The sequence below is a fragment of the Serratia sp. K-E0102 genome (genome assembly GCF_029962625.1).
GTDB classification, from domain to species: domain Bacteria; phylum Pseudomonadota; class Gammaproteobacteria; order Enterobacterales; family Enterobacteriaceae; genus Serratia; species Serratia sarumanii.
Map to the genome: position 1 here is coordinate 456,666 of NZ_CP124754.1, position 115,343 is coordinate 572,008.

The window sequence follows — 115,343 nt, forward strand, 5'->3', positions numbered from 1 at the left end:
CTCGGTGAAGAAGGTTTCGTACGCGGCGTTAACGGTGGCGAAGTCGTTCAGATCTTTCACGAACACGGTGGTTTTCACGATGTCGGCAACGATCAGGCCGGCGGCTTCGACGATCGCTTTGACGTTTTCCAGCGACTGGCGTGCCTGAGCGGCCACGTCGTCGGCGACGGCGCCGGTTTTCGGATCGACCGGGATCTGGCCGGAAGTGATGATCATGCTGCCCAGATCAACGCCCTGCACGTAAGGACCAATGGCTGCCGGGGCGAGTTCAGTGCTGATATTACGTGACATGTTTTCTCCTGATAGACCCGTTGTCTTTCACGCCGCCGCGCGGTCGGCCGCAGCTTGAAATTCGGTGGGTAGCAACGTGGGTAGAGTTATTTTCAGGCACCCATTATAGGGAGTGACGCGCAGATTAACAGCGCCGCTCCCGCTAAAAGGGCAGAATTCAGTCGGCCTGCAACACCACCTGATGCTCGAACTCTTTCTCGCAATAGCGGCACTTCAGGTGCACTTCGCCGTCGCGCGGCTTCACGCTGAAGCTCGACGCCACCGGCTCGCTGCGGCTGATGCAGTTGCTGTTCGGGCAGGTCAGCACCCCGTCGATGTGGTCAGGCAGGCTGAGGGTCAGCTTGCGCACCACTTCGTAGTTATCGATGCGGTTTACCGTGGCCTTCGGCGCGTACATCGCCAGCTGGTTGGCCTGCTGCTCGGTCAGGAAGGTGTTCTCGATCTTGATCAGATCCTTGCGGCCCAGCGCGTTGGAGGGCAAGTTCAGGCCAATGGTGATGCGCTGGTCGGTGGCGGTCAGCTTGAACAGCGTCAGCAGTTTGAAACCGATCTGCGCCGGAATGTGGTCGATCACCGTGCCGCATTTGATCGCTTCGACCTGCAGTTTGTTGTCGTGAGTCATGGCGGTTCCCCCTTAAAGAGCCAAATCTGCGTTGAGCACCAGCGCCAGCAGCGCCTGGCGGGCGAAGATGCCGTTGCCCGCCTGTTGGAAGTAGTAGGCATGCGGCGTTTTATCCACGTCGGTGGCGATCTCGTCGATGCGCGGCAGCGGGTGCAGCACCTTGAGGTTGGCGCGCGCGCCGGCCAGATCCGCGGCGCGCAGCACGAACTGCGCTTTCACGTTGGCGTACTCGGAAGGATCGAGGCGCTCTTTCTGGACCCGGGTCATGTAGAGAATATCCAGCTCCGGCACCACTTCTTCAATGCTGCTGTGCAGGCTGTACTCGATGCCTTTCTCTTCCAGCATTTTCAGGATATAGGCCGGCATCGCCAGCGCGTCCGGGGCGATGAAGTAGAAGCGGTTGCCTTCGAACTTGGCCAGCGCCTGGGTGAGCGAATGCACGGTGCGGCCGTACTTCAGGTCGCCGACCATGGCGATGCTGAGGTTGCTCAGGCGGCCCTGGGTTTCCTGGATGGTGAACAGATCCAGCAGGGTCTGGGTCGGGTGCTGGTTGGCGCCGTCGCCGGCGTTGAGCACCGGCACGTTGCCGGAGAATTCAGCGGCCATGCGCGCCGCGCCTTCCTGCGGGTGGCGCATCACGATGGCGTCCACGTAGGTGCTGATCACCGAGATAGTGTCGGCCAGGGTTTCGCCTTTCTTGCCGAGCGAAGTGTTGCTGCCGTCGGCGAAACCGACTACCGAGGCGCCGAGACGGTGCATCGAGGTTTCGAACGACAGGCGGGTACGGGTCGAGGCTTCGAAGAAGCAGCTGGCGATCACCTTGTGTTTCAACAGTTCCGGCTGCGGATTGGCTTTCAGACCGGCGGCGGTGCGCAGCACCAGCTCCAGATCCTCGCGGCTGAGATCGTTAATAGAGATGATGTGTTTGTGATACAGCGGATTGGCCATTTTTCACTCCTCCTCGACGCGTGCCCGTGGCGCGGGACTTTGGGATATTCTCAAGGCAAAAAAAAGCCCCTCAACGAGGGGCTTGAAACGATCGGTTTAGCAACAGGAGAAACAACGGCAGCTGGCCGCCGATAGGCAGTAGGTTTTGTCGATTGCGGCTAACAAAACAAACGTCGTTTTTCATGCTTTCTCCTGGCAAATTGTGGCGCATTATACTCGCGCTTTTCGCCACTGCAAGCGTTAAAACGCCGTTTTTTGCCGCCCCGCAATCGATTGGCCGGCGATGGCCACCCGCCGGCTATTTGCTGACGCGATCGTAGTAGACCATGTCGGCGTTCAGCCCCTGCTGGTAGCCTTTGACGTTGTCGCGCAGCACCACTTCGGTTTTGGCCTGATCGATAAACACGTACGGCGAACTGCGCTGCAGTTCCTGCTGCATGGCGGTGTACAGCGTGCGGCGCTTGGCCGGATCGGCTTCGGCCAGCGCCGCCAGCGTCTGCTGGTTCAACTGCGGGATCTGCCAGCCGTTCAGCCCGGCCACCGTGCTGCTTTTGCCGTCGTTGTAGGCGAAGGCGCTGGCGTTGGAGTGGGCGTCGAAATAATCCGGGATCCACAGGCGGATCGCCGCCTGATGCTGCCTGGCGCGCACGCGGGAGTAAACCTGGCTGCCCGCCGCAGGCAGCAGCTCGACCTTCACGCCGGCGGCGGCGAAGCTGCCCTGCAGCGCCTGCGCGATGGTGATGAACGGCGGCTTGTTCTCTACGTCCAGCGTAAAGGTGGCGTGGGTGATGCCCGCCTTGGCCAGGATGGCTTTCGCCTTGGCCGGATCGTAGCTGAACGGGTTGGTCTCCAGCGCGCCCGGCAGCCCGACCGGCAGGAAACTCTGGTGCACGAAGTATTGGCCCTTCAGCAGATCCTTCGTGATGCCCTGATAATCCACCAGATAGCGCGCCGCTTCCCAGAAGGCCGGGTTGTTCAGCAGCGGATTGGCGCCGTTGCCGGTGTTGAACACCAGGTAGTTTTGTTCGGCGGACGGGATCTCCAGCACCTTGACGCCCGGCTGGTTTTTCAGCGTGTCGGTCTGATCGGCGCCCAGTTCGCGGGCGATATCGGCGTCGCCCTGCTGGATCAGCAGGCGGCGGGTGGCCGGATCCGGCACGTTTTTAATGATGATGTTTTTCAGCTGCGGCTTGTCGCCCGGCGTGGTGGGGTTGGCGTCCAGCACGATCGCCTGATGCGGCTGATAGACGCGCATCTTGAACGGGCCGCTGCCGGCGGAGTGCATTTTCAGCCAGGCGTTGCCGAAGTCGCCGTCTTTGACGTTGGCGAGCGCCGCCTTGCTGTCGACGATCGAAGCGATCGGCGTCGAAAGAATATTCAGCGCCACCGCCGGGCTGACGTCCGCCGTCCAGCGCAGCTGCACGGTATGTTCGTCGATCTTCTTCAACTGCGCGTCGATGTTGTCCGGCTGCCAGCCGAGCACGTTGAGGATGAACGCCGGCGACTTGTTCATCTTGACCGCGCGGCTGTAGGAAAAGATCACGTCGTCGGCGGTCAGCGGGTTGCCGGAGGCGAACGCCGCCTGCGGCCGCAGTTTCACCGTCAGCGTTTTGGCCGCCGCATCGCTCTGCCAGCTTTCCGCCAGCACCGGCGCTACCTTGGCCGGATCGTCGCGATCCGCCTGCACCAGCCGCTGATACAGGCTGGGCACCGTCTGGATGCTGGAGAGTTCGTTGGCTTCCGCCGGATCGAGGCTGACGATGTCATCCAGCGATTGCACCACCACCAGCGTATTCGGCGGCGTGGCGGCTAACGCGGCGGCGGGCAGGGCGGCGAGCAGGAACAGCGGCAAGAGTTTGGCTTTCATCGGTGTGTATCCCCTGAAGGCGCCGCCAGGCGGCGCTGAGAACGGTTTGTTATCGTTGGTTTTTACGGCGCGGGCGCCGTCGGCCTGTCACGGTAGAGCCTTTGCCGGCGGTGAGCAAAGGTCAATCCGCTATTTGATATTCCTGGAATATATTAGCCGCCCTGGCCGGGGGCGCCAGGGCGGAGGGGAGGGCGGTCAGAGGGTTTCGCTCAGGGTGGCGACCAGCACCGCCTTGATGGTGTGCAGCCGGTTTTCCGCCTGATCGAACACCACGCTGTGCGCCGACTCGAACACTTCGTCGGTCACTTCCATGCCGCCGTGCAGATCGTACTGCTGCGCCATCTGCTTGCCGAGCGTGGTTTGATCGTCGTGGAACGCCGGCAGGCAGTGCAGGAACTTCACGTTCGGGTTGCCGGTCAGCTTCAGCATCGCCATGTTGACCTGATACGGCCGCAGCAGCGCGATACGCTCCCGCCAGGTTTCTTTCGGTTCGCCCATCGACACCCACACGTCGGTGTAGAGGAAGTCGGCGTCTTGCACCCCTTCGGCGATGTCTTCGGTCAGGGTGAGTTTCGCGCCGGTTTGCTGCGCCAGCGCCTGGCACTCGGCCACCAGCTCCGCCTGCGGCCAGCAGGCCTTAGGCGCCACCAGCCGCAGATCCATGCCCGCCAGCGCGGCGGCTTCCAGCAGCGTGTTGCCCATGTTGTTGCGCGCGTCGCCGACGTACGCCAGCTTCACCTCACTCAGCGCCTTGCCCGGAAGGTGTTCCTGCACGGTGAGCAGGTCCGCCAGCAATTGGGTGGGATGGAACTCGTCGGTCAGGCCGTTCCACACCGGCACGCCGGCGTGCTGCGCCAGGGTTTCCACCAGCGCCTGGCCGTAGCCGCGATACTGAATACCGTCGTACAGGCGGCCCAGCACCCGGGCGGTGTCTTTCATCGACTCCTTATGGCCGATCTGGCTGCCGCTCGGGCCGAGGTAAGTGACCTGCGCGCCCTGATCGAATGCGGCAACTTCGAAAGAGCATCGCGTGCGGGTCGAGTCTTTTTCGAAGATGAGCGCAATGTTTTTGCCCTGCAGCCGGCGCTGTTCCTGCCCCTGCTTCTTGGCCTGCTTCAGATCGGCCGCCAGTTTCAGCAGCGCCTGCAGCTCGGCGGGGGTGAAATCCATTAACCTCAGAAAGTGACGTTGGTAGAACGCATTGCCGGTGCTCATAGTCCGATTCCCTGATTGCTTAATTGAATTAAAATTCACTTTATATGTATGAATATTCAAATTCAACCCCAGCGAGGAAATCTTTCACGTTTATCGTGGAAGCAATGTCGGCGGTGTGTGAAAATAGAAGGAATGAAGGCCATTTGACTTGAGGATATAGGCATGGCAAACCGCGAATTGCTGGAAGAACAACGTGAAGAGACCCGCCTGATCATCGAAGAACTGCTGGAAGACGGCAGCGATCCGGACGCGCTCTACACCATCGAGCACCATCTGTCCGCCGAGAAATTTGAGGTTCTGGAGCAGGCCGCCGTTGAAGCCTTCAAGCTGGGCTACGAAGTGACCGACGCCGAAGAGCTGGAAGTGGAAGACGGTTCGATGGTGATGTGCTGCGACGTGATCAGCGAAGTCGGCCTGAACGCAGAGCTGATCGACGCTCAGGTAGAACAGCTGGTGGCGCTGGCGGAACGCTGCGGCGTCAATTACGACGGCTGGGGCACCTACTTCGAAGATCCGAACGGTGAAGACGGTGAGGATGACGAAGACGGCGACTACATCGACGAAGACGACGACGGCAAACGCCACTAATCCCTCTCCAATCAATACCTGTGGGCCGGTTCTCGCCGGCCCCTGATATCCCCGTCGTCTTTCAAGCTGCAGCGTTGTTGGCTGCACTCCCTCACCCCAGTCACTTACCTAAGTAAGCTCCTGGGGATGAGTGAGCTGGCCGCCTAGCTGCAACTTGAAATACATAGGGCAATTAAGCCGATGACATACCAATCCCTGTTAGCCCCGATTTTAAGCTTCCTGCACTGTGAAACGCCCGACGCCTGGATCGACGCCGCGCGCCGTCCGGAAAACCTGCAGCTGTTGCTGACTGACCACCTGGTATGCGAGCTGAAAGCCGCGCAGACCGGCATGTGGCTGATCCGCCGCTACGTGGCGGACAAAGAGAGCGGCGACGCGCTGTTGGCGCTGCTGCGCCCTTACGAGGCGTTTCTGCACGAAGCGCAGGGCGCGCCGGACACGCTGTTTCGCCAGGGCCAGTTCACCCGCAAGATCCTGCCGAAAAACGGCTCGGCCTACGGCCAGGATCTGGCGGATCGCATGGTGCTGTTGATCAAGGAAGAGTTGCATCACTTCTCGCAGGTGCTGGAGATCATGCAGGCGCGCGGGATCCCGTATCGCAAGATCACCGCCAGCCGCTACGCCAAAGGGATGATCCGCGAGATCCGCACCCACGATCCGGCGACGCTGATCGACAAACTGATCTGCGGCGCTTACATCGAAGCGCGATCCTGCGAACGCTTCGCCAAACTGGCGCCGCACCTGGACGACGAGCTGAACCGCTTTTACGTCTCGCTGCTGCGCTCCGAAGCGCGCCATTATCAGGACTACCTGACGCTGGCGGAACAGATCGCCGGCGGCGACATCAGCGAACGGGTGGCGCATTTCGGCCGCCTCGAAGCTGAACTGATCCTGTCGCCGGACAGCGAGCTGCGTTTCCACAGCGGCGTGCCCGCCGCCTCCTGACGTTGAGGCGCGCCCTTACTGCGGCGCGCCCAGCAACAGATCCACCGCCTTTTCCGCCAGCATGATGGTCGGCGCATTGGTGTTGCCGCTGGTGAGCTGCGGCATCACCGAGCAGTCGATCACCCGCAGCTGCTCAAATCCGTGCACCCGCAGCTGCGGATCGGTCACCGCGTCCTGCGGCGACGGCCCCATGCGGCAACTGCCCACCGGGTGATACACCGTCTTGCAGAAGTTGCGCACGAACTCTTCCAGCTGCGCTTCGTCGCGCGTCCACTCCGGCTGCGGCATCAGCAGATCTTTGATCAGCGGCTTCAGCGCCGCGGTTTGCAGGAAGCCCAGGCCGAACTTCACCGCGCGCACGCTGCCGGCCAGATCGTCCGGGTGGCCGAGGTAGTTGGCGTGCAGCTTGACCGGATCGTGCGGGTTGCTGCTGCGCAGCAGCACTTCGCCGCGTGCCTTCGGCTGCAGGTAGCCGACCTTGAGCGTGAAGCCGTGAATGTTCGGCAGCGGCTCGCCGGGCACGTCGTCCCAGCTGTCCAGCAGCGGCAGGAAGTGGATCTGCACGTCCGGCCGGCCGTCGCCCTGGCTGTCGGTGAAGGCGGCGCCTTCCAGCACGTTGGACGAGAGCACGCCGCTGCGAAACGCCAGCCACTGCGCGCCGTGGCTCAGCGCCTGCAGGCCGCGATCGGCGCCGAACAGGCTGATGGGCTCGCGGGTGCTGACGTTGATCGACATGTGCAGATGGTCGTGGAAGTTTTTGCCCACCGGCAGATCCGCCCGCACCTCGATGCCCAGCTGCTGCAGGTGGTCGCGCGGGCCGATGCCGGACAACATCAGCAGCTTCGGCGAACCGACCGCGCCGGCGCTGACAATCACCTCTTTGGTGGCGCGCGCGGTCACTTCCGCGCCGCCGTTCTGGCTGTAGACCACGCCGGTGGCGACGTTGCCCTCGAAGGTCAGCCGGTGCGCCAGGGCGTTCAGTTTCACCACCAGCCGCCGTTCGTCGCGCACCGCCTTCAGGTAGGTGCGGGCGGTGCTGGCGCGTTCGCCGTTGTGGGTGGTGGTTTGGTAGAAACCGACGCCGTGCTGGCTGTCGCCGTTGAAGTCGTTGCGGTAGGGCAGGTTCAGCTCCTGGCCGGCGCGGATAAACGCCATGCTGAGCGGGTGGCGGTAGCGGTTTTCGCTGACCGGCAGTAGCCCGTCGGCGCCGTGGTAGTCGTCCGACAGGCTTTCGTTGGCCTCGGCGCGTTTGAAGTAAGGCAGCACCTCCCGGTAGCTCCAGCCGGCGCAGCCGTAGCGCTCGGCCCAGTCGTCGTAGTCCTGCGGCTGGCCGCGCAGGTAGATCATGCCGTTGACCGAACTGCTGCCGCCCAGCACCTTGCCCTGCGCGATCTGCATGCGGCGGTTGTTGGCGTGCGGTTCCGGTTCCGTTTCGTAGGGCCAGCTCTTTTTGGCGATGATCTTGGCCACGCCGGCCGGCATCTTGATGAACAGGTTATTGTCGTCGCCGCCGGCTTCCAGCAGCAGCACCCGCGCCTGGGTGCGGCGGATCAGCTGCGCCGCCAGCACGCAGCCGGCGGAACCGGCGCCGACAATGATGTAATCAAAGGTATTTTCCGACATGACAGCTCTCCGTGCGCGATTGGGATACTGGCAGAGTAACGCGGGGGAAAAAGCGGTCAATTTGCGATCGTTAATTTATTAACGAACTTCACATTAAATTTACATCGTGGTTTTTAACGTCAGTTTATCTGCTTGAAATACGGCGTTATAGCGAGTTTTACTGATTGATTGCGATATTAATAAAAAAGGCGCAGCAAGCTGCGCCCTGATGGGAAGGCGGGGGCGATTACAGCGTTTTCAGCATGGTGACTTCGCAATCGACGTGGCCGGTAGCGCCCATCGCGTGGTCGATGTGTTCGAAGCCCAGATGTTCGTACAGCGCAACGGCCTGCGTCAGGCTGGCGGTGGTCTCGAGGTAACAACAGCGGAAGCCGTGCCGGCGGGCGAAATCCAGCGCCTGCAGCGCCAGGCGTTTCGCCAATCCCTTGCCGCGCAACACCGGCAGGAAATACATCTTCTGCAATTCGCATATATCGTCTGCGCCGCCCTGCAGCGGCGCGATGCCGCCGCCGCCGGCGACCTGGCCGTCTACCTCGATCACCCAGTAAGCGCTGCGCGGCAGGCTGTAGAGCTGATACAGGGCGTCCAGATTGGGATCGGAGACGGTATAGCCTTTATCCGCCGTCAGGCCGTGCTCGGCGGAGACTTCGCGAATGACGTGAGCAATGGCGGCATTGTCTTCCGCCGTGATGGGGCGCACCAGCAGGCGCGCCGGGGTTGCTGTTGTCATGTTTACACTCGCCATTGAAAGAGACCACGTTCGTTTTTCGTTTTTATCGCAGCACGAAACGCGCCGGGGATGATTTCCCGGCGGCGTCCCTGCAGCAGTAATATCTTGTAATAACACCTAACCCGGCCCGGATGCAACGGCGATAAAAAAACAGCGGGGAAGACCCCGCTGTTTTTCAGGCGTTGGCGTGAGCCGGTGGATTACAGCGCGGCGATGGTCGCCTGCTGTTCCTGCAGCTTCACTTTGCCTTCTTTGCAGGCCGCCAGACGATCGCGTTCTTTGGCGACCACCGCTTCCGGCGCGCGCGCCACGAAGCCTTCGTTCGCCAGCTTGCCTTCGATCGCGGCGATTTCCGCATCCAGTTTGCCCATCTCTTTCGCCAGACGCGCGATCTCGGCGTCCTTGTCGATGAAACCGGCCATCGGGATCAGCAGCTCGGCGCCGTCCACCAGCTTGGTGACGGAGACCGGGCCTTTCTCACCGGCCGGCAGCAGGGCGATGGATTCCAGGCGCGCCAGACGGGCGATAAAGCTTTGGTTCTCCTGCACGCGGCGCTGGGCGTCGGCGCTGCAGTTGCGCAGCAGCACGTCGAGCGTTTTGCTTGGCGCGATGTTCATCTCGGCGCGGATGTTGCGCACGGCGATGATGGTTTGCTTGATCCACTCCAGATCGTTCAGCGCCTGCTCGTCTTCCAGCGCGGCGTCGTAGGCCGGGAACGGCTGCAGCATGATGGTGTCTGCGGTCGTGCCGGTCAGCGGCTTCACGCGCTGCCAGATGGTTTCGGTGATGAACGGAATGATCGGGTGCGCCAGGCGCAGCAGCGCTTCCAGCACGGTGATCAGCGTGTGGCGGGTGCCGCGCTGTTCCGCTTCGCTGCCGTTGCTCACCACCGGCTTGGTCAGCTCCAGATACCAGTCGCAGAACTGGTTCCAGGTGAATTCGTACAGAATGTTGGCCGCCAGATCGAAGCGGTAGGTATCCAGCGCTTCGCGGTAGGCTTTCACCGTGCGGTTGAATTCGGCCAGGATCCAGCGATCCGCCAGCGACAGCACTTTCTCGCCGCCGTTGAAGCCGCAGTCGTGCGCTTCGGTGTTCATCAGCACGAAGCGGCTGGCGTTCCACAGCTTGTTACAGAAGTTGCGGTAGCCTTCCAGGCGCTTCATGTCCCAGTTGATGTCGCGGCCGGTCGAGGCCAGCGCCGCCAGGGTGAAACGCAGGGCGTCGGTGCCGTGCGGTTCGATGCCGTTCGGGAACTGCTTCTCGGTGCGCTTGCGGATTTTCTCCGCCAGCTGCGGCTGCATCATGTTGCCGGTGCGTTTTTCCAGCAGATCTTCCAGCGAGATGCCGTCGACCATGTCCAGCGGATCGATCACGTTGCCTTTGGACTTGGACATCTTCTGGCCTTCGTCGTCGCGGATAAGACCGGTCATGTAGACGGTCTTGAACGGCACCTGCGGCTTGCCGTTTTCATCCTTGATGAAGTGCATGGTCAGCATGATCATGCGCGCGATCCAGAAGAAGATGATGTCGAAGCCGCTGACCATCACGCTGGTCGGGTGGAAGGTTTTCAGCGCGTCGGTCTGCTCCGGCCAGCCCAGGGTAGAGAAGGTCCACAGGCCGGACGAGAACCAGGTGTCCAGCACGTCTTCGTCCTGGGTCAGCACCACGTCGGCGCCCAGGTTGTTCTCGCTGCGCACTTCTTCTTCGCTGCGGCCCACGTAGACTTTGCCGTTCACGTCATACCAGGCCGGGATACGGTGGCCCCACCACAGCTGACGCGAGATGCACCAGTCCTGAATGTCGCGCATCCAGCTGAAGTACATGTTTTCGTACTGCTTCGGCACGAACTGGATTTCGCCCTGTTCGACCGCTTCCACCGCCACCTTGGCCAGCGGCGCGGTGCGCACGTACCATTGGTCGGTCAGCATCGGCTCGATCACCACGCCGCCGCGGTCGCCGTAAGGCACCGTCAGGTCGTGCGGTTTGATTTCGTCCAGCAGGCCCAACTGATCGAAGGCGGCAACCACCGCTTTACGCGCCGCGAAGCGCTCCAGGCCGCGGAACTCGGCCGGGATCTCGTTGCAGTAGTCGGTGCAGACTTCGCCCAGGGTGTTGAACACTTCCGCTTCCTGGCGGATGTCGCCGTCGAAGGTCAGAATGTTGATCATCGGCAGGCCGTGGCGTTTGCCGACTTCGTAGTCGTTGAAATCGTGCGCCGGGGTGATCTTCACGCAGCCGGTGCCTTTTTCCATATCGGCGTGTTCGTCGCCGACGATGCGGATGCGGCGGCCGACCAGCGGCAGAATGATCTCTTTGCCGATCAGGTCTTTATAGCGTGGATCTTCCGGGTTGACCGCCACGCCGGTATCGCCCAGCACGGTTTCCGGACGGGTGGTGGCGACCACCAGGTAGTCTTTGCCCTCGGCGGTTTTCGCGCCGTCGGCCAGCGGGTAGCGCAGGTGCCACATCGAGCCTTTGGATTCGCGGTTTTCCACTTCCAGATCGGAGATGGCGGTGCGCAGCTTCGGATCCCAGTTCACCAGGCGCTTGCCGCGGTAGATCAGATCTTCTTTGTGCAGACGGACAAACACTTCGCGCACCGCGTTCGACAGGCCTTCGTCCATGGTGAAGCGCTCGCGCTCCCAGTCCACGGAGTTGCCCAGACGGCGCATCTGGCGGGTGATGGTGCCGCCGGACTCCGCCTTCCACTGCCAGATCTTGTCGATAAACGCGTCACGGCCGTAGTCGTGGCGGGTTTTGCCTTCTTCCGCGGCGATCTTGCGCTCCACCACCATCTGGGTGGCGATGCCGGCGTGGTCGGTGCCCGCCTGCCACAGGGTGTTTTTACCCTGCATGCGCTGATAGCGAATCATGGTGTCCATGATGGTCTGCTGGAACGCGTGGCCCATGTGCAGGCTGCCGGTGACGTTCGGCGGCGGGATCATGATGCAGAAGCTTTCCTGGCTGGTGTCGCCGTTCGGCTTGAAGTAACCCTGATTCTCCCAGTGATCGTACAGCTTCTGTTCGATCTGCTTTGGGTCGTATGCGGTGTCGAGCTGACTGTTTGTCTTTTCCATTCTTTATCGTATTCAGTGAGTTGGCGGCGTAGCCGTGGTCAAATGGAAGCCGACGCTGCGATAGGCCTTGTAACGGTCGCGCGCCAACTGTTTCAGAGTGTCTTCGTAAGGAACGAAGTCTACCACTTCATGGAAAGCGGTAGCAAAATCGGCAAACTGCGGCAGCAGGGCGATCAGCAGATCGCGCGGGGCGTTGCCGCGCTTGCCGGGCCAGCACAGTTCCACCGGCGCGCCGTAGTGCGGCCCTTCGCCGGCCAGGTTGTGCGGCACGAATTCATGCGGCTCGCGCTGCCACAGCGCTTCGTCCAGCCGCTGGGCCTGCTCCTGGCTCTCGCAGGCGATCAGCACCCGCTTGCCGGAACGGAAGCCGTTGGCGGCAACGGCGCAGGCCACGGCCTCATGGGCGCTGAGCGCACCAGACGGTTCCGCGTTGTCGAGCAAATAAAACGTCGCCTGTTTCATTAAGGATCCACCGCTGCCGATAAAAAAATGTAGGGGCACAGCATGCTGTGCCCCTTGGGATTATACCTGAATTACCGCTCAGATTTAATCGTCGCCGTTCAGGCCCGCGCGGTTCAATAGGAACTGCGACAGCAGCGCCACCGGGCGGCCGGTCGCGCCCTTGGCTTTACCGGAACGCCAGGCGGTGCCGGCGATATCCAGGTGCGCCCAGGTGTACTTGCGGGTGAAGCGCGACAGGAAGCAGGCGGCGGTGATGGCGCCGCCAGGGCGGCCACCGATGTTCGCCATGTCGGCGAAGTTGGAGTCCAACTGCTCGTAGTACTCGTCGGCCATCGGCAGGCGCCAGGCGCGGTCGCCGGCCTGCTCGGAAGCGCCCAGCAGCTCGTGCGCCAGCGGGTTGTGGTTCGACATCAGGCCGGTGATGTGGTGGCCCAAGGCGATCACGCAGGCGCCGGTCAGGGTGGCGATGTCGATCACCAGCTCCGGCTCGAAGCGCTCGACGTAGGTCAGGGTGTCGCACAGCACCAGGCGGCCTTCGGCGTCGGTGTTCAGCACCTCGACGGTCTGGCCGGACATGGTGGTCAGCACGTCGCCCGGACGGTACGCCCGGCCGCCCGGCATGTTTTCACAGCCGGCCAGCACGCCGATCACGTTCAGCGGCAGGTTCAGCTCCGCCACCACGCGCATCACGCCGTACACGGTCGCCGCGCCGCACATGTCGTATTTCATCTCGTCCATGCCGTCGGCCGGTTTGATCGAGATGCCGCCGGAGTCGAAGGTCAGCCCTTTGCCTACCAGCACGATCGGCTTAGCGTCCGGATTTGGGTTGCCCTTATATTCCATCACCGACATTAACGACTCGTTTTGCGAACCGGCGCCGACCGCCAGATAGGCGTTCATGCCCAGCTCTTTCATCTGCTGTTCGCCGATGACGCGGGTGGTGATGTGGGTGCTGAAGGCGTCCGCCAGCTGGCGGGCCTGCGAGGCCAGGTAGCCGGCGTTACAGATGTTCGGCGGCATGTTGCCGAGATCTTTGGCCGCCTTGATGCCGGAAGCCACCGCCAGGCCGTGCTGGATAGCGCGCTCGCCGCTGGTGAGCTCACGGCGGGTCGGCACGTTGAACACCATTTTGCGCAGCGGACGACGCGGCTCCACCTTGTTGCTTTTCAGCTGATCGAAGGTGTAGAGCGTCTCTTTGGCGGTTTCCACCGCCTGACGCACTTTCCAGTAGGTATTGCGGCCTTTTACATGCAGCTCGGTCAGGAAGCAGACCGCTTCCATCGAGCCGGTGTCGTTGAGGGTATTGATGGTTTTCTGGATCACCTGCTTGTATTGGCGCTCATCGAGCTCGCGCTCTTTGCCGCAGCCGATCAGCAGGATGCGCTCGGAGAGAATGTTGGGCACATGGTGCAGTAGCAGCGTCTGCCCGACCTTGCCTTCCAGTTCGCCACGGCGCAGCAATGCGCTGATATAACCATCACTGATTTTGTCGAGTTGTTCTGCGATAGGGGACAGGCGGCGCGGTTCGAAAACGCCGACTACAATACAGGCACTGCGCTGTTTTTCCGGGCTACCGCTTTTTACACTGAACTCCATGCACTCTCCTGAATCTTAAAGACAAAGGCGGACGCTACGGCTAGAATAACCGACTCCGTAACGATCTCCCGCCATTTGAGTTAACGGATTATGTTAACCTGAACGGCGTAAATTGCTCTGTTTTGGCGACTATAAGCAAGTTCCTATAGGACACCCAAACGGCTTGATGTTGTAATACTATTTTAGCTGTGAAGGTTGCCATATGATGAGAATAAATGGCGGATTAGCGATGAAATTATCGATTTTCCTGCAAAAAGACAAGTTTTCACAGGCGTAATAAGCGTGATCATCATAAGATATCTGGTACGGGAAACGCTCAAGAGCCAAATCGCCATCCTGTTCATCCTGCTTCTGATCTTCTTTTGTCAGAACCTGGTCAGGGTGTTGGGCGATGCGGTGGACGGCAATATCCCGACAAACTTAGTCCTCTCCCTGCTGGCGCTGGGCGTGCCGAAAATGGCGCAGCTCATCCTGCCTTTGAGCCTGTTTCTCGGCTTGCTGATGACGCTTGGGCGGTTGTATACCGAGAGCGAAATCACCGTTATGCACGCCTGCGGGCTGGGCAAACGCACCCTGATTATCGCCGCCATGATCCTGGCGCTGTTCACCTCTGCGATCGCGGCGGTGAACGTGTTTTGGGCCGGCCCCTGGGCTTCGCGCTATCAGGACGTGGTGGTGAACGAAGCCAAGGCCAACCCGAGCATCGCCGGGCTGGCGGAAGGGCAGTTCAAACCCTCGCAGGACGGCAACGCGGTGCTGTTTATCGGCAACGTGAAGGGCAGCACCTTCAACGACGTGTTCCTGGCGCAACTGCGGCCGAACGGCAACCAACGCCCGTCGGTGGTGGTGGCCGAGCACGGCAACATCGTGCAGCAGAAAGACGGCTCGCAGGTGGTGACGCTCGACAAGGGCACCCGCTTTGAAGGCACCGCGCTGCTGCGCGACTTCCGCATTACCGACTTCAACGACTACAAGGCGGTGATTGGCCACCGTACCGTGGCGGCGGACAACACCGAATCCGAACAGATGTCGATGCAGACGCTGTGGGAGTCCGACGATCCGGATGCGCGCGCCGAGTTCCACTGGCGCCTGACGCTGGTGGTGTCGGTGGCGCTGATGGCGCTGCTGGTGGTGCCGCTCAGCGTGGTGAACCCACGCCAGGGCCGCGTGCTGAGCATGCTGCCGGCCATCCTGCTGTATCTGATCTTCTTCCTGCTGCAGACCTCGCTGCGCTCCAACGCCGGCAAGGGCAAGCTGGATCCGATGCTGTGGCTGTGGCTGGTTAACGGCGTTTACTTCGCGATCGCGCTGGCGCTGAACCTGTGGGATACCGTGCCGATGCGCAAGCTGCGCGCACGCCTGAGAGGAGCGGCCTGATGTTTGGCGTATTAGACCGGTATATCGGTAAAACGATTTTCAACACCATCATTATGACGCTGTTCATGCTGGTGTCGCTGTCCGGCATCATCAAGTTCGTCGATCAGCTGCGCAAGGTCGGCCAGGGCGAATACACCGCGTTGAGCGCCGGCATGTACACCCTGCTGAGCGTGCCGAAAGACATCGAGATCTTCTTCCCGATGGCGGCGCTGCTCGGCGCGCTGCTCGGCCTGGGCCAACTGGCGACGCGCAGCGAACTGGTCGTCATGCAGGCTTCCGGCTTCACCCGGCTGCAGATCGCCGGCTCGGTGATGAAAACCGCCATTCCGCTGGTGCTGCTGACCATGGCGATCGGCGAGTGGGTGGCACCGCAGGGCGAGCAGATGGCGCGCAACTACCGCGCCCAGCAGATGTACGGCGGCTCGCTGCTCTCCACCAAGAGCGGGCTGTGGGCGAAGGATGGCAACGACTTCATCTACATCGAGCGCGTCTCCGGCGACAAAGAACTCTCCGGCGTGAACATCTACCACTTCAACGACCAACGTCGCCTGGAGACGGTGCGCTATGCCGCCACCGCCAGCTTCGAGAACGGAGTGTGGCAGCTTTCGCAGGTGGACACCTCGGATCTGACCGATCCGAAACAGGTGACCGGCACCCAGACGCTGACCGGCGAATGGAAAACCAACCTGACCCCGGACAAGCTGGGCGTGGTGGCGCTGGATCCGGATTCGCTCTCCATCAGCGGGCTGCACAACTACGTGAAGTACCTGAAGCAGAGCGGCCAGGAGGCCAGCCGTTACCAGCTCAACATGTGGAGCAAAATCTTCTCGCCGCTGTCGGTGGCGGTGATGATGCTGATGGCGCTGTCGTTCATCTTCGGCCCGCTGCGCAGCGTGCCGATGGGCATCCGCGTGGTGACCGGCATCAGCTTCGGCTTCCTGTTCTACGTGCTGGATCAGATCTTCGGCCCGCTGAGCCTGGTGTACAGCATGCCGCCGGTGCTGGGCGCGCTGCTGCCGAGCATGCTGTTCCTGCTGATCAGCGTTTATATGCTGCTCAAACGCAAGTAGCGGGGCGATCGGTAGTGAAGAAAGGCGTGGCCGCGGGGCCGCGCCTTTTTTGTTGGTGGGGCATGCCCCCGCCTGTGGTTTTTGTCGTGTTATAGTCACTTCAGCGGCAATGCAGGCAGAGGGAGCACGCAGCCAATGGAAGACGAATACAATCTCAGCAATATCATCGGCAAGCGACTGGAAGCGGCGTTGGGAGAGTTGGGCGATCTCCTGTGGGCGTATGTGGTGTTATCCAAAAAAGACATTGCCTGCATCTTTGGCGTCACCAACTACCCGAGTGAATGGGTAAAAAAGTATCAAGAGCAGGGGTTGCAGTATATTGATCCGGTGGTGCTTACCGCCCGTAACCGCCTGACCCCGTTCGCCTGGGACGAGCAAATCATGGCTGACGCAGGGCTGCACTTTCCCGAGTTGTTCGAACAGGCCCGCGAGTTTGGCGTAACGCACGGCTATACCTTCGTGCTGCACGATTACAACGACAATCTCGTCACGCTTTCCTTTGCCTTCAACGTTGAGCAGAGAGCGGAAGCCATCCAGGCGCTCACCGATCGTAAAGGTGAAATCTCGGTATTGCTGGCCTCAATCCATGAGTCGTATCTGGCACTATCCCCACTTTCAGAAAAAAACGCCGTAGCCCTGGAAAGAAATGCCCGCTTTACCGACAGGGAAAACGAGATCCTTTATTGGGCCAGCGTGGGTAAAACCTACCAGGAAACGGCGATGATCCTGGGCATAAAAACCGGCACCATCAAGTTTCATATGTCCAACGTCGTCAAAAAGTTGGGGGTAACGAATGCCCGACATGCCGTGCGCCTGGGGATGGAGCTTCGGTTGATTAAACCGGTGGAGTGACAGGCTAGCGTACCCGTGGAATACGGAGGCACGGCTGCGCATAAATCATCAGCCGGGATACGTCTGAAGGGAGAAAATATCGGCTGGCGAACAGCGTTTTTCGATTCAAGAGATGATGGGCGTCAATCGGTGTTGATTTGGTCGCGTGTCGGTTCACGTTGAGGACGTAATATAGAGTACCTGCCCCGATCTCTGCGATATGAAATAATAACCTGCATGAACTGATAAAGGTCTAGTAAGGGACTGTACTTTAGTCTAACTGGTTTCTCACCCCTCAAGGCGATACACTTCCCCGGTAATGTTTTGATAAAAAATACAAAAAAAAACCTGACCGCGTAGGGCCAGGTTGCCAATATTGGCCAACACCAGGGAAAATTTTCTTACATCATCTTAAAGCTATTAACTCTGCGGAGGCAAGTGTTCTCTGCTGGTTTTTACGCCTTGAGTGGCTATTTCGTTACGTATGTACGCTATTTTGTGGTGATTTTCGATAGAACCCCAACCAGCTAAAAATAACGTCTCTTTCTTAATGGCGTTATTCCACGTATTTATTTCCCGCCTGATTTTTACCAATGAAAAAATAGTGTTCTCGGAATGTTACGCAACCTCATTCTTTATTGGCTGACACATGGATATGCAATTATTTGCAGCATTGCCATTGCGGCTGGGGATTATTTTTTGCTGGCTGCATTGGTTGAGAAGAGCCGATTGGCGTGGCGAAAGAATACGGTTGGGGCGCGATCTGGCAGATCGCGCCCGGGGGGTTGACGTTGGGGGGAAGCGTTACAGCAGCCAGTCCAGCAACACCACGCCGCACAGGCTGATGGCCCAGGCGATAGTGGTGGGTACCGACCACACCATCATCTGTTGGCGCACGTCCTTGATGCCCATCATGCGGTTGACCACCCAGAACATGCTGTCGTTGAAGTAGCTGAAGAACAGCGCGCCCAGGGTGGCCGCCTGCGCCGCCGCCAGCATATTGACGCCGGGCAGCAGGCTGACGATCGGTGCCGAGATAGAGGCGGCGGTGATCATCGCCACCGTGCCGGAGCCCTGTATCACCCGCACCAGCGTGGCGATGACGAACGGGATCAGCACCGGCGAGATCGGCAGCCCGGCGACCTGTTCCGCCAACTGCGTGCCGGCGCCGCTCTCGCGCAGCACCGCCCCCAGCGCGCCGCCGGCGCCGGTAACCAGCAGGATGATGCCGGCGGTCTGCAGGCCTTCTTCCAGCCGCTCCAGCGTGTCGTGCTTGTTGGCGTGCGGCATCAGGGTGTACACCGCCAGCAGCACGCTGATCGCCAGCGCGATCATCGGCGAGCCGAGAAACGCGAAGCTTTGGCCCCACAGGCTCTCCGCCAGCCAGCCCATGCCCTCGCGCTTGGCCAGCATATTGTTGACCGCGTTGACGAAGATCAGCCCGATCGGCGTCAGGATCGGCAGCAGCGACAACATCAGGCTCGGCAGCGCCTTGCCCTCTTTCTCCGCCAGATACTGCTGATGCGCGGCGCGCAGATCCTGCGGCGCTTCCTCTTCCTGCGGCATAAAGTCCGGGTAGCGCGCGCCCAGCCAGCGCGCATACAGCACGATGCCGATCACGCAGGGAATGGCCAGCACCAGCCCGGCCAGCATCATGGCGCCGATATCCACGCCGAAGATGCCCGCCACGCCCAGCGGCCCCGGTGTCGGCGGCACCGCGTGGTGGGTGAGGATCAGCCCGCCGGCCAGCGCGACGCCGAGCGTCAGCAGGTTGCGCTTGCCCTTTTTCGCCAGCGCCTTGACCAGCGGATAAAGGATGACGAACGCCGAATCGACGAAGATCGGGATGCTGACGATATAGCCGGTGATGGCCAGCGCCCACTCCTCGCGCCTTTTGCCCAGCCACTTGATAAAGCTGTAGGCGATCTGCTCGGCGGCGCCGGAGACCTCCAGCACCCGGCCCATCATCACCCCCAGCCCGATGACGATGCCGATGCTGCCGAGCGTGGAGCCGAAGCCCTTGGTGATGGCGTCGACGGTTTGCGTGGCACCCATGCCGCCGGTAATGCCGGCGATGGAGGCGGCGATCAGCATGGCGATCAGCGCATGCACGCGGGTGCGCAGCACCAGGAAAATCAGCGCAAACACCGCCACCGCCAGCCCGATGATTGGGGTATACATCGCCATGATCAGCCCCCGCCTTGCTGCATGTCGTCGCGGATAAAGGCGCGGATAGCCTGCTCGAAGCTTTCATCGGCGGTGAAGCCCAACTGCTGCGCCCGCGGGGTGTCGAACTCGCCCGGCCAACCGGCGACGATGCGGTTGATGGCGGCGTCCGGCTCGAATCGCACCCGTGCGGCGACGGCGTCACCGGCCACCGCGCGCAGCGCTTCGAGCATCTCCCGCACGCGCACGCTGATGCCGGGCAGGTTGAGCGTGCGCAGCGCGCCGAACGCCGAAGCGGGCAGCGTGGCGGCGTGGATGAAGTTGCTCACCACCGCGGCCGGGCTGGAGAGCCACAGCGCCAGCTCGGCGTCTACCGGGCACACCGCCTGCTCGCCGTGCAGCGGCTCGCGGATGATGCCGCTGGCAAACGACGAGGCCGCCTTGTTCGGCTTGCCCGGCCGCACGCTGATGGTGGGCAGGCGCAGCACGCGGCCATCGACGAAGCCTTTGCGCGCATAGTCGTTGATCAGCAGCTCGCACATCGCCTTCTGCGCGCCGTAGGAGGATTGCGGGGTGACCGCGCAGCGATCGTCGATCACCGGAGGCAGCTCGCCGCCGAACACCGCCAGCGAACTGGTGAAGATGAACTTCATGCCCGGCGCCCGGTGGCGCGCCGCTTCCAGCAGTTGGCGGGTGGCATCGAAATTGACCTGCATGCCGAGATCGAAATCGCTCTCCGCATGGCTGCTGACGATGGCCGCCAGGTGGAACAGCACGCCGCAGTCGGCGTCGATCAGCCGCTCCGCCGCGCCGGGCTGCGACAGATCGAGCGCCAGACACTGCAGGCGCGCATCCGGCAGCGGGGCGGGCGGCGGGGTGATGTCCGCCAGGATCAGCGTGTCGAAGGCCAGCGGGCAACTGCCGTGCAGCAGCGCTTTCGCCAGCCGCTGGCCGAGAAAACCGGCGCCGCCGGTGATGACGATGTTCATATGGTGCTCCTTTCCCTAGCGTTGTTGTTATCAGAGTTGGACGTTGTGCAGTTGCAGACCGCGCTCGCGCAGCAGCTGCTGCGCCTCCGGCGGCAGCGCGGCGTCGCAGATGATGTCGCTCAGCGCCTCCAGCGGGCAGACGCGGAACATGCCGTATTTGCCGTACTTGCTGCTGTCGGAGACCAGCACCCGGCGGCGGGCGACCTCCAGCAGCGCCTGCTTGACCAGCACCTTCTCCTCGTGCGGCGTGGAGAGGCCGTGCTCCAGATCCCACGAGCTGGTGCTGATGAAGGCCACGTCGATATTCAGGCTGCGCAACAGCATGGCGGCGCTGTTACCGACGCAGGAGTAGTTGCGCTGATCCACCTGGCCGCCGGTGTGGAACAGGCTGAGCTGCGGGCGATTCATCAGGTGCTGGATGATGGAAAAATCGTTGGTGACGACCGTCAGATTGAAACGCTCCGCCAGGCTGCGGGCGATCTCGAAGGTGGTGGTGCCGGCGTCCAGATAGACCACCTGGCCGTCTTCCACCAAGCCGGCGGCGTATTTGCCGATCTCGCGCTTGTGGCGATGGTGCAGCTGCGCCTTCTCGCAATAGGCCAGCTCCTGGCGCAGCGCCTCGCTCAGGCGTACGCCGCCGCTGACGCTGACCACCTTGCCTTGCTCTTCCAGCACGCGGATATCGCGCCGCACCGTCATGTGGGAGACGCTCATCAGCTCCGACAGCGCGCTGATGCTCGCCAGCTGATATTCATGCACATAGCGATAGATGTAATCGCGGCGTTCAGACGGGATCATGTTCGCTCCTGTGGCCCCGGCGGCGGCAGGGGCGCCGCGAAGCTGTTATTTTTTGTTATGAAGGAACATCTTCAACCATCGCGATTAACAAGTAAGCGACAGTTATCACAAATGCCGGCGTGGGGGTTGGGGCGGTTTTGTTATTTAACTTTATGATTAATTGCTTATTATTGGGTTTTCTCGGCGTTTTGTTGTGCAACACCATGTTGTGATAATTAATGTGACGCGCCACAAGGTTTGTGAAGCGGTCGGGGCGGTAAAGCGGCGAGGAAGGGCAGGCAAACGTGCGCTGCGGCGCTTTTTTCGACACTTAACTCATTGAACAACGGATAAGTGTTGCGTGACGATCGCGGGAAGGTATAATGCACCCGTTTTCCGCATACTACTTCAGTGCCGAAGTGGCGAAATCGGTAGACGCAGTTGATTCAAAATCAACCGTAGAGATACGTGCCGGTTCGAGTCCGGCCTTCGGCACCATCGGAACATCAATAGACGTCAACGGACGTCTTTTTTTGTGCCTGAAATCCGCGCCATACAAGGCTTTCCGCGATTTTCCTTTCAACAGAAGTCAATCTGAGTCAACCCACATCAAGTCGCTTGTGAGTATAGAACCGAGTATATATGCTGGTTCGATAATGGTTGTATACTCACAGCGGCACATGGAAGGAGAACTTTTATGGCTCTGACAGATGCTAAAGTCCGTTCTGCGAAATCGCAGGAAAAGGACTACACCCTAGTTGATGGGGATGGCATGTTTTTGCTGATTCACCCCAACGGCTCAAAATACTGGCGGTTCCGCTTTCACTTTGGCGGTAAGTAGCACCTGATGGCGTTTGGTGTTTATCCCGAAACATCCCTAGCTGATGCTCGTCAAAAGAGAGAAGAGGCCAGAAGGCTTGTTGCTGCAGGAATCGATCCTCGCGAGCATAAACGTGCTGTAAAAGAGGAGCAGGCAAAAGAGGTCATTACCTTTGAGTCTGTTGCCAGAGATTGGCATGCAACTAACAAGAAATGGTCAGAGGAACACAGTCGGCGGGTGCTTAAAAGTCTGGAAGATAATCTGTTCCATGCAATCGGCAAACGTAGTATTGAGGAGCTGAGAACTCGCGATTTGCTTGCTCCTATCAAAGTTGTAGAAGCTACAGGCCGTTTTGAAGTAGCTTCTCGTCTTCAGCAACGGACAACAGCCATAATGAGGTATGCCGTTCAAAGTGGCTTGATTGATTACAATCCAGCCCAGGAAATGGCAGGTGCGGTTGCTTCCAGTAACCGTGTCCATCGTCCTGCGCTTGAGCTGAAACGCCTGTCTGAACTGCTCCACCGGATTGATGGTTACACGGGACGCTCTTTGACCCGTTTGGCTGTTGAGCTCACCTTGTTAATCTTCATTCGATCCAGTGAATTGCGCTTTGCCCGTTGGTCTGAGATCGATTTTGATACGGCAATGTGGACGATACCGGCAGAACGAGAAGCTATTGAAGGAGTTAAGCACTCTCAACGTGGTTCGAAAATGCGTACACCTCATCTGGTGCCGTTATCCCGACAGGCATTGGATATCCTTAAACAGGTTTATAAGCTCAGCGGCAATCGAAATTTTGTTTTCGTTGGAGATCACAATCCTCGTAAACCGATGAGTGAAAATACAGTGAACAAGGCACTGCGCGTGATGGGATATGACACAAAGGTTGAGGTTTGTGGGCATGGCTTCAGGACGATGGCTTGTAGCTCGTTGATTGAGTGAGGGTTATGGTCTAGAGATGCGGTAGAACGTCAGATGAGCCATATGGAACGAAACTCTGTGTGAGCGGCTTACATTCATAAGGCTGAGCACTTGGATGAGCGTAGGTTGATGCTTCAATGGTGGGCGGATTTTCTGGATGTAAATCGCGAGAAATGGATTAGCCCGTTTGAATTTGGGAAGGATATGTGGGATATGTCAACTGAACTATCTAGAAATATAAATAAATAAATAAATAAAATAATAAAATAATGTGTTTATTGTTGCTAGCCCATAAGTCCATTAATAGATGGCTACTTGGTTCCAATGATTAACCCTGATATGAATGCTGAAACTATTATCTTTGTGCATATTTTTTTAATTTATAAAGATAAATTATCAATGATTGTATTTATTCTAAGTAAATTAACCTTTAGCTATCTCCAGTGATTTATTATTTGTCGTTGAGATTAATGGGCGGTGATAAAAATTAATTTAGCATGATTATGATTCACCAAGATAAATAACCAGAAATAATTTGACATATCATCAAATTATTTCTGGTTAAAGTTTATAGAATGCTCGGCTATAAATATTATAATGGATGAGCATTCAATTGTCTAAAAAATAGCATAAATGATTTGCTAGGGCTTTTGCTAATATCGGAGGTACAGCATTGCCAATTTGCTGATATTGAGAGTCTTTAACTCCACAAAATACAAAACTATCAGGGAAAGTTTGCAAGCGAGCAGCCTCACGAATGCTCAACGCTCGATTATGAATGGGATGAATCCACATCGATTTTCTTACATTAACTACTGTCCCTGAAGGTTCATTATATTTTAACCGCAGATAAATTGTATTTTGAGTTCTCGAGCTGTCTGAATAGGTTGTCTTAAGATCTAGTGGTAAATCGTGAAAATTACAACCTTGTTGGATTACTTTAAATCGTTCTAAAGCATGTGGGGTTGTTTCTGTCGATACATGGTTATAAAGTGTATCCGAATCACGGAGCTGTTGACCTAATTCACTGATAGAGTTTTGTAGCATTGGAAGTTTAATACCAATACTACCCTCATTGACAGTAACTGCAGTTTGAATATTTTCAATATCCTTAATTGCATCCTCAACTGCTCTAAAATGATCTTCTGTAAAAGTACCCTCTGGCAAACTTATATTTTGGGCTATCTCTTTTTTAACACCCATAATGACAAAACGCATTCGCTTTTGCGGGGCTCCAAAATGAGCCGCTGACAAAACACCTTTTGTAATGTTATAACCACTATCTTCAGCGCCAAGGATTGACTCGATATAATCAACTACGGCCATAGATGTAACAACCGCAGTTAATCCATTGTTTATGGAGTATTCTTTCACTTCGATATTGTTATTGTGAATTTCCATGGCTTTAGAAAGCATTCTTTGAATCATAACAACTGGTTCAATTGTATTACATAAATGGATGGCGCTTTTATGAATTTGAGGATCACTGAAGTATTGAGTGATAACCATGCCAGCAAAATTATTATAATTAGTGATAGGGTCAGATGCACCCTCATCTTGCTTTTTAATAAGTTTCTCTGCGAGAACTAGTAATTTTTTTTTGTGTTTCTCAAGAGTCGTTTTTAACTTACTTTCGTTATTACGAGCTTTAAAGACAACATTGAAAGTGAAATAATCTTTTTCATTCCATAAATATTGCTCTAATGATTTTTTGTTGCTAACAATATCAATAACACCATCAAATAAAAATGGTTTATCAAGAAGTAAGATCTCAGCAGACTCCGTTTCTATGTGATATTTCTCTATTATATTTTTATCATTCTCATCTACATAAAAACGGTGAATTTTGGATTGAAGTTGGCTCACGTTTTCCATTACGAAAGCTTTAGGATTTAAATTAAGGACAGCCTGAACAAACTTTTTAACAAGTGAGTTATTTTGGCTGATAGCGTGATTTTTTTGGCGATTAGCGCTTGAAAATCCTTGACAAGGCGGCCCACCGATCACCACATCGACTTGCCCAAGCTCTTCTTTCATAGTATCTGCGAGCGCCTGCTCAACGTCACTATACATAGCAACATTGTCACCGTGGTTACGCTGGTAGGTCTGCCGAGCACTGGAGTTCAATTCGAAAGCTGCTTTTATCGAGAAACGTCCAGTTTGCAGAAAACCATAGCTAAGACCGCCGGCACCTGCGAACAAATCCACAATGTTATATTTCGATGCTGATTTAACTTGTTCGCTCATTATATGAGTCCATATTTTTTCAAAATTTTTGTAACTCTTTGAAACTTAAGGTTTGTCTTCTTTTCAATGCTCAAAAACCAAACTAGCGATTAGAGCAGGAAATCTTGCTACCTCATTTTTGCATTTTTTTTCTAGGTATTCAATATCATCCTAATGAACTCAGTATCACAAATTTCATTCGTTGCTTGATTTTGCCATTTCAATCTCTAAATATTGATCATTAGATTCAGTGAGATAATTTTCTATTTCATTTGGAAGTTTATAGGAAATACTCTGAACGCTTTTCCAGCAATCTTCACGTTTACACCACTGTGTTACATTTTCTACACTACGTGAAGGATCTGTAAGTTTAAAATAAACCTTTTCTGCTAACTCAGTTAATATTTCCTGGACAATATTAGGTACAGTCTGTCGTGTCCATATTGCAATTAAGTCTAGAGTTCGTGTATTATAATTATTTTTTATTAGTTTATGTAGAAAAGCAATTGTGTAAGTTATAATGTTTGCACGATATCCCTGTGAGTACCATGATTGATGCGGTATCATTCTTTCCATGTACTTAAACATTAATATCAATGCGACCGTTTCTTGAAAATATTTATTTCCTGACTGTAATGTATTTTTTTCATTACTCCATACTTTAGTCATTTTGTCAGCAAAGTCTGTGAAATTAGTCTGTGCACCACGACTGACAATATGTGGAAAACCAGACCAAGAATTTCGGACCTTTGAAAGATCAGTTTTAGTAATTAACTGACTTTTGGGATTCTGTAGAAGAAATTTTTTCTTGTCCGCTCGACTTAAGTGCATTTGTTTTTGAAAATATTGACCTCGCGCTCTCTCATAGAACCATTTTGTGTCATATTGAGAGCCATCAATGGCTTTTGCGTATAATTGTTGAGAACAACGTTCTATCCATATATGGAATGGGTGGGTTGAAAAGAAATCAGCATCGCTTACTTTATTTTGGCTATTAGAGGATCGTGATATGTCTTGAATGAGTAGAGTCGCATCTTCTTCAGGGATTTTTTCAATTACCGTCAGTTTCATCTGTACAAAAATCGCACTCAAGTCATACTTATCTTTATGTCTTGTATTTGAAAGGGAGGCTGTAGTTTGCCCTCCATTTATTATCTGAAAGTCACTCGCAGCTATGAGTCGCTGGCCATCAGCAGTTGACTCAATCGACACATTCATAGCAGTTGCTGAAATCCCATTATTATAAGCAAAGAATCTTTCAGGGGATTCAATAATAGTTGTTCGAATCTTTTTGTTAACAGCAACCTTAGTAGATAAAAAAGATCGGACATTACCTTCTAAAAGTAAACTGCCATATTCATCGTACACATCTGCTAATACTGAACCTGGAATTATACAGAGGTAACTTTTAAAATCTTTTGTAATTGTTTCACTTGCATCTAAACAAGGAATTCCGTTGAGAGTGTAATCTTTGAAATTAATTTCGACAATATGTCTTCCTGAATCAGATGCACATATCTTGAATAAGCGGTCAATATTCCATATTTGGCATTCAGTCAATACGTCATCTATTTTAGATGATTCTAAAGTGACGATATTTTTGTTAATGATAGAGTTTGAAAAGATCATAAACCTATATTTTCGCACCTCAATTTTTTTTTCCTTTATCAAGTCGATTAAGTCCCAGCAAGGCCTACTCATTTCTACACTACGTTGAAGACCAACGTTTCTTGCGTCTTGTACAAAATTTAGTAAACGATTATGCAATTGCTTTGCTTGAGTTTTTGATAAGGATTGTTCGCTTTCAGAACTATCATAATCAGCAATTATTAGATTCATTGTGTTATCGAATTCATCATATGCATAACCATCAACACGGAGTTTTCGATTATATTTTCCAGTCCCTTCAAAATAAGATGGTGTAAAATTGTGCAAGAAATCAGCCTCTTGCAAGTAATGAGCGAAAGTAGATACAAAAGACGCACATGACCCATCTCCTGTCACTGAAGCATTGACTTTCACTTCTTCCATAAAATCTTTGTTAAAATCCTTTGCATCCATTTTCTATACTTTTAACCATTTATTCAAAGATGGTAGATTTAGTTCATAGTTTGAAGAGACTATTTCATTTGGTACATTTTTTTTTATAAGCCTTGGGAATGATTCACTAACAAGATACCTTTGAGTTTTTGAAAAGTGGTATTTTGTCTCTGAGTATTCCTGCAGTTCTATATACCCATAAGAAACTAGCTTTTGTTGAAATATGTCGAGCGCTTCTGGATTAAAGGATAGTTTATCCTTTATTCGGTTTACTAATTCATTTAAAGAAACTGCATTAGGTTTATTTGGTGGCACTTTATCAATTCTCATTATCACAAGTTCCCCTAATTCATCGCAATCTAATTGCTCAAGTGATGAAATGGTGACATTTGATGATGAAATACCAATGCTCTTAATTTCGTACCATCCTTCAGAATAGATAAAATCTTGATCTGAACCTTCTGGACCTGACCATCCATTAATTGCATATAGAATAGAGGGACAACTATCCATATATTTTTCTAGGAAGAGTAGTTCACCTAATAATCCCTTGCGCATATGCTCATCCATTACTCCTTGTTTTTGTGATTCAAGCAATTTAGCCCATTGTTTATAACGTGCTATGACTAAACTTAGAGCCTCCTGTTCATCTGCAACAAAGGATGAGTAATTTATAATGTCACAACAAAGAATTGCAAAAACATCTTGTTGTTCATTGCGTAACAACTCAAATGTTAGTATCCAACGATTATCAACTTCTCTACGACGACGACTCACAAGTATAGACTTAGAGGACTCGATAGAATCGATATCCATATTACATAATAATAGTAAAGTCCTCTGGCTAATAGATTGATATCCAATATACCATTCTAGTGAATGTTGGATGTTTATCTGTAAAAAACCACCATCCTTGTAATCTATATCTTCCCATTGCTGACGAAGTACTTCAGGAGTTAAAGTCATTCTTCATTACCTTCATCTTCAATAAAATCATTATAACCACGAAGCTCAATGGGATTGACCATATAATTCGCTGTTTTCTCTTTACCATTAGCCGGTATTCCTATCCCCAAAGCAAAAAGATGGTCAGGGACTTTAATATTATCTTCAATCTGGCTCTTTTCTTTATCCACCTCTATTACATGAAGAATTAAAATAGGGTTTCGGGGTACACAAAGATACGCTTTATCAGGAACATGATGTGCTTTTGGATTGTCCATTTTGAATTTGGTCTCAGCGGCCTTCTTTTGTTCTTCGTTTAAACCAACCTTTGTAGCACCACCTGCCCCTACTCGCACTTTAGTTCCGCTAATGCAAATTTGAGAGCCAGAAGCCTTAACAGTACGAATTTCAGGCGCAATTTCAATTTGCCCATTATCGCAATCGAGTGTATATAATTTATTTCCACTCCCTTGTGCTATATAAACATCCCAAGAATCTAAGCTTGAATCATCTCTTATAAAGTCAGCAAGTGCTGCTCCTTGAAAGTTTAGTTGCCAAGGATGTGTTTTAAAATCTCGCAGTAATTGTTCTATTTCGTCTTTGTGAACATTTTCCCAGAAGAGTTTCTCAAATCTTTGTTCAGCTTTCACTCCAACATCGGATAGTCGATTAACAAAATCTATAAAAGCTTCTTCATTATATGTTAAGGTTTTAGTGTCGGATTTTAGACGTGGGGTCTCAAGTAGTCGCCCTGAAACTGTTATGGGGCGCTTAACAAATGTTGCAGCCCTCATTTTGTTTTTTGCTGTAACGATTAGAGACGCAGGATCTTGGCGAACCTTCAAACCAAAATCCATCGGAGTGAGGTTTGCATTTTTCATGCGCGCAACTTCAAGTTTAAGTTCTTCAGCGGCTGCGGTAATGTACCCATACCAGTCAATTGCTTCTGAACTAATCCAAATCTTAAATAAATCGTCATAATTAGGACGATAACCAAACCATCTACCCATTTGAAGTAATGTATCATACATGTTAGAACGGCGGTAAAAATAACTAACACATAGCCCCTCAAGTGTTAGCCCCCTGGATAAACTGTTGCCGCCTACAGCTATAACTCGCAATCCATCTTCTTTATGATTAAAATAATCAAGGCTCGTTGACCCACTTTTCTGGTTTACCGCTCTTACATTGATTGGAGCAACAGATTTATAAAGGTGCTGTGTCAAGAATTGATGCCATGGCATTGGATTCTGTAACTTGCCTGCTTTACTAGAAAGTTCGTGTTTTTCCCAAACAGCTTTTAAATAAGCAATACTTGAAATCTTTTCACTTTCACTTTCCGATAAACTAGCATAATTTTGTAAATCCGAACGAACCCTAATTATCCATTCACCAGCTAAATCTCTAATTTGGTCTTGAACATTGGTAAAACGGCTAGTATGTATCATCATTGAGTGATGAGAATTTGCATCCCCCCTGATATTCCGAATGCCTGTAGCCAGTAAAAAGTAAGCCATTGCTTCTATCATGCTGGGTGGCAACTCTGTAACTGCATGTTCTTTCTTATGATTGAATGGGAAAAAAGCATCCATTTCTTTAGCATAGATTGATTTAAGTGCATCCTTATATTTTGCGGGTGATTGTTCGTCACCTCCAAATATATCTTCAGCACCAATATAATTAGTAGGCGGTGAAAGTGTATAAATAAAATCACGTGGAAATAAATCATCGCCAGTCATCTCATCTACACTATCAGGATTGATAAAAATATTTGCATAAGGAGTTGCCGTAATGCCGAGATAAGATGCTTGTCGGAATAATTGTAGCAGGCCGCGTATTGCTTTATTTATAGCAGTTGGATCTTTTTCCGGGTCATTTGTATTTACAGATGCATTATCTGCTTCATCATCAATTAATAATAAAGACTTATAGATTAAACCTTTTGCATCAGCATTATTACTTTTTAACCATCTGATAAGATTGTTGAGTATGCTTTTATTTTTTTTGATGACAAAAATGACGGTGTTATTTACACCTTTTAATGAAAGACTTAACTGACGTAATATATTTTTATCAAAATCTTTTACAACCGAAGTAAATGACTCTATTCTTTTTTCGTGTCCATACTTACCGACCCCCACAGGAATGTTCTCAATATCTCCTTTTGGATTTAAAAAATATTCACTCTTCCTTCCTGAGAATTCAGCATCAAGACGTTCCTGTGTTTGCTGACGAAGATTCTCCATTGTACCTGCAAGGATAATTATTACATTATATCCAGTGTCAGCTGCTTTATTACAAATAGCTGTATAGTTTGCTGTTTTTCCTGATTGTACATCTCCTAAGACCAAACCTCTTCTTTGAAAAGAATCACTGCTTTTAGGATCACCAAGTAAATCCACAATTTCATCAGATACACGGTCTAAGCTACCAGTTACACGAGAGTTCCAACCTTTAACTTCTTCCAGATACATTTTGTATCGCTTCCAGAAGTAAAAATCTAAATCAGCACGCCTAGCGGGTAGCCATGATTTATGTTGATGTTTATTATCTGTAATAAAAACACCTAGGTCCATTTTTACGACAACTTTTTCTTTTAATCTTCGCTTAATCTTGTCGAATTCATCATCCGTTACAGGGTAAAGAGGCTCAAGCAGTTGTCGTATTTTTCCGGATATATCATCGAATTGAATTTCAGTCGGTGGATACTCTGGGTATTCTTTATTTGTACTGGAAGATATCATACCTTCCAGTTGCTCCATGTTAGTTGCAACCATTTAAGTACTCTCCTTTATAGCGAGCAATTATCTGTGGGTAATTTATAAAAGGATCTGTAATTGCTAACTGCTCTAGCATTTCATTTTTCACACTTTTTGTAGAAAATTGATCAAGTAATCCTCTTAATATCGAATCAATTTCTACATCAGTTATTTCGATATCATTCTTAATTTGTTTTTCAGATGTTAAATCGAGATATAGTTGATTGAAGGGTATTCCTGCTTCAATCAATTTGAGTAGACTTTCCATATTTCCTTTCAACTTCGGTGATGAATTAATCAACGCTTTTATCAGAACGTGATCGCGGTTTATTTGATAATAAAAACCACCGCTTTTCCCTATAAATCGTTGCCAAATATGTTCAATCGAGTCATCCATTTCGCGTTTGCCACGAAATTCCCAGGTCCTTTTACTTTTCTCTGCAAGACTTTGTATGATTGGAGCAAGATTGTTACGAACTATTTCTGGCGGAATTGCTGTTGATTTCTTTATATCTAGTGTCCAAAGAGTATCTAACTCATTCGGAATATCAATTTGAACTCTAGCTAGTTTAGAGCATTCTCCCTGACGCATCATTCGAAACCAAGTTCCCCAAATCAGCAATCTTTTATTTCTATACACATAAAAACCTTGGCTTTTTCTGAGACCTTCTTTACCCCCAAGCAATTCTACTTCATGATTAGTTAAATCAGAGATATGTGGTAGTATATATGGACGAATAACAATTTTTGAGCCTTCACAAAGTATGGACTCATCAGACATGACTTGCGTGTTTCGTTGGGATAGAAATGGATCTGCAGGACTGATAGGCGTGTTGTTCATTCTTATCTGTAGTTTTTTCAGATTTGGCTCCCCACTGATATAACGGTGAAAAACCAATGATAGATGTTTGCGCATGTCATCCATTTTTTTTCCCATAGAACGTTCAAAATCAAGCTCTCCAACTTTAAGTCGGTCAAGATTTTGCCATACAATGAGAGTTCCATATTCTTTTTCTTTCAACTTCTCAATACGTGGGATTTTATTTATTTCTTCATCCGACTCAAGGATGATAAGGGACCAGTCTTGAGTTTTGATTACATGATCAATATCCCAACGCCTTGCTTCAATACACTTTCTTTGCTTGCTGACTACAGTTAGTGTTCGACACTGCGAAAGTGATGCTGTTTTTAAACCAAGTCCAAAGCGGCCTAAATCATTTGCAGTTCGTTTAGAATTTGGATTTTGACTGCCATAACGCATTGCGATGTCAATTTCTTCCGCATTCATTCCATAACCATCGTCCAATATGGCTATATAGGAATTCCCGGTAGGGAAGAAGAAAATATCAGTGCACGAAGCCTGAGCTGTGATACTATTATCAATAATATCGGCTATTGCTGCTTCTAATGTATAACCAATTGCACGAGTTGACTCTATCAAAGTCGGTGCATACGGTGGCAATGATATACACTTCATGCAAAGTCCTTGTATAGGATTGAAAAGTAGTATTTTTTCTGATAAGAAAGCATTTTGCAAATATAAATACTGATTTTTTGATGAAAGCTACATCAGTGTTAGTGTGGTGGTTGTGAACACACAGCTATCGCTCATTGCCCTTGAGCTGAATAGAGGCTCGGTGGTGTATCCTGACTATACTGTCAGCCTTGATGCGATTAATACAGGCTGGGCAGTGAGCGGTCCTGAAGATCGAGAGGCAGTCAAGGAACTGAACAAGATTGCCATCAGCTCGTCAGACGTAGCCAATGCAGTCATTTATGCACTAAACCAGCCTGCAAAGGTTACCGTTAATGACCCGAGCATTTCCCCTACTCAACAGAACAGTTAGTTCGGCTAAAGGACGCTTAAACCATGCCTTGGCTTATTGGGCATGTTTTTTATATTTGCCCCATATACAATCCCTCCCGCGCTCCCTGCGGGGTTACTACTGCTAGTCGAAAAGTGGATCTTACGTCCGCTCTCTGCTCAGAGGGCCCCCCTCGTTACTTCAGACAGTCCGCTTTGTGCCAGGAGCGGACGCTAATGAGAACAATCTGTGGTAATCAACGGGGTGTAGGTCAATTAGACTGGACTAACCCTGCCTCGGTAGATGATCCTGCCCTAAAGTTGGAGCATGTATTTCTCCCCGAAGCATTAATCAGATTGGCGGCGAACCTCGATTTCAACAATGTGGCGAGGTGTTCGCCCAAGCCGAGGAACGCCGTTGGCGACGGCGATGATGTCCTCATGCTCGTCGCCAGCCCACAGGCCAACAAGCTCGTGCAGAAAAAAATCCGCGTAGGAGCAGCTGGCGTCCCGCACCTGCATCGCCGAAACTGAGGTTTTGCTCGTGTGCAGCTGGGTCAAATTCCTAACGAGCCGAGCTGGGGCAACCCAGAGAACCGGGCGAGGCGAGGCCGGAGTCGCGAACAGATAGTAGGTGTGTTCTGACTGCTTGAGTATGTCCTCGCACTGCTTCAGGTCGATGCCAACCCTTGAACTGAACCCCCGCCCCGAATCAGTGCCTCTGCGCTTTTTCACCTGCATAAGGGTCGCACGCTGAATCACTGTTTCCCCCTTTTCCACGATACGGCTCAGGAACAGCACGTCTGCCCCCAGCGGAGCACCGGCTGGTGTGTTCGCCCCTTCCTCCCGCTTGCTGGGTTGACGCACCTTCACTGTCAGGCTCGGATACCTCGCCCGCGTCGTAACTGAGAGCTGGCGCAACTGGCTGCTTACGTTGCCAATCGCCTCCTTCGTCAGAGTCAGGAGGCGCGCCGTATGGGCCTCCTCGTCCTCTCCCCAGGTCTCCGAATATTCGCGACAAAATTCTTCCTCAATCTGGCTAAGCGCCCTATAGATTACTTGCTCCACGGAAGGGTCGCTCAGCCAAGTTTGGGCTCCTACGCTAGGCAACTCAGTGGCTCCCTCGCCCCGGCCTACCGGTCCCCCTAGGTCCAGTGAACCCTGCTTGGACCGCAGTAGTCCCTTGCACCTCAGTTGCAGTTGCCTTACATCAGTGCCGACAAGCCGATTCGCAAACGCCAGATGTTCCTCGTCATCCATCAATCGCAAAAGCACTGGCTCGACTTCGGCGAATGCCGTCTGCTCGAGCCGAAGGCAAGCAAAATTGAGGAGCCCCTGGGCTAATTCAGGTTCCTCATTCACCTGATCGAACAGATCCTGTCGCCAGGCCTCACGGGCGGCCGGGCCTAGTTGTGTCCACAGCGTTTCTTGCCCCCTCTCCAGAGATGGCAATTCTCTGAGGCTGGCAGCGACGCTTTGCTGGCTAGACAGCGCTGGGTCTCCAAACTCGTGCCAAGCCGCCGCAAGCGCGAGGTCTGAGGGTATGGTATCCACGTACAATGTAGCAAGCCTCGAGAAGGCTTTGGCACTCCTTGATATTGTCTTTCTTCTCTTTCTGCGAACGGATGTTCCAGCGCAGGAACAGATTACGTACATCCTCCGGAAATATCGTGCGGCAATGTTGGATTAGTTCAGGAAAGACTGACGGATCTGCTCGTTCAAAAACCTGTTCGCAAGCCCACCGGGAGGTCTGCACTGTCGGCGAATTCGCAAGAAGACGAGCTCAAGCCTTCTGTCCCTTGGATAGCCCGACGACATGCCGATATGTTTTTCTAGGTAGCCGCATACACGCTGCCAATGCTGCTGGACCAGTTGCTCGAAAGCCCAATTATTCGCCCCCTGATGAGGGTTGACCTGCTCCCCGTTGATTAATACACCGTGATGTTAGTAATGTCTTCATAAGCCACATGAGGACATGCCCATGAAGAAGCGTTTTTCCGACGAACAGATCATCAGTATCCTCCGCGAGGCTGAAGCCGGGGTTTCTGCCCGTGAGCTCTGCCGTAAGCACGCCATTTCCGACGCCACCTTTTACACCTGGCGTAAGAAGTATGGCGGTATGGAGGTGCCCGAGGTTAAGCGCCTGAAGTCGCTTGAGGAAGAGAACGCCAGGCTCAAGAAGCTGCTTGCCGAAGCTATGCTGGATAAGGAGGCGCTTCAGGTGGCTCTGGGGCGAAAGTACTGACGACAGGGCAGAAGCGTGAAGCCGTGGTGTTGATGTGTGATGCGACCGGTTTGTCGCAACGTCGTGCCTGCAGACTTACAGGTTTGTCCCTGTCGACCTGCCGTTATGATGCTCAGCGTCCGGCTACTGATGCACATTTATCAGGGCGTATTACTGAGCTGGCGCTTGAACGCAGACGTTTTGGTTATCGGCGCATCTGGCAGTTGCTGCGTAGGGAGGGCCTTCACGTCAATCACAAGCGGGTATACCGTATTTACCACCTTAATGGACTGAGCGTAAAACGCAGACGACGCCGTAAAGGGCTTGCGATCGAACGGTTTCCGCTTCTGCGCCCGGATGCGCCGAACCTTATATGGTCGATGGATTTCGTTATGGACGCACTGGCCAACGGTCGCAGGATCAAATGCCTGACCTGTGTGGATGATTTCACGAAGGAGTGTCTGACGATCACCGCTGCTTTCGGTATTTCAGGCGTTCAGGTCACGCGTATTCTGGACAGCATCGCGCTATTTCGGGGCTATCCGTCGACAATAAGAACCGATCAGGGCCCGGAATTTACCTGCCGTGCGCTCGATCAATGGGCCTTTGAGTATGGTGTGGAACTACGGCTTATCCAGCCAGGTAAGCCAACGCAGAACGGATTTATTGAGAGTTTTAACGGACGCTTTCGCGATGAGTGTCTGAATGAACACTGGTTCAGCGATATTCTTCATGCCCGGAAAACGATTAATGACTGGCGGCAGGATTATAACGAGTGTCGGCCACATTCGGCACTGAATTATCAGACGCCATCAGAGTTTGCAGCACGGTGGCGAAATGGAAAATGTGAAGGTAAACAAACCGACATTACTAACTGACGGTTGTAGCTAATACTGGGGGCAAGTCAATGAAAGCGTCATTCAGGAACATATCGAGGCCGGTATTACGCTCATTGATGCCGTTAATTTCTTGGTGGAAAAGTACGAGTTGGCTCGTATCGACCGCAGGGTGTTTGGCTGGTTGGAACCATCTCCATACTTGCGAGCTGTAGACATTCTGCGAATGCGTCGGACATGGGGCTGTTGCGAGGCTGCAATCACACTGCAGCAATGTGAAACTTGCGGGCATTCTCCCGATAGTTAAAACATCCCTAGCTGAAATGATGCTACCCAGTATAATCGCTGCATCATCTTTGAGTGGATTCAGATACTTTGTTATTCGCTGATTTTCAAAAGAAAGTAGTTGAGTATACAACTGAGTATACATATGCAACTCATTGATTATTAATCACTTAAAATTCAGTTGATTAATGTTGAAATTCGAGTCCGGCCTTCGCTCAAATGATGGCCGCCGAAAAATGTTTCTTGCGCCCCAAATCGGTCTTTCGTAACTACCCATTCTGATAATGCTCATTTAGCAACATTGGATCTGTAGTAATGATATGTAAGCCTAATTTCCAATGAAGATATTCTCTCTATGAAAAGCAAGATGAGCTTTATCTGGAGAATGATTTATAGGCGTGCTAATTATTTCACCCTCATATTTCTCGAAGTTTTCCACATAGATACTACTTTTCAACTGTTTGATTTTATTTGACAGAACCAGTTTCAAGTCTTCATCGAAAGTGATTAGCCCACGGTCAAAAGCTTTGTCGTGCAAACTGGACAGACACAATCCGTTACTAAGGTTAAGGCGTTGTTCGATTGAGTGGCTCCAAGGCAGGATATGGCTAGCAACGAGTAATGCTGGTTCTTCTAATCCGGTGATGCAGCAGCGATATTCGTACGCTTCCAACACATTCTTGCGGAACAGGTTTTGGTCTACACGTGTTTTGACTGTAGATAACTTATCTCTGCCACTGAAATCTTTTGGCTCTTCATCAAACTCAGGTGCGTCTGGTTTCTCCAAGTGTTCCATTGCCGTTTGGCATTGCTGATTGAACAAATCCATATCTTGGCTCATTTCTTTCCACAGCTCGCGATCGGCCTTGGAGGCCCCTTTCAAACCGCTGCGACCAGATTCGATGATGTACGGATCCAAGCTAGCTAAGTTAACCAGCTTCATTGCGAGTGCTGACGGCGTGCGTCCGATCAATTTTGCATAGTGGATTATTTCGGGATTTCTCGAATGAAGTTTGCCGAACGGAATCTGACTATACAGAGTGAAAGCGAGTAGTAATTCTTCCCTAGTCCAAAGTTTTGCGGCAGCCATGCATCAATATCCAGCAGTTAACTCATCGATTTACCGAATGCGTTAACTATGCCAGGTAGGGAAGGAAATGCCTACCTTGATGAATGCTTTTGTTGTTATATGTCAGTCAGATCTATTGGAAATCCTGAATGGGAAGGGCGACGAGTGCAGGCATCGCCCTGATTGTCGCTTACGTTAGCCGCAGGCCTCCATCTCCCGCAACGCCCGCCCATAAAGGTTACACAGCGCAGGAACCAGATGTGCCGTGGCGTTGAGATAGCGATTCAGCTGTTCCCAGTCTTCAGTGTCCAGTTGTAGGTGCTTTTGCAGTAAATGGCCGAACAGCATCAGGCCGTGGCACAGACCTTCCGCTTGCTCAGCAGAGAGGGCGGCCAGGTCTAAAAGTTCTGAAGGGTTAAAAGCGCTGAGATCGAGGTGGTTAAACAGTTGGCGGTAGAGGGTTAGGGTGTTGGGGATGGTTTCAGAAGCGTTGGGTAAGTTTGTGTTTTCCATATCGGCTATTTCCATTGGGAGAGAAATACCGCTACCAGAAGAGACGCTAAACTCGGGTGGTAGCTCGAACGGCGTTAGCGTACCGGCCCCAACGGATACCGGCCTTCCCGGAGGAAGCACCGCCCGAGCCACCATTGTTTGGGTGTGCATCGGCATGCTCGAATTTATACCATATTCGAACAGGGTTGGGGGATTCGGAACGCTAACTCCGGCTGCGGATTTTGCCGCAGCAGAAAAACTATAGCGTTATCAGCAAAGGGAAAAAATAAGCTGTATGGAATTACAGTTTGTTTGCTTTCAGCATTGGAATACAGATCGCAGTTATTTATGGTGCTCTTTTATATTTGTAATGTTGCCTATATATAGCGAATATAATTCATATCATTCCATTCCCTAAATGAATGTTATGCACAGTAATCCTCTAATCGCACTGCGAAGCGTTAACCGTTCCAGTATTTATCCTTTCTAGAGCTTATGTTAATCATACGGCTTTGCTAATTCACGGATGAACGAACATGGCGAATGAAGATGAGTTGCGCATTGCCCTGTCGCCGGTGCAGCTTGCGGCGGTGCTGTCTGATGTAAGCGTCACTGAAGGTGAAACGTTCAGTAACCGTCTGCTTGGCGGTTTGGGGCTTGCCGGCGGTGTCGTTGAGCTGATGGGGGCTGGGGTATTGTGCTATGCGCCGGATCCGACGTTTATCACCAAAGTCGGGTGTGTGGTGGTGGGAACGCATAGCCTGGACAGCATCAAGGCCGCTTCCAATCAGATGATTACCGGGCATCCAACGACGACTGACACTTATCAGTCTGCCGTTTTATTGGCGCAAACACTGGGTGCCGATCGAGAAACGGCCTATAACGTCGGTTTAACGGTCGATACTGCAGTGCCTTTTGTCTTTGCCGGAGCGGTTGGCGCAGCCCGAGTCGCATCCGTGCGCATGGGGCGGGTTAAGCTGGTTGAGCATGAGTCCCCTACGGGGATGAAACCGGGTGGGCATACCATTAAACGCCATGTTGGGGTGACGAAAGAGCAACTGTTAGAGCGTTTAAAAAATCCACGAGTGAACAAGGCCTCTTCGTTTAAATCATTAGGGGACGCGGAGGTCGCCGTCAGCTCGGCGTTAAAAGCAAATAAAGAGTGGATAAAACTGTGGGCCACGAATCCTGCGGGAAGGCCAAATCTTGAATTGACCCATATTATGTCCAGCGATATTGGTTATGGCCTGAGTAAAAATTCAACGCAATTAGTGAGAACATCACGATTAAAGGTCGTGTTGCACTATCAGCAGTTTCAAGGTAAACCCTACTTCATACTGACAGCGTTTCCCGACTTTTGAGGTAATGATGAGATTGCACGGAGACTTCAGCGAACTCAGTAAGTTATTCAGTATTTACTTTGGTCAGGATTATGATCTGTTTACTGATGCCGAAACGGCCGAGGGGGTGATTGACGGCTTCCTGGAGCAAAACGGCAGTCAAGTCATCCGTGATATTCTCGAGGAGACTAAAGAGTTTCAGGCTACTTATGCAGGGCGTATAGACGAAGGCATGGCGGAGCATTTTTCAGATGAGTTTGTGCCAGAGAGCTGGGGTACTACAGCGGTAGCGTTCTTTGCCATGTTGCAACGAAAAGCAGAGCAAAAGCTAGGCAGCTTTAATTAACGCAGTGGATGCCGGGTTATTCGAGCCTGGATCTCGGCCTGGTGTTGTGATTGAACGCACACGCTGTAGTGGCAAACCTGACTTTATCCTTAGCGCCTTCCCTGCGAGATAAGCTGATGAAAACCAGCGAACTTGATAACCTGATCGTCGTTTATTTTGGTCAAGATTATGACCTGATAAATGCAGACGGTGATATTACTGCGCTGCTCGCAGAGTACATTCGTCTGGCGCCTCATCAGCAGCGCGAGGCTTTGGTCAATGAGATAGATGCGTTATTGGCGCAGGATAATGTGGGGTCATTGTTCAGACAACGTTTCGGCTTTACCTTCAGCCCGGAGCTATGGGGTACAACGGTTCCCGCGTTTTTGCAGCAGGTGCGTAGTGCCCTCGCGAAGTCATTGACGCATACCAAATGAAGTCCCAGCGTTTGAGGTAATCATGAAACGGATTTTCCCCCTCGCATTCCCCTTCCTGCTCGCCGGCTGTCCGTCGATAGGCGAACGTATCCCCGTAGACTATCCCGCTACCGCCGGCCTGCGTGAGGGCAAAGTATGCATCACCGTTCAGCCGCAGGGGGACGAAAAGCTCGCGGGCATCTCGATCTACCGATTGGATGAGGCGCAGAGCCGCACATTCAAATTCTTCGATCCGCTGCGGGATGTCGCCCCCAATCAGTGCGTTCCTGATGAGGGCTACGTATTTACGCCGGGGCAGCAATACCATTTCTCCACGAAGCTGGTCTCCCTCAAGAAACGGCAGGCGGGCGAGTTTCCCTCTGCGCGTGAATTCGTCGCCGAATTCGTTGTGCAGCAGGAAGGTAATCAACTCAGGTTGGAAGCCCTCCGCACCCCGCGCTAACCCCCCCAGCCCAAACCTACCCCAAATCCCCCCCATTGCTGGCAATCACCTTTTTATACCACCAGAACGATTTCTTGCGGGTGCGGGCGAGGGTGCCGTTGCCTTGGTCGTCGCGGTCGACGTAGACAAAGCCGTAGCGTTTGCTCATTTCGCCGGTTGAGGCGGCCACCAGGTCGATGCAGCCCCAGGTGGTGTAACCCAGCACCGGCACGCCGTCGGCGATGGCGTCGGCCATGGCGCGGATGTGTTCGCGCAGGTAGCTGATGCGGTAGTCGTCTTCTATCTCGCCTGCTGCATTGAACTCGTCGTGCGCGCCCAGGCCGTTTTCCACCAGAAACAGCGGCTTTTGGTAGCGGTCGTACATCATGTTCATGGTGATGCGCAGCCCCAGCGGATCGATGCCCCAGCCCCAGTCGCTGCGCGGCAGGTGCGGGTTCGCCAGCGATTTCACCACGTTGGCGGCGCTGCTGTTGTTGTCGTTCATGTCGGCGGAGGCGCAGCGCGAGGCGTAGTAGCTGAAGGAGACGAAGTCGACGGTGTGCTTCAGGATGTCGGCGTCTTCCGGTTCCATGACGATGCTCACGCCTTTCTCGCGGAAGACGCGAGCGGCGTAGGAGGGGTAAGCGCCGCGCGCTTGCACGTCGATAAAGAACAGGTTTTCGCGATCTTTCTCCAGCGCGGCCCACACGTCTTCCGGCTTGCTGGACCACGGGTAGAAGTTGCCGCCGGCCAGCATGCAGCCCACCTGGTTGGCGGGGTTCACTTCGTGGGCGATGCGCGTCGCCAGTGCGCTGGCCACCAGTTCGTGGTGCGCGGCCTGGTATTTCACCTGTTCGGGGTTTTCGTCCGCTTCAAACACCAGCCCCGCGCCGGAGAACGGGCTGTGCAGCAGGATGTTGATCTCGTTGAAGGTCAGCCAGTATTTCACCAGCCCGTCGAAGGCTTCGAAGCAGGTGCGGGCGTAGCGGGTGAAGAACTCCACCATCCTGCGGCTGCGCCAGGAGCCGTATTCGGTCACCAGGTGCATCGGCACGTCGAAGTGGCACAGGGTTACCAGCGGCTCGATGCCGTATTGGCGGCACTCTTCGAACAGGCTGCGGTAGAAGGCGATGCCTTCGGGGTTGGGCGTCAGCTCGTCGCCGTTGGGGTAAATCCGGCTCCAGGCGATGGAGGTGCGGAACACGGTAAAGCCCATCTCCGCCATCAGCGCGATGTCGTCGCGGTAGCGGTGGTAGAAATCGATGGCGTCGTGGCTGGGGTAAAACTCGTCATCGCGCAGGCTAAAGCGCTTCTCCAGCCCGAGTTTGACCGCCATGCGGTGCGGGCCGTGCGGGATCATATCGACGGTGGTCAGCCCTTTGCCGCCCTCGCGATAGCCGCCTTCCGCCTGGTTGGCGGCTAAAGCGCCGCCCCATAAAAATCCTTTAGGGAATGTTGAATCGGACATGCAATCCTCTGGTGTCTCAATGCGTTGCGCTGGCGGCGTTCGCCGCCGGTGCGGTTTGGCCGGGCGCGGCGGCGTTTTCCGGCAGATCCTCGAAGCCCAGTATTAGCGTGAGCGCGAACGACAGCACCACCGAGAGCGCCATCACCGCCACCACCCACACGATGCTCATCGGGTTGGCCGGATCGAAGAACTGCACGCTGGTGAACAGCCCGGGCGAGGCCATCGAATGGCTGGCCAGGCCGCCGATGCCGGCGACCGCGCCGCAGACGAAGCCGCTGATCAGGCTGGCGATCAGCGGCCGCTTCAGGCGCACCGCCACGCCGTACAGCGCCGGTTCGGAAATCCCCGCCACGATGGCGGAGGCGGCGGCGGCCAGCGCGGTCTGGCGCAGCTCGCGGTTCTTGGTTTTCAGCGCCACCGCCAGCGAAGCGCCGCCCAGCGACAGGTTGGCGCCGATCTCCGAAGGCATCACCATGCCCTCTTTGCCGGTCTCGGCGATGGTCTGGATGATGGTCGGGGTAAACACCCGGTGCATGCCGGTGATCACCAGCAGTGGCCAAATCGCCCCCATGATGGCCACGGAGAGCCAGCCCAGGTAGCCGTGCACGGTGTAGACCAGCGCAGAGATGCCGCTGCCGATCCAGATACCGAGCGGGCCGATAAGTAGAATGGCGATCGGCGCGGCGATCAGCACGATCAGCATCGGCTTGAGGAAGTTCTTGGTCACCGCCGGGGTGATGCGATCCACCCCGCGTTCGATGTGCGACAGGATCCAGGTCATCACCAGCGCCGGGATCACCGTGTAGGTGTATTTCACCGCCGTCACCGGGATGAAGGCGAATTCCACCGCCTGGCCCTGCGCCGCCTTGGCCATCAGATCGATAAAGTTGGGATGCACCAGCACCCCGGCGATGGCGATCGCCAATGACATGTTGGTTTTGAACTTCAGCGCCGCCGAGGCGGCGACCATCACCGGCAGGAAAAAGAACGCGCCGTCGCCGATCACGTTGAGGATGACGAGGGTCGAGGAGCCTTTCTCAAATACCCCGGCCATATCCAGGATCATCGCCAGCAGCTTCACCATCGAGCCGCCGATGATGGCGGGGATCAGGGGCGACATGGTGCCCACCAGCGCGTCGAGAATGCCGGCGCCGATGCCCTTCAGGGTGAGTTGGCGTTTCACCGGGGCGGCGGGGGCCGCCGCGCCCGGCATGCCGAGCGCCAGCACCGCCTGATAAGCCTTGGCCACCTCGTTGCCGATGATCACCTGGCACTGCTCGCCGCTGTGCACCACGCCCAGCACGCCGTCGATGGCCTTCAGCGCCGGCGTGTCGATCCGCGTTTTGTCTTTCACCACGAATCTCAGGCGGGTCATGCAGTGGGTCACGGCCTCGATATTGCCCGCGCCGCCCAGGGCGCCCACGATGGTGTGCGAGATCTCTGCGTAGTTCTTCGGCATGGCGTGTCGTCTCTCAGATAGCAATTCGGATAGCCCAAAGGCGCATATTTACTGCCTGGGCGATCCGTCGTTCCATCTGTATGAAACGCCCATAAGAAACCGGTTTCACAAAATCATGTATTGGTGTTTTGTTGTTGGCAAGAACTATGATTTTTGGCGTTTCGTTTTCGTGATCTGGATCGTCAGAGGTGAGTGCGCACCGACGCTCAGGGGCGTGAAAGCGTTCCAAACGCCGGGCGTCTTGGGTAGACTGCGCTGAACCCATGGATTTTGGCGGCGCACAGATGGCAACGATACTCGAGGTGGCGAAAAAGGCCGGCGTTTCAAAGGCGACGGTGTCGCGCGTGTTGTCCGGCAGCGGCTATGTCAGCGAGGAGAAACGCGCGTTGGTGGATAAAGCCATCGCGGAAACCGGCTATCGGCCCAACCTGCTGGCGCGCAGCCTGGCGACCAACACCACTCAAACCCTCGGCCTGGTGGTCACCAATACCCTCTACAGCGGCAACTACTTCAGCGAACTGATGGCGCAGTCGGCGCGCATCATGGAGGCGAACGGCCGCCAGCTGATCCTGGCGGACGGCAAGCACACCGCCGAAGAGGAGCGGGCCGCCATTCAGTTTTTGCTGGATCTGCGATGCGACGGGGTGATCATCTATCCGCGTTTTCTGTCGATCGCGGAAATGGACGAGATCGTCTCCCAGCACCGCCAGCCGATTCTGGTGATCAACCGGCGGCTGCGGCTGAACGACAGCTACTGCATCTTCAGCGATCAGCACGCCGCCGGCGCGGCGGCGGTGGCGCACCTGATCGCGCGCGGGCATCGCGACATCGCCTTTATCACCGGCTCGCTCGATTCCCCCACCGGGCTGGAGCGGCTTTCCGGCTACAAATCCGCGCTAGCGCAGCAGGGCATCGCGGTTAACGAGGCGTTGATCGTCGAGGGGAAATGGCACGCGCAAAGCGGCGTGGCGGCGGTCGATGCGCTGCTGGCCGGCGGGCAGCCGTTCAGCGCCATCGTCGCCGGCAACGACGAGATGGCCATCGGCGCGATGAAGCGGCTGGCAGAGCGTGGCGTGGCGGTGCCGGAGGCGGTATCGGTCATCGGCTTCGACGACATCCCGCTGGCGCCCTATACCGTGCCGTCGCTGTCGAGCATGAAGATGCCGGTCACCGAGATGATCCAGGAGACCATCAACCGCCTGCTGTCGATGCTGGACGGCGGCGAGCTGAGCAAGCGCCCCAGCTTCCCGGCCAGCCTGATCGAGCGCGAGTCGGTGGCGGCGGGGCCGTATTGGGGTGGTAACTGATCCATCCGCGCCTCAATAGACAAACCCGACGGCCGGCCTTATATTGCTAATGAGAATCACTATCAAAAACCTCGCCGACGGTCGGCGTCATCATTCACAGGCAGGGCGAACATGTCTACGTCCCCCCAGCGGTTACTGCAGGAATATCATCAGCAAGCGCAGGACTATGCGCTGTCGGACATGCTGCGTGCGCGGCGCGGCGTGTTGGCCGCCGATGTCGACATCGAGCTGGATGAACCCCACCGCGCGGGGCTGAAGATCGTGGTGATCCGCCGCGGGCGTCTGCGCTGTGAAAGCGGAACGGGGCCGCAGGTGGAGCTGAACGGCCCTTCGCTGTTGCTGGCCGCCGGGCGGGACGACTTCGTGTTGAACAACCTGTTCCAGGCCGGCGAACCGCTCGATTATACCCTGCTGCAGTTCTCAGCCGCCTGGCTGGAGCAGAACGATGTCCGCCTGCCGCCCGGCCTCGATGGGCGGCGGCATGCGCAGTTGGTGCCGCTGGCGGCGCCGACAGCGCTGATCGGCCAGGCCCGGCAACTGTTCGCCTGCCCGCTGCACGAGTCGCAGCGCGGGCTGTGGTTCAGCGCCAGGGCCAACGAGCTGGCGGCGCATTGCCTGCATCAATGCTGGAACCGCAGCGCTGCCGCGCCGTCTGTTGGCGTGCACCTAGCCGCGCGCGATGTGGCGCGCCTGCAGCTGGCGCGCGAAATCCTGTTGGCGGAGATGGAGCAGCCGCCGAGCCTGGATCAACTGGCTCAGCGCGCCGGGTTGAACACCCGCAAACTCACGCAAGGGTTCCGCCAGCTGTTTGGCGCCAGCGTATTCGGCCTGCTGCAGGAGCACCGGCTGCAAACCGCTTGGCGCTTGCTGAGCGAGCAGGATCTGCACGTTTCCACCGTCGCCTGGCAGGTGGGTTATACGCCGGCGCACTTCTCCGTCGCCTTCCGCAAGCGTTTCGGCGTCATGCCCTGCGACGTCAAAAAGCGTTAGCCACGCAATCGAAAGAAAAAGTCTCGCCGGCGAAAGCCTTTACGGATGAGGACGTCCGCCGCTTTTGGCTACAGTAAGCGCCTTTGCTGTGGAGGATCTCATGCTGAGTGACCTGCGGGCGCTGACGCGTCCTTTCCGCATCATGCTGTATTCCGCGCTGGCGCTGCAGGCGCTGGCCGGCGTCAGTTCGCTGTTTCCCTGGCTGGCGATAGCCCGGCTGGTGGACGCCGATCCGGCGGCCTATTCCTTCTGGCTTGGCGTCGCCGCCGGTGGCCTTGCGCTGTGGCTGTTCGCCCAAACGCTGGCGCTGCACCTCACTCATCTGCTCGACGCGCGTTTGTGTCATCGGCTGCGCAGCCAATTGGCCGCCAAGCTGGTGCGTCTGCCGCTGAACTGGTTTGTGCGGCAGGGCGAGAGCGGCGCCGCCCGGGCGCTGTCGCAGGACATTCAGGCGCTGCATCAGCTGGTGGCCCATGCGCCGGCGGAGTTGGTGCAGCTGGCCGTGGTACCCGGCTGCGCGCTGGCGCTGCTGGCGGCGGTGCAGTGGCCGCTGCTGCTGTTCGCGCTGATACCTTTGCTGGCGGCCGCGCTGCTGTTTCGCGTCATCCGTTCGCCGCGACTGCGGCCGGCGTTTGAACAACGCGATCGGGCGTTTCGGCAGTTGAACGACGATTATCGGCAGCTGGCGGCGCATCCGCTGTTGGCGCGCCAGTTTCCCGGTGCGGGCATCGAAGCGCGTGCGCGGCAGAGCCTGCGGGGCTTTCTCGCCGCCTTTCACCGTTGGCTGCGGCGTATCGGCGCGCTCGGCGCCGTGACCCAATTACTGCTCAGCGCCGCGCTGTCGGCCGGTTGGCTGTTGCTCGGCGCCCGCTGGCTGGCGCCCAATCTCACGCTGGCGGAGCTGGCGCTGTTCGTGTTGCTGTTGCGCAGCGTGGCGCAACCGGTGATGGCGATGGGGCACGGCGGCGATGCATTGCGCGCGGCGACGCTGGCCGCCGGCCGCATTCGGGCGCTGCTGGCGCATCCCGAAATACGCTGGGGAGGGCGCTCGACGATCGCTTCGGCGCCGCAGGGGGCGGCGCTGCAGCTGAGCGATCTCGGTTGCCGGCAGGACGAACGCTGGTTGCTGCAGGGCGTCAATCTGGCCGTCGAACCGGGGGAATGGCTGGCGATTGTCGGGGCGTCGGGCAGCGGTAAAAGCACGCTGCTGCGGTTGATCGCCCGTTATAGCGAGCCGGATAGCGGAACGGTATCGCTCGACGGCGTGCTCGCCGACGCGTTCTCGGCGCAGGCATTCAATCAGATGGTGGCCGTGGTGCCGCAGGAGAATACGCCGCCGGCGATGTCGCTGCGCGACAACCTGACGCTGTTCGTCGACGGGGCCGACGATGCGCAGCTGCGGCGCGTGCTGGCCGCGCTGGGGCTGGCGGCGCGTTTGCAGGATAGGTTGGACGATACGCCTTCGCTTTCCGGCGGGGAGGCGCAGCGTCTCGCCATCGCCCGGGCGTTGCTGGCGCGGCGGCCGCTGCTGTTGGCCGACGAACCGACTTCGGCGCAGGATCAGCAAAATCGCGAACGCATTCTGACGGCGCTGGCGCAGCTGCCCGCCACCCGGCTGGTGGCAACGCACGACGCGGAACTGTGCCGCCGCGCCGATCGGGTGGCGGTGCTGGCGGAGGGGCGGTTGCTGGCGGTCGGCACGCCCGCCGAGATGGCGGATCATCCGGCATTGTTGGCGGCGTTGGCCGAGCGCCAGGAGGCGGACGATGAAGTTTGAGTTGGTGAAAGCGTTGGCCCCGGCGCTGTTGCTGATGGCGCTGGCCGCCGCGTTGGATGGCGTCTGCGCCTTGCTGCTGGCGGCAGCGGTGGCGAACTGGCAGCAAAATCCCGGCCATTGGCTAGGGCTGCTGGCGCTGGCTACGCCTCTCTTGCTGGCGGTGCAGTATGCGGCGGCCTCCCGCGGTTTCTTCGCCGGCGGCGCGGTGATGAGCGCGTTGCTGCGGGCGCTGTTCCGCCGTCTGCCGCGCGCGCTGTCGCCGCAGGAGCAGGCACCGGGTCTGTTGGCCGGGGCCATCGGTCAGACGATGTCGGCACCCGCGCACCTGCTGGCGCCGTTGGTTGGCGCGGTCGTCACGCCGCTGGCGCTGATCGCCGGGCTGGCCTGCCTGAGCCCGGGAGTGGCGCTGATGCTGCTGGCGGCCTGCGTGCTGTTGATGCTGGTGTTGCGCGGTTCGGCGGCCCGGCTGCACCGGCGAGAGCGAGAGCTTGGGGAGGCCAATCAGAGTATTGAAGGGGCGCTGATGCAGTTTGCCCGTCATCAGGCATTGCTGCGCTTCGGCTACGGGCAGGCGGCCGCCGCCGAGGCGTTGACGCAACGGTTGGATGACCATCATCGGGCGCACGCCGCGCTGCTGCGCCAAAGCTTGCCATATCACCTGTTGTTCAGCGCCGGGCTGCAGCTGACGCTGTTGGCGGCATTGTGGTTCGGTGCCCATGAGGTGCTGGCGCAGCGCCTGAACGTCGCCCAATGGCTGGCGCTGATGATTGTCCTGGCCCGCTTGTTGGAGCCGTTGCTTCAGCTTTCTCACCTCGATCAGGCGCTGCGTCAGTTGAAGAGCGCGTGGGCGCAACTGCGGCAGGCGCTGGCGTCGCCCGCGTTGCCGCTGCCGGAACGGGACGGCGCCGCGCCGCAGGACGACGGCATCGCGCTTGAGGCGCTGAGCCTGGCGGCGGCGCACGGCGGCTGGCGGCTGCGGGAAATAGGCGGAGCCTGCGCCGCCGGAGAGATGTTGGCGATCGTCGGCCCTTCGGGCGCCGGCAAAAGCAGCCTGCTGAGCCTGATGGCGCGCACGCAGGATCCGACGGCGGGGCGGGTGTTCTACGGCGGCCGTGACGTGCGCGCGCTGTCGGCGCGGCAATTGGCGGGCGGTCGCGGCGTGATGTGGCAAGACAATCGCCTGCTGCGCGGCAGCGTGCGCTGGAATCTGACCCAGGGGCGAACGGATATCGGCGATGAGCGTCTGCTGGCGCTGTTGGCGGCGCTGGATCTGCCGCCCGACGTGCTGGAAGAAGAGGTCGGCAGCGACGGCGATCGTTTCTCCGGCGGGCAGAAGCAACGGCTGTGCCTGGCGCGCACGCTGCTGCAGGGGGCGCCACGATTGTTGTTGGACGAACCGGGCGCCAGTCTGGATCTGCGCAACGCCGAGCGCGTGGCGGCCCTGCTGGCCGGCTGGCCCGGCACGCGGGTCGTCGTCACCCACGATCCCGCGTTGGCCTGTCGGGCGGATCGAGTGTGGGTGCTGGAAGGCGGGCGGCTGACGGCGGCGGGCAGCCCGGATGCGCTGCGCGAGGCGGGGGGCTGGTTCGCCCGTTTCTGCCAGGCGAAAATGACCGGCGATCGATAGAGAAACTCCGGCAATCGAAAAAGTCGCGGCGGCCGTTTTGTTAGATTGATAACGATTATCATTTAACAATAACAACCAGGGAAAAACATGCGACTCATTCACCTCTCACCAGTGGCGGCCGCGATGCGCCGCGGCGCGTTGCTGTGCGCGCTGTGCGGCACCGGGGCGCTGGCGCAGGATGCGCCGGCCAAAACGGACGTAAAAGAAGATACCCTCACCGTGACCGCCGGCGCGGCGGCGCGGGATGACTATGTGGCTCCCGGCGTCACCACGCTGGGGAAAATCCCGCTGAAACCGCGTGAAGTGGCCCAGTCGGTCAGCGTGATCGATCGCCAGCAGATGGAGCAGCAGAATCTCACATCGCTGGATGCGGTGATGACGCGCGCCACCGGCGTCACCAGCGCCCCCTTCGTGTTGCTGACCACCGCGTGGTATGCGCGCGGCTTCAAGATCGATTCGTTCGAACTGGACGGCGTGCCGACGCTGCTGGGCAATACCGCCAGCTCGCCGCAGGACATGGCGGTGTATGAGCGGGTGGAGATCCTGCGCGGCTCCAACGGCCTGCTGCACGGGCTCGGCAACCCGGCGGCCACGGTCAACATGGTGCGCAAGCACGGACTGGCGCAAAACCGCGCGCAGTTTACCACCAGCGCCGGGAGCTGGAATCAGTATCGCGGCGAAGCGGACGTGGGCGGCCCGCTGAACGCGTCGGGCAGCGTGCGCGGCCGTGCGGTGATGGCATGGGAAGATCGCGATTATTTCTATCGCGTCTCGGATCAGAAAACCCGTTTGCTGTATGCCACCGTCGACGCCGATCTGACGCCGGATACCCTGCTGCGTGTCGGCGCGCAGTACCAAACCATCGATTCCGTCACCAATATGGCCGGGGTGCCGATGGGGAAAGACGGCAGCGATCTGCACCTGCCGCGCAGCACCTATCTGGACGTGGACTGGGATCGCTTCAAATGGGACACCACGCGGCTGTTCGCCGCGGTGGAGCATCGGCTGAACGACGACTGGCAGGCCAAGCTGAGCGGCGACTATCTGCACGCCAAGTCTCGCCTGCTGTATGCCGGCGCCTGGGGCAACGTCGATCCGGCCACCGGCGACGGCGCGGCGCTGATGGGCGGCGCCTATCGTTTTCGCAATCAGCAGCTGGGGCTGGACGCCAGCCTGAACGGCAAGATCGACGCCTGGGGGTTGCGGCACGAGCTGGTCGTCGGCGCCAGCTACACCCATGCCGAAGAAGAACAGTTCACCGCACGGTTTGATTCTGTGTTTCAGGTGCCGGTGAACGTCTACCGCTGGGATCCGCACGGCGTGCCGAAGCCAGCGATCGGCGCTTACAGCTCGCCGGGGTCGACCAAAACCGTTCAGCGCGGGGTGTACGGCATGGGCCGCATTAAACTGGCGGAGCCGCTGACGCTGGTGGCCGGCGCGCGCGAAAGCTGGTGGCAACTGCGTTCGCCCAGCGACACTTTGGAAGAGAACGCGCGTCTGACCCCCTACGGCGGCCTGATCTGGGATTTCGCCAAAGACTGGTCGTGGTATGCCAGCTACGCCACGGTGTTTCAGCCGCAGAGCGGCAAAACCTGGAGCGGGCAGATGCTTAAGCCGGTGGAGGGCCGCACGCTGGAAAGCGGGGTGAAGGCGTCGCTGATGAATGGCGCGCTCAACCTCTCGGCCGCGGCGTTCCGCATCGATCTGGAGAACAACCCGCAGGTGGATCCCGATCACCCGGGCGGCGGTTTCGATACCTGGTATATCAGCGGCGGCAAGGCTCGCAGTGAAGGCTTCGAGCTGGAAGGGCGCGGATACCTCACGCCATGGTGGGACGTCACGCTCGGCTACACCTATACCGACACGCGCTACACCCGCGACGCCGGCAACCAGGGGCGCGCCTACAACAGCCTGACGCCGCGTCATATGCTGCGGCTGTGGAGCGATTACGACCTGCCGTGGGATCAGCGCAAGTGGAGCATCGGCGGCGGCATCCAGGCGCAGAGCGCGTTCAGCAGCGCCAATGGCGCGACGACGCTGCGCCAGGGCGGCTATGCGCTGGTCAACGCACGGCTGGGGTATCGCATCGACGAGACCTGGTCGGCGGCGCTCAACGTCAACAATCTGTTCGATCGCCGCTACTACGCCGGGCTTTTCTCGCCGCAGTGGAACAACCGTTACGGTGAACCGCGCAACCTGATGTTCACCGTCAAGGCCGAGTTTTGATGAATATGCGCGTATGGGCGGCGTGCCTCGGCAGCGCCATGGGGGGCGTTACCCTGGCGCTGCTGTTGGCGCGCGGCTATCCCTCGGCCGACCCGCTCGATCGGCTTTACGGCGCGCTGTTTCTGGCGTTGTTCGGCGGCATCGCGTTGCTGACGTATAGCCTGCTGGCGCCGGACTGGCGTCGCACGCTGCTGCGCGCCTGGTTGTGGTGGCCGCTGCCGTTGGCGCTGCTGGAGGCGTGGCGATGAACGCCGTCGCGCGACGGGCTTTGGCGGCGCTGCATCGGGGCTGCGGCGCGTTGTTCGGCTGCGCGCTGTTCGTGGTCCTGTTCACCGGCTGCTGGAGCCTGGCCGGCGACAGCTTCACGCTGTGGTGGAACGGCGTGACGATGAGCGGCGAGCAACGGCCGTTGACGCAGCTGCTGGACGACGCGAAAGCCTACGGTGAAGACGGCGCGGCGCCTTACGTCATGCTGCCGAGCGCGCGTTATCCGGTGATTCGCTTTTGCCGCGCCCCGGACGACTGCGCCCTCGCGTTGAGCGCCGTCAGCGGGCGGCTGGTCAGCCTGACGGCGCCGACCACGCTGTTGGTGACGCTGCACAAGAACCTGTTTCTCGGCTTTCCCGGTCGGGTGTTTCTCAGTTTGTTCGGCATCGCGTTCGCTTTGCTGCTGATCAGCGGGATTGCGCTGCATGGTCGACGGCTGCGCCAGCTGTTGCAGCTGCGGCGGCGTCAGGGGCTGCGGGTGCTGCTGTTCGATCTGCACAATCTGTTGGGGCTTTGGTGCTATCCGTGGCTGGTGATGTTCGCTTTGACCGGCGCGTTATCCGGCCTCGGCGCGCTCGGTACTGTGCTGCTGGCCGACCGCGTCAGCCCCGGTGCGCCGCAGCGGGTGATGGCGCAGCTGATGGGTGGTGCGCAACCTGCACCGCCCTTGCCTGACGCCGGGCGTACTCTTGCGCAGACGATGGCGGCGCTGCGGCGCCAGGCACCGGAATTTACGCCGCAAACCCTGCAGCGCGCGCCGGATGGTGCATTGCTGGCGGTGGGCGGCGTCACTCGCGGTATTCCCAGCAGCGCGCTGTTCGAGCAATTTCGTTTCGGCAGCGGCGAGCAGCCGGCGCTGATGCGGCGCAGCGCCGCTCATCAGGGGCCATGGACGCGCGCGTTCATCGCCGTTCAGCCGCTGCACTATGGCCAATACGCCTGGTTGCCGCGGGCGGCGGCGGCGGTGAGCGCGCTGCATTTTTTGGCCGGGTTCGGCGCGGCGACGCTGGCGCTGAGCGGGCTGGGATTGTGGTGCCTACGGCAGCCGCAGCGCCGTGCCGCGCGCTTTATCACCGGCGTCTGCTGTGGTCTGACGGTGGCGGGAAGTCTGCTGTTGGCCGCCCGGCCGCTGGCGGCGTTCCCTGCCGCCTGGCTGTTTTGGGGAATGTGGGGCGCGGTGGCGCTGTTGGCGTGGCGAGTTTGGCCGGGGTGGTTATTGTTCCTCAGCGGAATGGCCAGCGGTACGGCGCTGCTGGTGGCGGCGCTCGGCCATATGCTCAGCGCCGGCCCCGGCCTGTACTGGCTGGACAGCGCTTTACTGTTAGTCAGCGCGGCTCTGTTCGCCGCCGGCTCCTTGTTATGGCAATCGCGCGGTGCCTGGCCGCGCCAATTGGAGTAAAACATGCGACAACTATTGCAACATCGGCATCTGGTGCTGACCCTGGGGCTGCTCTATTTTAGTCAGGGCATCCCGATCGGCATCGCCATGGATGCGTTGCCGACCCTGCTGCGCCATGACGGCGCCAGCCTGCAGGCGCTGGCGTTTTTGCCGCTGGTGGGGTTGCCCTGGGTGGTGAAGTTTCTTTGGGCGCCGCTGGTGGATAATCACTGGTCGCCACGCTTCGGACGCCGCCGCAGTTGGATTATTCCGCTGCAGTGCGTGGTGACGCTGTGCCTGATCCTGCTCAGCGCGGTCGGCATTTCCGCGGCGGCGGCAGGGCTGTGCGTCGCGCTGCTGGCCGTCGCGTCGCTGGCCAGCGCTACGCAGGATATCGCCACTGATGGCATGGCGGCGGAACACGTCAGCGGTGAGTTGCTGTCGCGCGTCAATGCCATTCAAATCGCCGGGGTGATGAGCGGCTTCTTCGTCGGCGGGGCGGGCATGATGATGCTGAGTGCCCGGGTAGGCGTGCAGGGTGCGCTGCTGGCGATGGCGATCTTCCCTGCCGTCAGCCTGCTGGCGATTGGCCGCTTCCGACAACACGCCGATCTGCCGCCCGAACGCGCCGATTCGCGTCCGGCCAGCCTGCTGCGCACGCTGCGCCGTCGCGGCGCGGCGCGGTTGCTGACGCTCACGCTGCTGTCGGCGGTGACCGCGGTATCCGGCTTCGGGTTGGCCAAGCTGTTTTTAACCGATCACGGTTGGACGCCGGCGCAGGTCGGCCAGATCGGCATGGCCGGCGGCATGGTGACGCTGGTGCTCGGGTGCGGTGGCGGCGCCTGGCTGGTGAGCCGGCTCGGGGTGTGGAAGGCGTTCGCGGTTGGCCTGGGTTGTGCGCTTTGCGCCTCGCTGTGCTGGCTGGCGATGGCCAACTGGGGTCTGCAATCCGGCGGCGTGATCGCCGCGGTGATGGGAGGCGCGCTGGCTTCCGGAGTGACCTCGGTCGCTATCATGACTGCCGGCATGCAGTTCGCTGCGCAGGGCGATCAGGCGGGCACAGACATGACCATGGTGCAAAGCTCGCGCGATATCGGGGAAATGGTCAGCAATATGCTGATGGTGGGGATGACCGCCAGCCTGGGCTACCGTTTTTCCTTCGCGTTGGCGGCCGCTTTGGCCGTGCTGCTGCTGGGCATCAATCTGGCCAGCAACCGGCACCCTGCGGCGGTGCGGCGGCAAGAAGAGTAGAGGAGATAGTTGGGGCCGGTTAAACCAGCTATCGATGTTTAACTGCGGCGAGCTGAGCAAGCGCCCCAGCTTCCCGGCCAGCCTGATCGAGCGCGAGTCGGTGGCTGCGGGGCCGTATTGGGGAAAGACATAATCGCGTACCCGCCTTTTTCAGGTGCTACAACGCTTGAACCCGTCTCTTCGACAAAGCAAAAATCCCCAGCGCGCTGCCCAACGCCAGGGCGCTGGCGGCTGCCGTGGATAGCGCGAACTCGCGCGTGTAGGGCAACAGCAGGCCAGCCGCAGAGATGCTGCCCAGCAGCAGGCTAAAGAACAGCGCTTTTTTACGATAGGGCGCCTTAAGGTTGAGATAGGCGGCGACGGCGCAGACGATAAGTGTTCCGCCGACGACGACCAACAGCGGCAGGATGATGAGCGCCCCGGCGAGGAGATTGGACAGCCCAACGTCCCCCACGCCGGCGTAAGAGACAATAAGGAACATGATGCCGATGGCTAGTACCGTGCTCAGTTTGATGACGATATAAGTGCTCGCGCACAGGTTAAGCGCCTTTAATGCTACTAGCATCACGTTGTTTGCCATCGTTCATCCTTGAGTTTGTCGGATAGGGGCCGCGTTGGTCTGGGGAATGGTTTATCTTACCCCAACCCCCCAATCCTTCCACGAATCTCCTCCTCCGGCAGATCCACACCAATAAATACCAAAGTGCTCCGACGTTCCTCACCAGGCAGCCACTCCCGATCCCAGTCGGCGTTATACAGCCGCTGCACGCCCTGGAACAGCAGGCGGCGCGGCTCGTCTTCGATAGACAGAATGCCTTTGTAGCGCAGCAGGTTGTCGGCGTATTCCAGCAGCAGGCCTTCCATCACGTCGGAGATTTGCATCAGCGGCAGCGGGCGCTCCAGCGTCACCACAATTGAGCGGATGTCGCTCTGCGGCTGCGGGATGCGGCGGAACAGCGGGGCGGGCGGCGTCAGGTTGAGCTTGTCGTTCAGCGTAAAGCCTTCGATGTCGAACAGCACGCTCAGATCGATATCGCCGTGCGTCACCTTGTAGACCGGCGCGCGGGCGTTCATCCGCTGCAGCCGCTGGATCAGCGCTTCGCAGTCCGGCGCCACGTCGGTTTTGGTCAGCAGGATGCGGTCGGCGTAGCCCACCTGCGCCTGAGCGATGCTGAACTGGCTCAGCTGCTGCTCGGCGTGTACCGCGTCCACCAGGGTGATGATGCCGTCCAGCAGGAAGCGCTCGCACAGGATCTCGTGCGAGAAAAAGGTCTGGGTAATCGGGCCGGGATCGGCCATGCCGGTGCATTCGATGATCAGCCGGTCGAACGCCAGCTGGCCGCTGTCGACGCCGTCCAGCAGATCCAGCAGCGCATCCGCCAGTTCGTTGGACTTGCTGCAGCAGATGCAGCCGTTGCTCAACGTGGTGATGCGGCTGGCGCGATCGCCGATCAGCGCGTCGTCGATCGGCACTTCGCCGAACTCGTTCTCGATGACCGCGATTTTATAGCCGTGTTCGGCGTTCAGGATGTGGCGCAGCAGGGTGGTTTTGCCGGCGCCCAAAAAGCCGGTCAGGATGGTGACTGCGATGGGTTTCATACGGGTCCTTGTGACTGCGGGTTAACAGCAGCGCATGCCGCCTTTGCCGTCGCCGCCGTAGCGCGCTTGCTGGCGCTCGCGGAAAAATTCTTTATAGGTCATCACCGGCTTGTCCGGGTGGTTGTCTTTCATGTGCTGGACGTAGGTATCGTAGTCAGGCACGCCCACCAACATGCGCGCCGCCTGCCCGAGATATTTCCCCGCCTGGCCGAGATTTCCGAACATAAGCCTTCTCCAACTTTACCCTGCATCACTACAGCGCTTGCTTAAGCCTGATATTAGGGGAAGCCGGGGGATGGGGTTCCCGCAGGGATGCCCCACCTCCGGGTCGCCCCGGGTATCTCGATTGCATCGCGCCGCACGCCTGGCATCTTGCGATGCACAGGCCGTGCGGCTTTGGGTACTACTTAACGTTTATTATGCAGGGTATCCGTTAAATCACATCAATGCTGGGTCGAAACTTTGACCTCCCCCTCAGTTACGCCGTCGGCGGGCGCGGCCTGCGGCACCGGCACGTAAGGCGTTTCCTGGTCGGTGCGTTTCGGGTTCTTGTGCGCCGCCATCGCGGTTTTCACCCCATAGAAGATGATGCTGTACACCACCAGCAGGAACAGAATGCTCAGCCCGGCGTTGGTGTAGTTGTTCACCACGATGTGGTTCATGTTGGCGATCTGCTGGGCGCTCAGCTCGGCGCCGCCTTCGGCGATCTTGCGCTTGTACTCGCCGGCCAGGAAGAAGAAGCCTTCCAACTGCGGGTTGTCGCTGAACAGCTTCAGCCCCAGCGCGTAGGTGGTGCAGATCAGCAGCCACACCGCCGGCAGCACGGTCACCCAGATGTATTGGGTGCGCTTCATCTTAATCAGCACCACGGTGCCCAGCACCAGCGCCACGGCAGCCAGCATCTGGTTGGAGATGCCGAACAGCGGCCACAGGCTCTTCACGCCGCCGAGCGGATCCACCACGCCCTGATACAGCAGGTAGCCCCACAGCCCGACGCAGCCGGCGGTGCCGACGATGCCGGCCACCAGCGAGTCGGTTTTCTTCAGGAACGGCACGAAGTTGCCCAGCAGATCCTGCAGCATAAAGCGGCCGGAGCGGGTGCCGGCGTCCAGCGCGGTCAGGATGAACAGCGCCTCGAACAGAATGCCGAAGTGGTACCAGAAGCCCATGTTGGCGCCCGGAATGATCTGGTGGAACACGTGGGCGATGCCCACCGCCAGCGTTGGCGCGCCGCCGGCGCGGTTCAGCACCGAAGGTTCGCCGATGTCGGTGGCAGTCTGCAGGATCTGTTCCGGGCTGATGACGAAGCCCCAGGAGCTGACCGCCGCCGCCGCATGCACGGTGACGTCCTTCAGCGAAGCCATGATCATCGGCGCGTCTTCGGTGCCTAAGCGGTGCAGATCCGGCATGGTGATGCCCAGCGCCGCCGGCGGGGTGTTCATGGCGAAGTACAGGCCCGGCTCGATGATGGACGCCGCCACCAGTGCCATGATGGCGACGAAGGACTCCATCAGCATCGCGCCGTAGCCGATAAAGCGCGCGTCGGTCTCATTGGCCAACAGCTTCGGCGTGGTGCCGGAGGCGATCAGCGCATGGAAGCCGGAGACCGCGCCGCAGGCGATGGTGATGAACAGGAACGGGAACAGGGTACCTTTCCACACCGGGCCGGTGCCGTCGACGAACTGGGTAACCGCCGGCATTTTCAGCTCAGGGTTGAGGATCACGATGCCGATCGCCAGCCCGACGATCACGCCGATTTTCAGGAAGGTGGCCAGGTAGTCGCGCGGCGCCAGGATCAGCCATACCGGCAGCAGGGCGGAGATGAACGCGTAGCCGATCAGCGTGAAGGTGATGGTGGTGTCTTTAAAGGTCAGCGCCGGGCCCCAGTACGGGTCGTGCGCCACCACGCCGCCGAACCAGATGGCGGCCACCAGCAGCACGATGCCGATGACTGACACTTCACCCACGCGGCCGGGGCGCAGGTAGCGCATGTAGATGCCCATAAACAGCGCGATCGGCACGGTAGAGCAGACGGTGAACACGCCCCACGGGCTTTCCGCCAGCGCTTTCACCACGATCAGCGCCAGCACCGCCAGGATGATGATCATGATCAGGAAGCAGCCGAACAGCGCGATGGTGCCCGGTATCGGCCCCATCTCTTTTTTGATGATCTCACCGAGCGAGGCGCCGTTGCGGCGCGAGGAGATGAACAGCACCATAAAGTCCTGCACCGCCCCCGCCAGCACCACGCCGCCCAGCAGCCACAGCGTGCCGGGCAGGTAGCCGACCTGCGCGGCCAGCACCGGCCCCACCAGCGGCCCGGCGCCGGCGATGGCGGCGAAGTGGTGGCCGAACAGCACGTTCTTGTTGGTCGGCACGTAGTTCAGGCCGTCGTTGTTGACCACCGCCGGGGTGGCGCGGCCGGCGTCCAGCTTCATCACTTTGGTGGCGATGTACAGGCTGTAGTAGCGGTAGGCCACCAGATACACCGCCACCGAAGCGACGACGATCCACAGCGCGCTGATGTGTTCGCCGCGGCGCAGCGCCACCACGCCGAGGCAGGCTGCGCCGAGTATCCCCAGCAGCATCCACGGAATGTGCTTTAAAATCCCCTCTCGTTTCATGAGGTATCCTTAATTCCAGTCTGCAAAATATGAATGAACTCATCCGCTTGTAAGAGATGTCAGAGTGGCGCGGTGAGCCGTAGCGTCTTTCCCGAGGTAAGGCGGGTTTAGGAACAGCTCATCATCGCCGGGGGTAAGGGGGGAAGACAGGCGTATTTCGGTCAGCGGTCAGATTCGCCGGGTGAACGGTTGGATTGACGGGGTAAGCGGTTGGCGGCTTGAACCAGAGAGAGTCGGCCGCCGGCGGGCGGCAGCCTGTCTCCTCAAACCGTCTGCATGGCCTGCAGCAGGTGGATAAACGCGGCGCTGAGCGGCGGCGTGGCCGGCTCATGGCGGGTAAAGACGTAAAAGCGCGCGCTGATGTCGATCTCGTGCGTCGGGATTTTCTGCAGGTGCAGCTGCGGGGCGTAGTGTGCGACCACCCGATCGCTCAGCAGCGCGATATAGCCTTGCTGCCTGACCAGGCACCAGGTCGCCAGAAAGGAGTCGGTCTCGACGATCTGGCCGTGCGGCGTATAGCGTTCGGCGATCTCGCGGATGGCGGCATGCCCCACCGAGCAGGAGCGCGGCACCACCCATTTGGCCTCGGCCGGCGGCTGCCCGGCTGCGGTAAGATCGCCTCCCTGATAGAGCGAGAAGCGCTCGCTCTTCAGCGCCTGCATGGCCAGATCGGCGCCGCCCGCCGCGCCGTTCAGGCTGCTGACCGCCAAATCCAGCTCGCAGTTTCGCAGCCGGGCCAGCAGGCCTTCCGGGCCGTCCTCCACCACCGTCACCCGGGTATGCGGGTAGCGGCGGTTGAAGCCTTCGAGCACCTGAGGCAGGTAGCACAGCAGCGGATCGACGCTCATCCCCACCCGCAGGCGCTTCTCGCCGTCAGCGCTCATGCCGCGCAGCTCGTCAAACGCGTTGAGCAACTGATTGGTGGCGGCGTCTATTCGCCGGTAAAACAGCTCGCCGACCGCCGTCAGGCGCACGCCGCGGTTGCTGCGCTCCAGCAGCCGCGCACCGATGGTCATTTCGAGCTCTTTAAGCACCCGGCTGAGCGTCGGCTGCGAGATGGCCAGCTTTTTCGCGGCCTCGTGCAAACTTCCACAGTGGACAATGTCTTTGAACATCGTCAGATGCGCCAGCTTTGGCATGGTTTTCATGGTTGATCTCCCTGGAAGTGAAAGGCATCAGCCGGAGCCGGCGATGCGGCTGTAATAGGCCTGTTTCATCATGCTGTCGTTCAGCAATTTATTGATGGTCTGGTCGAGCACCGGCGTGGTGACGGAGGCCGGCATCAGCGTGGCGGTGATCTCCACGTCGTCGTCGCCAAAGGGTTCGATATCCAGATGCGAGATAAAGCAGTTTTCCCCTTGCAGCACCTGTTTGAATTTGGCCAGCGCCTCACGCTGCTCATGCTCGAAGGCAATGACGCAAATCTGGTAGGTAGACTCGCCGTTAACGTCATTGAAGGGCTGTTTGTTGACCATATTGACCAGCGGGCGCAACAGGGTGTTGGCGGCGAGCACAAACAGCGTGGCAGCCAGCGCATCGCCGTACAGGCCGCAGCCGGCGCAGGCGCCGACCGCCGCGGAGCCCCAGAGCGTGGCGGCGGTGTTCAGGCCGCGGATGTTCATCCCTTCCTTCATGATGGCCCCGGCGCCGAGAAAGCCGACGCCGGAGACCACGTAGGAGATGACGCGCACCGCGCCGCCGCTGCCGTCGATGGTCATGGCCAGATGGACGAAGATCGCCGCGCTGGTGGCCACCAGCGTGTTGGTGCGCAGCCCGGCGGTGCGCTGGCGGAACTGTCTTTCGTAGCCGATGGCGGCGCCCAGGACGGACGCGGTCAGCAGCGTCAGCAGTGTATGAATGAAATGCATGATAATAACTCGATGTATTATCCGCTTATCATGAGCCACCCGTGGCGGGGTAACTCTTGATAAACAGGTAGTTAAGTTGGCGGGATTCCGTCCCGCCAGGCCAGGGCGGCGCTCAGTGCGCGGCGGCGATCTGCCGGCTGAGCGTCTCGCTGATTTTGTCCGTCAGCGGCTGCATCCCCTCGCGGGTGCGCGCCTCGCGGCGCTGCGTGATGTGATAGCAGCCGTCGAGGGTGCCGGCGCCCAGCAGGAGGACGCGGTCAGACATCATCACCGCCTCCTCTACGCTGTGGGTGACCAGCACGATGGAGCGGGTTTTGATTTGGCGCGTGCTCCAGATACGCAGCAGATCGCTGCGCAGGTGTTCGCCGGTATAGACGTCCAGCGCGGAAAAGGGCTCGTCCAGCAACAGCAGCATCGGTTCTACCGCCAGTGCGCGCGCGAAGCCGACCCGCTGGCGCATGCCGCCGGAAAGCTCGCGCGGGTAGGCGTCGCGGTAGGGCGAGAGCCCGACCAGATCGAGCATTTTCAGCGTCTGGGCTTCGACCACCTGCGGCGGCAGATCCTGCGCCTGCAGCCCGAAGGCGATATTTTGGTAGACGTTCAGCCACGGGAAAATGGCGAAGGTCTGGAACACCATGTTGATCTGCGGATTCGGCCCCGAGACTTTTTTATCCCCCAGCATCACGGTGCCCAGATCCGGCGCGATCAGGCCGGAAAGAATGCGCAGCAGGGTGGATTTACCCGAGCCGGACTGCCCCAAAATGCTGACGACCTCGTTGTCGTAAAGGCGCAAATTGATTTCATTCAGCACCAGACGTTTTTCTTTACCGGTAGGCTGAACGCTTTTGCTGACGTTATTGACCGTCAGCAGCGTGGTTTTTTTTACCAACATGATCTGTCTCCACCCAATTAAAAATATGAGCATGGAAAAAGGGCCGATATTTATCGCCGGGCAGGCGTAAAATAAATGCGGGTGCAAATAAGCCTGACCGTTATCGGACTGTTAATACGCTTATGCTGGAGGGGTTAGCCCATCGGGCGTGCCGGTGCGGCATGCGCGGAGGCCAGAGGCTGAAGGGTAAAGCGAAGGGATGCTATAACTGACTCATATCCTGACACTTTCAGGATGCAATGGGATGACTATTGCTCCTGTGACCTCAGCGATTCCAACAATAAAATAAACAACCAACTGTCGCCGTCCATATCATTCTCCCGTTATTTTTCGTGTGGCCATAATACGCGTGCCATAGCCTGTTATTCAATGTGGTTACGCCGAATTATGGCGGCAAAATGTAATTTAATATGAATGCGGGAAAGATTTTCTTTGTTCATTAAACGGGGCGTAAACGGAAGGTGCGAGAATGAATATAGGCATCATTTTATGGAAATATAAACCTGAATTAAACGAGAGAATAAGAGGCCAGCGGAAAGTCACATAATAAACCGGCCGGAGAGCGCCCTCCGGCCGGGATGAGGATCAGAACTGATACATGATGCCGGTTTCGACGATGTCGTCGGCGCCGGCGCCGACGGCGTTCTGCCGTTGCAGCAGGTTGAGTTTGTACTCCACGTAGGTCGACATGTTGGCGTTGAAGCTGTAATTCAGCGCCAGATCCAGGTATTTGACCAGATCGGCGTCGCCAATGCCGGGCAGGTTGCGGCCGCGCGTTTGCAGGTAGGCCACCGAGGGCGTGACGCCGGAATCGAAGTGATACTGCGCGACCGCCTCAATAGCGTCCGCGCGGGGGGCGAAGCCGGCGTAGCGATCGCCGTCGACGTAGGTCATGTTCTCGGTGCGCGCGTAGCTTGCCGCCAGGTAGAGGTTGTCCTGGTCGTATTTCAGCCCCAGGGTCCAGGCCCGGGCGCGATCGCCGTCAGCCAGGCCGAAGCGCTGTTGCGCCACGGTGCGCGCAGAGTTGGCGTAAGCGGCGCCAACGTTGAGCCCCACGCCGGTGTCGTAGGTGGCGGAAAAGGCGTAGCCATCGCCGTTTTGCGTCTGGATATCCTTCGCCCGTTGAGCGTCGTCTCCCCGATTCTTCCCCTGATATTGCAGGCCGAGATCCAGGCCGTCGACCAGACCACCCAGGCTGCGGCTGTGGTAGGTCAGCAGGCCGTTGGCGCGGCCGGTCATAAAGTTGTCGGCCGCTTCGTAGCTGTCGTTGCCGAATTCAGGCAGCACGTCCGTCCAGCCGGCCACGTCATACAGCAGGCCGTAGTTGCGGCCGTAATCCAGGCTGCCCCAGTGGCCGAACGTCAATCCGGCAAAGCCCAGGCGGGTATAGCTGTCGCCCGGCCCGGCGCTCTCCGGCTGATCGAGCCCTGCCTGATATTCCCATTGGCCATACCCCGTCAGCCCGTCGCCGATCTGCGTCTCGCCTTTGAAGCCGAAGCGGGTATAGGAGCGGTCGCCGTTATTGTCGGCGTCGCTGCTGAAGTAATGCACGCCGTTCAGTTGGCCGTACAGATCCAGTTTATTGCCGTCTTTATTGACGATTTCCGCGCCGGTGGCGGCCGCCGGCAGCAGGATGACCAGCGTCATCAGCACGCTTTTATGGTTCATTTCAGTTCCCCAAGTGGATGAAAACAGGGCCGTTAACCGGCTGATTGCGCTTGCGCGATTTTTTTGTACAGGCAGCTGCGGATCCGATCGGTGAGGTGCCGCAGGCTGTCCCGGTTGCGCGCCGCACGCGGGATATTGACGCTGAACTCGTCGTCGATCCGTTTGCTGGTCGCGTCCAGGATCAGCACCCGATCGGACATCAGCACCGCTTCTTCGACGTCGTGTGTCACCATCACCATGGCGCGCGTGCGCAGCCGGTTGTCTCCCCACAGCGTCAGCAGGTCGCCCCGCAGTTTTTGCGCGGTAAAGATATCGAGGGCGGAGAAGGGTTCGTCCAGCAGCAAGAGGTCGGGCTCTACCGCCAACGCCCGGGCGAAGCCCACCCGTTGACGCATGCCGCCCGAGAGCTCGCGCGGCCAGGCGTGCTCATAGCCGGTCAGGCCCACCAGGCGCAGCAGCGCTCCCAGCCGCTCGGCGATCGTCTGCGGCGGCAGCCGTTGCGCCAGCAGGCCGAAGGCGATGTTGTCGTACACCGTTAGCCAGGGATAGAGCGCGTAGGACTGAAACACCATGCCGACGTTGGCGCTCGGGCCGTCGACCGGTTTGCCCGCCAGCGTGAGCGTGCCGCTGTCCGGTGGGATCAGCCCGGCCAGCATGCGCAGCAGCGTGGACTTGCCCGAGCCGGATTGCCCCAGAATGGTGACGAACTCGCCGGCGTGCACGGTCAGCGTCACGTCGCGCAGCACGGGTTTGGGGCGCTTTTTTTCGCCGATAAACGTCTTGTTCAGCCGGCTGGCGCTGATAATTACCTCTTGAGTCAGCATGTTGTTCCCCCTTGCTCAGTCATATTTGAATTTGGTTTCCGCGATGCGACACAGCGGTTGCCAGACGAAGATGATGCACAGCGCCACCAGCGCGCACATGGCGGCGCAGCCCAGCGCGGACTCCGGGTTCTTGCCGGCGTCGGTGACGACGGAAATAAACGCGCCCAGCCCGGTGGCGCTGAGGGTGGTGCTGCCCCACTGGATCACCTCGGCGGCGATGGCGCTGTTCCAGGCGCCGCCGGCGGCGGAGATGATGCCCGTCACGATGTAGGGGAAAATCGCCGGCAGCATGTAGTAGCGCCACCAGCGGAAGCGGCGCAGCCCGAAGCTTTCGCTGACCTCGGTGATCTGCGTTGGAATGGCGGATACGCCGGCGATCACGTTAAACAACACGTACCACTGGGTGCCCAGCATGATCATCGGGATGGCCCACCAGCCGAGATCCTGATGATAAATGGCGATGAAGGCGGCGATCAGCGGGTAGAAAATGTTGGGCGGAATGGCCGCCAGGATCTGGATGATCGGCTGGAAGATCTTCACCAGCCGCGGATTCATGCCGATCCACACCCCCAGCGGCGTGAAGATCGCCACGCTGAGCAGCATGGCCGCGGCCACGCGCGCGGTGGTGAGCAGCATCCATTCCGGCAGCATGGCGAAGTACTGTTTGGGGAAGTATTCCCACAGCCGGTAACCGAACCAGATGCAGGCCAGCACCACGCCGAGATACCACAGGCTGCGCCACAGCCAGTTCCCCTTGGCGGCGAGCCTGAACAGGCGGTGCAGGCCGAGGGCGTACCACTGCTGCGGCAGCTTGAACAGCCACAGGTCAGCCAGCGCGCGCAGCGTGCGGCCGAGCGCCGCGCCGACGTGCGAGAAGGCTAGGCTGTTGTAGAACCACGGATTGCCGAGCGGCCGGCTGGCGGTGACGTCTTCGTATTTGAAGCGCGCGGTATAGCGCACCAGCGGGCGGAAAACCAGCTGATCGAGCAGCACGATGTTGGCGGCCAGCGCGACGATCGCATACAGGATCGCCGGCACGTTCTGCTGCGCCAGCGCTTCGGCGATGTAGGAGCCGACGCCGGGCAGTTCGACCGAGCGATCGCCGACCGGAATGGCTTCGGAGGCCACCAGGGCGAACCAGGCGGCGGATTGCGACACCATGGCGTTCCACAGCAGGCCCGGCACCGAATAGATGAACTCCAGCCGCCAGAAGCGTTGCCACGGGTTGTAATTGAAGCTGCGGGCGGCTTCATCCAGCTCCTTGGGCACGATGCGCAGCGTCTGATACAGCGTCAGCATCATGTTCCAAGCCTGGCCGGTAAACACCGCGAAGATGGCGGTGCACTCCAGCCCCATCACGCTGTGCGGGTAGAGGTTGAGAAAATACACGGTCGTGAAGGTCAGGAACCCTACCAGCGGCACCGACTCCATAAAGTTGACGAAGGGCAGGATCACCCGGCGCAGTGGCGTATAGCGTGCGGCCAGCACGGCGAATACTACAGAAAACAGCAGCGACCAGGCCATGCCGAGGAGAAAGCGCATGCTGGTTCTGAGCGAATAATAAAGCAGGTTCCAGGCATCAAGACTAATGGCAGAGACGTTTTGTTCATTGAAGTCACCGTGCATGTCACCCCAGGCACGAATAAAAAAGGCAATGAAAAAAACACCGATGGCGATAACGATAAAGTCATTTAAATAAGACTTTCTGAAAACAGATGTACCCCGGTTATTTTGCATAACGCAATACCTTATTTTTCCCATAAGAAATCCGTCGGCGCTCGGGGAATATGCCCGGCGACACCAGATAAATACCGCTGTAGCGGTGAGACAGACGTTGTTTTCGCAGCGAGGCGATGGGTGGGCCGGCAGAGTGGGAAAGGCCGTCAGAAGGGGAACGGTTGCCGCATTCCGTGTCTTTCAGAATGCAACGCGGATGGCATTACTGAAAGACGCCCAATAGCATTAGCGTAAAACTAAAACTTTCATCGCCCATGGGGCCCTCCTCGGTTTAAATATGGCAGGGAAAGGGTAATGTTTTTCGCCAATAAAAAGCAATTGGCGCCGCGCGGTTTTTACGGTTGATGTGTAACAGGATAAATATTCATTTTTTAATCGCTATATCCGGAAAATAAAATAACGCATGGTGGTGGCGATAAAGACGGTGAAAATAAATCGCGGCGAAATAAAACGGCGCGCCTGAAGGGTGCGCGCCGCCGTAAATCAATAAACCTGCCTGCCGTTGATGCCAGCGGGGAAAATACCGGTGGCGAAAATATGCCCGTTGGCCTGGATCTGGTCGTCGGGCAGCATCTCCAGCGGGAACTCGGCGGCCAGGCAGCTGAGAAAGGCATTGCGATCGTCGGTGGTGGTAAAGCCAATCAGATCGTAGAACAGCAGCGACGCGATCAGCTGGCGATGTTCCGGGATGCGCCGCAGCAGCGCCGCCGACGGGAACGGCAGGTGGAAGAAAAACGCGCAGGCGTTAAGCAGCCCTTGCTCCTTCAGCGCCTGGGCGCAGGGCAGCAGCTGGTAGTCGTCGATGCAGACGGTATCGCCGGGGCACAGGTGCTCGCAGGCGATATCGGCAAACCGGCGGTTCAGCTGCCGATAGGCGCGGTAGTTTTCCGGCGTGAAGTGCGCCTTCTCCGGCTGGTTGTGGAACACCGGCCACAGGCCGTCGTGGTAATAGCCCTGATAGTGGCGGCGAAACTCCTCGATCGACAGCGGAAAGGTCACCTGATCGTAACCGGCGCGCTGCCGGCAGCTGATCGGGCGCTGCGCGAAATTCTGCACGTCGCCGTTCCAGCCGAGCCACAGCCCCGGTTCGGCATCGGTCGCCAGCGTCTGGCCGGCGCAGGCCAGATCCTTACCGTCGCACTGCTTGTTGGAAATCAGCACCAAACGAGACATGGGGGTCTCCTCATCAGTGAAGGGCGCGCAGGGCGTGTGCCGAACCATCGGCGCGCCAGGGTGCTTGCAGGGCGGGCAGCGTGACGCGCAGGCCGCGCAAGGCCGGATGCGCCAGGCAGCAGCGCGTCAGCCAGCTTCCCAACCCGACGCCGCGGTATTCGGCGCTGACGAACAGTTCGCTCACCGAGGCGAAGGTGGCGTAATCGGTCACCATGCGGGCGAAGCCGAGCAGGTGGCGCTTGCGGTACAGGCCAAAGCACAGGCCGTGGTGCACCAGGCGCTCGGCCGCCGCCCGATCCGGCAGGCTGAGAAAACGTTGGATCGCCTCGATATCCAACAACTGCCGATCGGTGCTGATATGAAAAACGCCTTTGCGCCAGCAGAGTAGCGGCTGCACGGGCGCCCGTTGCGGTTGCATATTCATGATTATCCTTAGGTTAATGAACCGGGGGGTTACAGCATCCAGCCGAGTTCGGCGGCGGTGACCTGTTCCTCGAAGCGGCGCAGTTCGGCGCTTTTGCAGGTGTGCCACAGGGTGCAGAACGCCGGGCCGAGCAGCTCACGCAGCGGATCGCTGTGGCGGAACAGCGCCAGCGCCTCCTGTTGGCCGAGCGGCAAGGGCGCGGCGTTGTCGCTCTCGCAGCCGTTGGCGGCGGGCGGCAGCGGCAGCGGGTGTTCCAGCCCGTGCAGCAGGCCGCCGAGCATCACCGCCAGCGCCAGATAAGGGTTGGCGTCGGCGCCGGCCAGGCGGTATTCGATGCGCTGGTTGGCGCTGTCGGCGCAGGGCAGGCGCAGCGCCACCGTGCGGTTGTTGTGGCCCCAGGAGGCGCGCAGCGGCACGTGCATGCCGGGGCGGAAGCGGCGAAACGCGTTGATGTTGGGCGCCAGGATCGCCATCGACGCCGGCATCAGCGCCAGCATGCCTGCCATCGCCTGCTGCATGTTGTCGCTCAGTTCGCCCGGCGCGCCGGTCAGCAGGTTCTCGCCGTGCTCGTTCTGCAGGCTGATGTGGAAATGCAGCCCGCTGCCGGCGGCGTGGGCGCAGGGCTTGGCCATAAAGCAGGCGTGCTGGTGATGTTGCTCGGCAATCTGCCGCGTCAGGCGCTTTAGCGCCATGATCTGGTCGCAGGCTTCCAGCACGCGCCGGCTGTGATGCAGATTCAGCTCGTATTGGCCGGAGGCGGCTTCGGCCACCACGCCGGTCAACGGCAGGTTTTGCAGGCGGGCGTGCCGTTCGATGTCGCTCAGCAGCGCATGGTGGCGCTCGGGCGCATCCACCGCGAAGCTCTGCGTCGGGCAGGCTTCCGCCGCGGCGGGGTGCTGCGGATCCTGCAGGTAGAACTCCAGTTCGGCCGCCACCACCGGGAAGCAGTTGCGCTCGTGCAGGCGCTTCAGCACCCGTTGCAGCACCACGCGCGGCTCCAGCTCGCAGGCGCCGCCGTCGGCATTTTGCATCGTCAGCAGCAGCTGGGCGTGGCGTTCAGGATCGCGCGCGCAGGGGCGCAGCGTGCCGGGCACCGGCAGGCACAGACGGTCCGGCTCGCCCGCCCGCTGCCCCAGCCCGCTTTCTTCAATCACCCGGCCGTGCAGATCCAGGGCGTAGATCGACAGCGGGAAGTAGCAGCCTTTCTCCAGCCCAAAGGCTTCGGCGATCGGCAGCCGCTTGCCGCGCAGCTGGCCGTTCAGATCGTGCAGATAAATATCCAACTGTTCGGTCTGCGGATAGCGCTGCAGGTAGTGTTCCAGCTCTTTGTGGAAGGCGCGCGTTGGCGAAGCGGGCAGCTCCGCCAGCAGCGGATTGAAGCCGATGATATTAGAATGCATGGCGTGCTCCAGAACGACGACCGGTCACGGCCAGAGGCAGGGATAAACGCATGGGACAACTCTCTTGTGAGGCCATAGCGGCGATGTGAAAAGGGTATCTGCGGCGGCAAAAACTGTCTGTAAAAACGCCGTAACGTTAACGGGGCGTGGAATAAAAATGCCGTAAAGAGCGTGGCGGCGTTGGCGGGTTGGCCGCGCCGGCACGGTCTATACTGGCGAGACGGGCCGTTGAAGGAGAGATAACGATGAAGAGAATAGGGCTGCTTATCGTCGCGCTGGCCGCGTTCAACGCCACCGCGTCTTCCCCACAGGCGTGGGCCGAGAGCGAAAGGGCGATGCGCGCCGCCTGCCTGAAAGCCAGCGGGCTAAAAAACGCCAGGGTGGAAGGGGCGATCGTCCACTACGATGATGACGTCGGCTATTCGGCGCTGTTTATCGGCGGGCGCTACCCGCAGCCGTTTATGAAAAACAATCCGGGCAGGGAGCTGTGCTTATATCAGCGCGCCACGCAGAAGGCGGCGGTGCAGGCGGTGGAGGGGAAATAAATAATTCCAGTCTCCTTACTGTAGCTGTATTTCCCCCTTGGGATTAATTCTTAAGTTGAATTCTTTCATGTGCTTACGCCTTTCCGTATCGTTATTCATCGAGACGCCGAGCAAGACTGAGTATTCTCCCGCAGCCCAGTTTACTTGCGGATAAGTGACGCATTGCCCTGGTTTCAGGTCAGGCAACGGAGTGACTTCTGGTGAGGTCCAGACGATATGCCATTGCTGTTGTTCCTGTCGTGAGACGATCACTCCCCAGTTTTGCAGGCTGTCGCCGCTGCGAACACTGTTGATAGGCACGGCAAAGCAAGGTTGGTTGTCTTTTAGCGAGACATCCAACGGACGGTACCAGGGGTGAGTGGATTGACAGCCATTCAGTAGCAGTGCGCATAGCAAAGAGAGATAAAATCGATGTTCATCGGCCGTAAGTTTTCTGGCGTTTCCGTGAGTTGTGGCCATGGTTTTAATCCGTTAAAACATGAAAAAAACACCATAGCGAAAGTTCAGACATCATTAACCCACTTTGCCACAATCTTTTGCGTTCGCTCACAAGACGGAAAGGTAAAGGAGTTTTGGATTCAATTCATTGATTGATATAGAGAATGATTTTGTTATTTTTATATTCATTCATTAATAAAAAGCCGGGTTGCGTGCTTTATTACCTCGCCAAATCCGCATGTTTTCTTCTCTGTCCGATGCTGATGTCGCTGTTCCCGTATCTCGTTGCATCCCATGTTCAAGTCGCAAGACGATAACCACCTTCTTTTTCGAGCTGCCGAACTGCAAGCACGTCGGGTTTACGGTCTAAGGGCGGGCTGCGCGCCACTCTCCGCCATTTCCCGTTCGATCACGGTCGCCAGCGCCTGCGCGGCGGAAGAGAGTTGGTGCTGCGCCAGGCGGATCAGGCCCACGCGCCGTTCGATGATCGGGCCGATCAGCGGCACGCAGACCGCCCCCAGCTCATCCATCTGTTGCTCGCACAGCGCCGGCACCGCGCTGGCGCCGAGGCCGTTGGCCACCATGCGCCCGACCGTCACCAGCTGGTGGCTTTCAAACGCCACCTCCAGCGTTCGCCCGCTGCGGGCCAGTTCTTGTTCCAGCAGCAGCCGCACCGCCGATGGCCGCTGCAGGGTGATGAAATCCAGCGTCAGCAGCTCCTTCCAGCTTACCTGCGCCTTGCGCGCCAGCGCCGAATCCTTCGGCACCACCGCCAGAAAGCGATCGCGACACAGCGGGGTGAAGTGCAGGGTGTCGCTCGGCTCCGGCTCGAAGGCGATGCCCATCTCTACCCGCCCTTCGCGGATCATTTCAAACACCTGCTCGTTGATGACGTCGTGCACCGCCACGTTGATGCCAGCGTAACGATCGCGAAACGCCTTGAGGATCGGCGGCAGCGGGTTGCCGGCGAACGACGGCATGGCGGCGATCGCCACCTTGCCCATCTGCAGGGTGAAGCGCTGGCGCATCGCCTCTTCCGCGTTGTCCCAGTCCGCCAGCAGCTGGCGCGCCATCGGGAAGAAGGTTTCCCCCTCCGGCGTCAGCGTCACCCGGCGGGTGGTGCGCAGCAGCAGCGGCCCGCCCAGCGCGTCTTCCAGCCCACGGATCGCCAGGCTGAGCGCCGGCTGCGAAATATTCAGCCGCTCGCTGGCCTGGGCGAAGTTCAGAGTGTGAGCTACCGCTAAAAACGCGCGTAACTGTTTGATGCTCATTTTCATTTTGGTTGGCGTTAACTCTTTGTTAATTGTCGGTTAACGAATGATTGATAAAAATTCTAAATGAATGCGGCATAAAAACAAAATTAACAAATCATTTTTGTGACCTGAAGATGCCCTCACGCAAGCCAGGGCATTTCGCCCTGCGCCGCAACATGCAGGGGCAACGATATGGCAGGGCTCGACAAACGCGTCGGCAGCTACCAGGAAGCGCTGGCAGGCCTGACGGACAACATGACGGTGCTGGCGGGCGGCTTTGGCCTGTGCGGCATCCCGGAAAATCTGATCGAAGAGATCCGCCGGCGCGGCGTGCGCGGATTGACGGTGGTCTCCAACAACTGCGGCGTCGACGGGTTCGGCCTCGGGCGGCTGCTGGAAACCCATCAGATCCGCAAGGTGGTGGGATCTTACGTCGGCGAAAACGCGCTGTTCGAGCAGCAGGCGCTCAGCGGCGAGCTGGAGGTGGATCTCACGCCGCAGGGCACGCTGGCGGAGAAGATCCGCGCCGGCGGCGCCGGTATCCCGGCGTTCTTCACCGCCACCGGTTACGGCACGCCGATCGCCGAAGGCAAAGAGGTGCGCGAGTTCAACGGCCGCCCTTACATCATGGAAACCGCCATCACCGGCGATTTCGCCATCGTTAAAGGCTGGAAGGCCGATTACTTCGGCAACGTCATCTACCGCCACACCGCACAGAACTTCAATCCGCTGATGGCGACCGCCGGGCGTATCACGGTGGTGGAAGTGGAAGAGATCGTCGCGCCGGGCGAGCTGGATCCGGCGGCGATCCACACCCCCGGCATCTACGTCGATCGGCTGATCCAGGGCACCTTCGAGAAGCGTATCGAACAACGCACCCTGCGGGCATAAGGAGAATTCGCATGCTTACCCGTGAACAAATGGCGCAGCGCGTGGCGCAAGAGCTGAGGGATGGTTACTACGTCAACCTGGGCATCGGCATCCCGACGCTGGTGGCCAACTACGTGCCGGCGGGCATGGACGTGATGCTGCAGTCGGAAAACGGCCTGCTGGGGATGGGCGAGTTCCCGACCGAGCAGCAGCTGGACGCCGACATGATCAACGCCGGCAAGCAGACGGTCACCGCGCGCCTCGGTGCGTCGATCTTCGATTCGGCGCAGTCGTTCGCCATGATCCGTGGCGGCCACGTCGATCTGACCGTGCTGGGGGCGTTTGAAGTGGACGTCGAGGGCAACATCGCTTCGTGGATGATCCCCGGCAAGATGGTCAAGGGCATGGGCGGCGCGATGGATCTGGTGGCGGGGGCGGAGAACATCATCGTGGTGATGACCCACGCAGCGAAGGGCGGCGAGTCCAAGCTGCTGCCGCGCTGCACGCTGCCGCTGACCGGCGCCCGCTGCATCCGCAAGGTATTGACCGATCTGGCCTATCTGGAAATAGAAGACGGCGCCTTCGTGCTGCGCGAACGCGCGCCCGGCGTCAGCGTGGCGGAGATTGTCGCCAAAACCGCCGGCCGGCTGATCGTGCCGGAGCAAGTACCGGAAATGCGTTTCTGAGACGGAGGTGAATGTGCAACAACGTGAAGTGGTGATCGTGGCGGCGACGCGCACGCCGGTCGGCAGTTTTCACGGCGCGCTGGCGCCGTTGACGGCGGTGGAACTGGGCACGGCGGCGGTGCAAGGGCTGCTGGCGCAAAGCGGGGTGGCGCCGCAGCAAATTGATGAAGTGATCCTCGGCCAGGTGCTGACCGCCGGCTGCGGGCAGAATCCGGCGCGCCAGACCGCGCTGAATGCCGGGCTGCCCGTGACGACGCCGGCGCTGACCATCAACAAGGTGTGCGGCTCTGGTTTGAAGGCGGTGCATCTGGCGGTGCAGGCGATCCGCAGCGGCGACGCCGAGGCGGTGATCGCCGGCGGCCAGGAGAGCATGAGCCAGTCGCCTTACCTGATGGCCGGCGCGCGCGCCGGTCTGCGCCTCGGCCACGCGCAGATGGTGGACAGCGTGATCCACGATGGCCTGTGGGACGCGTTCAACGACTACCACATGGGCATCACCGCCGAGAACCTGGCGGAGAAATACGCCATCAGCCGCGCCGAGCAGGACAGCTTTGCGCTGCGCTCGCAGCAGAAGGCGCAGGCGGCGCAGCAGGCCGGGCGTTTCGCGCAGGAGATCACGCCGGTGACGGTGCCGAAGCCGAAGGGCGAGGCGCTGCTTGTTAAGCACGACGAGCAGCCGCGCGACACCAGCCTGGAGGCGCTGGCGCGGCTGCGCCCGGCGTTTCGCAAGGAGGGCACGGTGACCGCCGGCAACGCCTCTTCGCTCAACGACGGCGCCGCCGTGGTGTTGCTGATGAGCGCGGAAAAAGCCGCTGAATTGCGTTTGCCGGTGCTGGCGCGCATCGCCGGTTACGCCTCGTCGGGCGTCGATCCGGCGATCATGGGCATCGGCCCGGCGCCGGCCGCGCGCCGCTGCCTGGAGAAAGCCGGCTGGCGGCTGGAGGAGGTCGATCTGATCGAAGCCAACGAAGCCTTCGCCGCGCAGGCGCTGGCGGTGGGCAAAGAACTGGGCTGGGAGGCGGAGCGGGTCAACGTCAACGGCGGGGCGATCGCGCTGGGGCATCCGATCGGCGCGTCCGGCTGCCGCATTTTGGTGTCGCTGCTGTTCGAAATGCAGCGCCGCGGGGTGAACAAGGGGCTGGCGATGCTGTGCATCGGCGGCGGGCAGGGCGTGGCGCTGGCGGTAGAGCGCCCGTAAACAACCGAGGAGGGCACGATGCAGTCATCTGACTATGCGGTACTGGGCGCCGGATTGATGGGGGTGGGCATCGCCACCCACTTTATTCGCCACGGCCATGAGGTGCTGCTGTACGACCCGGATCCGCAGCGCCTGGCGGAAGCGCCGGCGGTGGCGAGCGGCATTCTGGCCGAGCTGAGCGACGTCGGGCAGTTTGATAACGCTGAGCGCGACGCGGCGCTGGCGCGGCTGCGCGTGACCGGCGATCTGAACGACGTGGCGCGCGCCCGGCTGCTTATCGAGGCGATCCCGGAACGGCTCGAGCTGAAGCACGCGCTGTATGAACAGTTGGAAGGGCTGATCGCCGACGACGCGGTAATTGCCAGCAACACCAGCGGCCTGCCGCCGGACGAGCTGGCGGCGCGCATGACCCATCCGCAGCGCCTGCTGATCGCCCACTTCTGGCACCCGCCGCACCTGATCCCGCTGGTGGAGATCGTGCCCGGAAGCGCCACCGATCCGCGCCATCTGGCGGCGGTGCAGGCGCTGCTCGGCGGGATGGCGCTGGAGGCGGTGCTGCTGGAGCGCGCCGCGCCGGGGTTTGTCGGCAACCGGCTGCAGTTTGCGGTGCTGCGCGAGGCGCTGCACATCGTCCACAGCGGCATCGCCAGCGCCGAGGTGGTGGATCAGGTGATGCGCGCCTCGCTGGGGCGGCGCTACGCCATGGTCGGCCCGCTGGAGGCCGCCGACATGACCGGGCTGCCGACGGTGGCGGACATCGCCCGCCACCTGTTCCCGGAACTGGCGACCGGCGACGAGATGATGGCGCTGGTGGAACAGCGGCTGCAGCGCGGCGATACCGGCCAGCGCAGCGGCCGGGGATTTTATCTTTGGGATGACGCACGCAGGGAACGCATTCAACGGCGACGGGCGCATCAGCTGCGCTTTGCGCTGAAACCGTAATTTCGCACTCCGTACCTGACAATAACAACAACCACCCCAATGGATTTCGGGTTGCAGCCAGGCGGCAAGCGCGTGAATTCCCAGGAGCTTACTTAAGTAAGTGACTGGGGAGAACGCACGCAGGCAACAACGCTGCGGCACGAAAGACGCAGGGGAAAGAGGTGACCGATGAGCGTTTTGATTGCCCTGGCAGCACTGGGATTACTGATGCTGGCCGCCTACCGCGGCTACAGCGTGATTTTGTTCGCCCCGATCGCCGCGCTGGGCGCGGTGCTGTTGACCGATCCCGGCGCGGTGGCGCCGACCTTCACCGGGCTGTTTATGGAGAAGATGGTCGGCTTCGTGAAGCTCTACTTCCCGGTGTTCCTGCTGGGGGCGGTATTCGGCAAGCTGATCGAGCTGTCCGGCTTCTCCCGTTCGATCGTCGCGGCGGCGATCCGCATTCTCGGCCGGCGTCACGCCATTCCGGTGATCGTGCTGGTGTGCGCGCTGCTGACCTACGGCGGGGTGTCGCTGTTCGTGGTGGCGTTCGCGGTCTATCCGTTTGCCGCCGAGCTGTTCCGCCAGAGCGGCATTCCCAAGCGGCTGATCCCGGCCACCGTGGCGCTCGGCGCCTTCTCCTTCACCATGGACGCCCTACCGGGCACGCCGCAGATCCAAAACATCATCCCGACCAGCTTCTTTGGCACCAATGCCTGGGCCGCGCCCTGGCTGGGGATGATCGGCTCGCTGTTCATCATCGCGGTCGGTCTGCTGTATCTTGAACGCCAGCGGCGCAAGGCGCAGCTGAAGGGAGAAGGGTACGGCACCGATCTGCTGAACGAGCCGGAAACTCCGGACGACATCAACCTGCCGAACCCGCTGATCGCCATCCTGCCGCTGATTTTGGTCGGGGTATTCAACCTTGGCTTCACCCATTGGATCCCGCAGTGGTACGGCGCCAGCCACGAGCTGACGCTGCCGGGGCTGGCCAAGCCGATCGCCACCGACGTGGCGAAGATCACCGCCATCTGGGCGGTGGAAGCGGCGCTGGTGTCGGGTATTCTGCTGGTGGTGGCGTTCGGCTTTCGCAATATTCGCGGCCGGCTGGCGGAAGGGAGCAAGACGGCGGTCGGCGGGGCAATTCTGGCGGCGATGAACACCGCCTCCGAATACGGCTTCGGCGCGGTGATCGCCGCGCTGCCGGGCTTTTTGGTGCTGTCGCAGGCGCTGTCGGCGATCCCCAATCCGCTGCTGAACGAAGCGATCAGCGTCACCCTGCTGGCCGGCATCACCGGGTCGGCCTCCGGCGGCATGAGCATCGCGCTGGCGGCGATGGCCGATAATTTCGTGGCCGCCGCCCACGCCGCGCATATCCCGCTGGAAGTGCTGCACCGGGTGGCCTCGATGGCCAGCGGCGGCATGGACACCTTGCCGCACAACGGCGCGGTGATCACCCTGCTGGCGATCACCGGCCTCAGCCACCGGCAGGCCTATGGCGGCATCTTCGCCATCACCCTGATCAAGAGCGCCGCGGTGCTGTTCGTGATCGGCGTGTTCTACCTGACCGGCATTGTTTAAAGGAGCGATACCATGAGTGTACAAGGCAAAACCGCGCTGGTGACCGGCTCGACCAGCGGCATCGGCCTCGGGATAGCGTCCGTGTTGGCCGCCGCCGGCGCGCGCGTGATCCTCAACGGCTTCGGCGACGTGGAGCAGGCACAAGCGCAGGTCGCGCGGTTGGGCGCCGCGCCGGGCTATCACGGCGCCGATCTCGGCGATGCGGCCCAGATAGCAGACATGATGGAGTATGCCGAGCGCGAGTTCGGCGGCGTGGACATTCTGGTGAACAACGCCGGCATTCAGCACGTGGCGCCGCTGGATCAGTTCCCAGTGGATAAATGGAACGCCATCCTCGCCATCAACCTGTCGGCGGTGTTCCACACCTGCCGATTGGCGCTGCCGGGGATGCGCGAGCGCAACTGGGGGCGCATCATCAACGTGGCGTCGGTGCACGGGCTGGTGGCGTCGAAAGACAAGTCGGCCTATGTGGCGGCCAAGCACGGCGTGGTGGGGCTGACCAAGACGCTGGCGCTGGAGACCGCGCGCACGCCCGTCACCTGCAACGCCATCTGCCCCGGCTGGGTGCTGACGCCGCTGGTGCAACAGCAGATCGACAAGCGCATTGCCGCCGGCACCGATCCGCAGCGGGCGCGCGATGAGCTGTTGGCGGAGAAGCAGCCGTCGCAAGAGTTCGTCACGCCAGAGCAGCTCGGCGAGCTGGCGCTGTTCCTGTGCAGCGATGCGGCGGCGCAGGTGCGCGGCGCCGCCTGGAACATGGACGGCGGCTGGCTGGCGCAGTAGTGAATTCTTTTTCCCGGAGCGCGCAACGCGCTCCGTCGTTATTTCCCGCCATGAGTTAATTCCCCTGCGTGACGGTTTACCTGCGGCAATAATATTTATTTGTTATTTGCTATCTTTATTCCCAGATAATCACGCCGGTTTATTTTGGGTGAAACGTGCGGATTGGTTTATTTTGTGCTGCGGTTATTACATTATTTTTCTCTGCGTTACAGATGAACACGTTTTTGCTGAAATTAAATCCAACCTGAAATAATGGCAGGTTATGGCGTGAATTTTTATATCTTGCGTGCGCTGTTCACATCGGGTCATTATTTCCGCGTGGCTTAAGACCACCGTGTTTATAACAATAATTTTTTTCGGGCAGGGGTAATAATGAGAAAAAATACAACGCCAATATTCATTGGCGGCGTCTTGCTGTCGGCGTTATCCGCCGGCGCACAGGCCGAGATCACCATTCTGGATAAAAACCCGCAGAGCAATGTGTTGCTGGCACCGCTCAGTTTAAAGGTGGGTGGCAGCATTCGCCCCGAGTGGATCTTCAATAACGGCCCGGAGCCGGGCTATGACAAAAACGGCCACGACGGCGGCACGCGTTTTCGCTTCAGCGGCGACTATGCGCTGACGCAGGACACCTCGATCATCGGCTATTACGAGTGGGGCGTCGATCTGGCGCACGCGCTCAGCTGGGACGGGCACTATAACGAAGACGGCAAGCGCGACTATCAGCGCCAGCTGTACGCCGGTTTCAAAGACGATCGTTACGGCACCCTGACCTACGGCCATCAATACGGCATCTATTATTCGGTGGTCGGCATCAAAAGCGACGTCTGGGATAACGATGGCCACGCGGGCGGCACCGGCATCGGTATTTCCGGCGACTACGACGGCGGCAATAAACCGAAAAACAGCATCAAGTACACCAATGATTTCGGGCCGGTAACGCTGTACGCCAACTATTTATTGCCGGAAGACGATCTGCACACCGCGGATAACCTGATTTATCGCCGCAAGGGCGGGGGTGGGCTGGGCTTCGATTACAAGGTGACGAAGGATTTCACCTTCAGCGCGGCCTACAGTTATACCGACGCGAAGATCAAAGACAATCTGTACAACGAAAAGGATTATCACCAGCAGCTGTCCGGCACCGCGTTGACCTGGCAGCCGAACAACTGGTACATCGTCGGCACCGCCAGCTACTACAAAGACTATGTGCCGAGCACCCGCCAGCGCACGCTGTCGCACTTCTTCGCCGGTGACGGCTACGGGTTGGAAGGCTTCGTCGGTTACACCTTCAATATCGACAAGCCGTTCCTCAAATCGATCCAGCCTTACGTGGCGGCGGACTCGCTGCGGCTGAAAGGGGACGAGGCGTATCACGCCAACCACGTTTACCTCGGCGCGGGCACCACCATCGGTTACGGTCTGTCGGTGTATGTGGAGCGCACGCTGGCCAACAGCAGCGACAACGAGCCGGACTCCACCTGGATTACGGTGTTCTACGACTTCTGATTTTCACCTGCTCCAAGCCGGCGCCTGCGCCGGCTTTTTCACATGGTAATTGCGCCGCCCAGGGTTTCTCCAGAGGCGTTGCGCTCCGCCAGGTAGCGCGCCGGCGGTTTGCCTACCGCCTTTCTGAACATGGTGACGAAGCCGCTGGCGCTCTCGTAGCCCAGATCCAGCGCCACCGTCTGCACGCTCTCGCCCTGCGTCAAGCGCTGCAGCGCCAGCATCACGTGCAGCTGGCGCCGCCAGTGGCCGAAGCTCATGCCCATCTGTTGTTGCAAGGTGCGGCTGAGGGAGCGCTCGCTCATGCCGATGCGCTGCGCCCACTGCCCGAGGGTGGATTTGTCCGCCGGGCAGCTCAGCATGCCTTCGGTCAACTGCCGGATGCGCGCGTCGTCGGATACCGGCAGGTGCAGATTTTCGATCGGCGCGGCTACCAGCTGATCCAGCAACACCGCCGTCAGGCGCCCTTCGGCGCCCTGTTCGTCGTAGAGCGGTTCGAAGGTGGTGGCCTGCAGCAGCAGCTCGCGCAGCAGCGGCGAGACCGACAGCGTGCAGCAGTTTTGCGGCAGACCGGCGGCGGCATGTTGATCGACGAACAGGCAGTAGGCCTCGGTGGAGCCGGCGCCCTGGGCGTTGTGCAACACGTTGCCCGGCATCCACAGCGCGCACTGCGGCGGCACCAGCCACAGCCCGTTTTCCGCTTCGCAGCGGATCATGCCGCGTACCGTGTAGATCAGCTGCGCCTTCTGGTGGCGGTGCGGCTCGATTTCCCAATCCTGCTCGAGGGTCGAACCTTGCAGGGCAAACAGCGGGCGCGGCACCTGATCGATATCCAGACAGCGGCGGGGGATCTGTACTTTCATGAGAACAATTCTCAATTTGGCGGAATTGAAAAGTATTATGTCCTGATTGCGCAATGCGGTCTAGCGCCGGTGCCGATAAAGTAAGCGCCAGCCCTAAACCATTTCCTGAGGAAACTGATTATGTCATTGGATACCGCCGATTTTCCGCTGGTATGGATGCGCCAAAACGGGCGCGATACCCAGGCCGAGCTGGCCGAATTCAGCGCGCTGCTGGCGCGCGCCGAGCCTTTTGTCCTGATGACCGACCGCAGCGTCGGCGATGAAGGTGAAGAACACGATCGCGATGCCCGCACCCAGGTGGCGCTGTGGAAACGCGATAACCGCGAGGCGCTGAAGCTGTGGGTGAAAGGCATGATCATGCTGGAGCCGGACGACGCCAAACGCGCGGCGGCGGAAGAGTTCGCCGAATATGGCGCCAAGTTCTGGGGCTATCCGGTGCTGGTGGCCGCCGATGAAGCCGCAGGCCGGGTATTGGCGCAGACGTTATTGTTAAAATAAGGGGAATACCATGCACCAGCAACAGGTGATTGAACAGCTGCTGGCCTGGATCGAGCAGAGCCTGGATCAGCCGCTGACGCTGGACGACATTGCCGCCAAGTCCGGCTACTCCAAGTGGCATTTGCAGCGGATGTTCAAGCAACATACCGGCCATATTCTCGGCACGTACGCGCGCCGCAGAAGGCTGACCGCCGCCGCGCGCGAACTGCGCCTGACCGGCACCAGCGTGGCCTGCATCGCCGACACTTACCAGTTCGATTCGCAGCAGACCTTCACCCGTTGCTTCCGCAAGCAGTTCGGTCTGCCGCCGGCCAGCTATCGCCGCAGCCAGGATTGGTCGAGCTATGGCCTGCAGCCGCCGCTGCGGCTGACCGAAACACCGTTGCCGCAGGCCGATATCGTGACGCTGCCCGCCATGCAGCTGGTGGGCCATACCCAGCGCCGCAGCTTTACGCTGGGGCAGCTGGCGGCTTCCAAGTGCGAGCTGCGCCGCCACGCCTGGCGGCAGCTGCTGCAGCCGCAGGCGCTGCCGGAGGTGGTATACGGCCTCACCAGTCTGGAGGTCGACCGGCAACGCCGGGGTAATCCGCGCATGGCCTATACCGCCGCTCTGCCGGACGAAGGGGCGATGGGGGAGCGGGTGACTATCGAACAGGGGGAGTATGCCCGTTTCACCTATCAAGGGCAGGCGGAAGGGTTACAAAACTTTATCGTCCGATTGTATGACACCGCGATGCCGCAGATGAACGCCATCCGTCGGCCGGGGCAGGATATCGAGCTTTTCTACCCGGCGCAGGAGGGCCGCTGCCCGCTTGGCGGCGCGGCGATCCGCTGCGAATATCTGATCCCGATCCGGCGGGTAGAAGCGTTGGCCGCCGCCGGTTAGGCGGCGGTTCTCGCAAAAAATCGCCTTCGTGGCGCTTCAGGTTACAAAAAATTGCGATATTACATCGGTAATGGTTCACACTTTGATTGATGTGCACATATAATGCGCATCCGGTCAAATACCCCCTGTTTTTCAGGCCGCAGCGCTTGGCTGCCGGCTGAAACCCATCGGGGTAAAAGTGGCCGTAGAAACCGATCCCCCTAATCGCCAGTGGCCTTGACCAACACGAAGATGAAAATGAGCATTCGCGCGTTATTAACCCTGTTTACGGCACTGGTTGCATTCAGCCAGGCTGCCTTCGCCGTCGTTTACCCGCTGCCGCCAAAAGACAGCCGTTTGGTGGGCGAAAATATCCAAATCACCGTACCGGAAGACAGCAAACTGCCGCTGGAAAGCTTCGCCGCCCAGTATCAGATGGGGCTGAGCAACATGCTGGAAGCCAACCCGGGCGTGGATCCGTTCCTGCCGAAGGCCGGCAGCACCCTGACCATCCCGCAGCAGCTGATCCTGCCGGACGCGCCGCGTGAAGGCATCATCATCAACAGCGCCGAGATGCGTCTGTACTACTACCCGAAAGGCTCCAACACCGTGGTGGTGCTGCCGATCGGCATCGGCCAGCTGGGCAAAGACACCCCGCTGAACTGGACCACCACCGTGCAGCGCAAGAAAGACGGCCCGACCTGGACGCCGACCGCCAAGATGCGCGCCGAATACGCGGCCGACGGCGAGATCCTGCCTGCGGTGTTCCCGGCCGGCCCGGACAACCCGATGGGGCTGTATGCGCTGTATGTCGGCCGCCTGTACGCCATCCACGGCACCAACGCCAACTTCGGCATCGGCCTGCGCGTGAGCCACGGCTGCGTGCGTCTGCGCGCCGACGACATCAAGTACCTGTTCGAGAACGTGCCGGTCGGCACCCGCGTGCAGTTCATCAACGAACCGATGAAAGCCACCGTCGAACCGGACGGCTCGCGCTACGTGGAAGTGCACAACCCGCTGTCGGCCAACGAAGAGCAGCTGCAATCCAAAGATCCGGTGCCGCTGACCATCTCCGCGCCGGTCGGCAAAGTGCTGATGGACGCCGGCGTCAACCAGAGCGAAGTGGACGCGGCGATCAAGGCCCGTTCCGGTATGCCGGTGAAAGTGAACTGATCGCGGCGTAAAAGCCTCTGGCCCGTCATCACGGGTCTCGTGTCAGAGACTAAGGTCCAAACTCAGTTTGGACCTTTTTTTACATCGAATGAACCAGTTTTCGGGCTGCTGTTTCGACGGTGGACTAGAAGCGATAGGATGCGGAGAGATTTATTTGACGCGGCGAACCAGGCTGGATTTGTGCGGCGCTGGTTGCACTGAGGTAATACCTATTATCCAACACGTTTTCGGCACTTAACTGCAGATCCCAGCGTTTCCCGCCATAACCGATACGCACGTCATACCTCTGATAGCCGGGTAACGCAGTGGTGTTTTGATTGTCGGCGAAACGCTTACTTACTGCTGTTACACCGGCCTCACTGAACCAGCCTGACTTGTCTCTATAGCCTATATACAACTCACCGTTGCGCCGCGACACATTATTGGGGCGCTTGCCTTGGAATTGTTCCTCTGCTTCGAGAAACGAGGCATTTTGCAACGCCATACCGCCGCGCAGATAAAGGTTTGCTGTGAGGTTGGCGTTCATGCTCAGTTCCAAGCCATCGGTACGTTGCTGGCCCGTCAGTTGCAATATGTCTGGATTCACCGGATCTCGGGTGCGGCGGTTATACATTTCAAGCCGGTAGAGGGAAAGCGTAGTGGTGACTTGCTGCTCCAACCAATCGCTTTTTACGCCGGTTTCAAATTGACGGGTATATTCCGGCGACAGGCGGTTATTTTTATTCTCTGGCGTTATGCCGATCAATCCGCCGCCGACGGGAGCATAGGTTTTGCTGAAAGACGTGTACAGAGCGTGTGCCGCAACGGGTTGCCATACCACGCCCAGCCTGGGGCTGATGTTGTTGTTGTTTCTGGACTCCTGAAGGTTTCTATCGTACCGATTGCTGGTGACGTGGAAGCGATCGCCGCGCAGGCTGGCGACGAGGTGCCAGTCATCTATTGCCATCTGGTTCTGCAGGTAGAATGCGTTATTTCGAACCTGATGGCGGCTGTGACTGGCCAGCAGCATATTACCGTCATGCTGTTGTCGTAATTTTTCTGGCGCGAATAGATTTTTGATAGGGAAGGGGCGATTATTGCGGTAGAGTTTTGGGTTGCGATTTTGCCAGCTTTGTTCAATGCCGATCAGAAGTTGGTGTTCGAATGCCCCAGCATGTACCAGCCCTTCGGCTTCAAGATTGCTGCTGATATTTTTGGCGTGCAGGTCTTGTTGCCATCGTGCGCGCCTGACGTTATCTCCGCTAACGCCAGTGACGTAGGTGTTATCGAACTGGCTATTGAGCGAGCTGAACATGAGCAGGTGACGCAATTGCCACTGGAGGTTCAGTTCATAATTCAGGCGCGAACGTAACGAGTGGAATCGGTCATGGATATAGTCGTTTTCGGTATCGCTGTATACACTGCCGATGGCGACGTTAGCGGGGCGACCGTTTACCGCTGGAATGCCGCGATCGGGCGTACGTTTGCTACTTTGATAATCGTATTGCAACAACCCATTAAGCCGCGGCGTGATTTTCCATAGTCCTGAAGGAGCCAGTAAGATTTTGTCGCGTGAGACGCCGTGGCGAAAGCTATTTGCCTTCTCCTGAGCGACATTAAAGCGAAAAATTGTGCTTTCATCGAGATCGTGGTTGATGTCGGCGTGCAGGCGTTTAAAACCGTATTCTCCTATTTGCGTAGTGACTTTCGAACCTTTACCTTTCTGCGGTTTCTTACTGATGCGATTAATAATTCCGCCACTGCTTCCTCGTCCATATAATACGGCGGCCGGCCCTTTCAGCACATCGATACGCTCAATATTGCTCAGATCGCGCGTATATTGCATATCATCACGAAACCCGTCCAACAGTAAGTCATTACCGGCGGAAAAACCGCGAATTTTGACGTTGTCAAAACGGGTGTCTCCACTGGCGTTAACGCCGGGAACGCCACTCAAAGCTTCGCTTAATGTTGGCTGGCCAAAGGCGGTGGCCTGGTCAACATAAACGCTGTCGACAGTTTGCGGTATCAGCTTTAATGGCGTCATGGTTCGGGTTGCGGTGGACGTTTCATTGATATGCGTACTTCTTTGCTCAATAACGAGAATGTTTTCCTCTTCTGATTTTGCTGAGTGGCAAGAAAACAATAGCGTAAGACACATGGCGATACGACGATTCCTTTTCATCTTATTTCCCTAGTGAATATATATTAATGGATTTTGCGCCAGTGCTTATATTTTATGTTTATAGGACGTTTGTTCTTATTTAAAAATTATTGGTTGGTCTTGATTCATTTTTCTTGGTTATTAAAAGTGGTGCTCATGGGTTAATACATTGCCAGATAGGACAATAATGATTGTCTTACTCTGTTTCAACGCTGCATTTAGCGTGGTTTTTTGAATGGTACGAATATTTTGAGAAAGAAGTGTATAGAGGGGAGTCTTATTCTTTTACTCTCTGTGAAATATCCCGTTGCTCGAAGGTATAAAGGCCTGGAAGGCTCACAAGCGTTGAGGAATGGCGGCATGTCATTTTGAGGGGCGCAATGATTGTTGATGTCACTATTCTCACATTGCTCTCTCTGTTGTTGCCAGGTCAATATACCCACCTCGCAATTATTCCAATAAAAACTATCGCTAATTAATAAGTTATATCTCTTCCGTTATCGCCTGCCAGTGAAAAAATTCTCGCAAAAAATCCACACTGTGAAAATAAGATCACACAAGCGTAACAAAAGGTAAACAAACCCCTCCTATATTGGCTGCTTCGCTTTTGGGAGGGAGTGTCATGCGTAACTGGAACGAACCGAAAAAGAACAAAGCGCACATCGAACTGATCCCGATGATCGACGTGATGATGTTTTTATTGGTGTTTTTCGTCTTGATTAGCCTGAACGTCATTCCTGCGCTCGGGCTGAAAACGCAGCTGCCGTCCGCCGGCAGCGCGCAGCAGCTGAAGCCGCAGAAGAAAGCGATCATCACGCTGGGGGCCGACGAACAGCTGCAGCTGGATGGCCAGCCGATCGCGCTCGACGCGCTGGTCAACACGCTGAAGCAACAGCAGCAGGCCAACCAGACCACCACCATCATCGTCAACAGCGACAAGGGCGTGGCGGTCGAGCGGCTGGTGGCGGTGATGGACAACCTGCGCCAGGGCGGTTTCTTCTCCGTCTCCATCGCGACACGGAAGCTGTGACATGTATCTGCTCTATCGCTCACGTCATCTTTTCAGCTGGTTGCCGGCGCTGATTGTCGCCGGTTGCCTGCTGTTCGCCAGCCAGCAGGCGGCGCTGAAGATCCAGCCGCGCTACGACGAAACCGCCATCGAACTGGCGCTGGTGGAGCCTGAACCGGCGCCTGAACCTCAACCGGAAACGCCGCCGGAGCCCCAGCCAGAACCGCCGCCGCCCGAGCCGGAGCCGATCCCCGAACCGGTAGTGCCGGCGCCGGAACCGATCGTGGAAGCCAAGCCGGTGCCAAAACCGCAGCCGAAGCCCAAACCCAAACCGGTGAAAGAGAAAGCCAAACCGGTAGAGAAGCCTAAACCGACGCCGGCGCCCGCCGCCCCGCGCGCGCTGGTCAGCAAACCGGCGGCGCAGCCCGCACCGGCCGCGCCGAAGGTGAATGCGCAGGCGATCGAAAACGGCTATCTGCTGGCCTTGCGCCGCGAGCTGGAACAGCGCAAGCGCTACCCAAGCGGGCGCCAGGCCTCGCTCGAGCGCCCGCAGGGCAACGTCGAAGTGTGGCTGGAGGTCGATCGCAGCGGGCGGGTGCTCTCTTCCGGCATCGCCAACAAAGCCGCCAGCATGTTGCTGAACCGCGCGGCGATGAGCAGCCTGCAAAGCATCAGTTCAGTAAAGCCGTTCCCGAGCGAGGCGTTCGCCGGGCAAACAACCAAAAGATTTACCGCGACGTTCAATTATCAGGCGCCTTAGCGCAAGGGTTAATCGTTTGATTTTTATGGGATGCACACAATGAAATCGTTTAATCGTTCTGGGATCTATCTGGCGGTGATGTCGGCGATGCTGCCGGGCGCCGCGCTGGCGGCCGACGCCACCGATGTCGGCACCATCAGCGTCAAGGGGCAGTCGCTCGGCGGCGGCATGATGGTGCAGGATGACAGCGCCAAGGCGCGCTCCACCGTCACCAAAGAAGCGATGGACAAAATGCCGTCGGCGGCCAACGCCATCGATAAGCTGAAATACACTCCGGGCCTGAACGTCAACAGCAACGACGCCAGCGGCCTGAGCGGCGTGGACTACACCATGCGCGGCATGAACTCGGATCAGATCGGCCTGTCGATGGACGGCATCCCGATCAACGACTCCGGCAACTACGCGGTATACCCGAACCTTCTGGGCGATGCGGAGAACCTGGAAGAGGTGTTCGTCACCCAGGGCTCCTCCGAAGCGGACGGCCCGCACATCGGCTCGAGCGGCGGCAACATCGGCCTGGTGACGCGCCGCCCGGCGAAAGACTTCGGCGGTTTCCTCAAGCAGACGCTGGGCAGCAATAACCTGAGCAAAACCTTTGCCCGCCTGGAGACCGGCGAATACAACGGTTTCAGCAACTGGATATCTTATTCGCACACCGAGGCGAAGAAGTGGCGCGGCGAGGGACGCCTGTACTCCGACAAGTTCGAGATGAACTCGCTGTATGAAGACGGCAACGGCAACAGCAGCAATCTGGTGATGAAGTACAACCGCCAGAACAACACCAACTACAACACCCTGAGCAAGGCGCAGTTCCAAAACGATGGGCGTGGTACCGATTACGCCACCACGCCGGAGTACAACAGCAAAGGGCAGTTGAACAAGTATTACAAGATCGAACGCAACCCGTTCGAGAACTTCACGCTATCGTTCACCCAGAAACTGCAGCTGCGCGACGACCTGTCGCTGACCCTGCAGCCGTATTACTACTGGGGCAACGGCGGCAGTTTCAACGGCCAGACGGCGTCGGTATTGTCCAGCACGTCGGACAGAGCCGGGCAGTATGACCTCAGCAACCTGCAGTCCAACACCTATTACCGCCCGTCGTGGACCCAAACCTGGCGGCCGGGCATCACCACCAAGCTGAAGTGGGACATCAACGAGCAGCACAGCCTGGATATCGGCTACTGGTATGAGCGTGCGCGCCAGCTGCAAACCCAGCCGTTCATCAGCATCAAGGACGACGGCAACCCGGCGCAGATTTGGGGAAAACCTGGCGGCTCCGATCAGGTGAAGGACGCCAACGGCAATACGGTGCAGGGGCGCAACCAGTACACCATCACCCCGGCGCAGAAGGTGTGGTTGCAGGATACCTGGTTCGCCACGCCGGACTGGACCTTCGTCGGCGGCCTGGCCTATCAGTATGTGGAGCGCAAAGGGGACAACCGCGGCAGCCTGTACAATGTGCCGGAGAAGCGCAAAGCCACCTATCATGAATTCCTGCCGAACTTCAGCGCTAGCTATAAGGTGAACCAGGAAAACCAAGTGTTCTACAACCTGACGCGCAACATGCGCACGCCGCCCAACTACGTGCTGTACAACGTCGGCGACTCGCTCAGCACCAAGCCTGAGCTAAGCTGGAACCACGAACTGGGCTGGCGTTTCCAGCAAGAGGACATGCTGCTGAGCGCCACGCTGTTCTACATGCGCTACAGCGATCGCCAGATCTCCACCACCAACGCGGCCGGCGACTACGAGATGATGAACATCGGTAACGTGGAGAACAAAGGGCTGGAGCTGGAGTGGAGCGGCCAGTTGCCGCATAACTTCAACTACTACACCTCGTATACCTACACCGAATCGAAGCAGAAGAACGACATCGTCAGCAACGGCGGGCTGCCGCTGCCGACCTCCGGCAAAGAGGTGCCGAACGTGCCGAAAAACCTGCTGAACATGACGCTGGGTTATGACGACGGGCTGTATTACGGCAGCGTCAGCGGCAAGTACGTCAGTGCGTTCTACGGCGATCTGACCAACGACGAGAAGATCGGTGGCCGCACGGTGTTCGATCTGGCGGCGGGCGTGCATCTGCCGGTGGACAAGAAAATCGTCAAAAGCGCCGCGCTGCGCTTTGGCATCAGCAACCTGTTTGACAAGGAATACCTGACCTCGGTGCGCACCACCACCTTCAACGCGGCGCCTTACGGCGGCGTGAGGGCCAGCACGCCGTATTACAACGTCGGCGAAGAACGCACCTTCAGCGTCTCGCTGGAAGCCACCTTTTAACTGAATGCCCCGCCGCCTGCCGGGCGGCGGGGAAGAGGAGCCCTGTATGGACGCCAATCTGTTGCACGACATTATTTTCTACGTGATGTACGCCGCGCTGGCGATTGCGCTGGTGATCATCATCGAACGCACGCTGTACTTCGCCTATACCCAGCGCCAGGCGCGCCGGCTGGAGCAGGCGCTGACGCCGGACGTGCGCCGCGCCGCCGATCTGCCGGACGAGCTGACCCAGCGCAATAGCCTGCCGATGTCGGTGATCGCGCCGGTACTGGCGCAGAAACACCACGCCGGCGACCGCGAGGCGATCGGCGATCTGATCGACGCCCAGTACCTGCTGAGCAAGCCGCCGATGGCGCGCGGCCTGTGGCTGCTGGAAACCGTGGTCACCGCCGCGCCGCTGCTGGGGTTGCTGGGCACGGTGATGGGGATCATCGAAACCTTCAAGGCGCTGGCCGCCTCGGGGGTGTCCGAGCCGAGCCTGGTGTCGGCCGGGATGGGCACCGCGCTGTACGCCACTGGCCTCGGCATCGCCATCGCGCTGCTGTGCCTGGTGGCCAACAACTTCCTGCAGAGCCGCATGGAGCGCATCAACGAACTGCTGAAGGTGCTGCTGATCCGCGCCGGCCAACCGGCCAGCCGCCCGGAGAGCGGCAGCGGCGAACAATGGGTTGACAGCGGGGCGCCGCGCTATGCCTAATGGCCATCCAGTACGGCGGCCGCTCGGCCGCCTTTATACGGCATTGTGGGGCGGTTGTTTGTTGATGTTGAGCCAGAGCGCCGCGGCGCGTTTTGCTATTCCCGGCTATGAGCTGGTGTACACCGCACCGGTGGAAACCGCGCTGCAGGCCGACGATCTGCGCAACACCGCCGAGGTGTGGCGCGAGATGTTCGACGCGGCGAAAACCCGCATCGATCTGGGGCAGTTTTACGTGGCGAATCAGGACGGTTCGCTGCTGGACGGCGTGCTGCAGCACCTGAAGGCGGCCGGCGAACGCGGGGTGAAAATCCGCTTTTTGCTGGAAGAGAAGGGCCTTCGCATGTCTACCGCCGAGACGCTGGAACAGCTGAAGGCGATCCCCAATCTGGAGCTGCGCATCATTCCTTACCAGAAGCTGAGCGGCGGCATTCTGCACGCCAAATATCTGCTGGTGGACGGGGAGCAGGCGTTCGTCGGCAGCCAGAACTTCGACTGGCGCGCACTGGAACACATTCACGAAACCGGGCTGCGCATCAGCGACGCCAAGGTGGTGGGGCAGATTCAGGCGATCTTCGAACAGGACTGGCAAGCGCAGGCGCTGTTGGCGCAGGATAAGCCGGTGCCGGCGCTGCCCGATTCGCCGCCGACGGCGCAGCCGCAGGGCAACTATCTGGCGGCCAGCCCGCGCGCCTACAACCCGGCGGGGGTGATTGACTCACAGGCCGAGCTGCCGCGCCTGCTGGCCGGCGCCAAGCGGCGGGTGCGGGTGCAGGTGATGGACTACGCGCCGCTGTCGTTCGGCCCGGAACGCAGCCGCCCCTTCTATGCGGTGATCGACAACGCGTTGCGCAGCGCGGCGGCGCGCGGGGTGCAGATCGAGCTGATGGTGGCCAACTGGAACACCAAAAAGCCGGATATTGCCTGGCTGAAGAGCCTGGCGCTGGTGCCGAATGTGCAGATCAAGGTGGTGACCATTCCGCCGGCCAGCAGCGGCTTCATTCCGTTCGCCCGCGTCATCCACAGCAAGCTGATGACCATCGACGATGAGATTGCCTGGGTGGGCACCAGCAACTGGACCGGCGGCTATCTGGACAACTCGCGCAATCTGGAGCTGGTGATGCACAGCGCGGCGATGAGCGGGCGGTTGGACAAGTTGTACCAACAGCTGTGGAACAGCGTCTACGCCGAACCGTTGCGGCTGGATTACGACTACCCGCCGCCCAAGCCGGGCGGAGAATCCTGATGAGCAGGGCGCGGTTCACCTCCGCGCCCTGTGTTTTTTAGCGCCGCCAGCCGGCCTTCTCCAGCGCCGTCACCAGCTGCTCGGCGCTCAACCCTTCCGCCCGGTGGCCGTTGCCGCTGACGGTATTGGCCGCCAGCAACGCATTGACGATCGCTTCTTCCACCGCTTCCGCCGCGGCGGCGAACAGCGCCGAAATATAGTCGTTGTTCACCATGCGCAGCGGCGTGGTGAAGGCGCCTTTGTTGGCGTAGTCGGCGGGCGGCAGGCCGTCGTTGCCGGTAGCGAAGGCGATGAAAATATCGCCGCTCGAATCCTCGGTGCCGCCGCCGGTGCGGGCGATGCCGATGCTGGCGCGCTGCGCCAGCCGCGCACACTGGTGCGGCAGCAGCGGCGCGTCGGTCGCCAGCGCCACCACGATGGAGCCCATGCCGGGATGCGGCAACTGCGGCGTGAACGGCGAGGGGAGATGCCCCAGGTGCCGGCCTACCGGATAACCGCCTACCAGCAGCGACTCGCGCTTGCCGTGGTTGGCCTGCACGATGGCGCCCACCGTCCAGCCGCCCTGATCGGCGGGCAGGCGGCGCGACGCGGTGCCGCTGCCGCCTTTGAATTCATGGCAGATCATGCCGCTGCCGCCGCCGACCGCGCCCTCCTGCGGCAAGCCGCCCCGGGCCGCCTGCTGCGCCTGGCGCACGTGCTCGGCCTTGACGTGAAAGCCGTTGATGTCGTTGAGCAGGCCGTCGAAGGTTTCCATCACCACCGGCATATTCCAATACACCGCGTTATCGCCCGCGGGCAGCGTTTCACGCTCCAGCGCGATCAGCGCATCGCGCACCACGCCCACGCTGTGGGTGTTGGTGAAGGCGATCGGGCTGGTCAGCAGGCCCGCTTCGCGCACCCATTCCAGGCCGGTGGCGTCGCCGTTGCCGTTCAGCACGTGCACCCCGGCGAAGCAGGGCGCGTGGCGCGCGGAACCGGGGCGCGGTTCGATCACCGTCACGCCGGTGCGCACGCTGCGCCCGTCAGCCAAATCGGCATGAATGCTGGCATGGCCGACGCGCACGCCGGGCACGTCGGTGATGGCGTTCAGCGGGCCGGGCGTGCCCTGTCCGATGATAATGCCCAGATCCTGAGCGCGCTGCGTCATGGTTATTCTCCTTCTATTGAGGGGGCGGCGAGGGGCGCCGGTTGGCGGCCGCGCAGATGGTTCAGCGCCAGCCCGAAGCCGATGATGCCGGCAATGATAATAAAGTCTTTCAGGCTGCTGGCGATCAAAATCGTCCACAGCACGTACAGGCAGCACAGCAGCGCCACCACCACCGGCAGCGGCCACAGCGGCATCAGGTACGGGTGGTGGAAGTGGCGGCGACGGCGGCTGATCAGCGCCGCCACCGCCATGATGATGTACACCAGCAGCAGCAGGATCACGGTGAACGAGGTCAGCGATTCGAGATCGGAGCAAAACGCCAGCAGCGCCGACGGCACGCCGAACAGCAGGGTGGCGATCCAGGGAGTGCCGAAGCGCGGGTGGATGATTTTCAGCGCCCGGTTAAACGCCGGCAGCCAGAAACCGTCACGCCCGCTGGCAAACATCATGCGGCTGAACTGCGCCACGATGGCGATGATGGCGTTGAACACCGACAGATAAATCGCGCCGCTTACCACCCGCGCCAGCGTCGGGCCGCCGAGCTGGGTGACCACATAGCCGACCGGATCGGCCTGTTTGGCCATCTCCGTCAGCGACGGCGAGCCGATCAGCAGGGCGGTGAACGGCACCAGCTCCACCAGCACCACGATGGCCAGCGTCAGCATGATCGCGATCGCCATCGGTCTGCCCTGTTCGCGCATGTCTTCCGCCATGTACACCGCCGCGCCGTAGCCGTTGTAGGAGAACAGCGCGACCCCGACCATGGCGACGATCAGCGGCAGCGACACCGGCGCCAGGCTGCCCTGCGCGTCCAGCATCACCGGCGCGGTGAGGATCTCCGTGCTCTGATGCGGGTGGCTGAAGCCGAGCCAGGCGATCAGCGCCAGCACCGCCACTTCCACCACCAGAAAGGCGCCGGTCAGCAGGGCGTTGGCCTTGATGTTGAAAATGGCGCAGATGCCGCCGACCAGCACGGTGAGCATGCCGGCGGTCGAGGCGTCGAACTGGGTGCCCAGCGCGGTGTTCAGGTAGGGCACCGCGCCAGTGGCCAGCACCGCCGGCACGAACAGCGAGGCGCTGAGGATAAACAGATAGGTCTGCAACCCGCACAGGGTGCCGAACAGGCGCTTGATGATGCTGTATTCGCCGCCTGCGCTGGGGTGTGCGGCGCCGAGTTCGGCATAGCACAGCGCGATGGCGGCGGCGACGCAGGCGGCGATCAGAAACGACAGAAAGGCGCCGCTGCCGGCGTTGGCGATCGCCAGCGGGGCGATGACGAAGATCGAACTGGCCGGCGTCACGCCGGACGCGGTGATCATCACCACGTCGAGGACGCTGAGATTGCCTTTGAAGGTGTGTTCAGGGGCGGACTCTTTCATGGGATAACGACTCCATTAACGTGTGAGTGAATTATTGTTTTGCTGCACAGGCTGTACGCAGGAATCAAATGGAGCGCGCGGAAAATCCCCTGCGCCTTTCAAGCCGCAGCGTTGTTGGCCGCAGATCATTCGCACCAGTCACTTACTTAAGTAAGCTCCTGGAGACGAATGACTTTGCCGCCTGGCTGCAACTTGAAATTCGTTGGGGATAAGTTTGTTATTTTTATCCCGACGGGAAGCTGAAGCTGGCGCGCCGGGCATCGCCGGAGGACGGCCAGCGCTGGGTCACGGTCTTGCGTTTGGTGTAGAACCTGACGGCGTCCGGGCCGTAGGCGTGCAGATCGCCGAACAGCGAGCGCTTCCAGCCGCCGAACGAGTGGTAGGCCACCGGCACCGGCAGCGCCACGTTGATCCCCACCATGCCGACCTGAATGCGGCTGGAGAAGTAGCGCGCCGCCTCGCCGTCGCGGGTGAACAGACAGGTGCCGTTGCCGTATTCGTGGGCGTCGATCAAGGCCATCGCCTCCGGCAGCGACGCCGCGCGCACCACGCCGAGCACCGGGCCGAAGATCTCCTCCTGATAGATGCGCATGCCGGGCGTCACGCGATCGAACAGCGTCGGGCCGAGGAAATAGCCCTGGCTGGGGCGGCCGTCGGCGCCGGTCACGCTCAGTTCGCGGCCGTCCACCAGCAGCTCGGCGCCTTCGGCTACGCCCTGATCGATATAGCCTTTCACCTTCTGATAATGCTGTTGGGTCACCAGCGGCCCCATGTCGTTGCGGTTGTCGCTGCCGGGGCCGACGCGCATGGCGGCCATCTGTTGCCGCAGCCCGGCGATCAGCGCTTCGGCGGTGCCGTCGCCCACCGCCACCACCAGCGGGATGGCCATGCAACGCTGGCCGCAGGAGCCGAAGGCCGCGCCCATCAGCGCGCCGACCGCGCCGGGGATATCGGCGTCCGGCAGCACCACCGCGTGGTTCTTGGCGCCGCCCAGCGCCTGCACCCGTTTGTTCTGCCCACAGCCGGTGTGATAGATGTGTTCCGCCACCGGCGTCGAACCGACGAAGCTGATCGCTTTGACGCGCCCGTCATGCAGCAGCGTCTCCACCGCTTCGCGATCGCCGTTGACCACGTTGAGCACCCCCGGCGGCAGCCCGGCCTCCGTCGCCAGCCTCGCGATATACAGCGCGGCAGAAGGCACGCGCTCGGAAGGCTTCAGCACGAAAGTGTTGCCGCACGCCACCGCCATCGGCCACATCCACAGCGGCACCATCGCCGGGAAGTTGAACGGCGTGATGCCCGCCACCACCCCCAGCGGCTGAAACTCGCTCCAGCTGTCGATGCCCGGGCCGGCCTCTTTGCTGTGTTCGCCCTTCAGCAGTTCCGGCACATAGCCGGCATATTCGATATTCTCGATGCCGCGCTGCAGTTCGCCCAGGGCATCGCTGAGCACCTTGCCGTGCTCGGCGGTGATCAGTTGGCAGATGGCATCGGCGTGCTGCTCCAGCAGATCCTTGAGCTTCATCATGATGCGCGCGCGCTTCAGCGGCGGGGTGTTGCGCCAGGCGGGATAGGCCTGTTCGGCGGCGGCGATGGCGCGCTCCACCGTGGCGCGGTCGGCCAGCTGCACCTCCTGCGCCGACTGACCGGTGGCCGGGTCGTAAACCGGCTGGCTGCGTTCGCCGCCGGCGGCGGGCTCGCCGTTGATCCAATGGGTAATGGTCATGGCTCTCTCCTTATTCGGTGGCGTTGAGGGCGTCGCCGACGGCGTTGATCAGCGCATCGATCTGCGCTTCGCTGCTGATGAACGGCGGCGCCAGCTGCAGGGTGTCGCCGCCGTAGCGCACGTAAAATCCGCTTTCCCAGCAGCGCATCGCCGCCTCGAAGGGGCGCCGGGCCGGTTCGCCGGGCCGTGCCGCCAGCGTAATGCCGGCCGCCAGGCCGATGTTGCGAATGTCGGCGACGTGTTTGGCTCCCTGCAGGCTGTGCACCGCGCGCTCGAAATAGGGCGCCAGCGCCTGTACGCGCTCCACCATCTGTTCGCGCTGCAGGATGTCCAGCGTCGCCAGCGCGACCGCGCAGCTGACCGGGTGGGCGGAGTAGGTGTAGCCGTGCGGGAATTCGAGCTGGTAGTCCGGCTCACCGCCGTTCATGAAGGTTTGGTAAATCTCCGGCCGCACCACCACTGCGCCCATCGGTTGCGCGCCGTTGGTCACCTGTTTGGCGATGTTCATGATGTCCGGCGTGACGCCGAACGCCTCGGCGCCGGTCATCGCGCCGCAGCGGCCAAAGGCGGTGATCACTTCGTCGAAGATCAGCAGGATGTCATGCTGGGTGCAGATTTCGCGCAGGCGCTGCAGGTAGCCGACCGGCGGCACGATCACCCCGGCGGAGCCGGAGAAGGGTTCGACGATCACCGCGGCGATCGTTGAGGCGTCGCGCAGCGCGATGATGCGGTTGAGCTCTTCCGCCAGCTCCGCCCCCTGTTGCGGCATGCCGCGCGAAAAGGCGTTGCCGGCCAGCAGGGTATGCGGCAGGTGGTCCGCCTCGGCGCCGGCGCCGAACGTTTTGCGGTTGCCGGCGATGCCGCCGACCGAGATGCCGCCGAAGTTAACGCCGTGATAGCCCTTTTCCCGGCCGATAAAGCAGGTTTTGCCCGCCTGGCCTTTGGCGCGCCAGTACGCGCGCGCCATTTTCAGCGAGGTGTCCGCCGCTTCCGATCCGGAGCCGGTGAAGAATACGTAATCCAGCCCCGCCGGCGTCAGTGCCTTGATCTTGTTGGCCAGTTCGAACGACAGCGGGTGGCCGAACTGAAACGCCGGCGAGTAATCCAGCGTCGCCAGCTGGCGCTGGGCGGCATCGGTGATTTCCTGCCGGCCGTGCCCCAATCCGCAGCACCATAATCCGGACAGGCCGTCGAAAATCTTTCTGCCGTCATGGCTGGTGTAATACGCCCCCGCGGCTTGAGTAATGATGCGCGGCTGCGCTTTAAAATTACGGTTGCCGGTAAAAGGCATCCAATGGGCCTCTAACCCTTCGGCATCGAGACTATTTAGCGGGTGATTTTCAGCGGCCATGTTTTCCTCCGAACAGGAAAATAAGAGCGATTAATGAAATAAACCGAGTTGTTAACGAATTGTTGTGCGAAATTGACTATGTACCGCTTGTTCTCTACTGTGAATAATCATATGTCGAAACTTACTTAAGGTTTTATGCAAGTAAAAAAGCGCGCGCTGTTAGGGCAATTGTCGGATATGGATCTGCGTTTGTTGCGGGTATTCAAGGCCGTGGTCGACTGCGGCGGCATGAGCGCCGCCGAGCTGGAGCTGAACATCAGCCTGTCGACCATCAGCAAGCACATCAAGGATCTGGAACAGCGGCTGGGTCTGACGCTGTGTCAGCGCGGGCGCGAGGGCTTTGCGGTCACCGACGAGGGGCTGTTGATCTACCAGGAAACGGTCAACCTGCTGGCGGCCACCGAGGCGTTCCGGCGCGGGGTGGACGAGGTGCATCAGCGCCTGGGCGGGCAGCTGCACGTGGCGATATTCGACCATACGGTCAGCAATCCGCAGGCGCAGATCGGCCGGGCCATCGCGTTATTCAGCGAGCGTGCGCCGGAGGTTTCTTTGCAAATGTACGTGGAGCCGATTAATACCATTGAACGCGGCGTAATTGACGGGCAATTTCAGGTTGGCGTTATTCCCATGCACCGCAGCGCGGAAAGTTTATCTTATCATTCGTTATTCAGTGAGAGGATGTTCTTATATTGCGGCGCGCAGCATGAATTATTTTCCGCCCCCCATGAAACATTAAATTGGGATCTGCTGCACAATTATGCCTTCGCTGGATTAGGCTACCATTCGCCGAATATGGAACTGAGCCTGCAGCAACATTTGCATCGCAAGGCGACGGGGTTCGCGCAGGAGTCGATCGCCACGCTGATCCTCTCCGGCAAATACGTCGGCTTTTTGCCGGATCACTACGCGGCGTTTTTCGTGGCGCAGAACCTGATGCGGGCGATCAAACCGGCGCTGTTCCGCTATCACTGCGAATATTCCAGCGTGCTGCGCCGCTCGCCGGTGCCGCAGCGGGTGGTGAAGCTGTTCCATGAGTGCCTGCTGGCGGCCCACGGAACAGCGTGACGCTTACTGCTCTTTCTTCTTGCCGAAGATTTTGATCAGCGCGCCGACCAGGATGCCGACCGCGATGCCGGCGAAGATCCAGCCGATGATGCCCATTTCCTTAACTCCTGCTAGTGCGTTGATCTGATTATACCCGTCATACTTGAAACTGCATCTGTGTTGGCTGCGAGTGCGTACGCCAGTCACTGACTTGAGTAAGCTCTGGCGAGCCGCCTCTTGCCGCCGGGATGCCGCTCCAACTATTTAGGGTAGATATCATCATTCGACGCGAAACGCCTCTTCGATCATCCGTTGCCGCTGTGCCGGCGCATAGTCGATCCAGGAATTCTTGCTGTTGGATTTCTCCAGCGCCACCGCCAGTTCCTGGCCGGAAATCGGCAAATCGTCCTGCCAGAACGGCGCGATGGCGTGGCGGGTGATGAAATCGGTCAGGTAGCTCTCCGGGCTGCCCTGCCAGTGCGGGTACAGGCGCGCGGCCAGTTCGGCCATCAGCGCGCGTTGCTGCGGCTGTTCGCTGCTTTCCAGCAGGGCGAGGAACGGCAGCAGCAGGCGGCCGCAGACCTGGCCGTGGTGGTAGTCGCGCAGCGCGCCGATCTCGCCGGCGATGCCGTGGATCACCCCCAGCCCGGCGGCGCTCAGCGTCAGCCCCCCGAGGTAGGAAGCCTGCATAATCGCTTCGCGCGCCGCATCGCTGCGGTTGAGCGCCGGCCAGGCCGCAAGGAAGTGGCGGATGCCGCTCAGCGACATGTCGCGCGTCATGGCGCCGGCGGTTTTCGACAGATAGGCCTCGAACAGGTGGGTGAAGGCGTCGATGGCGCAGTAGGCCAGCACCTTGTCCGGCGCGCCCGCCAAGAGCTGCGGATCGAGAATGGCGGTGTGCGGCACGAAGTTATTGTGGCGCAGCGAGGCCTTCACTTTGCTGACCTGGGTGTCGGTGATCACCGCGTTCTGCGTCACCTCGCTGCCGGTGCCGGCGGTGGTGGGAATGGCGATCAGCGGCAGGGTGGCGCCGCTGATTTTGCTGTCGCCCACCTTTTCCATATAGCGCAGCGTTGGCAGCGGATGCTCCACCAGCGCGGAGAACGCCTTGGCGGCGTCCAGCACGCTGCCGCCGCCGATGGCCACCACGCGCCGCGCCTGGCCGCGCCAGCGCGCCACCCAGGCGTCAATTTCCTGCGGTGACGCCTCGTGGCTGACGATCTCGGTGCCGATGAACAGTGGCGCCAGCGATTCGCGCAGGCCGGCGTACACCGGGCCGTTGAGAAAAGATCGGCAGCTGAACAGCAGCGTTGGCTGCGGATCGGCAAGCAGCAGCGGCGGCAGTTGCCGGATGCTGCCGTGGCCGAACCAGGTCTGGCGGTTGGCGATGATGTGGCTGACGGACATGAGGTCTCCTTGACGGCGTTGCAGGGCGCTATGCCACAGCATAAGCCAGCGGGCGCAGAGCGGCCACCGCTTTCCCCGCTGCGGCAACTTGTGAGTTGTTTAACATGTAAACGATCGCGTTCTTGCATTTCGGCGCGCCTGATGCTTTTTTTAACAGTACCGGCCGTCATGCGGCCAACCCCATCCGAAATCGGTAGATTGTTAATGTATTAATAATGGCGAGGCGGGTATGGATATTCAGGTTGAACGCTTGTCTGCGGTGATCGATGCGGTGGCCAGCCCGCGCTTTTATCCCAGCCTGTTGAACTGGCTGGAAGGTTTTTTCGCCTTCGACAACGCCATTGTCTATGCCTTCGAACGCGGCCGGCCGCCGCGCTGCCTGATCAAAACCGAGCGGGAAAACAGCGATGCGGTCAACCAGATCTACCAACAGGGCGCCTATCTGCAGGATCCGTTTTACCGTGCGCTGAACGACGGCGGCGCAGGCGAGGTGCTCACGCTGCGCCAGCTGGCGCCCTGCGGGTTTTATCACAGCGACTATTACCGTAATTTTTATCGCAAGACCGGCTGGCACGACGAGGCCGGCGTGCTGCTGCAGCTGACGCCGGAGCGCGGGCTGGGGGTGTTCTTCGGCTCGGCACGCCGCACGGTGGCGGTGCGCTACCCGCAGCGGGCGGATCTGCGCAGCGCGCTGACGCTGGTGAAAAGCGTGGCGCGGCTGCACGGCGAAGTGGTGGCGGCGCCGGCCGAGGCCGACACGGGGAACGACGATGGCGCGCAGGCGCGTTATCTGCTGACGCCGCGCGAGCGCGAGATCGTCGATCTGATCCTCGCCGGCTGCGGTTCGCAGCAGATTGCCGACCGGCTGTTCATCAGCCTCGGCACGGTAAAAAATCACCGCAAGAACATCTACGGCAAGCTGAACATCGGCTCGCAGGCCGAACTGTTCAGCCTGTTGCTGACCGCCCCGCAGCGTCGCAGCGCGTGAATGTTAATTTTTTGTAGCGAATGTCCCTAAGGGGATATAGCGGACGATCCCACGGCTCCCGATAATCCGATGTCATGGCATAGGCAATCGGGAGTGCGGCAGTGAACAACGAAATCGAGTCCTTAACCTACTACGCGGCGACCAAAAAATACGATCTGCGCTTCCCGACGCTGGAAGAGGATCTGGACGTCGACGTGGTGATCATCGGCGGCGGCTTCTCCGGCATCAACACTGCGCTGGAGCTGGCGGAGAAGGGCATCACCAACATCGCCATTCTCGAAGGCCGCTATCTGGGTTACGGCGGCACCGGGCGCAACGGCGGCCAGGTGATGGCCGGCATCGGCCACGATCTGGAGAAGATCAAGCGCCACGTTGGCCCGGCCGGGCTGGAAACCATCTTCAAAATCAGCAACCTCGGCGCCGGCATCATCCGCGAGCGCATCAAGAAATATGACATCGACGCCGACTTCTGCTTCGGCTACGGCTACCTCGGCAGCAACGCGCGCCAGGAGAAGACCCTGCGCGGCTGGCTGAAGGAGTTCAGGGCGGTAGCGCCGCAGGAGGAAATTGAGCTCTATACCGGGGCGGAGGTGAAGCAGGTGGTGGGCTCCGATGCCTACAGCTGCGCGCTGAAACACATGGGCGGCGGCCACGTGCATTCGCTCAACCTGCTGCTGGGCGAGGCCAAGGCGCTGAGCGGCTATGGGGTGAAAATCTTCGAGAACAGCAGCGTGCTCAACGTGGAGTATGGCCCGCGCATCACGGTGCGCACCGCTATGGGCTCGGTGCGCGCCAACAAGATGCTGTGGGCCTGCAACGGCTTCCTCAACGGCATGGAGCCGCAGATTTATCGCAAGACCATCAATACCTACGCCTTCCAGCTGGCCACTGAGCCGCTGTCTGACGATCTGATCCGCCAGATCAGCCCGATCCGCGGTGCCTACAGCGACATCCGCCCGGTGATCGACTATTACCGGGTGACCAACGAAAACCGGCTGCTGTTCGGCAGCGCCACCCGCCTGATCGAATACTTCCCGTCGGATCTCAAGGCCTGGAACCGCAACCTGATGCTGAAAGTGTTCCCGTACCTGAAAGACGTGAAGATCGATCTGGCCTGGGGCGGCCCGCTGTGCTGCAGCGCCAACCTGTTCCCGCAGATCGGCACGCTGCCGGATCGCGACAACGTGTTTTACGTGCAGGGCTACTCCGGCTTCGGCGTGACGCCGAGCCACATCGTGTGCAAGGTGCTGGCGGAAGGCATGAGCGAAGGATCCGATCGCTACGATCTGATGAGCTCGATCCCGCACGTCAACATCTTCGGCAAGGACAAGCTGCGGCGGGTGATGACCACCGCCGGTAAGGTTTGGCACCAGACATCCGGCTACTGGAAAGGCCGCCGTTAACCCTCAGAGGAGAATGACATGAAACCGTTACTGCTTAAACAACCGCTGCCGGAACTGCTGGAGATCGGCAGCGTCAGCAACCTGGGCGCCACGGTGATCGCCGGCACGCCGACCGTCGGCGTGGCCAGCATCTTCGGCGAGCCGACCGACAACCTGAACTGCGGCGTGTTCAGCTGCACCCGCGGCAGCTTCGTGATGGAGTATCCGTTCGCCGAGCACGCCACGGTGTGGGAAGGCAGCGCGATCCTGACCAACGAACGCACCGGCGAATCGGTGCAGTATCAGGCCGGCGATTCCTGGTTCGTCGAGAAGGGCACCCCGGTGCGCTGGGACATCACCTCGGACCGCTTCGTCAAACACTACCTCGCCATCGTCGAGGGCTGACGCCGTCATGCCCCCCTCGGCCCGCTGAGGGGGAGCGCCTTAGCCTAACGCCCGCGCAATAAAATCGGTCACCCGCTTGAGGATCCGATCCTTATTGGTTTCGTTAAAGCTCTCGTGCCGCCCGCCCGCATTGATCATCCGTTCGAAATTGTCGCCGCGCAGACGATCGAGCGCGGTTTGCGTTTCGCTCATCAGCACCAGCCGATCGTCGTCGCCGTGGATCCACAGCGTGGGCAGCGCGCCGAAGCCCGGCCCGGCGTTGATGGCGGCGAGGATCCGCTGCATGGCGCGCAGGGTGGGGCGCTTGAACGGCCCGTGCCACACCAGCGGATCTTCCTGATACGCCGCGCCAACCGCCGGATCGCGCGCCAGGGTAGCGGTATCCAGCGGCGCGTCGGGGATCGTCGGCAGTTCGGCCAGATCGGAGATCGCCGTTCTGTCGCCAAGCAGCGGGCCGGACAGCACCAGCGCGCGCACCTCCTCGCCATAGCGCTGCACGTAGCGGGTAGCGATCATACCGCCCATCGAGTGGCCGATCACCACCAGCGGCAAGGTGGGGTATTGCTGCCGGAAATGGCTGACCACGCGCTGCACGTCGTCGACCACGGCGTCATAATCCTCGATCAGCACGCGTTCGCCCTGCGACAGGCCGTGGCCGAGATGGTCGGGGCCAAACACCCGCGCGCCCTGCGCCTGTAGCGTGCGCGCCACGTATTGGTAACGGCCGAGATGCTCGCCGTAGCCGTGCACCAGCAGCGCCAGATAGCGCGGCTGGTCATTTCCCCAATCATGCACGGCGATGTCGCCGTGACGGCCTTTGATAAAGCTGACGGTCTGTTCGGGCATCTTATTGTTCTCATGGTGGTAGGGTTGCCCTTCAGCGTAGCGGCTGGCGACGAAGTTGTCAGGGGCGCCGGGTGCGGCGCCCGCAGAGAGGGGATTACAGGCCGAACTGGCGCGCCAGTTCGTCGAGCGCTTCGCGCTGGAAGCGATTAAAGGCGTCGCGCGGCTGCTGTTGCTGGATGAACGCCAGCAACGGATCCTGCACTTCAGTGCGCACGCCGCTCAGCTGTTCCATTACCGCCAGCCCGCAGAACGGCACGTAGGATTCGGCGTAGCCGCCTTCGTGCACCATCACCAGTTTACCGCCGCACAGCCGGTCGGCGGCGTCCTGCACCAGCGCGGTCATGGCGCGGAAGCTGTCGCTGTGCAGCTGCATGCGCGCCAGCGGATCGAGGGCGTTGGCGTCGTAACCGCAGGCGACGATGATCAGCTCCGGCTCGAATTTTTCCAGTGCCGGGATGATGATGCGCCGCATGGCGTGCAGGTAGCCGTCGTCGCCGGCGCCGGCCAGCATAGGCACGTTAACGTTGCAGCCCGCCCCGGCGCCTTCGCCGCGATCCCGTTCGCCGGAATAGCCCGCCGGGAAGCAGCCGTCCTGATGCAGCGACAGCGTCAGCACGTCGCCGCGCTGCCAATAGATGTGCTGGGTGCCGTTGCCGTGGTGCACGTCCCAGTCGAGCACCGCTACCTTGCCGAGGCCGTAGCGGGCCTTGGCGCGCTCGATGGCGATCGGAATATTGGCCAGGAAGCAGAAACCCATCGATTGATCCGGCAGGCAGTGGTGGCCCGGCGGGCGCGACAGCGCATAGGCGTTATCCAGCTCGCCCTGCAGCACCGCCTCCACCGCCGCGCAGGCCAGCCCGGCGGAGAGTTTGGCGATCTCATAGCTGCCCGGCCCCAGCGGTGCTTCCTCTCCCAGCAGGCCGCCGCCGCTGTCGCTCACCTGTTTGAAACGCTGCAGGTAGTGGGCGGGGTGAATGCGCAGCAGGTCTTCTTCCGTCGCCGGTTCGGCGCTCAGCAGGGTGAGCTGGCGCGACAGGCCGGACACGTCCATCAGGTTCTTCATGCGCCGTTTGGTTTCCGGCGACTCGGCGTGGCCGGCGCCCGAGGGCGGTTGTACCCAGCCGCCGACCGGCAGGGTAGTGGCGTGCAGGCCGGTGCTGTGCCAGAAACAGCGTTCATCAAACAAGAAACCGGTTGTTCTTTTCACCTTTCTCCTCCTGTTATACGGCGCGGTGCGCGCGGTGAAGCCAGCGAAATCAACAGCAGCGACAGCAGCGCGCAGCCCAGCGCGCCGAACAGCAAAGCGTTGAAACCGCCGAAAGATTCGATCAGAGAGCCGGCCAGCGTCGGGCCGATGGCCATGCCGCCGCCGATCACCAGGTTGATGCCGTTCATCAGCTTGCCGTCGTTATCCAACCCGGCGACCCGCGCCAGAATGAACGGCAGCACGAAGGTCCAGGTGAATTTGAACAGTAGAGCGGCCAGGGCGAAGCGCAGCAGCAGGGGCTGGCCCGTCAGCAGCGCCACGCTGGCCAGCAGCAGGGCGTACCCCAGCACGATTAGGCGTCCGCCGCCGAAGCGCGCGCCGATCAGCGCTGCGGCCCCCGCGCCGACGATGCCGAGCAAGGTGGCGACGGCCAGCACCTGGCCGCTGTGGGCCGGCGACAGCCCGGCGCCGGCGGCGATGCCGCCGATAAAGGTCCAGACCGCGCTCAGGCTGATGTAAAAGGTCAGCACCGCCAGCACGGCGCACAGCTTGCGCGCCAGCGAGGCGGCGGGGCCGCTGCGGGCGGCGCGGGCGGCGGTGAAACCGTTGGGGAATGCCGGGATGAGCGGCAGGCAGCACAGCATGATGGCCGCCAGAATCAGGTAGACCGCCATCAGGCCGAAGTGCGCGAACAGCGGCGGCAGCACCAGCAGCCCGACCGCGCCCAGCACCAGCTGGCCGAGCACCCAGAAGGCATAGACTCGGCTGGGATTGGCGGTGCCGGCGGCGCAGGTGATGCACAGGATCATCAGGGTGCCGCCCGCCAGCGAGGCGATAAAGCGCAGCGGCAGCAGCAGGGTAAAGTCCTGCACCAGCGCCGAAGCCAGGTTGCCGACGATAAACACCAGCGCCGACAGCGTAGCGACCCGCCGCCAGTTGATGCGCCCGATCCACCACCACGCCGGCAGCGTGGCCAGGCTCATGGCGCCGAGTTCGGTGGAGAACAGGTGGCCGATCTGCGCCGGGCCGAGCTGCCACTGCGCGGCGAGCTGGGCGGCCACGGCGGGGGCGGTCATCAGAATGCCCGGCGCGATGGCGGCGAAGACGATAATGGCGGTCAGCAGCCGCGGCGGGCAGGGGAGCGCCGCGCCGACGGCGGGCGCGGAAACCGAATCACTGGACATAAACCTTATTCCCCAAGCGTTAAGTGACGATGAAATATCCCGCCCGGCCCGATTGCGGGCAGGGGGAGGCCGCGCCATAAATGGCGAATACGTTTTGGCGTTATTTTCCGGCCGTCGGCAGCGGCGGCCGTTATCGGGCGTTAACCGTGGGCGAGAAAGCCGCCGGCGACCAGTTCGGTGCGGTTCACCACGTCGGTTTTGGCGAAAATATTGCGCATATGGGTTTTCACCGTGGACAGCGAAATGCCCAGCTTCAGGGCGATGCGCTTATTGCTGGCGCCTTCGCGCACCAGGTTGACGATCTCTTGCTCTTTGGCGGTCAGCATCTGCGCCTCGCCGTCGGGCAGCAGATCGCGCGTCGCCAGCTCGATCAGCGGCAGCACCGCGCGCAGGCGGCCGCGCTCCACTTCGGTAAACGGCGTATCGCGGATCAGCGATACCCCGGCGACGATGCGCTTGCGCTGGCGGATGAAGATCTCCGTCATGTCGCGCATGTCGTTCGGCAGCATAAAGTCGTGGTAATAGCGGCGGTTGCCGGCGATCGCCGCCGGGCTCATGCCGACCATGGTGATGTCCTGGCGATGGAAATTGGCCGGTTGCAGCGGGTCTATCTGTTGGAAGTGGTTCAGATACTGCTGATGCGTTTTATCGGGCATGCCATACAGGATGTAGTGATCCGGCCGCAGGTCGCGATCGACCAGATAAAACACCCCGGCGGACACCGGGATCAGGTGCGTAATGGTCGCCAAACAACTGTTGATAAAGGCATCGGATGCTGTGCTGTGCATGATTCGTGTTCCTCCCTTTATCGTTCAATCTGGAGAAGGTTGGCGGTCAATATATGAACGATACAAGCATAGTTGTAGCAATTTGGCAACACAATAAAAACATATTAACAACGTGAGGCCGATTGCAATAAAACACATAAATAACAAGATGACACTGCGTTAATCAGGGCTTTTCGGTTCGGATTTATCACGATTTTCATTAATAGGTTAATGAAATAATTCACCGCTTTTCCCGCTGAATTTACAGCGCTTTTCAATGTTTGCCCGGACGAAGCCCTCGCCGCCCTGCGCGTGCTACAGCCGATGCCGTCGCCGTCATCCCTCGTTCTTAAGAACGATAGCCAGGCTTTTCCGCCGCTTCCTACACTGCGAATTGAAGATAGCGCCAGGCGGCGCCAAACGTATAAGACGAAAAAATGATGACCTTTCTCGGGCTGAGGCGTCGGGTTGTTCAGTCCGCATGACCATACGGGGAACGAACGATGCAGAAAAAAACGTTGGCGGTGGCGTTGAGCGGCGCCTTATCGGGCCTGGCGCAGGGGGCGGACGCCGATCGCCCCAATGTGCTGATCATTCTGGTGGACGACATGGGCTACTCCGACATCAGCCCGTTCGGCGGTGAGATACCGACGCCCAACCTGCAGGCGTTGGCCGAACGGGGCGTGCGCATGAGCCAGTACTACACCTCGCCGATGTCGGCGCCGGCGCGGTCGATGCTGATGACCGGCAATACCAATCAGCAGGCCGGCATGGGCGGCATGTGGTGGTATGAGAGCACCGCCGCGCAGCCGGGCTATGAAATGCGCCTGACCGACCGCGTGATCACGCTGCCGGAGCGTTTTCGCGATGCGGGTTACGCCACCATGATGGCGGGCAAATGGCATCTGGGCTATGTCGACGGCGCCAAACCGACCGATCGCGGCTTCGAGCGCGCCTTCGCCTTTATGGGCGGCGGCACCAGCCATTTCGACGATGCGAAACCGCTGGGCACCGTGGAGGCGTTCCACACCTTCTACACTCTGAACGGCAAACGCGTGTCGTTGCCCAAAGATTTCTATTCCAGCAAGGCCTATGCCGATCAGCTGGAACAGTGGATCCGCGATACGCCGCAAAATAAGCCCGTCTTCGCCTATCTGGCCTTCACCGCGCCGCACGATCCATTGCAGGCGCCGGATGACTGGATCGCCAAATTCGACGGCAAATACGACGCCGGTTACCAGCAGGCCTATCAGCAGCGCATTCAGCGCCTGAAAGCGCTGGGGCTGATTTCCGAGCGCACGCCGATGCCGACGCTGGCGCTGGATAAGGCCTGGAACGCGCTGACGCCCGAGCAGCAAAAATATGAAGCCAAGACCATGCAGGTGTACGCGGCGATGATCGCTTACATGGACGATCAGGTCGGCGCGGTGCTGAACACCCTGAAGCAGACCGGCCGCGACCAAAATACGGTGATCGTGTTCGCCACCGACAACGGCGCCAACCCCGCCAGCGGCTTCTACTACGGCTCGAAGCCGGAGTATTGGCGGCAGTTCGACAACAGCTACGCCAACCTCGGCCGCAAGGGCTCGTTCATCTCCTACGGGCCGCACTGGGCCAACGTCAGTAACGCGCCGTACGCCAATTACCACAAAACTACCAGCGCGCAGGGTGGCATCAATACCGATTTCATCATCTCCGCGCCGCGGCTGAAGGGGCGCGGCGGCATCGACCGCACGCCGATGGCGGTGTATGACATCGCCCCGACGCTGTATGACTATGCCGGCATCGACGCCAACAAACCGCTGAAGGCCAAACCGACGCTGCCGATGGTCGGCGTCAGCTTCAAACGCTATTTCAGCGGCGAGGCTGACCGCGTGCCGCGCGCGACCTACGGCGTGGAGCTGCATAACCAGGCCGCCTATGTGGACGGCGTCTGGAAGCTGCGGCGGTTGGTGAAGGCCGGGCCGACGGCGCAGATGGCGCCGTGGGGGCTGTTCAACCTGCATGACGATCCGCTGGAAACGCGCGATCTGGCCGCCGCCAACCCGGAGAGAGTCAAACGGCTGAGCGAGGCGTATCGCCGCTTTGCGCAGCAGGGCATGGTCATTGAAGCCAAAGGCGCAGCGATCGACTACCTCGGCGTTGACGCCAGCACCGGCGACTACATCGGCCTGGATCCGTTGACCCACAAACCGTTGCCGCAGGCGGCGCCATGAACCTGGCCCAGCTGCGCGCGCAGCAGATCCCGGTAGAGAGCGAACCGCGCGCGGCGGCGCCTTTTCATCTGTTGGTGAAGCCGATCGGCGCCGGCTGCAACCTGGGCTGCCGCTACTGCTACTATCCGCAGCGCCAGCAGGAGCGGACGCGCAAGATGGACGACGACCTGCTGGCGGAATTTATCCGCGGCTACATCGCCGCCCAGCCGCGTTACAGCCGCGAGATCAACTTCGTCTGGCAGGGCGGTGAGCCGCTGCTGGCGGGGATCGGTTTTTACAAGCGGGCGCTGGCGTTGCAACGCCGCTACGCGCCGCCGGGCGTGCGGATCAGCAACAGCCTGCAGACCAACGGCACCCTGCTGAACGACGCCTGGTGCCGGCTGTTCCGGCAGCATCACTTTATCCTCGGCGTCAGCCTGGACGGCGATCGCGAGGTGCAGGACGCCCACCGGCCGGACAAGCGCGGCGGTGCCAGCTATGACGCCGCGCTGCGCGGCATTGCGCTGTTGCAGCGCCATCAGATCGATTTCAACCTGCTGATGGTGGTGCACGACGGCGTCGCGGATCGCGCCGAGGCGATCTACGATCATGCGGTGGCGATCGGGGCGCGCTATCTGCAGTTCCAGCCGCTGATGCTGGAAGGGGATGCGCCCACCGCCGGCTATGGGCTAAGCGCCGCCAACTGGGGGCGCTTCATGCTGGCGGTGTACCGCCGCTGGCGCAGCCGCGGGCACGTTGGCCAGGTCTTCGTAATGAACATCGAGCAGGTCTACGCGCAGTATTTCACCCACGTCAGCCCCAGCTGCGTACACGCCGAACGCTGCGGCGGCAATCTGGTGATGGAGCCGGACGGGCGGCTTTACGCCTGCGATCATCTGATCAACGCGCAGCACCTGCTCGGCCATGCCGATCGCCACACGCCGCTCGCCACCCTGGCGGCAAGGGCGGCGGAGATGCCGTTCGGTAAAAACAAGAGCCTGCGCCGCGAGTGCCAACGCTGCAGCGTGAAAAGCGTCTGCCAGGGCGGCTGCCCGGCGCATGTGGGCGAAGATCGCTACAACCGGCTGTGCGCCGGCTATTACGCCTTCTTTTCCGCGCTGCTGGCGCCGCTGCGCGCCTACCCGCGCAGCCCGCAGGGAGCGATGCAGTGGCGCGCCGCCGTGAGCGCGGCCGCAGGTTGAAACCGTCTCGTCCTTAAGGACGATAGTCAGCATTTTCCTTTCCTCTCTATAGTGAGATGACCGCCGCTGGCGGTGAAAAACCTGCAAGCACCTGCATGCATCAGGCCAAAACTATAAGAGGAAATAACCATGAACCTGTCGTCGCGGTTGCACGCCCACCTGGCTCGAGGCAAGGTCGGCTTTCCCACCACCCTGGCCAGTTCGGTCGGGGTGATCATGGCTAGCCCGGTGATCCTGACGGTCACCAGCGGCTTCGGCATCGGCGGCGACACCTTCGCGCTGGCGATGCTGATCGCCTTCATCATGATGCAGGCGCAGCTCACCACCTTCTCCGAAGCGGCGGCGCTGCTGCCGACCTCCGGTTCGGTTTACGACTACATCTCCTGTGGCATGGGGCGCTTTTTCGCCATTACCGGTGCGCTGTCGGCCTACCTGATCGTGCACATCTTCGCCGGCACCGCCGAGACCATTCTCTCCGGCATCATGGCGCTGGTGAACTTCGAGCACCTCAACACCCTGATGGAAAGCCACAACGCCTCCTGGATGGTCGGCGTCGGGCTGGTCATCGTGTTCGGCCTGCTCAACGCGTTCGGCATCGAGGCCTTCGGCAAGGCGGAGATCGTGCTGACCTTTGCCATGTGGAGCACGCTGGTGATTTTCGGCATCGTCGGGCTGCTGTCGCCGCATGCGGTGCCGCTCGAAGGCTGGTTCGGCAGCACGCTGAGCCTGAACGATCCCTTCGCGGTGTTCAGCCTGATCGGCATGGCGATGTTCATGTTCGTCGGCTGTGAGCTGGTGACGCCGATGGCGCCGGAGATCAAACGCTGCGATCGGGTGATCCCGCGCGCGATGGCGCTGGGGCTGTGCGGCGTGGCGGTGTGCATGGCGCTGTATGGCGCGGCGCTCAGCCACCAGGTGGAAAACGTGGTGATCGACGCCGCCAGCGGCACGCGCCTGCTGGAAACGCCGATGGCCATCCCGGCGTTCGCCGGCCAGGTAATGGGCCAGTTCGGCAAATACTGGCTCGGCGTCGGCCTGCTGTTGGCCGGCGCCGCGACCATCAACACGCTGATGGCGGCGGTGCCGCGCATTCTGTACGGCATGGCGCTGGACGGCGCGCTGCCGCGCATGTTCGCCTATCTGCACCCGCGTTTTAAGACGCCGGTGGTCGGCATTCTGGTGGCGGTATTGATCCCCTGCGTACACGCCTTCGCCATTCAGGGCAACCTCGACAGGATCATTCCGCTGGTGCTGGCGGCGGTGTGCGCCTGGGGTGTGGCCTACCTGCTGGTGACCTGCTCGGTGGTGATCCTGCGCTTACGCCGCCCCGATCTGCCGCGCGCCTATAAATCGCCGTGGTTCCCGCTGCCGCAGATCGTTTCCAGCGTCGGCATCGTGTTGGCCATCGTTTACATCACGCCGCCGGGAATGAACCCGAGCGACATCTACATTCCCTTCGGCTGGATGATCGGCCTGACCGCCGCCTATGCGCTGTTCTGGACGCTATGCGTGCAGAAAGTGAATCCGTTCAAGCCGGTGCCGGTCGAGCAGGTGCTGGAGAACGCGTTCGCCAAAGGTGAAAACGAGGAGGCGCAGTTTGATCGGCTTACTTCCCTCACTTAATCGCGCCTGGCGGCGAGCGCCGTCGGGCTATCGGCCGGGCGCCGCGCTGGATCGTCTGGCGCGCAACCTGGAACCCTACGCGTGCGAACGCCTGGCACCGGGCCTGCTGCGGCTGACGCTGCCGCAGGGGCCGCAGATCGAGATCGGCGAACAGGTCCAGGGGCTGTTTATGGCGCATATCGTCAGCCACCGCTTTCGGTTGCAGGGCGCGTGCGCGGCGCAGCCCCCGCTGACGCTGGACGTGGTGACCGGCGGCTGGCTGCGGCGGCGCGGGGTGCGTTATCTGCTGCGCCAGCGCCACGCGGCCGCGCAGCGGGTGCTGGACGGCCTGCAGCGCTACCCGCAGATCGGCGAGACGCTGGCGCAGCTGGATTTTCGCCGCGTGCGGCTGACGGTGAAAGACGGGCGCTGGCAGGTGGATATCGAGCATTTCGCCGCATCGGAGGTGGTCAGCCGTTTGCCGGCCGGCCGCCGCTACCTGCGGCTGGATGCCGAACAGCGGCGGCTGCTGTTGAGCAGCCTGCTGATGATCGGCCAACTGATGGAGAAGCTGAATCATGAATAGAGTGGTTGTGATTACCGGCGGCGGCACCGGCGTCGGCGCCGCCTGCGCCCGTCTGCTGGCGGCGCAGGGCGATCGGGTGTTCATCATCGGCCGCCGCCCGGAACCGCTGGTGGCGCTGGCGCAAGAGATCGGCGCGCAGGCGCTGGTGGGCGATGCCGCCAGCGGCGAGAGCTGGAACCACGCGCTGCTGCCGGCCATTCTGCGCGAAGCCGGGCGCATCGACTGCCTGATCGGCAGCGCCGGCGGCATGGGCTTCAAGCGCATCACCGAGATGACCGACGCGCAGTGGCAAGGGGCGATGGACAGCAACCTCAACAGCGCTTTCGCCAGCGCGCGCGCCTGCCTGCCGGAGCTGATTAAAAGCGGCGGCAACCTGCTGTTCGTGGCCTCGATCGCCTCGCTGGCCGCCGGGCCGGAGGTCTGCGGCTACGTCACCGCCAAGCACGCGCTGATCGGGCTGATGCGCTCCATCGCTCGCGACTATGGCCCGCTGGGCGTGCGTGCCAACGCGGTGTGCCCGGGCTGGGTGACCACGCCGATGGCGGACGAAGAGATGCAACTGCTGATGGACGCCCATCAGATTTCGCTGGAGCAGGCTTACCAGATGGTCTGCCGCGACGTGCCGCTGCGCCGCCCGGCCAGCGCCGAGGAGATCGCCCGCGTGTGCCGTTTCCTGTGTTCCAGCGAGGCTTCAATCATTACCGGCGCGGCGCTGGTGGCCGACGGCGGCTCCACCATCGTCGATGTGCCGACCCTGGCTTTCACTTCCCTGTAAGGAGCATTTCCATGAGTTCAGAAGCGGTATTCATTCAGGTTGGCGCGCTGGCGGAAGGCTTTGCGCCGCACAGCAATACGCTGGAACGGCAGCACGGGCTGGCGGGCACCACGCTGACGCTGCGCTTTAGCGACGGCGCGACGCAGCGCTGCCGGTTTACCGACGAGCAGACGCTGGAGTGGGGCGAACGGCGCAGCGTCGCCTATCGCGCCACCAGCATTCGCCCCGGCGTGCTGTTCATCGATTTTCTCGATCCTGCCCGCGCCAACGCCAGCATTACGCTGGTATGCGACCGCAATCAGGGCAACTTCACTGCGGTATACGGCCAACTGCCGGACGAAGCGCAGGCGCGGCTCGACGCCTTCAGCCGGGTGGAGCAGGGGCTGCCGCTGACCGCGGTCGAGGCCGAATTCCGCTTCGGCACGCTGGATGAAGCCGACGTGGCGCCGCCGGGCTTTACCGATGAGCTGATCGGCATGCGCAACATGTACACCTACAGCCCGACCGAGCGGTACGAGCACATCTACCTGAACGACAACTTCTACGCCTGGCAGTGTCTGGACGGGGTGGAGAAAGGGCTGGCGGACGTCGATCGCTGCCACTACGTGAAGGTGGCGGAGCAGCTTTATCTGTTCGTCTGGCGCGAGAAGATCATTCCGACGCTGGGCGTGGTGATGATCGATCTGCAGGGCATGCGCACCGACGGCAAGATCCTCGGTTATCAGGGCAGCGATTTCAGTGCGCTGAGCAACTTTGCGGTCGGTGCCCATGCGCAGGTGCTGAACACCACGCGCCACCCGCGAGGATAGGGCGATGAGCGCAACCTATGCGGCCGACGCCTTCGCGGGGCAGGCGGTGCTGGTGACCGGCGGCGCGCAGGGCATTGGGCTGGCGATCGTCAGCGCCTTTGCCCGCCTGGGCGCCGAGGTGACGATCGCGGACGTGCAGCTGCCGCAGGCGCAGGCGGCGGCGCAGGCGCTGCGGGACGAAGGGCTGAGCGTGCAGGCGCTGGCCTGCGATCTGGCCGAACCGGGGCAGATCGCCGAGCTGGTGGCGATGGTGGGCGAGCGGCATCAACGGCTGGACGTGGTGATCCACAACGCCGCTTACTTTCCGCTGACGCCGTTCGCCGCCATCGACGCGGCCCTGCTGCAACGCACGCTGAGCGTCAATCTGATGGCGCCGTTCTTTCTGGCGCAGGCGGCGCTGCCGTGGATGCGCCGCCGGGGCGGCGGCTGCCTTCTGGTGACTTCGTCGGTGACCGGCCCGCGGGTGGCCTACCCGGGGCTGGCGCACTACGCTGCCTCCAAGGCCGGGGTGAACGGGTTTATTCGCGCGGCGGCGCTGGAGCTGGCGGCGGAGAAAATTCGCGTCAACGGCGTGGAGCCGGGGATGATCCGCACGCCGGCGATGGCCAACCTGGGCGACGCGCAGGTGAATCAGGCGATCGCCGCCTCGGTGCCGCTCGGGCGGCTGGGGGAACCGGAAGACATCGCCGCGGCGATGGTGTTTCTCGCCTCGCCGGCGGCGGCCTACATCACCGGCCAGACGCTGGTGGTGGACGGCGGCGCGCTGTTGCCGGAAACGAATTCTCTGCTTACTTGACGCTGCAGCGTTATTTGCTGCAACGCCAATTAATTTGAGAATTCCGGTTGGTTAAATCACTTCTTAGTGGGATGCGCGGTGACGTTGGCGGGCAGGCTGTCGCCCAGGGTGATCAGCTCGTCCAGCAGCGCCATCAGCTGGTCCATTTTCTGCCGCGAAAAGGCGGCTTCAATCTCGGCGTAGCCCTGTTCCACCTGGTGGCGCGCCACTTCATACAGATCCTGGCCCTGCTGGGTCAGCGACACGTACAGCTTGCGCTGATCGTTAACCGGCTTAAGGCGGAAGATCAGCTTGTCACGCTCCATGCGCGACAGAATGCCGGTCAGGCTGGGGCGCAGGATGCAGGTTTCCGCCGCCAGCTCGTGGAATTCGATCGAGCGGCTGTTGGCCAGCACGCGGATGATGCGCCACTGCTGTTCGGTCAAATTGTGACTTTTCAGGATCGGGCGGAAGAACCCCATGGCGGTTTCACGCGCCTGCAGCAGGGCGATGGTTAACGATTCATGCATAAGTTTGGCCTTAGCTATCAAGGTGTTCGTTGTTACGGCGCTCGTTATGGGGGCGCCCGCCCCGCAAAGCCCGATTTTGTTAATAACTTAATAGTAGCCAAAGTTACCCGTAGGGATAAAGCAAAAATGCGTGCCGCAGCGAAAAATGGCGAGAAAAATGATTAATACGTTGAATAATCACGCTAATGTTCGTTATTTGTGAATATTTTGTTATCACGATCACAAATCACTCCAAGCGCGTTGCGTAAAAGCTGCACAGCGTATAAAAGTAATCATTAATATATTAATGAATGCCGGTTGTCATGTTTTGCCATTGGAGGAGTTCGCATGAAAGGCACCGTATTTTCCGTTGCGCTGAACCACCGCAGCCAACTGGACGCCTGGGATCAGGCGTTTCACCAGCCACCGTATCAGACCCCGCCCAAAACCCCGGTGTGGTTTATCAAACCGCGCAACACCCACCTCGCCAACGGCGGGGCGATCCCGTTTCCGGCCGGTGAAACCGTGCAGAGCGGCGGCACGCTGGCGGTGATCATCGGCGATACCGCGCGCAAGGTGCCGGTTGAGCAGGTGAGCCGTTATCTGGCCGGCTACGCGTTGGCCAACGACGTCAGCCTGCCGGAAAGCAGCTTCTATCGCCCGGCGATCAAGGCCAAATGCCGCGACGGGTTCTGCCCGCTGGGGGAGATCGGCCAGCTGGAGGCTGCCGATCGGCTGGAGATCGTCACCGAGATCAACGGCGTGGAGCAGGATCGCTGGTCCACCGCCGACCTGGTGCGCTCGGTGCCGGAGCTGATCGCCGCCATCAGCGATTTCATCACCCTGCAGCCGGGCGATGCGGTGCTGATCGGCACCCCGCACCAGCGGGTGGAGATCAAACCGGGGGATGAGGTGACGGTGCGCGCCGCCGGCCTGCCCACGCTGACCAACCGCGTCACCCAAGCAGGAGCCGCATCATGAAACATGCCCGTATTCGCCATCATGGCCAGGCCGTCAACGTCCAGGTGGACGACCAGCTGCGCGTCACGCTGCCGAACGGCGAGGTGCTGCAGGAGCGCGAAGTGGAATGGCTGCCGCCGGCGCAGGGCACGGTGTTCGCCCTCGGGCTGAACTATGCCGACCACGCCAGCGAGCTGGAATTCAAGGCGCCGGAAGAGCCGCTGGTGTTCCTCAAGGCGCCGAATACCCTGACCGGGCACCGCCAGGTGTCGGTGCGCCCGGCCGGCGTGGAGTACATGCATTACGAAGCCGAGCTGGTGGCGGTGATCGGCAAGACCGCGCGCAACGTCAGCCGCGAGCACGCCATGGAGTACGTGGCGGGTTACACCCTGTGCAACGACTACGCCATCCGCGATTACCTGGAAAACTACTACCGGCCGAATCTGCGGGTGAAGAGCCGCGACACCCTGACGCCGATCGGGCCGTACATCGTCGATCGCGACGACGTCGCCGATCCGCACCGGCTGGCGCTCAGCACCTACGTCAACGGCGAGCTGCGCCAGCGCGGCAGCACCGCCGACATGATTTTCGACATTCCGTTCCTGGTCGCCTACCTGAGTGAGTTCATGACGCTGCAGCCGGGCGACATGATCGCCACCGGCACGCCGAAAGGGCTGGCCGACGTGCAGCCAGGCGACGAAGTGGTGGTGGAGATCGAGGGCATCGGCCGTCTGGTTAACCACATTATCAGTGAAAAAGATTACGAGGAGAGCCTGCGATGAAAACCATCAACCATTGGATCAACGGCAAGAACGTCGCCAGCAAAGAGTATTTCACCACCACCAACCCGGCGAACGGCGAGGTGCTGGCGGAGGTGGCCTCCGGCGGCCAACTGGAGATAGATCAGGCGGTGGCGGCGGCGAAAGAGGCGTTCCCCAAGTGGGCCAACACGCCGATGAAAGAGCGCGCGCGCCTGATGCGCCGCCTGGGCGAGCTGATCGACCAGAACGTGCCGCAGATCGCCGAACTGGAAACCGCCGACACCGGCCTGCCGATCCACCAGACCAAAAACGTGCTGATCCCGCGCGCCTCGCACAACTTCGAGTTCTTCGCCGAGGTGTGCCAGCAGATGAACGGCAAGACCTACCCGGTGGACGACAAGATGCTCAACTACACGCTGGTGCAGCCGGTGGGGGTATGCGCGCTGGTGTCGCCGTGGAACGTGCCGTTCATGACCGCCACCTGGAAAACCGCGCCTTGCCTGGCGCTGGGCAACACCGCGGTGCTGAAGATGTCCGAACTGTCGCCGCTGACCGCCGATCGCCTGGGCGAGCTGGCGCTGGAGGCCGGCATTCCGGCCGGGGTGCTGAACGTGGTGCAGGGCTACGGCGCCACCGCCGGCGACGCATTGGTGCGCCATAAAGACGTGCGCGCGGTCTCCTTCACCGGCGGCACCGCCACCGGCCGCCGCATCATCGAAAGCGCCGGGCTGAAGAAATTCTCCATGGAACTGGGCGGCAAGTCGCCGGTGCTGATCTTTGAAGACGCCGACATCGAGCGGGCGCTCGACGCCGCGCTGTTCACCATCTTCTCGATCAACGGCGAGCGCTGCACCGCCGGTTCGCGCATCTTCATTCAGGAGAGCATCTACCCGGAATTCGTCAAACGCTTCGCCGAGCGCGCCAACCGTCTGCGCGTGGGCGAT

Annotated in this window: 99 protein-coding genes, 1 tRNA gene and 2 pseudogenes (2 of these 102 cut by a window edge); 51 read left to right on the forward strand and 51 right to left on the reverse strand. The window is 59.5% G+C overall.

The features are described 5' to 3' along the window. The 5 genes from ridA to argF form a co-directional block, all read right to left on the reverse strand. Positions 1–291: the 5' portion of a 2-iminobutanoate/2-iminopropanoate deaminase gene (gene ridA, locus SSARUM2_RS02085; protein WP_033636862.1), read on the reverse strand. It extends 96 nt beyond the left edge of the window; 291 of the gene's 387 nt are visible here — the first part of the coding sequence; it begins with the start codon at positions 289–291; its stop codon lies off the left edge, out of view. 157 nt (positions 292–448) lie between these two features. Further along, a complete protein-coding gene (gene pyrI / locus SSARUM2_RS02090) occupies positions 449–913 on the reverse strand; it encodes an aspartate carbamoyltransferase regulatory subunit (protein ID WP_033636863.1) in 465 nt (154 codons plus the stop codon). A 12-nt stretch (positions 914–925) separates the two neighbouring features. Beyond that, on the reverse strand, positions 926–1,861 hold the full coding sequence (gene pyrB / locus SSARUM2_RS02095; RefSeq protein WP_033636864.1) for an aspartate carbamoyltransferase: 936 nt from the start codon (positions 1,859–1,861) through the stop codon (positions 926–928). A gap of 298 nt (positions 1,862–2,159) precedes the next feature. Beyond that, a complete protein-coding gene (locus SSARUM2_RS02100; RefSeq protein WP_033648631.1) occupies positions 2,160–3,728 on the reverse strand; it encodes an ABC transporter substrate-binding protein in 1,569 nt (522 codons plus the stop codon). Between the two features lie 195 nt (positions 3,729–3,923). Beyond that, entirely contained in the window at positions 3,924–4,943 is a 1,020-nt protein-coding gene (gene argF / locus SSARUM2_RS02105) for an ornithine carbamoyltransferase (protein ID WP_033648630.1), read from the reverse strand. Between the two features lie 162 nt (positions 4,944–5,105). Here argF and rraB point away from each other — a divergent pair, with 162 nt between their 5' ends. Together rraB and miaE are read left to right on the forward strand one after the other, a co-directional pair. After that, a complete protein-coding gene (gene rraB / locus SSARUM2_RS02110) occupies positions 5,106–5,531 on the forward strand; it encodes a ribonuclease E inhibitor RraB (RefSeq protein ID WP_025305115.1) in 426 nt (141 codons plus the stop codon). 180 nt (positions 5,532–5,711) lie between these two features. Further along, entirely contained in the window at positions 5,712–6,476 is a 765-nt protein-coding gene (gene miaE, locus SSARUM2_RS02115) for a tRNA isopentenyl-2-thiomethyl-A-37 hydroxylase MiaE (protein WP_060452822.1), read from the forward strand. Positions 6,477–6,491: 15 nt separating this feature from the next. Here miaE and SSARUM2_RS02120 read toward each other — a convergent pair whose 3' ends face one another. The 5 genes from SSARUM2_RS02120 to pepA form a co-directional block, all read right to left on the reverse strand. Continuing rightward, positions 6,492–8,099 (reverse strand): GMC family oxidoreductase N-terminal domain-containing protein, encoded by a 1,608-nt coding sequence (locus tag SSARUM2_RS02120; protein WP_033652790.1) that lies wholly within the window; start codon positions 8,097–8,099, stop codon positions 6,492–6,494. 226 nt (positions 8,100–8,325) lie between these two features. Beyond that, complete coding sequence (locus SSARUM2_RS02125; RefSeq protein WP_033636872.1) at positions 8,326–8,829, reverse strand: GNAT family N-acetyltransferase; 504 nt, start codon at positions 8,827–8,829, stop codon at positions 8,326–8,328. A 200-nt stretch (positions 8,830–9,029) separates the two neighbouring features. Next, positions 9,030–11,906: a valine--tRNA ligase gene (locus SSARUM2_RS02130; protein ID WP_060452821.1), complete on the reverse strand. Its 2,877-nt coding sequence runs from the start codon at positions 11,904–11,906 to the stop codon at positions 9,030–9,032. 12 nt (positions 11,907–11,918) lie between these two features. Beyond that, positions 11,919–12,368 (reverse strand): DNA polymerase III subunit chi, encoded by a 450-nt coding sequence (locus SSARUM2_RS02135; protein WP_033631663.1) that lies wholly within the window; start codon positions 12,366–12,368, stop codon positions 11,919–11,921. 84 nt (positions 12,369–12,452) lie between these two features. Further along, the gene (gene pepA / locus SSARUM2_RS02140) at positions 12,453–13,964 is read right to left on the reverse strand and encodes a leucyl aminopeptidase (RefSeq protein WP_033636874.1); all 1,512 of its coding nucleotides are present in this window, start codon (positions 13,962–13,964) and stop codon (positions 12,453–12,455) included. Between the two features lie 282 nt (positions 13,965–14,246). Between pepA and lptF the strand changes: the two genes are divergently transcribed. The 3 genes from lptF to SSARUM2_RS02155 all read left to right on the forward strand — a co-directional run bounded on the left by lptF (position 14,247) and on the right by SSARUM2_RS02155 (position 17,263). Then, positions 14,247–15,341: an LPS export ABC transporter permease LptF gene (gene lptF, locus SSARUM2_RS02145; RefSeq protein WP_033636875.1), complete on the forward strand. Its 1,095-nt coding sequence runs from the start codon at positions 14,247–14,249 to the stop codon at positions 15,339–15,341. Beyond that, the gene (lptG, locus tag SSARUM2_RS02150; protein WP_033636876.1) at positions 15,341–16,411 is read left to right on the forward strand and encodes an LPS export ABC transporter permease LptG; all 1,071 of its coding nucleotides are present in this window, start codon (positions 15,341–15,343) and stop codon (positions 16,409–16,411) included. Before lptF ends, lptG begins: the two co-directional genes overlap by 1 nt. Positions 16,412–16,546: 135 nt before the next feature. Beyond that, positions 16,547–17,263 (forward strand): LuxR family transcriptional regulator, encoded by a 717-nt coding sequence (locus SSARUM2_RS02155; protein WP_049211804.1) that lies wholly within the window; start codon positions 16,547–16,549, stop codon positions 17,261–17,263. A 783-nt stretch (positions 17,264–18,046) separates the two neighbouring features. Here SSARUM2_RS02155 and SSARUM2_RS02160 read toward each other — a convergent pair. The 4 genes from SSARUM2_RS02160 to SSARUM2_RS02175 are packed head-to-tail and all read right to left on the reverse strand — an operon-like array spanning position 18,047 to position 21,505. Next, positions 18,047–19,432 (reverse strand): gluconate:H+ symporter, encoded by a 1,386-nt coding sequence (locus tag SSARUM2_RS02160; RefSeq protein ID WP_074027173.1) that lies wholly within the window; start codon positions 19,430–19,432, stop codon positions 18,047–18,049. Then, positions 19,432–20,397, reverse strand: a complete 966-nt coding sequence (gene denD, locus SSARUM2_RS02165; RefSeq protein ID WP_060452820.1) for a D-erythronate dehydrogenase — start codon at positions 20,395–20,397, stop codon at positions 19,432–19,434. Before denD ends, SSARUM2_RS02160 begins: the two co-directional genes overlap by 1 nt. 30 nt (positions 20,398–20,427) lie before the next feature. Then, positions 20,428–21,195: a DeoR/GlpR family DNA-binding transcription regulator gene (locus tag SSARUM2_RS02170; RefSeq protein WP_033636886.1), complete on the reverse strand. Its 768-nt coding sequence runs from the start codon at positions 21,193–21,195 to the stop codon at positions 20,428–20,430. A gap of 55 nt (positions 21,196–21,250) precedes the next feature. Beyond that, on the reverse strand, positions 21,251–21,505 hold the full coding sequence (locus SSARUM2_RS02175) for a hypothetical protein (RefSeq protein WP_125460810.1): 255 nt from the start codon (positions 21,503–21,505) through the stop codon (positions 21,251–21,253). Between the two features lie 82 nt (positions 21,506–21,587). Between SSARUM2_RS02175 and SSARUM2_RS02180 the strand changes: the two genes are divergently transcribed. Together SSARUM2_RS02180 and SSARUM2_RS02185 are read left to right on the forward strand one after the other, a co-directional pair. After that, positions 21,588–21,672: transfer RNA gene (locus SSARUM2_RS02180), tRNA-Leu, on the forward strand. Positions 21,673–21,871: 199 nt separating this feature from the next. Continuing rightward, positions 21,872–23,164: pseudogene (locus SSARUM2_RS02185) on the forward strand (integrase arm-type DNA-binding domain-containing protein). A 360-nt stretch (positions 23,165–23,524) separates the two neighbouring features. Here SSARUM2_RS02185 and SSARUM2_RS02190 read toward each other — a convergent pair. The 6 genes from SSARUM2_RS02190 to SSARUM2_RS02215 all read right to left on the reverse strand — a co-directional run bounded on the left by SSARUM2_RS02190 (position 23,525) and on the right by SSARUM2_RS02215 (position 33,757). Then, complete coding sequence (locus SSARUM2_RS02190) at positions 23,525–25,162, reverse strand: DNA cytosine methyltransferase (protein ID WP_060452819.1); 1,638 nt, start codon at positions 25,160–25,162, stop codon at positions 23,525–23,527. Positions 25,163–25,336: 174 nt separating this feature from the next. Beyond that, positions 25,337–27,202, reverse strand: a complete 1,866-nt coding sequence (locus SSARUM2_RS02195; protein WP_080437564.1) for an AIPR family protein — start codon at positions 27,200–27,202, stop codon at positions 25,337–25,339. 3 nt (positions 27,203–27,205) lie between these two features. Continuing rightward, positions 27,206–28,147, reverse strand: coding sequence for a PD-(D/E)XK motif protein (locus SSARUM2_RS02200; protein WP_072270135.1), 942 nt, complete (start codon positions 28,145–28,147; stop codon positions 27,206–27,208). Beyond that, a complete protein-coding gene (locus tag SSARUM2_RS02205; protein ID WP_072270134.1) occupies positions 28,144–30,903 on the reverse strand; it encodes a Z1 domain-containing protein in 2,760 nt (919 codons plus the stop codon). The genes SSARUM2_RS02200 and SSARUM2_RS02205 overlap by 4 nt, the downstream gene beginning before the upstream one ends. Then, complete coding sequence (locus SSARUM2_RS02210; RefSeq protein WP_072270133.1) at positions 30,890–32,362, reverse strand: ATP-binding protein; 1,473 nt, start codon at positions 32,360–32,362, stop codon at positions 30,890–30,892. Before SSARUM2_RS02210 ends, SSARUM2_RS02205 begins: the two co-directional genes overlap by 14 nt. A 675-nt stretch (positions 32,363–33,037) precedes the next feature. Continuing rightward, a complete protein-coding gene (locus tag SSARUM2_RS02215) occupies positions 33,038–33,757 on the reverse strand; it encodes a hypothetical protein (RefSeq protein WP_225369138.1) in 720 nt (239 codons plus the stop codon). A 913-nt stretch (positions 33,758–34,670) separates the two neighbouring features. Between SSARUM2_RS02215 and SSARUM2_RS02220 the strand changes: the two genes are divergently transcribed. Then, a protein-coding gene (locus SSARUM2_RS02220; protein ID WP_120150909.1) for an IS3 family transposase occupies positions 34,671–35,791 on the forward strand; the annotation gives its coding sequence in 2 pieces (ribosomal slippage) (positions 34,671–34,929 and positions 34,929–35,791; 1,122 coding nt in all). 28 nt (positions 35,792–35,819) lie between these two features. Next, positions 35,820–36,028: pseudogene (locus SSARUM2_RS02225) on the forward strand (TA system toxin CbtA family protein); the annotation flags it as partial. 334 nt (positions 36,029–36,362) lie between these two features. Here the strand turns inward: SSARUM2_RS02225 and SSARUM2_RS02230 are convergent. Beyond that, positions 36,363–37,124, reverse strand: coding sequence for an HNH endonuclease (locus tag SSARUM2_RS02230; protein WP_060452812.1), 762 nt, complete (start codon positions 37,122–37,124; stop codon positions 36,363–36,365). A gap of 174 nt (positions 37,125–37,298) precedes the next feature. Next, entirely contained in the window at positions 37,299–37,616 is a 318-nt protein-coding gene (locus SSARUM2_RS02235; RefSeq protein WP_060452811.1) for a hypothetical protein, read from the reverse strand. Positions 37,617–38,131: 515 nt separating this feature from the next. Here SSARUM2_RS02235 and SSARUM2_RS02240 point away from each other — a divergent pair. The 4 genes from SSARUM2_RS02240 to SSARUM2_RS02255 all read left to right on the forward strand — a co-directional run bounded on the left by SSARUM2_RS02240 (position 38,132) and on the right by SSARUM2_RS02255 (position 40,139). Further along, positions 38,132–38,956 (forward strand): RNase A-like domain-containing protein, encoded by an 825-nt coding sequence (locus SSARUM2_RS02240; protein WP_060452810.1) that lies wholly within the window; start codon positions 38,132–38,134, stop codon positions 38,954–38,956. A 4-nt stretch (positions 38,957–38,960) separates the two neighbouring features. Further along, a complete protein-coding gene (locus SSARUM2_RS02245; protein ID WP_120150910.1) occupies positions 38,961–39,281 on the forward strand; it encodes a contact-dependent growth inhibition system immunity protein in 321 nt (106 codons plus the stop codon). Positions 39,282–39,397: 116 nt separating this feature from the next. Beyond that, the gene (locus SSARUM2_RS02250; RefSeq protein ID WP_060452809.1) at positions 39,398–39,697 is read left to right on the forward strand and encodes a contact-dependent growth inhibition system immunity protein; all 300 of its coding nucleotides are present in this window, start codon (positions 39,398–39,400) and stop codon (positions 39,695–39,697) included. Between the two features lie 22 nt (positions 39,698–39,719). Next, on the forward strand, positions 39,720–40,139 hold the full coding sequence (locus SSARUM2_RS02255) for a putative T6SS immunity periplasmic lipoprotein (protein WP_060419570.1): 420 nt from the start codon (positions 39,720–39,722) through the stop codon (positions 40,137–40,139). 16 nt (positions 40,140–40,155) lie between these two features. Here SSARUM2_RS02255 and SSARUM2_RS02260 read toward each other — a convergent pair whose 3' ends face one another. Both SSARUM2_RS02260 and ascF read right to left on the reverse strand, forming a co-directional pair. Next, a complete protein-coding gene (locus SSARUM2_RS02260) occupies positions 40,156–41,586 on the reverse strand; it encodes a 6-phospho-beta-glucosidase (RefSeq protein ID WP_060439139.1) in 1,431 nt (476 codons plus the stop codon). Between the two features lie 16 nt (positions 41,587–41,602). Next, positions 41,603–43,045 carry a PTS cellobiose/arbutin/salicin transporter subunit IIBC gene (ascF, locus tag SSARUM2_RS02265; RefSeq protein WP_060439138.1) on the reverse strand — a complete coding sequence of 481 codons (1,443 nt, stop codon included), beginning with the start codon at positions 43,043–43,045 and terminating at the stop codon, positions 41,603–41,605. A 284-nt stretch (positions 43,046–43,329) separates the two neighbouring features. On the opposite strand from ascF, the gene SSARUM2_RS02270 reads away from it, so the two are divergent. The 8 genes from SSARUM2_RS02270 (at position 43,330) to SSARUM2_RS02305 (ending at position 53,868) form a co-directional block, all read left to right on the forward strand. Further along, positions 43,330–44,352 (forward strand): LacI family DNA-binding transcriptional regulator, encoded by a 1,023-nt coding sequence (locus SSARUM2_RS02270; protein WP_122302052.1) that lies wholly within the window; start codon positions 43,330–43,332, stop codon positions 44,350–44,352. Positions 44,353–44,463: 111 nt separating this feature from the next. After that, entirely contained in the window at positions 44,464–45,342 is an 879-nt protein-coding gene (locus SSARUM2_RS02275; RefSeq protein ID WP_033652802.1) for an AraC family transcriptional regulator, read from the forward strand. A 100-nt stretch (positions 45,343–45,442) separates the two neighbouring features. Beyond that, positions 45,443–47,119 carry an ABC transporter ATP-binding protein gene (locus SSARUM2_RS02280; protein ID WP_060422629.1) on the forward strand — a complete coding sequence of 559 codons (1,677 nt, stop codon included), beginning with the start codon at positions 45,443–45,445 and terminating at the stop codon, positions 47,117–47,119. Then, a complete protein-coding gene (locus SSARUM2_RS02285; RefSeq protein ID WP_049195544.1) occupies positions 47,109–48,746 on the forward strand; it encodes an ABC transporter ATP-binding protein in 1,638 nt (545 codons plus the stop codon). The genes SSARUM2_RS02280 and SSARUM2_RS02285 overlap by 11 nt, the downstream gene beginning before the upstream one ends. Before the next feature lie 87 nt (positions 48,747–48,833). Continuing rightward, on the forward strand, positions 48,834–50,972 hold the full coding sequence (locus tag SSARUM2_RS02290) for a TonB-dependent siderophore receptor (protein WP_185744075.1): 2,139 nt from the start codon (positions 48,834–48,836) through the stop codon (positions 50,970–50,972). Next, on the forward strand, positions 50,972–51,220 hold the full coding sequence (locus SSARUM2_RS02295; RefSeq protein WP_033652804.1) for a hypothetical protein: 249 nt from the start codon (positions 50,972–50,974) through the stop codon (positions 51,218–51,220). Before SSARUM2_RS02290 ends, SSARUM2_RS02295 begins: the two co-directional genes overlap by 1 nt. Next, entirely contained in the window at positions 51,217–52,638 is a 1,422-nt protein-coding gene (locus SSARUM2_RS02300) for a PepSY-associated TM helix domain-containing protein (protein WP_060439136.1), read from the forward strand. The genes SSARUM2_RS02295 and SSARUM2_RS02300 overlap by 4 nt, the downstream gene beginning before the upstream one ends. A 3-nt stretch (positions 52,639–52,641) precedes the next feature. Then, positions 52,642–53,868, forward strand: a complete 1,227-nt coding sequence (locus SSARUM2_RS02305; RefSeq protein WP_041037719.1) for a RhtX/FptX family siderophore transporter — start codon at positions 52,642–52,644, stop codon at positions 53,866–53,868. A 157-nt stretch (positions 53,869–54,025) separates the two neighbouring features. Here SSARUM2_RS02305 and SSARUM2_RS02310 read toward each other — a convergent pair whose 3' ends face one another. The 13 genes from SSARUM2_RS02310 to SSARUM2_RS02370 form a co-directional block, all read right to left on the reverse strand. Continuing rightward, positions 54,026–54,448 (reverse strand): hypothetical protein, encoded by a 423-nt coding sequence (locus SSARUM2_RS02310; protein ID WP_060452808.1) that lies wholly within the window; start codon positions 54,446–54,448, stop codon positions 54,026–54,028. A 56-nt stretch (positions 54,449–54,504) separates the two neighbouring features. Beyond that, positions 54,505–55,467, reverse strand: a complete 963-nt coding sequence (gene yjiA, locus SSARUM2_RS02315) for a GTPase (protein WP_060452807.1) — start codon at positions 55,465–55,467, stop codon at positions 54,505–54,507. Between the two features lie 21 nt (positions 55,468–55,488). Next, complete coding sequence (locus SSARUM2_RS02320; protein ID WP_004953088.1) at positions 55,489–55,692, reverse strand: YbdD/YjiX family protein; 204 nt, start codon at positions 55,690–55,692, stop codon at positions 55,489–55,491. 218 nt (positions 55,693–55,910) lie between these two features. Further along, the gene (locus SSARUM2_RS02325; protein ID WP_060452806.1) at positions 55,911–58,091 is read right to left on the reverse strand and encodes a carbon starvation CstA family protein; all 2,181 of its coding nucleotides are present in this window, start codon (positions 58,089–58,091) and stop codon (positions 55,911–55,913) included. A 263-nt stretch (positions 58,092–58,354) separates the two neighbouring features. Next, a complete protein-coding gene (locus SSARUM2_RS02330; protein ID WP_120150911.1) occupies positions 58,355–59,239 on the reverse strand; it encodes a LysR family transcriptional regulator in 885 nt (294 codons plus the stop codon). Between the two features lie 27 nt (positions 59,240–59,266). Beyond that, the gene (locus tag SSARUM2_RS02335) at positions 59,267–59,959 is read right to left on the reverse strand and encodes an MgtC/SapB family protein (protein ID WP_019453282.1); all 693 of its coding nucleotides are present in this window, start codon (positions 59,957–59,959) and stop codon (positions 59,267–59,269) included. Positions 59,960–60,071: 112 nt separating this feature from the next. Beyond that, a complete protein-coding gene (locus SSARUM2_RS02340; protein WP_041037732.1) occupies positions 60,072–60,851 on the reverse strand; it encodes an ABC transporter ATP-binding protein in 780 nt (259 codons plus the stop codon). A gap of 585 nt (positions 60,852–61,436) precedes the next feature. Then, positions 61,437–62,519: a porin gene (locus SSARUM2_RS02345; protein ID WP_033652812.1), complete on the reverse strand. Its 1,083-nt coding sequence runs from the start codon at positions 62,517–62,519 to the stop codon at positions 61,437–61,439. A 32-nt stretch (positions 62,520–62,551) separates the two neighbouring features. Then, positions 62,552–63,343, reverse strand: coding sequence for an ABC transporter ATP-binding protein (locus SSARUM2_RS02350; RefSeq protein WP_060439131.1), 792 nt, complete (start codon positions 63,341–63,343; stop codon positions 62,552–62,554). A gap of 15 nt (positions 63,344–63,358) precedes the next feature. Beyond that, on the reverse strand, positions 63,359–64,885 hold the full coding sequence (locus tag SSARUM2_RS02355) for an ABC transporter permease subunit (RefSeq protein ID WP_282488604.1): 1,527 nt from the start codon (positions 64,883–64,885) through the stop codon (positions 63,359–63,361). Between the two features lie 678 nt (positions 64,886–65,563). Continuing rightward, positions 65,564–66,253 (reverse strand): trehalose-6-phosphate synthase, encoded by a 690-nt coding sequence (locus SSARUM2_RS02360; protein WP_033652815.1) that lies wholly within the window; start codon positions 66,251–66,253, stop codon positions 65,564–65,566. A gap of 13 nt (positions 66,254–66,266) precedes the next feature. Further along, a complete protein-coding gene (locus SSARUM2_RS02365) occupies positions 66,267–66,677 on the reverse strand; it encodes a GNAT family N-acetyltransferase (RefSeq protein ID WP_033636925.1) in 411 nt (136 codons plus the stop codon). A gap of 29 nt (positions 66,678–66,706) precedes the next feature. Next, positions 66,707–68,077, reverse strand: coding sequence for a glutamine synthetase family protein (locus SSARUM2_RS02370; protein WP_060439129.1), 1,371 nt, complete (start codon positions 68,075–68,077; stop codon positions 66,707–66,709). Positions 68,078–68,322: 245 nt separating this feature from the next. On the opposite strand from SSARUM2_RS02370, the gene SSARUM2_RS02375 reads away from it, so the two are divergent. After that, entirely contained in the window at positions 68,323–68,622 is a 300-nt protein-coding gene (locus tag SSARUM2_RS02375; protein ID WP_060439128.1) for a hypothetical protein, read from the forward strand. A 15-nt stretch (positions 68,623–68,637) separates the two neighbouring features. Here SSARUM2_RS02375 and SSARUM2_RS02380 read toward each other — a convergent pair whose 3' ends face one another. Both SSARUM2_RS02380 and SSARUM2_RS02385 read right to left on the reverse strand, forming a co-directional pair. Beyond that, positions 68,638–69,081, reverse strand: coding sequence for a putative T6SS immunity periplasmic lipoprotein (locus SSARUM2_RS02380; protein ID WP_125460809.1), 444 nt, complete (start codon positions 69,079–69,081; stop codon positions 68,638–68,640). A 338-nt stretch (positions 69,082–69,419) separates the two neighbouring features. Then, entirely contained in the window at positions 69,420–70,337 is a 918-nt protein-coding gene (locus SSARUM2_RS02385) for a LysR family transcriptional regulator (protein WP_033636930.1), read from the reverse strand. A gap of 168 nt (positions 70,338–70,505) precedes the next feature. Between SSARUM2_RS02385 and SSARUM2_RS02390 the strand changes: the two genes are divergently transcribed. The 7 genes from SSARUM2_RS02390 (at position 70,506) to SSARUM2_RS02420 (ending at position 77,861) form a co-directional block, all read left to right on the forward strand. After that, positions 70,506–71,204, forward strand: coding sequence for a CoA transferase subunit A (locus tag SSARUM2_RS02390; RefSeq protein ID WP_033648567.1), 699 nt, complete (start codon positions 70,506–70,508; stop codon positions 71,202–71,204). 11 nt (positions 71,205–71,215) lie between these two features. Further along, positions 71,216–71,869, forward strand: coding sequence for a CoA transferase subunit B (locus tag SSARUM2_RS02395; RefSeq protein WP_015376496.1), 654 nt, complete (start codon positions 71,216–71,218; stop codon positions 71,867–71,869). Positions 71,870–71,882: 13 nt separating this feature from the next. Further along, on the forward strand, positions 71,883–73,067 hold the full coding sequence (locus SSARUM2_RS02400; RefSeq protein WP_060452804.1) for an acetyl-CoA C-acetyltransferase: 1,185 nt from the start codon (positions 71,883–71,885) through the stop codon (positions 73,065–73,067). Positions 73,068–73,085: 18 nt separating this feature from the next. Next, positions 73,086–74,009 (forward strand): 3-hydroxyacyl-CoA dehydrogenase family protein, encoded by a 924-nt coding sequence (locus SSARUM2_RS02405; RefSeq protein WP_060452803.1) that lies wholly within the window; start codon positions 73,086–73,088, stop codon positions 74,007–74,009. A 168-nt stretch (positions 74,010–74,177) separates the two neighbouring features. Further along, on the forward strand, positions 74,178–75,569 hold the full coding sequence (locus SSARUM2_RS02410; protein ID WP_060439125.1) for a GntP family permease: 1,392 nt from the start codon (positions 74,178–74,180) through the stop codon (positions 75,567–75,569). A gap of 12 nt (positions 75,570–75,581) precedes the next feature. Further along, positions 75,582–76,352 carry a 3-hydroxybutyrate dehydrogenase gene (locus SSARUM2_RS02415; RefSeq protein WP_060439124.1) on the forward strand — a complete coding sequence of 257 codons (771 nt, stop codon included), beginning with the start codon at positions 75,582–75,584 and terminating at the stop codon, positions 76,350–76,352. Between the two features lie 372 nt (positions 76,353–76,724). After that, a complete protein-coding gene (locus SSARUM2_RS02420; RefSeq protein WP_033636938.1) occupies positions 76,725–77,861 on the forward strand; it encodes a porin in 1,137 nt (378 codons plus the stop codon). Positions 77,862–77,899: 38 nt separating this feature from the next. Here the strand turns inward: SSARUM2_RS02420 and SSARUM2_RS02425 are convergent, their stop codons facing one another. Beyond that, on the reverse strand, positions 77,900–78,721 hold the full coding sequence (locus tag SSARUM2_RS02425; RefSeq protein WP_033652829.1) for a helix-turn-helix transcriptional regulator: 822 nt from the start codon (positions 78,719–78,721) through the stop codon (positions 77,900–77,902). 120 nt (positions 78,722–78,841) lie between these two features. On the opposite strand from SSARUM2_RS02425, the gene SSARUM2_RS02430 reads away from it, so the two are divergent. The 3 genes from SSARUM2_RS02430 (at position 78,842) to SSARUM2_RS02440 (ending at position 81,257) form a co-directional block, all read left to right on the forward strand. After that, on the forward strand, positions 78,842–79,219 hold the full coding sequence (locus SSARUM2_RS02430) for a hypothetical protein (protein ID WP_033652831.1): 378 nt from the start codon (positions 78,842–78,844) through the stop codon (positions 79,217–79,219). A gap of 10 nt (positions 79,220–79,229) precedes the next feature. Then, positions 79,230–80,105 (forward strand): helix-turn-helix domain-containing protein, encoded by an 876-nt coding sequence (locus SSARUM2_RS02435; RefSeq protein WP_060439123.1) that lies wholly within the window; start codon positions 79,230–79,232, stop codon positions 80,103–80,105. A gap of 231 nt (positions 80,106–80,336) precedes the next feature. Next, positions 80,337–81,257 carry a L,D-transpeptidase family protein gene (locus SSARUM2_RS02440; protein ID WP_025305160.1) on the forward strand — a complete coding sequence of 307 codons (921 nt, stop codon included), beginning with the start codon at positions 80,337–80,339 and terminating at the stop codon, positions 81,255–81,257. 124 nt (positions 81,258–81,381) lie between these two features. Here SSARUM2_RS02440 and SSARUM2_RS02445 read toward each other — a convergent pair whose 3' ends face one another. Beyond that, entirely contained in the window at positions 81,382–83,421 is a 2,040-nt protein-coding gene (locus SSARUM2_RS02445) for a TonB-dependent siderophore receptor (protein ID WP_060452802.1), read from the reverse strand. A 601-nt stretch (positions 83,422–84,022) separates the two neighbouring features. Here SSARUM2_RS02445 and SSARUM2_RS02450 point away from each other — a divergent pair. Genes SSARUM2_RS02450 through SSARUM2_RS02470 form a run of 5 tightly spaced genes read left to right on the forward strand, consistent with a single transcriptional unit; the run spans position 84,023 to position 89,392 of the window. Next, the gene (locus SSARUM2_RS02450) at positions 84,023–84,430 is read left to right on the forward strand and encodes a biopolymer transporter ExbD (RefSeq protein WP_004933244.1); all 408 of its coding nucleotides are present in this window, start codon (positions 84,023–84,025) and stop codon (positions 84,428–84,430) included. Between the two features lies 1 nt (position 84,431). Further along, positions 84,432–85,169, forward strand: a complete 738-nt coding sequence (locus tag SSARUM2_RS02455) for an energy transducer TonB (RefSeq protein ID WP_060452801.1) — start codon at positions 84,432–84,434, stop codon at positions 85,167–85,169. 39 nt (positions 85,170–85,208) lie between these two features. After that, positions 85,209–87,452, forward strand: coding sequence for a TonB-dependent receptor (locus tag SSARUM2_RS02460; RefSeq protein ID WP_033636947.1), 2,244 nt, complete (start codon positions 85,209–85,211; stop codon positions 87,450–87,452). Between the two features lie 46 nt (positions 87,453–87,498). Further along, the gene (locus tag SSARUM2_RS02465; RefSeq protein ID WP_049235387.1) at positions 87,499–88,149 is read left to right on the forward strand and encodes a MotA/TolQ/ExbB proton channel family protein; all 651 of its coding nucleotides are present in this window, start codon (positions 87,499–87,501) and stop codon (positions 88,147–88,149) included. Further along, on the forward strand, positions 88,142–89,392 hold the full coding sequence (locus SSARUM2_RS02470) for a phospholipase D-like domain-containing protein (protein ID WP_039567548.1): 1,251 nt from the start codon (positions 88,142–88,144) through the stop codon (positions 89,390–89,392). Before SSARUM2_RS02465 ends, SSARUM2_RS02470 begins: the two co-directional genes overlap by 8 nt. Before the next feature lie 37 nt (positions 89,393–89,429). Here SSARUM2_RS02470 and SSARUM2_RS02475 read toward each other — a convergent pair whose 3' ends face one another. The 4 genes from SSARUM2_RS02475 to SSARUM2_RS02490 form a co-directional block, all read right to left on the reverse strand. Beyond that, positions 89,430–90,539 carry a P1 family peptidase gene (locus SSARUM2_RS02475; protein WP_033652835.1) on the reverse strand — a complete coding sequence of 370 codons (1,110 nt, stop codon included), beginning with the start codon at positions 90,537–90,539 and terminating at the stop codon, positions 89,430–89,432. Between the two features lie 2 nt (positions 90,540–90,541). Continuing rightward, positions 90,542–91,918: an APC family permease gene (locus tag SSARUM2_RS02480; RefSeq protein WP_033652836.1), complete on the reverse strand. Its 1,377-nt coding sequence runs from the start codon at positions 91,916–91,918 to the stop codon at positions 90,542–90,544. Positions 91,919–92,141: 223 nt separating this feature from the next. After that, positions 92,142–93,644 carry a CoA-acylating methylmalonate-semialdehyde dehydrogenase gene (locus tag SSARUM2_RS02485; RefSeq protein WP_060452800.1) on the reverse strand — a complete coding sequence of 501 codons (1,503 nt, stop codon included), beginning with the start codon at positions 93,642–93,644 and terminating at the stop codon, positions 92,142–92,144. A gap of 10 nt (positions 93,645–93,654) precedes the next feature. After that, the gene (locus tag SSARUM2_RS02490; protein ID WP_039567533.1) at positions 93,655–94,995 is read right to left on the reverse strand and encodes an aspartate aminotransferase family protein; all 1,341 of its coding nucleotides are present in this window, start codon (positions 94,993–94,995) and stop codon (positions 93,655–93,657) included. A gap of 135 nt (positions 94,996–95,130) precedes the next feature. Here SSARUM2_RS02490 and SSARUM2_RS02495 point away from each other — a divergent pair, with 135 nt between their 5' ends. After that, complete coding sequence (locus SSARUM2_RS02495) at positions 95,131–96,060, forward strand: LysR family transcriptional regulator (protein WP_033648549.1); 930 nt, start codon at positions 95,131–95,133, stop codon at positions 96,058–96,060. A 258-nt stretch (positions 96,061–96,318) separates the two neighbouring features. Here the strand turns inward: SSARUM2_RS02495 and SSARUM2_RS02500 are convergent, their stop codons facing one another. Then, positions 96,319–97,446 carry an iron-containing alcohol dehydrogenase gene (locus SSARUM2_RS02500; protein ID WP_060452799.1) on the reverse strand — a complete coding sequence of 376 codons (1,128 nt, stop codon included), beginning with the start codon at positions 97,444–97,446 and terminating at the stop codon, positions 96,319–96,321. A gap of 229 nt (positions 97,447–97,675) precedes the next feature. Here SSARUM2_RS02500 and SSARUM2_RS02505 point away from each other — a divergent pair, with 229 nt between their 5' ends. The 3 genes from SSARUM2_RS02505 to SSARUM2_RS02515 all read left to right on the forward strand — a co-directional run bounded on the left by SSARUM2_RS02505 (position 97,676) and on the right by SSARUM2_RS02515 (position 100,221). Further along, positions 97,676–98,434: a helix-turn-helix transcriptional regulator gene (locus SSARUM2_RS02505; protein WP_039567527.1), complete on the forward strand. Its 759-nt coding sequence runs from the start codon at positions 97,676–97,678 to the stop codon at positions 98,432–98,434. A 101-nt stretch (positions 98,435–98,535) separates the two neighbouring features. Next, complete coding sequence (locus SSARUM2_RS02510; RefSeq protein WP_049194537.1) at positions 98,536–99,837, forward strand: FAD-binding oxidoreductase; 1,302 nt, start codon at positions 98,536–98,538, stop codon at positions 99,835–99,837. Positions 99,838–99,855: 18 nt separating this feature from the next. After that, the gene (locus SSARUM2_RS02515) at positions 99,856–100,221 is read left to right on the forward strand and encodes a cupin domain-containing protein (protein ID WP_049194539.1); all 366 of its coding nucleotides are present in this window, start codon (positions 99,856–99,858) and stop codon (positions 100,219–100,221) included. Between the two features lie 39 nt (positions 100,222–100,260). On the opposite strand, the gene SSARUM2_RS02520 is transcribed toward SSARUM2_RS02515, so the two are convergent. The 4 genes from SSARUM2_RS02520 to SSARUM2_RS02535 form a co-directional block, all read right to left on the reverse strand. Continuing rightward, a complete protein-coding gene (locus SSARUM2_RS02520) occupies positions 100,261–101,067 on the reverse strand; it encodes an alpha/beta hydrolase (RefSeq protein ID WP_060452798.1) in 807 nt (268 codons plus the stop codon). 94 nt (positions 101,068–101,161) lie between these two features. Continuing rightward, the gene (locus tag SSARUM2_RS02525) at positions 101,162–102,274 is read right to left on the reverse strand and encodes a class II histone deacetylase (protein ID WP_033648541.1); all 1,113 of its coding nucleotides are present in this window, start codon (positions 102,272–102,274) and stop codon (positions 101,162–101,164) included. Beyond that, complete coding sequence (locus SSARUM2_RS02530; protein WP_049235384.1) at positions 102,271–103,458, reverse strand: MFS transporter; 1,188 nt, start codon at positions 103,456–103,458, stop codon at positions 102,271–102,273. The genes SSARUM2_RS02525 and SSARUM2_RS02530 overlap by 4 nt, the downstream gene beginning before the upstream one ends. 140 nt (positions 103,459–103,598) lie before the next feature. Then, positions 103,599–104,246, reverse strand: a complete 648-nt coding sequence (locus tag SSARUM2_RS02535) for a LuxR family transcriptional regulator (protein WP_033636963.1) — start codon at positions 104,244–104,246, stop codon at positions 103,599–103,601. A gap of 482 nt (positions 104,247–104,728) precedes the next feature. Between SSARUM2_RS02535 and SSARUM2_RS02540 the strand changes: the two genes are divergently transcribed. From SSARUM2_RS02540 to SSARUM2_RS02570, 7 genes are all read left to right on the forward strand, one after another. After that, positions 104,729–106,441, forward strand: a complete 1,713-nt coding sequence (locus SSARUM2_RS02540; protein WP_049235383.1) for an arylsulfatase — start codon at positions 104,729–104,731, stop codon at positions 106,439–106,441. After that, positions 106,438–107,622 carry an anaerobic sulfatase maturase gene (locus SSARUM2_RS02545; RefSeq protein ID WP_049194547.1) on the forward strand — a complete coding sequence of 395 codons (1,185 nt, stop codon included), beginning with the start codon at positions 106,438–106,440 and terminating at the stop codon, positions 107,620–107,622. The genes SSARUM2_RS02540 and SSARUM2_RS02545 overlap by 4 nt, the downstream gene beginning before the upstream one ends. Positions 107,623–107,751: 129 nt before the next feature. Continuing rightward, positions 107,752–109,245, forward strand: coding sequence for an APC family permease (locus SSARUM2_RS02550; protein WP_060423132.1), 1,494 nt, complete (start codon positions 107,752–107,754; stop codon positions 109,243–109,245). Beyond that, the gene (locus tag SSARUM2_RS02555; RefSeq protein WP_033636967.1) at positions 109,220–109,810 is read left to right on the forward strand and encodes a DUF3156 family protein; all 591 of its coding nucleotides are present in this window, start codon (positions 109,220–109,222) and stop codon (positions 109,808–109,810) included. Before SSARUM2_RS02550 ends, SSARUM2_RS02555 begins: the two co-directional genes overlap by 26 nt. Continuing rightward, positions 109,803–110,585 carry an SDR family oxidoreductase gene (locus SSARUM2_RS02560; RefSeq protein ID WP_060452797.1) on the forward strand — a complete coding sequence of 261 codons (783 nt, stop codon included), beginning with the start codon at positions 109,803–109,805 and terminating at the stop codon, positions 110,583–110,585. The genes SSARUM2_RS02555 and SSARUM2_RS02560 overlap by 8 nt, the downstream gene beginning before the upstream one ends. Positions 110,586–110,596: 11 nt before the next feature. Further along, the gene (locus SSARUM2_RS02565) at positions 110,597–111,394 is read left to right on the forward strand and encodes a molybdenum cofactor biosynthesis F family protein (RefSeq protein WP_060452796.1); all 798 of its coding nucleotides are present in this window, start codon (positions 110,597–110,599) and stop codon (positions 111,392–111,394) included. A gap of 4 nt (positions 111,395–111,398) precedes the next feature. After that, positions 111,399–112,190, forward strand: coding sequence for an SDR family oxidoreductase (locus SSARUM2_RS02570; RefSeq protein WP_033648531.1), 792 nt, complete (start codon positions 111,399–111,401; stop codon positions 112,188–112,190). Positions 112,191–112,246: 56 nt separating this feature from the next. On the opposite strand, the gene hpaR is transcribed toward SSARUM2_RS02570, so the two are convergent. Further along, positions 112,247–112,699, reverse strand: coding sequence for a homoprotocatechuate degradation operon regulator HpaR (gene hpaR, locus SSARUM2_RS02575; RefSeq protein WP_047569450.1), 453 nt, complete (start codon positions 112,697–112,699; stop codon positions 112,247–112,249). 327 nt (positions 112,700–113,026) lie between these two features. On the opposite strand from hpaR, the gene SSARUM2_RS02580 reads away from it, so the two are divergent. The 3 genes in view from SSARUM2_RS02580 to hpaE are tightly spaced (each overlapping or abutting the next) and all read left to right on the forward strand, a layout consistent with a single transcriptional unit that may run on beyond the window. Continuing rightward, entirely contained in the window at positions 113,027–113,659 is a 633-nt protein-coding gene (locus tag SSARUM2_RS02580) for a fumarylacetoacetate hydrolase family protein (RefSeq protein WP_033636979.1), read from the forward strand. Further along, on the forward strand, positions 113,656–114,420 hold the full coding sequence (locus SSARUM2_RS02585) for a fumarylacetoacetate hydrolase family protein (RefSeq protein ID WP_033648528.1): 765 nt from the start codon (positions 113,656–113,658) through the stop codon (positions 114,418–114,420). The genes SSARUM2_RS02580 and SSARUM2_RS02585 overlap by 4 nt, the downstream gene beginning before the upstream one ends. Further along, a protein-coding gene (gene hpaE / locus SSARUM2_RS02590) for a 5-carboxymethyl-2-hydroxymuconate semialdehyde dehydrogenase (protein WP_033636981.1) crosses the window boundary here: on the forward strand, positions 114,417–115,343 show its 5' portion. Its footprint extends 528 nt past the window's final position; the window shows 927 of its 1,455 coding nt (coding positions 1–927); it begins with the start codon at positions 114,417–114,419; its stop codon lies off the right edge, out of view. Before SSARUM2_RS02585 ends, hpaE begins: the two co-directional genes overlap by 4 nt.

Bases quoted from the DNA above. Each gene is read 5' to 3' on its own strand.
- pyrI (WP_033636863.1), bottom strand. From the start codon at position 913: ATGACTCACGACAACAAACTGCAGGTCGAAGCGATCAAATGCGGCACG.
- pyrB (WP_033636864.1), bottom strand. From the start codon at position 1,861: ATGGCCAATCCGCTGTATCACAAACACATCATCTCTATTAACGATCTC.
- SSARUM2_RS02100 (WP_033648631.1), bottom strand. From the start codon at position 3,728: ATGAAAGCCAAACTCTTGCCGCTGTTCCTGCTCGCCGCCCTGCCCGCC.
- argF (WP_033648630.1), bottom strand. From the start codon at position 4,943: ATGAGCACCGGCAATGCGTTCTACCAACGTCACTTTCTGAGGTTAATG.
- rraB (WP_025305115.1), top strand. From the start codon at position 5,106: ATGGCAAACCGCGAATTGCTGGAAGAACAACGTGAAGAGACCCGCCTG.
- miaE (WP_060452822.1), top strand. From the start codon at position 5,712: ATGACATACCAATCCCTGTTAGCCCCGATTTTAAGCTTCCTGCACTGT.
- SSARUM2_RS02120 (WP_033652790.1), bottom strand. From the start codon at position 8,099: ATGTCGGAAAATACCTTTGATTACATCATTGTCGGCGCCGGTTCCGCC.
- SSARUM2_RS02125 (WP_033636872.1), bottom strand. From the start codon at position 8,829: ATGACAACAGCAACCCCGGCGCGCCTGCTGGTGCGCCCCATCACGGCG.
- SSARUM2_RS02130 (WP_060452821.1), bottom strand. From the start codon at position 11,906: ATGGAAAAGACAAACAGTCAGCTCGACACCGCATACGACCCAAAGCAG.
- SSARUM2_RS02135 (WP_033631663.1), bottom strand. From the start codon at position 12,368: ATGAAACAGGCGACGTTTTATTTGCTCGACAACGCGGAACCGTCTGGT.
- pepA (WP_033636874.1), bottom strand. From the start codon at position 13,964: ATGGAGTTCAGTGTAAAAAGCGGTAGCCCGGAAAAACAGCGCAGTGCC.
- lptG (WP_033636876.1), top strand. From the start codon at position 15,341: ATGTTTGGCGTATTAGACCGGTATATCGGTAAAACGATTTTCAACACC.
- SSARUM2_RS02155 (WP_049211804.1), top strand. From the start codon at position 16,547: ATGGAAGACGAATACAATCTCAGCAATATCATCGGCAAGCGACTGGAA.
- denD (WP_060452820.1), bottom strand. From the start codon at position 20,397: ATGAACATCGTCATCACCGGCGGCGCCGGTTTTCTCGGCCAGCGGCTG.
- SSARUM2_RS02170 (WP_033636886.1), bottom strand. From the start codon at position 21,195: ATGATCCCGTCTGAACGCCGCGATTACATCTATCGCTATGTGCATGAA.
- SSARUM2_RS02190 (WP_060452819.1), bottom strand. From the start codon at position 25,162: ATGAGCGAACAAGTTAAATCAGCATCGAAATATAACATTGTGGATTTG.
- SSARUM2_RS02195 (WP_080437564.1), bottom strand. From the start codon at position 27,202: ATGGATGCAAAGGATTTTAACAAAGATTTTATGGAAGAAGTGAAAGTC.
- SSARUM2_RS02200 (WP_072270135.1), bottom strand. From the start codon at position 28,147: ATGACTTTAACTCCTGAAGTACTTCGTCAGCAATGGGAAGATATAGAT.
- SSARUM2_RS02205 (WP_072270134.1), bottom strand. From the start codon at position 30,903: ATGGTTGCAACTAACATGGAGCAACTGGAAGGTATGATATCTTCCAGT.
- SSARUM2_RS02210 (WP_072270133.1), bottom strand. From the start codon at position 32,362: ATGAAGTGTATATCATTGCCACCGTATGCACCGACTTTGATAGAGTCA.
- SSARUM2_RS02230 (WP_060452812.1), bottom strand. From the start codon at position 37,124: ATGGCTGCCGCAAAACTTTGGACTAGGGAAGAATTACTACTCGCTTTC.
- SSARUM2_RS02235 (WP_060452811.1), bottom strand. From the start codon at position 37,616: ATGGAAAACACAAACTTACCCAACGCTTCTGAAACCATCCCCAACACC.
- SSARUM2_RS02240 (WP_060452810.1), top strand. From the start codon at position 38,132: ATGGCGAATGAAGATGAGTTGCGCATTGCCCTGTCGCCGGTGCAGCTT.
- SSARUM2_RS02245 (WP_120150910.1), top strand. From the start codon at position 38,961: ATGATGAGATTGCACGGAGACTTCAGCGAACTCAGTAAGTTATTCAGT.
- SSARUM2_RS02250 (WP_060452809.1), top strand. From the start codon at position 39,398: ATGAAAACCAGCGAACTTGATAACCTGATCGTCGTTTATTTTGGTCAA.
- SSARUM2_RS02255 (WP_060419570.1), top strand. From the start codon at position 39,720: ATGAAACGGATTTTCCCCCTCGCATTCCCCTTCCTGCTCGCCGGCTGT.
- SSARUM2_RS02260 (WP_060439139.1), bottom strand. From the start codon at position 41,586: ATGTCCGATTCAACATTCCCTAAAGGATTTTTATGGGGCGGCGCTTTA.
- ascF (WP_060439138.1), bottom strand. From the start codon at position 43,045: ATGCCGAAGAACTACGCAGAGATCTCGCACACCATCGTGGGCGCCCTG.
- SSARUM2_RS02270 (WP_122302052.1), top strand. From the start codon at position 43,330: ATGGCAACGATACTCGAGGTGGCGAAAAAGGCCGGCGTTTCAAAGGCG.
- SSARUM2_RS02275 (WP_033652802.1), top strand. From the start codon at position 44,464: ATGTCTACGTCCCCCCAGCGGTTACTGCAGGAATATCATCAGCAAGCG.
- SSARUM2_RS02280 (WP_060422629.1), top strand. From the start codon at position 45,443: ATGCTGAGTGACCTGCGGGCGCTGACGCGTCCTTTCCGCATCATGCTG.
- SSARUM2_RS02285 (WP_049195544.1), top strand. From the start codon at position 47,109: ATGAAGTTTGAGTTGGTGAAAGCGTTGGCCCCGGCGCTGTTGCTGATG.
- SSARUM2_RS02290 (WP_185744075.1), top strand. From the start codon at position 48,834: ATGCGACTCATTCACCTCTCACCAGTGGCGGCCGCGATGCGCCGCGGC.
- SSARUM2_RS02295 (WP_033652804.1), top strand. From the start codon at position 50,972: ATGAATATGCGCGTATGGGCGGCGTGCCTCGGCAGCGCCATGGGGGGC.
- SSARUM2_RS02300 (WP_060439136.1), top strand. From the start codon at position 51,217: ATGAACGCCGTCGCGCGACGGGCTTTGGCGGCGCTGCATCGGGGCTGC.
- SSARUM2_RS02305 (WP_041037719.1), top strand. From the start codon at position 52,642: ATGCGACAACTATTGCAACATCGGCATCTGGTGCTGACCCTGGGGCTG.
- SSARUM2_RS02310 (WP_060452808.1), bottom strand. From the start codon at position 54,448: ATGGCAAACAACGTGATGCTAGTAGCATTAAAGGCGCTTAACCTGTGC.
- yjiA (WP_060452807.1), bottom strand. From the start codon at position 55,467: ATGAAACCCATCGCAGTCACCATCCTGACCGGCTTTTTGGGCGCCGGC.
- SSARUM2_RS02320 (WP_004953088.1), bottom strand. From the start codon at position 55,692: ATGTTCGGAAATCTCGGCCAGGCGGGGAAATATCTCGGGCAGGCGGCG.
- SSARUM2_RS02325 (WP_060452806.1), bottom strand. From the start codon at position 58,091: ATGAAACGAGAGGGGATTTTAAAGCACATTCCGTGGATGCTGCTGGGG.
- SSARUM2_RS02330 (WP_120150911.1), bottom strand. From the start codon at position 59,239: ATGAAAACCATGCCAAAGCTGGCGCATCTGACGATGTTCAAAGACATT.
- SSARUM2_RS02335 (WP_019453282.1), bottom strand. From the start codon at position 59,959: ATGCATTTCATTCATACACTGCTGACGCTGCTGACCGCGTCCGTCCTG.
- SSARUM2_RS02340 (WP_041037732.1), bottom strand. From the start codon at position 60,851: ATGTTGGTAAAAAAAACCACGCTGCTGACGGTCAATAACGTCAGCAAA.
- SSARUM2_RS02345 (WP_033652812.1), bottom strand. From the start codon at position 62,519: ATGAACCATAAAAGCGTGCTGATGACGCTGGTCATCCTGCTGCCGGCG.
- SSARUM2_RS02350 (WP_060439131.1), bottom strand. From the start codon at position 63,343: ATGCTGACTCAAGAGGTAATTATCAGCGCCAGCCGGCTGAACAAGACG.
- SSARUM2_RS02355 (WP_282488604.1), bottom strand. From the start codon at position 64,885: ATGCGCTTTCTCCTCGGCATGGCCTGGTCGCTGCTGTTTTCTGTAGTA.
- SSARUM2_RS02360 (WP_033652815.1), bottom strand. From the start codon at position 66,253: ATGTCTCGTTTGGTGCTGATTTCCAACAAGCAGTGCGACGGTAAGGAT.
- SSARUM2_RS02365 (WP_033636925.1), bottom strand. From the start codon at position 66,677: ATGAATATGCAACCGCAACGGGCGCCCGTGCAGCCGCTACTCTGCTGG.
- SSARUM2_RS02370 (WP_060439129.1), bottom strand. From the start codon at position 68,077: ATGCATTCTAATATCATCGGCTTCAATCCGCTGCTGGCGGAGCTGCCC.
- SSARUM2_RS02375 (WP_060439128.1), top strand. From the start codon at position 68,323: ATGAAGAGAATAGGGCTGCTTATCGTCGCGCTGGCCGCGTTCAACGCC.
- SSARUM2_RS02380 (WP_125460809.1), bottom strand. From the start codon at position 69,081: ATGGCCACAACTCACGGAAACGCCAGAAAACTTACGGCCGATGAACAT.
- SSARUM2_RS02385 (WP_033636930.1), bottom strand. From the start codon at position 70,337: ATGAAAATGAGCATCAAACAGTTACGCGCGTTTTTAGCGGTAGCTCAC.
- SSARUM2_RS02390 (WP_033648567.1), top strand. From the start codon at position 70,506: ATGGCAGGGCTCGACAAACGCGTCGGCAGCTACCAGGAAGCGCTGGCA.
- SSARUM2_RS02395 (WP_015376496.1), top strand. From the start codon at position 71,216: ATGCTTACCCGTGAACAAATGGCGCAGCGCGTGGCGCAAGAGCTGAGG.
- SSARUM2_RS02405 (WP_060452803.1), top strand. From the start codon at position 73,086: ATGCAGTCATCTGACTATGCGGTACTGGGCGCCGGATTGATGGGGGTG.
- SSARUM2_RS02410 (WP_060439125.1), top strand. From the start codon at position 74,178: ATGAGCGTTTTGATTGCCCTGGCAGCACTGGGATTACTGATGCTGGCC.
- SSARUM2_RS02415 (WP_060439124.1), top strand. From the start codon at position 75,582: ATGAGTGTACAAGGCAAAACCGCGCTGGTGACCGGCTCGACCAGCGGC.
- SSARUM2_RS02420 (WP_033636938.1), top strand. From the start codon at position 76,725: ATGAGAAAAAATACAACGCCAATATTCATTGGCGGCGTCTTGCTGTCG.
- SSARUM2_RS02425 (WP_033652829.1), bottom strand. From the start codon at position 78,721: ATGAAAGTACAGATCCCCCGCCGCTGTCTGGATATCGATCAGGTGCCG.
- SSARUM2_RS02430 (WP_033652831.1), top strand. From the start codon at position 78,842: ATGTCATTGGATACCGCCGATTTTCCGCTGGTATGGATGCGCCAAAAC.
- SSARUM2_RS02435 (WP_060439123.1), top strand. From the start codon at position 79,230: ATGCACCAGCAACAGGTGATTGAACAGCTGCTGGCCTGGATCGAGCAG.
- SSARUM2_RS02440 (WP_025305160.1), top strand. From the start codon at position 80,337: ATGAAAATGAGCATTCGCGCGTTATTAACCCTGTTTACGGCACTGGTT.
- SSARUM2_RS02445 (WP_060452802.1), bottom strand. From the start codon at position 83,421: ATGAAAAGGAATCGTCGTATCGCCATGTGTCTTACGCTATTGTTTTCT.
- SSARUM2_RS02450 (WP_004933244.1), top strand. From the start codon at position 84,023: ATGCGTAACTGGAACGAACCGAAAAAGAACAAAGCGCACATCGAACTG.
- SSARUM2_RS02455 (WP_060452801.1), top strand. From the start codon at position 84,432: ATGTATCTGCTCTATCGCTCACGTCATCTTTTCAGCTGGTTGCCGGCG.
- SSARUM2_RS02460 (WP_033636947.1), top strand. From the start codon at position 85,209: ATGAAATCGTTTAATCGTTCTGGGATCTATCTGGCGGTGATGTCGGCG.
- SSARUM2_RS02465 (WP_049235387.1), top strand. From the start codon at position 87,499: ATGGACGCCAATCTGTTGCACGACATTATTTTCTACGTGATGTACGCC.
- SSARUM2_RS02470 (WP_039567548.1), top strand. From the start codon at position 88,142: ATGCCTAATGGCCATCCAGTACGGCGGCCGCTCGGCCGCCTTTATACG.
- SSARUM2_RS02475 (WP_033652835.1), bottom strand. From the start codon at position 90,539: ATGACGCAGCGCGCTCAGGATCTGGGCATTATCATCGGACAGGGCACG.
- SSARUM2_RS02480 (WP_033652836.1), bottom strand. From the start codon at position 91,918: ATGAAAGAGTCCGCCCCTGAACACACCTTCAAAGGCAATCTCAGCGTC.
- SSARUM2_RS02485 (WP_060452800.1), bottom strand. From the start codon at position 93,644: ATGACCATTACCCATTGGATCAACGGCGAGCCCGCCGCCGGCGGCGAA.
- SSARUM2_RS02490 (WP_039567533.1), bottom strand. From the start codon at position 94,995: ATGGCCGCTGAAAATCACCCGCTAAATAGTCTCGATGCCGAAGGGTTA.
- SSARUM2_RS02495 (WP_033648549.1), top strand. From the start codon at position 95,131: ATGCAAGTAAAAAAGCGCGCGCTGTTAGGGCAATTGTCGGATATGGAT.
- SSARUM2_RS02500 (WP_060452799.1), bottom strand. From the start codon at position 97,446: ATGTCCGTCAGCCACATCATCGCCAACCGCCAGACCTGGTTCGGCCAC.
- SSARUM2_RS02505 (WP_039567527.1), top strand. From the start codon at position 97,676: ATGGATATTCAGGTTGAACGCTTGTCTGCGGTGATCGATGCGGTGGCC.
- SSARUM2_RS02515 (WP_049194539.1), top strand. From the start codon at position 99,856: ATGAAACCGTTACTGCTTAAACAACCGCTGCCGGAACTGCTGGAGATC.
- SSARUM2_RS02520 (WP_060452798.1), bottom strand. From the start codon at position 101,067: ATGCCCGAACAGACCGTCAGCTTTATCAAAGGCCGTCACGGCGACATC.
- SSARUM2_RS02530 (WP_049235384.1), bottom strand. From the start codon at position 103,458: ATGTCCAGTGATTCGGTTTCCGCGCCCGCCGTCGGCGCGGCGCTCCCC.
- SSARUM2_RS02535 (WP_033636963.1), bottom strand. From the start codon at position 104,246: ATGCACAGCACAGCATCCGATGCCTTTATCAACAGTTGTTTGGCGACC.
- SSARUM2_RS02540 (WP_049235383.1), top strand. From the start codon at position 104,729: ATGCAGAAAAAAACGTTGGCGGTGGCGTTGAGCGGCGCCTTATCGGGC.
- SSARUM2_RS02545 (WP_049194547.1), top strand. From the start codon at position 106,438: ATGAACCTGGCCCAGCTGCGCGCGCAGCAGATCCCGGTAGAGAGCGAA.
- SSARUM2_RS02550 (WP_060423132.1), top strand. From the start codon at position 107,752: ATGAACCTGTCGTCGCGGTTGCACGCCCACCTGGCTCGAGGCAAGGTC.
- SSARUM2_RS02560 (WP_060452797.1), top strand. From the start codon at position 109,803: ATGAATAGAGTGGTTGTGATTACCGGCGGCGGCACCGGCGTCGGCGCC.
- SSARUM2_RS02565 (WP_060452796.1), top strand. From the start codon at position 110,597: ATGAGTTCAGAAGCGGTATTCATTCAGGTTGGCGCGCTGGCGGAAGGC.
- SSARUM2_RS02570 (WP_033648531.1), top strand. From the start codon at position 111,399: ATGAGCGCAACCTATGCGGCCGACGCCTTCGCGGGGCAGGCGGTGCTG.
- hpaR (WP_047569450.1), bottom strand. From the start codon at position 112,699: ATGCATGAATCGTTAACCATCGCCCTGCTGCAGGCGCGTGAAACCGCC.
- SSARUM2_RS02580 (WP_033636979.1), top strand. From the start codon at position 113,027: ATGAAAGGCACCGTATTTTCCGTTGCGCTGAACCACCGCAGCCAACTG.
- SSARUM2_RS02585 (WP_033648528.1), top strand. From the start codon at position 113,656: ATGAAACATGCCCGTATTCGCCATCATGGCCAGGCCGTCAACGTCCAG.